We start from the raw sequence: 115343 nt of genomic DNA, 5'->3' as shown, positions 1-115343 counted from the left end.
CGGTAGAGCACGGTCGAGGCGAGCGCGAGGGCGAGCGGCGGGACCATGCCCGCGGCCATCACGGCGGCCATGATCTCGAACGGGACGACGTTGGTGGCCGAGCCGGCGCCGAGACCGGCGACGGCGAACGCGTACGCCACCTTGTTCACCGGGCCACCGAGGTCGAAGGCCATCATCAGGCCGAGGATGATGCCGAGCAGGATCGCGGAGGCACCGGACAGCGAGTTCAGCCACGCGGTGAGCTGCGTCATGACCCAGGCGATCGGACCACCGAGCACGAGGAGCATGAGTCCCGAGGCGATGATCGACGCGAACAGCGGGATGATCACGACGGGCATGAGGCCGCGCAGCCAGCGCCAGGTCGGGATGCGCCCGATCCAGTACGCCGCACCTCCGGCGATGAGGCCACCGACGAGCCCGCCGAGGAAGCCGGCGTTCATGAAGACGGCGATCGAACCGGCGACGAAGCCCGGCGCGATGCCGGGTCGGTCGGCGATCGCGTACGCGATGTACCCGGCGAGTGCTGCGACGAGGAACCCGAGCGACACACCACCGATCTGGAACGCGGCCGCGCCGAGGTAGTAGGCGAGTCCCTCCGGCGGGAGGTTGACGAGCGTGTAGTTCGTCAGCGTGTAGACGGCGTTGTTCTGGCCCGAGTCGCCGTGCTGCAGCGCGATGCCGTAGCCGGCGAGCAGGAAGCCGAGCGCGATGAGGAGACCGCCGCCCGCGACGAACGGGATCATGTAGCTGACGCCCGTGAGGAGCCAGCGCTTGAGGGCCTGCCCGAAGTGCTCGTCGGTCTTCGTGGTCTCCGAGGTGGCCGCACCGCCCTGGACGCGCGCGGCGTTCGGGTCGTCGGCGGCCCGGAGCGCTTCGGCGATCATCTTGTCGGGCTCGTCGACCCCGCGCTTGACGGGACCGGACACGAGCGGCTTGCCCGCGAACCGGCCGCGGTCGCGCACGTCGACGTCGACCGCGAAGACGACGGCGTCCGCGCGGGCGATGAGCGCCGGGTCGAGGGGCTCGACCTGCGAGGAGCCCTGGGTCTCGACGTGCATCTCGGCGCCGGCTCGCTGGGCCGCGGCGACGAGGGCGTCGGCGGCCATGTAGGTGTGCGCGATGCCGGTCGGGCAGGCGGTGACGCCGACGATGACCTTGCGTGCGGCGGTGGCGTTGCTCGTGGTCGCGTCGCCAGCCGCTGCGTGTGTGGCGGTGGCGGGTTGCGCCTCCTGGGTCGTCGCGGTCGGCCGGGAGGCACTGCTCGCGCCGCCGACGCCGGCTGCGGCGACCTCGCCGCCCACCTCGCGCTGAACGAGGTCGACGATCTCCTGCGGGCTGGACGCGGCGCGGAGTGCCGCGGTGAAGTCCTCGCGGATGAGGGCGCGGGCGAGGGTCGACAGGACCGTGAGGTGGTCCTTGTCGGCACCCTCGGGCACGGCGATCATGAAGACCACGTCGGCGTCGCCGTCCGGCGCGCCGAACGGGACCTTCCGGGCGAGGCGCGAGAACGCCAGGGTCGGGCTCGACACCGAGGCCGACCGGGCGTGCGGGATGGCGATGCCGCCGGGCACGCCGGTGCCGACGCTGGCTTCGCGCTTGATGGCGTCCTCGGCGAGGGCGGCTCCGTCGGCTGCGCGGCCGGTGGCGGCGACGCGGTCGGCGAGGACGCGGATGACGTCGCTCGACGTCGCTCCGAGGTCTTCGTCGAGGCCGACGAGCTCAGCGCTGATGAGGCGCTGCGTCGTGTCTGCGGACATGGGTTGCTCCTTTGCAGTGGCGCCGGGGGCGCGGGCCGTGCTTCGTGCTGGTGGGTGGGGCGTGCGTGCTGGTGGTGCGGTTCAGACCGGTTCCGGCGCCGCGACGGGTGCGGCTGCGGTCGGCGTCGGTGCCGGTGGTGCCGCGGCCCGCAGGGTGCGGACCGCGACGGCGGACGGGTCGGTGTGGTCGAGCGCGGGGACGTCGCTGCCCGGGAGCGCAGCGGCTGCCGCTCCGGTCGCGACGGCCTGCGCGAGGCGTTCCTCCGGCCCTGCTCCGGCGACCTCGGCGAGCAGGTAGCCGGCGAGGGAGGAGTCCCCGGCGCCGACGGTGGAGCGCGCGACGATCTTCGGCGCGGCCGCGGCGTGCGCCCCGTCGGGACCGACGAGGACCGCGCCGGCGCTGCCGAGGGTGAGCAGGACGGTGTCGACGCCCCGCGACCGGAGCCGCTCGGCGGCCGCGGCCGCGGCTTCGAGGTCGCGCTCGTACTCGTCCGGGTCGCCACCGACGACCTCGGCGAGTTCCTCGGCGTTCGGCTTGACGAGGTCGATCCGCTCACCGGACTGCAGCAGCGCGGTGAACGGCACGCCGGAGGAGTCGACGGCGATCCGGGCGTCCTCGCCGTGCCGGGCACGGACGGCCCGGATCAGCTCCGCGAGCGCGTCGTCCGGCAGACCCGGCGGCAGCGATCCGGCGAGGACGACCCAGCGGGCTCCGGGTCCGGTCGGGGTCGGCCCCGCGGCGTCGGCCACGAGGGCGGCGAACTCGTCGAGGCGCCCCGCGAGGGACGGCCCGGGTTCGTTGAGCTTCGTGGTGGTGCCGGTCGGTTCGGTGACCGTCACGTTCGACCGCAGCGGCAGGCCGATCGGCATCGCGGCGGTCGGGATGCCGCGCGTCGCGAGGCCGAGCAGCACCGGGTCGAGTTCGTCGCCGGGCAGCACCGCGACGGTGTCCCCGCCGCTCGCCACGATGACACGGGAGACGTTGACGCCCTTGCCGCCGGGCTCCGCCGTGGACCGGGTAGCGCGCTGGACGGCGCCGCGCTGGAGTTCGCCGGCGAGCTCGATCGTGCGGTCGAGGCTCGGGTTCGGGGTCACCGTGACGATGCGCGTGCTCCGGCTGTTGCTGTTGCTGTTGCTCTGGTTGGCGCTCATGCGACGACCACCTCGACGTCCGCTTCGGCGAGCGCACCGGCGAGGTCCGCCGGAGGCTCCTGGTCGGTCACGACCGTGTCGACCTCGTCGAGCCGGGCGAAGCGCATCAGCGCCTCGACCCCGTGCTTCGCCGCGTCCGCGAGGACCACGGACCGGCGGGCCGAGACGACGTAGGCGCCCTTCACGGCGGCCTCGTACTCGTCCGGCGTGCTCAACCCGAAGCCCGCGGAGAGCCCGTTCGTGCCGACGAACGCGATGTCGGGACGGAGCGCGCCGATCTGCTCGACCGTGGCCGTGCCGACCGCGGCGCTCGTGACACCACGGACCCGACCGCCGAGGAGGTGCAGCTCGACGTGCTCGCTGTGCTGCAGGACACTGGCGATCGGCACCGAGTTCGTGATGACGGTGATGGTCGCTCCGGCCGTGGCGGGCTCCCACCGGGCGAGTTCCGCGGCGACGGCGGCACAGGTGGTGCCCGCGTCGAGGGCGATCGAACCGGTGAACGTCGGCGGCACCAGGCGCATCGCGGCCCGGGCGATCGCGGTCTTGGCGGAGCCGTGCTGTCCCTCGCGCTCGGCGACGCTCAGTTCGACGACACTCGATCGCCCGACCGGCACCGCTCCCCCGTGCACGCGGCGCAGGACGCCGGCGGACTCGAGGGCGTCCAGGTCGCGCCGGACCGTCTCGGTCGTGACGTCGAAGTGCTCGGCCAGTTCGGCGACGGAGACCCGCCCTGCCGACTGCAGCGAAGCGGCGATGGCGTCGTGCCGCTCGGTTGCGTACATGCCCGAACTCCTTCGTTCCCGTGGTTTTCGAGCACTGTACGCCCCAAACCCACACGTTCGCAACTGTTCCATCGCAGAACCAACACGGTCACACACGAACGCCCCGCCCTGCGCGTGGCAGGACGGGGCGTTCGGGTGCGCGCGCTGGCGGCGACTAGCCCTTGACGGCCCCCGCGGTCATCCCGCTGACGAGCCGCCGCTGCACGATGAGGAAGAACACCACCACCGGGATCGAGAACAGCACAGACGCCGCCATCAGCCCGCCGAAGTCCGTCCCCTTGTTCGTGGAGAACCCGGCGAGCCACACCGGCAGCGTGTACATCCCCTGGTCCTTCAGCATCACGTACGCGGTCAGGTAGTCGTTCCACGCCGCGATGAACGCGAACACGCTCGTCGCGATCACCCCGGGCATCACGAGCGGGAACAGCACGCTCCAGAGGATCCGGAACGTCCCCGCACCGTCGACCTTCGCGGCCTCCTCGATCTCGACGGGCACGGCCACGAAGAACCCGCGCATGACCCAGATCGAGAACGGCAGCACACTCGCCACGTACGCGAGGATCAGCCCGATGTAGCTGTTGAGCAACCCGAGCGTCTGGAACGACAGGAACAGCGGGATCAGCAGCGCCCCGGACGGGATCATCTGCACGAACAGGATCGCGACGAGGATGGCCCGCCGACCCCGGAACCGGAACCGCGACAGCGCCGCCGACGCCAGGAACCCGACCACGATCGAGAGCAGGACCGCCGCCACGACGACGATGGCCGAGTTCCGCAGGTAGACGAGGAACCCGTCCTGGGTGAGCGCCCTCGTGAAGTTCTCGAACGTCGGTCGCAGCGGCAGCCAGATCGGCGTGAGCGTGGTGACCTCGTCCGCAGGCTTGAACGCGGTGTTCACCATCCAGTAGATCGGGAACACCCACACGAGGCAGAACACGACCGCGATCGTGTTCGCGACCACACGCGGCTTCCGACGACGCGCGCGCGCAGTCACGGCGACGCGGCCCGGCCCGCCCGGCCTGGAGGCACGCCCCGCCCCCGCCACGTCGGGCTGCGCCTCCGACGCGGTCACCCCGGTCACCCCGGGCGTCGATGTCGTCGTCACAGGTCTTCCTCTCCACTGCGGACGAGCCGACGGATGTAGTAGCTGGTGAGCGCACCGAGGATCAGCGTCGAGATGACGGCGATCGCCGCGCCCTGCCCGTACGCGTTCGACACGAAGGACTTCACGAAGGTCCAGATGCCGAGCGTGAGCGTGGTGTCCTCCGGGCCGCCCTTGGTGAGCAGCCAGATCTGGTTGAAGACGTTGAAGTCCCAGATCACCGAGAGGATCGTCACGAGGAGCAGCGTCGGTACGAGCGCCGGCAGCGTGATCGCGCGGTACATGGCCCACGCCGAGGCCCCGTCGAGGGCGCCGGCCTCGTAGTACTCCGGCGCGATCTGCGACTGCGCGGCGTACAGCGTGAGGGCCACGAACGGCACCGCCTGCCAGATGACGAGCGAGAGCACGATCGCCAATGACTGCCCCGGGGTCGAGGCCCAGTTGTCCTGCGTGTGGTCCCCGAAGACGCCGAGCTGCGTGATGATCCAGTTGAGCACCCCGTAGAACGGCTGGAAGAGCCACTGCCACACCAGGCTCGACGCCACGTTGGGCATCGCCCACGCCAGCACGAGCACGACACTGACCACCGTGCGCATGACGACGCCGAGCCGGGTGAGCAGCTGCGACACGGCCATGCCGATCCCGATCGTCCCGACCACCATCGCCCCGGTGACGAGCACCGTCCGCAGGATGACCGGCCAGAAGCTCGCGTCCGTGAGGACGTTCGTGTAGTTCGTGAGCCCCGCGAACCCGGCCTGACCGGTGAAGATCGCGCGGAGCCCGTAGTCCTGGAAGGAGATGACGAGCAGCCGCACGAGCGGGTACACGACCAGCGCGAGCAGCAGGACCGCGGCCGGCGCCAGCAGCACGAGCGGCGCACGGGACGCCGTCGACGACCGCCGACGGCCGCCGCGACCGCCCGCCGAGCCGGACCCCGACGGGCCCGACCCCGCCGGGCGACTCCGCCGGAGACCGCCACGCCGGGTGTCCGGCCCGGCCGGAGCCGGACCGGACACCCGCTGCGCAGTGGAGGTCATCGACTACTGCTGCGCGTTCAGCGCGGACGTGAGGTGCTCCGAGAAGCCCTCGGCTGCCTGCTGCGGCGTCTTCCGTCCCGTGGCGATGTCGGCGAACATCGTCTGGAAGCTCGAGTCGCCCTCGATGGTCGCCCAGCCCGGGGTCGCCGGGGTCGGGCGGCTCGTCGAGGCGGCCTCGAAGTACGGCTTGTGGAGCTCGTCCACATCGCCGGCGACCGCGTCGAGCAGCTGCGTCGAGTTCGGCTCCCACCCGTCGACGCCGAACACCTGGTCCTTCTGGAACTCCTTCGAGGTCAAGATCTTCATGTAGTAGAGCGCGAGCTCCTGGTTCTGCGACTTCGACGGGATGCCGAGGTCGGAACCGCCGAGGAACACCGGCTGGGTCTTCCCCTCGGTCGCGGACGGCATCGGGAAGGTGCCGATCTGGTCCTTCAGCTCGGGCTTCGCCGTGGTGATCGACCCGATCTCCCACGCCGACCCGAGGATCGCCGACGTGTTGCCCTGCGCGAAGACGTCGGACTCGGCCGGCTTGTCGGTGTTGATGTCCTGCGTGGACTTCGCGGAGTACGCGTTCTGGAAGTCCTTCCACGCCGTGAGGCCCGTGACGGCGTCAGCGGAGTCGATCGCTCCGGTCCACTTGCCGCCCTTCTCGGTGGCGATCTGCCCGCCCGCGTCCCACACCCACTGCAGACCGCCGTACCAGTACTGCCCGGGCATGTAGAACGCGGAGAAGTCGGCCTGCAGGTTCTTCGCCTTCACCTTGTCGAGGTCGGCGGTGAGCTGGTCGTACGACTTCGGCACGTCGGTCACCCCGGCGTCCGCCCAGGTCTTCTTGTTGTAGATGACCGCGCGGTTGCCGGCGAAGAGCGGAGCGCCGTAGAGCTTGCCGTCGACCGTCGCCGGCCCCTCGAGCCCGGACAGCCACGTCTGCCCGTCCTGCAGCTCCTTCTTGTAGGGCGTCAGGTCCATGAGGCCGCCGGTCGCCGCGTAGACCGGCACCTGCGTGTTGCCGAGGTCGACCACGTCCGGCGCGTCCTGCTGCGCGAGCGCCGTCGTGAGCTTGGTCGTGATCCCGTCCCACTGCTGCAGTTGCAGCTTCACCTTCGCTCCGGTCGCCTCGGTGAACTGCTTCTCGGCGACGTCGAGGATCTTCGGGCTGAGGTCGCCGTTCATGATCCACACGGTGATGGTCTTGCCCTTGCCATCGGGTGTGCCGATGGACTTCGTGCCGCCGTCGGAAGCTCCGTTGCTTCCGGCGGAGCACCCGGTGAGGGCGAGCGCGCCTGCGAGGGCGAGCGCACCGAGTGCGGCGAAACGCGTGCGTGTCACGTTGACTCCCTTGGTCCGACCTTTATGAAAGGACGTTGCGTAATGGTGAGTAAAGACCCATCACGCGGGGATGTCAACACCGGATCGCAAGCCTGTGGGACGACGCGATCCGCATGTTTCCGGGGGATCACGGATGTCGAACAGATCGGGATGCAACTTTGACGAACTGGTCATGACCAGGCAAGATCTGCATCCGCTGAAGCGACGGACGGGAGGCCCGTGGCGATCCCGCCACGGGCCTCCCGTCCGTCCTCGGCGCGACGCAGTCCAGGGGCTCAGTCGTCGAAGGGGACGTGCTCGCTCGTCCCGACCCCTGCGCGCTGCCGGTACGCCAGGTGCCCGCCGAGGTAGCCGCCGACCCCGACGGCGGTCAGCCCCGCGAACCCGAGCATCTTCCCGGCGCCGTGGTTCCCGCGCTTCCGCTGCATCCACGACAGCCCGTAGAGCGTGATCCCGACCCAGTTCACCGCCTGGTGCACCCAGCCGGTCCGGAGCTGCTCGCGGTCGAGCTCGGACCAGTCCACGTACCCGGCGACGGAGGCGCTCCCGGCTGACACCAAGCCCGTGCCGACGAGGGTCTTCGCGGCCTTCGCGTTCCCCTCGCCGCCGACCAGGTCGAGCACCGCAGCGGAGATCCACGCCCCGAGCGGCACCTGCACCATGAGCGGGTGCAGTGGGTGCCCGAACGGCACGCCGTGCAGCAGCTGCCGGAGCGCCCGGGGACGTGCGAGGGCGCGGACGACGGCGCGGTCGATGTCGACTGCCTTGTCGAGCACGTCAGCGTGCTCGACGGCGTCGGTGAGGCGACGGATGGCTCGGATCTCAGGCATGCCCTGGACGGTAGGCCTGGAGGCCCGCAGCGGGTTCCAGGAACGCGCACCGCTCCTCCAGGCGGCCACCACACGCGACCACGCGACGAACCGCCACGGAACCGGGTTCCGGACGCCACACCCCGCGGTTCCGCGATGCCGTGTCCGGAACCCGGTTCCGGCGGCTGTCAGCCGCTACTCCTCGACGATCTCCCCCTCGACGACCTCACCGAGGTCGAACGGCTCGACCGTCAGCTCGTCGCCGTCGGCGGCGACGTCCACCCGCACGGTGTCGCCGTCCCGGACGTCGCCCGCGAGGATCGCCCGTGCCAGCCGGTCGTCGATCTGTCGCTGCATGAGGCGCCGCAACGGACGCGCGCCGTACACCGGGTCGTACCCTCGCTCGGCGAGCCACGTCCGGGCCGACGGCGTGACCGCGAGCTCGAGCCGACGGTCGGACAGCCGGCGGGCGAGGCGGTCGACGTACAGCGACACGATCTGCCCGAGGTCCTCCGACGTGAGCGCCTGGAACACCACGATGTCGTCGAGCCGGTTGACGAACTCCGGCCGGAAGGCCTGCGTGACGAGCTCCCGCACACCCTCCTCGCGCTGCTCCGGCGTCAGCGCGGTGTCGGTGAGGAACTGCGACCCGAGGTTCGACGTCAGGATGAGGATCGTGTTCCGGAAGTCGACCGTCCGGCCCTGACCGTCGGTCAGCCGCCCGTCGTCGAGCACCTGCAGCAGCACGTCGAAGACCTCGGGGTGGGCCTTCTCGACCTCGTCGAGCAGGACGACCGAGTAGGGCCGACGTCGGACGGACTCGGTCAGCTGCCCGCCGGCCTCGTAGCCGACGTAGCCGGGCGGGGCGCCGATGAGCCGCGCGACGGAGTGCTTCTCGCCGTACTCGCTCATGTCGATGCGGACGAGGGCCTTCTCGTCGTCGAACAGGAACTCGGCCAGCGCCTTGGCCAGCTCGGTCTTGCCGACGCCGGTGGGTCCGAGGAACAGGAACGACCCCGTCGGACGGTCCGGGTCGGAGATGCCCGCACGTGTCCGACGGACGGCCTCGGAGACGGTGTTCACCGCCGAACGCTGCCCGATGATGCGGCGCCCGAGCTCGTTCTCGAGGTGGAGCAGCTTCTCGGTCTCGCCCTGGAGCAGACGTCCCATCGGGATGCCCGTCCACTGCGCGATCACGGCGGCGATGTCCTCGTCGGTGACGCTGTCGTTCACCATCCGCTCGGCACTCTCGGCCTGCTCGGCGGCGGCGAGCTCGGCCTCGATCCGCGGCTTCTCGCCGTACTCGAGCCGGCTGACCGTCTCGTAGTCGGCCTCGCGCTGTGCCCGCTGCGACCGCATGTTGAGGTCGTCGAGGCGCTGCTTCAGTTCACCGATCCGGTTCAGCGAGGCACGCTCGGCCTGCCACCGCTGCTCGAGCTCGGCGAGCAGGGTCTCGCGGCTCGCGAGTTCGGCACGCAGGGTCTCGAGCCGCGCCTTCGATGCGTCGTCCTTCTCCTGCTTCAGCGCGAACTCCTCGACGCGCAGCCGGTCGACGGTGCGCTTGAGCTCGTCGATCTCGACCGGGGACGAGTCGATCTCCATGCGGAGCCGCGACGCCGCCTCGTCGATGAGGTCGATGGCCTTGTCGGGCAGCTGACGGCCGGAGATGTACCGGTTCGACAGGCTCGCCGCGGCGACGAGCGCGGAGTCGTTGATCGTGACCTTGTGGTGCGCCTCGTACCGCTCCTTGAGCCCGCGCAGGATCGCCACAGCGTCCTCGACACTGGGCTCGCCCACGTAGACCTGCTGGAACCGCCGTTCGAGCGCCGCGTCCTTCTCGATGTACTCGCGGTACTCGTCGAGCGTCGTCGCGCCGATCAGTCGCAGCTCGCCGCGCGCCAGCATCGGCTTGAGCATGTTCGAGGCCGCGACCGACCCCTCGCCCCCGCCTGCGCCCATGAGCGTGTGCAGCTCGTCGATGAAGGTGATGACCTGACCGTCGGAATCGTTGATCTCCTTGAGGACGGCCTTGAGCCGCTCCTCGAACTCACCGCGGTACTTCGCACCGGCGATGAGGGCGGAGATGTCGAGCGACACGAGCCGCTTGTCCTTGAGCGAATCGGCGACGTCACCGGCGACGATCCGTTGCGCCAGACCCTCGACCACGGCGGTCTTGCCGACGCCGGGCTCGCCGATGAGCACCGGGTTGTTCTTCGTCCGACGCGTCAGCACCTGTGAGACGCGGCGGATCTCGGCGTCGCGGCCGATCACCGGGTCGAGCTTGCCGCTGCGGGCGATCGCCGTGAGGTCGACGCCGTACTGCTCGAGGGCGGTCTTCTGTCGCTCTTGCGAGTCGGGAGCGCCCTGGAGGTTCGCCATGCGTTCCGTCCTTTCGTTGCGTTGGTCGTCTACTTGAGTCTACTGCACTCAACTTCTGTCCGGCACGGAATCTTCCCGCATCGGGTTCCGGATGCCGATCGCACTGACGATCGACCCGGCGAGCAGCAGGAAGCCCATGACCACGACCGCGCGGTGGAACCCGACCACGCTCATCGCCCCACCGAGCACGACACCGGCGAGCGCCACCACCACGAGGCTCGCGATCCGGGCGACCGCGTTGTTGACCGCTGATCCGATCCCCGCCTCGGACTCCGGCACCGACCCGAGGACCGCACTCGTCAGCGGAGTCACCATGAGCGCGATCCCGAGGCCGACGAGCACGAGCCCGGGGAACACGGTCCACCAGTACGCCGCCGGGTCGTTGCTCACGAACACCATGACGAACGACCCCACCGCCGCGATCGCGGGACCGGCGGCCATGAACCACCGCGGTCCGTACCGCCCGGCGAACGACCCGACCGTGGTCGAGAGCAGCAGGAGCAGGACCGTCGGCGGCAGCGTCGCGATGCCGGCGACCCACGCCGGGAAGGCCCAGACCTCCTGGAGGAACAGCGTCACCACGAAGCCGACCATGCCGAGCGCCCCGTAGATCGACAGCGTCGCGAGGTTCCCGACCGCGAAGTTCCGCGCCCCGAAGAGCCCGAGGTCCACGAGCGGTTGCGTGGTCCGCCGCTCCCAGGGCACGAACGCCACGAGTGCCAGCCCACCGACCACGAGGGCCGCCAGCACGATCGGCGATGACCACCCGAGCCGCTCCTGCTCGATCAGCCCGAGCACGACCCCGCCGATGCCGACGACCGCGAGCACCGCCCCGATCACGTCGACCCGAGGCCGACCAGGAGGCCGGACGTCACCCGAGATCCGCACCACGAGCGGGATCGTGACCGCGATCGGGACCGCCGTGAGCACGAAGATCCACCGCCAGCCGATGCCGTCGACGATCACGCCGCCGATCACCGGGCCGACGATCACGGCGGCGCTCGACCAGGCAGTCCACGAACCGATGGCCCTGCCCTGAGCCGCGCCGCGGAACGCCGCGATGATGAGCGCGAGCGAACTCGGCGTGACGAGCGCACCACCGACACCCTGCAGTGCCCGGGCGACGATGAGCACCGCGCCCGTCGGCGCTGCCGCGCACACGATCGACGCGCCGCCGAAGATGATCAGCCCGAGCGTGATGACCCGCACCCGGCCGAACAGGTCCGACAGCGAGCCGGCGACGAGGATGAGCGAACCGAGCGTCACCATGTACGCGTCGACGACCCACTGCTGCACGACGAGCCCGCCACCGAGGTCGTGCCGGATCGCCGGGAGGGCGACGTTCACCACGCTCGCGTCCAACCCGACCACGAACGACGCCAGGATCGCGACGACGAGCACCACGCGCCGGTCGTCGCGGAGCGGTGCAGCGGGTGTCGTCATGCGTTCATCCAACCCCTGCCGCCGACGGCACATCCACGCCCCCCTCACGACGAAGCCCCCGCGACCGGAATGGTCGCGGGGGCTGCCGACAGGACGGGGCTGGGTGTCGTCGGTCTGGTGCTACTGCTTGGAGTCCGCGTTCGGCTGGACCGACGGTCCCGGGTTGACGACCGGCGCGGCCGGCTGTGCAGCGGTGTTTTGCGCGCTGGTGTTCTGCGCCGATGTGTCGGGCGACTGCTTGTCGTCCGTGCCCATCTCCTTCTTGAAGATGTTGATCGACTGACCGAGACCCTTCGCGAGTGCCGGGAGCTTGGTCGCCCCGAACAGCAGGATGACGATCCCGAGGATGATCAGCAGATGGATGCCGGTGAGGCCTGCGAACATCATGACTCCTTCGATGGTGAACTGGTCGCCGTGCTCGGGTCTTCTTCGACACACGCGGCGGAAGCTCGTGGTCGGATCATCGTAACTCGGTCTGTCCGGGAATCACAGGCGGGGAGCCCGAACGGACACCGTTCGCACAGGCTCGGCGGCCGCGATCGGGTCAGTACGCGCCGCGTGAGCGGAGCACCGACGGGATCGTCCGCGCGAGGATGACGAGGTCGTGCAGGAACGACCAGTTCTCGACGTAGTGCAGGTCGAGCCGAACCCCCTCGGCCCAGTCGAGGTCCGAGCGGCCACTCACCTGCCAGAGCCCGGTGATGCCCGGGGTCACGAGCAGTCGACGATCGGCGAAGTCCTCGTAGACGGCGACCTCCTTCGGCAGCGCCGGGCGCGGCCCCACGAGGCTCATGGACCCCCTGAGCACGTTCCAGAGCTGCGGCAACTCATCGAGCGACGTCTTGCGGAGGAATGCCCCGACGCGTGTCACTCGCGGGTCGTCCTTCATCTTGAAGAGCGGGCCCGCCCCCTCGTTCGACGCCTCGAGCGCGGCCACCCGAGCTTCGGCGTCGACGCACATCGTCCGGAACTTCAGGATCGAGAAGTCGAGACCGCCGCGCCCGACCCGGGTCTGCCGGAAGAACACCGGACCGCCGTCGTCGAACCGGATCGCGAGCGCGATCAGCGCGAACACCGGCGCGAGCACCAGGAGTCCGAGGCCCGCTCCCACGACGTCGAGCAGACGCTTGCCGAACCGCCGGCGGTAGTCCGGAGTCTCGACGTGCATGAGCGGAAGGCCGTCGACCGGGCGCTCGTGCACGCGACCGGCCGCGACGTCCGCGAGCGGTGACGAGACGACGAGCTCGACACCGTGCTCCTCGAGCTGCCAGCCGAGGCGCCGGAGCCGTTCGTGTCCGCCCGGCACCGCGCCGGCCACGACGACCGCGGACACCCCACAGGTGGCCGCACGGTCGAGGACCTCATCGATGCGTCCGACGACCGGCACCAGCGCCGAGCCGAGGTCGACGGCGGAGCCGACGGCCACACAGTCGGTGACCACGCCGGCGACCCGGTAGCCGGCGACGGGGGGGGGGCCGCGATCCGGCGCCCCACGTAGCGGACGTCCTCACCGTCGCCGACGAGCAGGACGTCCTGCAGCCGCTCCCCCCGTCCGCGACGGCGGGCGAGCACGGTGCGGACGACCTTGCGTTCGAGCACCAGCAGCAGGAGGCCGAGCGGGAAGGCGATGGCCACGTAGCCGCGGGCGATGTCGAGCTGGATCGCGTACGACACGATCGCCACGCCCGCGCCGGTGACGAGGCTCGCGGTCACCAGGCGGCGGTACTCCTCGTTGCCGACGCCGGCGATCCGGGCGTTCCGCGTCCCGAACGAGTGCAGCAGTGCCATCCAGAGGATGACGATCGCCGGGGCGACGACGAACTCGATCCACCCGGCGGTCCGTGACCCGACGGGCAGCTCCCCGGGGAACCGCGCAGCGTGTGCCACGGCGAACGCCAGGGTCAGGACGAGCAGGTCGAGCGCGGCGACGGCGATCGCGAAGCCGGCGGGAGCACCGGCGGGAACGGCCGAGGCACGTCGGCTGACCTCGGGGAAGACCGTGGCGGGCCGTGCTGGTCGGACGACGAGTGACATCGCGGTACCTCCGGTCGGGTTCCGGACCGACAGGACGTCGATCGGATGCCGCAGGCGTCGCCGTCATCGGCCGACCGAGCAGCACCCAATCAGAATATCACCGTGATGTTCCGGACATCAAGCACGAAGGACGGCGTCGAGCGACCACAGGACGGGCGGCTCGAGCAACGCCTCGGCAGCCGCCGGGTCGACCCCGCGGACCCGGAAGACAGCACGTTCGCCCGGCAGCAGGGTCACGAACCCGCGATCGACGACCCCCGCGGGTGCGACGCGGTCGGGCTGCAGCAGGAGGTCCCGGACCAGCGTCGACGCCTCGACCACCACCCGGACGGTCCCGCCGTCCACTTCTGCCCTCGCGGCGAAGCGGGCGGACTCCCAGCGCATCTCGCGGTCGGGTGACGGCGTCCACACGGCACGGTGCTCCCCGAGGTCCGCGACGACGAGCTCGTTCCGGGGGTCGTCGACCACCCCGACGGATTCGGGCAGCGCGACGACGGCGACCCCGGCCGACAGGTGCACGGGGAGCGTGACCTCGGCGAGCACGGCTCCCGCCAGCGTCATCCGTCGCACGCGCACGACACTGTCGTTGCCCGGCCGGGTGGAGCGGACCGCGACCTCGACGGGCGACGACCCGAAGGCACCAGGTGACACCCCGAGCGAGACGCCCCCGGACCCGAGCGACAGCGTGTCCGCCAGCTCGCCGAGCTCAGCCGCCTCACCTGCGTGGGCCGACGGGGCCGGGTGATCCGCGCCTCCAGGCTGGTCGTCGGCCGACGCGCCGGACGGACCGGCCGTCCGCGGACCGACCACCGAGGACACCGGCCGGATGGTCAGCAGCACGTCGTCGTACAGCCGACGCAGTTCGTGCGCCAGTGGCTTGAGCCGACCCGCCGAGTCGACCGCCGACCACGACGCGACCGGCCACAGGTCGTTCAGCTGCCACAGGACGACTCCGGTGTTGCGGGGCCAGTGCGTCCGCCAGTGCTCGACGCCCGACGCGATCGCGCGGACCTGCTGCAGCTGCGTGAGGTAGTGCCACGCGTCGAACGACGCCGGGTCGACGCCGCCGAAGCGCGGGGCGATCCCACGCGCCAGCTTGCCCATGCCGTCGTCGGCCTTCTGGTGGTGGACGACGCCGGGCGAGTCGACCCGCATCGGAGCGTCCGTGACCGCGTCCCGCAGCGTCCGCCAGGCGGGCGGCGCCTGCCACCCGAACTCGGACACGAACCGGGGCACCGACGCGCGGTAGGCGCTGTCCGGCAGCCGGTTCCAGGCCTCCCACGAGTGGTGCGTCTCGTGGTCGACGTCGTTCGCCGGCAGGTCTTCGTCCCCGGACCACGGCGACCCCACCGTGTAGAAGCGCGTCGGGTCGACGGCGTCGACGATCGTCGGCAGGAGGTCGAGGTAGTAGTCGAGGCCCCACCCGCGGTCCCCGAGCGTCTCGGCCCAGCCGTCGACGTCGTGCAGCCAGATGTTCTCGTTGTTGCCGTTCCACACCACGAGCGACGGGTGGCGGGACAGGCGGGCGACGTTGTCCCGCGCCTCGGCGACGACCTCGCTCCGGATCGGCTCGGTCTCGGGGTAGGCCGAGCACGCGAACGCGAAGTCCTGCCAGACGAGCAGACCGAGCTCGTCGCACACCTCGTAGAAGTCCCGCGACTCGTACACGCCACCGCCCCAGACCCGGACGAGGTTGGTCCGGAGCGCCGCCGCCGTCCCCAGCCGGGACTCGTAGCGCGCGCGGTCCACCCGCGAGACGATGACGTCGTCCGGGATCCAGTTCACCCCGCGAACGTCGATCAGGGTGCCGTTGACGTACACGCCGAACGGCTTGCCGATGGTGTCGGACGCCGTGTCGATGCGTGTCGACCGGAAGCCGGTGCGGAACACGTCGCGGTCGAGGACCTCCCCCTCGACGGTCTGCAGCTCGACGGTCACGTCGTAGAGGGGCTGCTCGCCGTACCCCCGCGGCCACCACCGCTGCGCGTCCGGCACCCGGACGGTCACGACGGTCTCGTCGTCCTTGGGCGTCAACTGCGCGCGCGAACGCTGGCGGGTCGTTGCGCCCTCGGCGTCCGGCCCGCTCACGGTCACGACGAGCACGAGGTCGTCGTCCTCGCCGTCCTGGTCCAGGTCGTTCATACCCGACCGCTCGACCGTGACGTGCGCGTCGAGCACACCCTCGCCCGCCTCGACGTCCACGAGCGGACGCACCTCGCGGAGCCGCGCCGTCGACCAGCGCTCGATCGCCACCGGCCGCCACGGGCCGCTCGTCACCGCCGTCAGACCCCAGTCCCACCCGAAGTTCGACGCCATCTTCCGCACGTACGGGAACGGCTCGTCGTACGGCCCCGGCATGCTGCCCGCTCGCGCTGCGACACGACCGGCCTCGCGGTAGGGCGATTCGAACAGGATCTCGAGCTCGCGCTCCGTCCGCGCGTTCGACCCACCGGTCGCGTCCCGCAGGTCGAACCGGTACCGACGGTGCATGTTCCGCGTCGTCCCGACCGTGACACCGTCGAGCGTGAGCGTCGACACGGTGTCGAGCCCGTCGCAGACCAGGTCGATCCGCTCGTGGCCCCGCAGGTCGACGTCGACGTTCCGCTGGTACGCCCAGTCAGCCCGGCCGACCCACTTGCCGTCCGCCTCGTTGCGGTCGAACGTCGGGTCGGCGAGCAGCCCCTCACGCTGGAGGTCGGTGTGCACCTGGCCCGGCACCGTCGCCGGGATGGAACGGCCTGCGACGCCGTCAGGGGCGCCGCTGCCGCCTGCCATCGTCACGGTCCAGCCGTCGCGGAGTTCCTCGCGGTCGAGGGTCATGCGGGTCCTTCTCTGGGCGGGCGGGACCGGTGGTCCGCTCGGTCGGGACGCCGGCCGCGTGTCCGCCAGGCGGCCGGGAACCGGCCTGGAGGCACGACACCGGTCAGCCGGGCGTCGTCACGTCGCGCGCGCGAGCGCCTGGGCGATCACACGACGGGGTGCCCGGCGATGCTAGTACGCGGAGCTTGCACGGCGGTGGGTGGCAGGCTGTGATCCGTGATCACAGTTGCTCTCGCCGCGGCCCTCCGTGACTCCGGACTCCGTTGGCACCCCGAGACCGGGGACCGGTTCGTCATCGACAAGCCCGGGGTCGACGACGACGTCTACACGGTGTCCGAGATGACCGTCGAACGGCACGACTACCCGTCCGGCACCGTGCTCGGCTTCAACGGGACGACGGAGTGGGCACTCGACTCGGTCGAGGCCGCCGAGTCGCTGTGGCTGCCGCGGGAGGACCAGCTCCGGACGCTGCTCGGGAGTGCTTTCGTGTCGCTCGCGAGTTCGGGGCCGTCGCTGACCGTCACCGCGGTGATCGACGGTGCTCCGCAGACCTTCGACGCTCCCGACGCCGCTGACGCGTACGGCGCCGCGCTGCTCGCGTACATCCGTTCTGCGCTGGACTGAACGCCCTCGAACCGGGTGACGCGCCCGACTGGGAGTTGTCGGAATGCGCGCTGGGCGGCCTTTGGTTGCATGGCGACATGACCGTTCCGAACATCACCCTGAACGACGGCAAGACCATCCCGCAGCTCGGCTTCGGCGTCTTCCAGATCAAGCCCGAGGACACCAAGGACGCGACGCTCGCAGCGCTCGAGGTCGGCTACCGCCACATCGACACCGCCGAGATGTACGGCAACGAGAAGGAGGTCGGCGAGGCCATCGAGGCGTCCGGCATCCCTCGCGAGGAGATCTTCGTCACGTCGAAGCTCAACAACGGCTTCCACGACCCCGAGGCAGCGCTGGAGAACGGCAAGAAGTCGGCCGACCTGCTCGGCGGCTACACCGACCTCTTCCTCATCCACTGGCCGCTGCCCACCGTCTCGGACTTCGTCCCGACGTGGAAGGCGATGGAGGAGCTCTACCGCGCCGGCACCGCCCGGTCGATCGGCGTCTCGAACTTCCAGGCGCACCACCTCAACCGCCTCGCCGCCGAGACGACCATCACCCCGGCCGTGAACCAGATCGAGGTGCACCCGTACCTGACGCAGGAGGAACTGCGCGCGTACGACCGCGAGCACGGCATCGCGACCGAGGCCTGGTCCCCGATCGCGCAGGGTCTCGTCCTCGACGACGAGACCATCACCCGCATCGCGGGCAACACCGGCAAGACCCCGGCGCAGGTCGTGCTCCGCTGGCACATCCAGCGCGGCGACATCGTCTTCCCGAAGTCGGTCACGCGCGCTCGCGTCGAGGAGAACTTCGCGATCTTCGACTTCGAGCTCTCCGACGAGGACATGACCGCGATCACGTCGCTCGACAAGGGTCACCGCACCGGTCCGGACCCGGACACGTTCGACTACGTCCCGGCCTGATCCGGGAGCAACGCGAAGGGCCGGGCGGCAACCACAGGTTGCCGCCCGGCCCTTCGTCGTCGGACTGACTACTTCACCTCGTCGGCCTGGACGACGTTCGAGGTCCCCTCGTCGGTGACCTTCGCCGGCTCGTCACCGGAGTAGAGGACGTCGTTCGCGTTGCCGGTGAGCGAGACGGTCTTGGCCGTCCCGACCGTGATGCGGCTGATGGCGCTCTCGACGATCAGCTCATCGACGTCGCCCAGGTGCACGATCGAGTCGTTGCCCGACACGGTGACCTTCGCGCATGCGCCCTTCAGGGTCACCTCGGTGCCGGACTGATCCACGATCGCGGCCCCGTCGTTGCACGTGACGGTCTTCTTCGCGTCCGGCACCCGGACCTCGGACTGCGGCAGCACCGACGGCTCCGACGAAGCGGAGGCTCTGGGCTTCGAAGTGGTGTCAGACGTCGTGCCGTCAGCTGCCGAGCAGCCAGCGAGCACGGTGGCGAGCGCAGCAGCAGCGAGCGCGGGGATGAGGATCCGGGGAGTACGCACGGCGGCGCCTTTCATTCGGGGTCGGTCGGTGCCAGGGAGATTCGTGACGAGGAGGGCCCGGCCCGGCGCGCCGGACCCTCCGGTGCAGTCACCGCGGACTGCGGTGGTACTGGTGTCACTGGGCGTTGCGGTCGACGGTGAAGAACGCCGCGGTCGTGGACGACTTGCCGGTCTTCGTGACCTGCTTCACCTCGAGACCCGGGTACGAGCCGCCCCGTTCGAGGTCGAACAGCGCCGTCGCACGGAACGTGCCGAACTCGTCGACCGTCGCGGTCGCGACCGTCCTCCGCGAGGAAGCGACCGTGATCTCAGCGCCCGGCGTGGCGGTCCCGACGAACGTCGGACGCAGCACGGTCACGGTCTCGCCTTGCGCCGGAGCCGACAGCGACAGCTCGCGGAACGCCTCGTTCGACACCGTGAACGCGACACGGATGGTGCCCGTGACGGTCCCACGGACCGACTGGACGACGTAGAGGTTGTACGTGCCCGGCGTCAGCGGTGCGTCCGGATCGGTCTTCGCGGCCCACTGCCCGTTCTGCACGGTGCCCGTGGCGACGACCCGCGACGAACCACGAACCGTGATCGTCGCTCCCTCGTGCCCGGTCCCCCGGAACTCCGGCGTCAGCGTGTCGACGACCGCACCAGCGGCCGGGCTCGTCACCGTGTGCGGCGTCACGATCGGGGCGGTCTCACCGATCGTGAACGCATGACGCACCGTCGACGTGAGCCCACCCTTGGCGATCTGATCGAAGTACAGGTCGTAGCTGCCCTTCTGGAGGTCCACCGTGGACGTCGCCGACCAGGCTCCAGCCGTGACCGTGCCGGACGCGACCTCGCGGATCGAACCCCGGACCACGATCTTCGAACCGGTCGCACCGGTTCCGGCGAACGCGATGCGCCCCGGCTCGACGGTGCCGTTCTCGGCCGGCTTCGTGACCACGACCGCAGCGGCGGGCTGCCCGTAGTTCAGCGTGAACGACTTCGCGTCGGACTCGGGAGCGCCCTCCATGACCACGCTGAAGGTGTTCACGCCCGAGGTCGCCTTCGCCGGGTCGATCGGGATGACGTACGCGTCACCCTTCGCGACCGCCCGACCGATCTCGGTCCCCACCGAGTTCCGCAGCACCACCGTCGAACCGGTCGGCGCCGAGCCGAACGCCTCAGCAGGCTTCGTCGAGTCGGCCGCGTTGAACCGGCCGGCAGCGGTCAGCTCGACCGTGTCCTCGCCGGCGTTCACCACGATCGTCTCGGCCTGGACGTTGCCGCCCTTCGACTTCTGCGTGACGGTCAGCTTGTGCTCCGAGGCGTTGAGCTCGATGGTCTTCAAGCTCCAGTTCCCGGTGGGTCGCACGGTCACGGGACCACCCACGCGACGGTCACCCTCGTGCACCTCGACCACGGCATCCGACTCGCCCGTCCCCCGGACGTCGAGCTGACCACCGGGGTGAGCGAAACCGCTCTCAGGGCGATCGATGACGAGTTGCTTGCCGTAGTCGATCGAGAGCGGCGTCTTGCTGGTTCGCTCGCCCTGCAGCGACTGGTATACGTTCAGGTCGTAGCTGCCGCCCTTGTTCGGCGCCGGAAGTTCGACACTCCATGCACCCGTGACCTCGTTCGCGGGTTCCGATGCGACGACCATCTGGTCGTCCTCGTTGAACACCTGCACGATCGCACCGGCCTGAGCAGAACCCGAGAGCGTTACGAGGTCCTCAGCTGCGTCGCCGAACTCATGCTGCACGGTCAGCTCCGCGACCTTCAGCTCGACATCGAGCTCGTACTCGCCCGTCAGCTGCTGGTTCTCGTACTGCAGCAGCTTCACCGGGTTCGATCCGAGCTTCAGGTTGTCGAGCTCGAAGTCCCAAACGCCATCGTCGTTCACGCGAGTGGCATCTTCGTACTCACCATCCCCCCACTGCAGGACAACGTTCGCCCCGGGCTCTCCGCTACCCGTGACGACTGCCGAACGCTCGGTGAAGTTCGTTGAGGTCACGCTGCCGTTGAAGGCCGAGAAGCCGGGTCCGATCGTGACGGGGGTTCCGGAGCCCCGGAACCACAGTGCCGCTGGCGTGGCTCCGGCGGTCAAGTTCGTCAAGTAGTGGTCCGGAGCGACCTTCGGGGTCAGCTTCCCGTCGTCAAGCTGGAACATTTGAACTTCGGAGCCGTCACAGTCCTGGACAACGCCGATGTAACCGCCCGAGGAGAACGTGGTCACGCCGATGCACTTGTCCGAGTTCTCGATGTGCATCTCCCCCCACCGTGCCCCGGGGACGGAGACGGCGAGCGCTTTGGTCAACGCATCGCTTTCATCGAGCGCGGGGATCATGTACTCGGCCCCACTCAAGTTTTGGATGCTGAACCACCGCTCGGAAGTCGCGATCGCGAACTTCGCGTAGGTCTTGTGCGCGGTGTCGGCGTCTTCGTCGGCAAGAGCCGCGCTCGGACCGAAAGAGAGGCCGGTGGCGATGGTGGCGACGGCGAGCGCGGACGCGCCCAAGCCCTTCGCGAGACGCTTGGTCTTGTTGGACATGAGTGTGATCCCTTTCGAGGGGTCGTGCCGCGCGCTGACGTTCGGGACGATCGGGTCGCCCGCGGCTCGCGGTCATCTTCATCGCGGGAGACCCCGCTGCCGTACCAAAATATCACAGACGAACATGACATACAACATAACTGTGAACCCCCCGCGAGCTGGGCCCGACGGCCGCGCCAGGTCCCCGCCCCCGAGGGAGGTGGTGTTACTGGGCGTTGCGGTCGACGGTGAACGGTGCGCTGACGGTCGACACCTTGCCGCTCTTGGTGGTCTGCTTGACCTCGAGGTTGTAGGTCCCGCCGCGGGCGAGGTCGTCCAGGGCGGTGGCACGCCAGGTACCGTCTTCACCGACCGTGGCGGTCGCGACCGTGGTGCGGGAGGACCCGACACGGATCTCAGCGCCCGGGGTGGCGGTCCCGACGAACGTCGGACGCAGCGTCGTGACGTTCTCGTTCTGTGCCGGCGCCGACAGCGTCAGCTCCCGGAACGCCTCGTTCGACACGGTGAAGGACGCACGGATCGTGCCCGTGACCGTGCCACGCACCGACTGGTCGACGTAGAGGTTGTACGTGCCCGGCGTCAGCGGCGCGTCCGGGTCGGTCTTCGCCACCCATTGGCCGTTGACCACGGTGCCGGTCGCGACGACCCGCGACGAACCACGAACCGTGATCGTGGCACCCTCGTGCCCAGCACCCCGGAACTCCGGAGTCAGCGTCTCGAGGACGTCACCGGCACCCGGGCTGGTCACCGTGTGCGGCGTCACGATCGGAGCAACCTGGCCGATCGTGAACGCATGCCGCACCGTCGACGTCAGCCCACCCTTGCCGACCTGATCAAAGTACAGGTCGTACTTCCCGGCCGGAAGCGGCATGTCAGCAGCGTTCGCAGCACTCCACGATCCATCCGCACCGACCCGCGTGCTCGCCACTTCGCGACTCGACCCCCGGACGACGAGCCGGGCGCCGGGTTCACCGGTCCCGCGGAACTCCACGACCCCCGGTTTGACCGTGCTCCCCGGTTCGGGCCTCGTCACGATGACCCGTGCTGCGGGTCGCCCGTAGTCGAGCATGAACGACCTCACCTCCGATCCCGGCGCGCCCTCGATGATGACACCGAAGGTGTTCACCCCCGAGGTCGCCTTCGCCGGATCGATCGCGATCTCGTACGCGTCACCCTTCGCGACCGCCCGACCGATCTCGGGCCCCACCGAATTCCGCAGCACCACGGTCGAACCGTGCGGCGCGGCACCGAACGCCACCGACGGCTTGGTCTCGTCCTCCACGTCGAACCAGCCGGCGGCAGTCAGCTCGACGTCGGCCTCGCCGGCGCTGACGGTCACCGAGACGGTCATCGTGTTCGCCCCCTCGATCGCTGCGTCGCGATGACGCGGTTCTCGCCCGGCTGCAGTTCCGCGTCGACACTCCTTCGCCCGTCCGACACGCTCACGGCGGGGTACTCGTCACCGTTCACGGACAGGGCCACGGAGGATCCGTTCTCCCCGATGCCGCTGACCGCCTGCGGACCGGGTTCGACATCGTCGCCGTCGTCGAACGACGTGATGACCACCGGGTTGCCGTGATCGAGCGCGACAGGGACAGCCCCGGTGTGAAGCATGTGGATAGCTATCCATCAGCCTCATGCAGGAGGGAAGCTGAGTCGTCATGACGCAACTTTGAGCTCCCTGGGTTGACGCGCCTCCCGTCCGGAGTAAGGTTGAGTCCATCGGACGCAAGTCCAACCGACTTCCGCACCAAACGAAGGAGCACCAACACATGGGACGCGCAGTAGGCATCGACCTCGGAACCACCAACTCGGTCGTCAGCGTGCTCGAGGGCGGCGAGCCCACGGTCATCGCGAACGCCAAGGGTCTCCGCACCACGCCGTCGATCGTCGCCTTCACGAAGGACGGCGAGGTCCTGGTCGGCGAGACCGCCAAGCGCCAGGCCGTCACGAACGTCGACCGCACCATCGCCTCCGTCAAGCGCCACATCGGCACCGACTGGAAGGTCGACATCGACGGCAAGCAGTACACGCCGCAGGAGATCTCGGCCCGTACCCTCGGCAAGCTCAAGCGCGACGCCGAGCAGTACCTCGGTGAGGACGTGACCGACGCGGTCATCACCGTCCCGGCGTACTTCAACGACGCCGAGCGCCAGGCCACGAAGGACGCCGGTGAGATCGCCGGCCTCAACGTCCTCCGCATCATCAACGAGCCGACCGCGGCCGCGCTCGCCTACGGCCTCGACAAGGGCAAGGAAGACGAGCTCATCCTGGTCTTCGACCTCGGTGGCGGCACGTTCGACGTCTCCCTGCTCGAGGTGGGCAAGGACGACGACTTCTCCACGATCCAGGTCCGTGCGACCGCCGGTGACAACCGCCTCGGTGGCGACGACTGGGACCAGCGGATCGTCGACTACCTCGTCAAGAAGTTCAAGGACGAGCACGGCGTCGACCTCTCGACCGACAAGATCGCGAAGCAGCGTCTCAAGGAGGCCGCTGAGCAGGCGAAGAAGGAGCTCTCGTCGCAGATGTCGGCGAGCATCCAGCTCCCGTACCTGACGCTCACCGCCGACGGCCCGCTCAACCTCGACGAGACCATCTCCCGCGCGCAGTTCGAGCAGATGACCTCCGACCTGCTCGACCGCACGAAGAAGCCGTTCAACGACGTCATCAAGGAGGCGGGTGTCTCGGTGGGCGACATCGCGCACGTGGTGCTCGTCGGTGGCTCGACCCGCATGCCCGCCGTGGCCGAGGTCGTCAAGAGCCTCACGGGCGGCAAGCAGCCGAACCAGGGTGTCAACCCGGACGAGGTCGTCGCCGTGGGCGCTGCGCTCCAGGCCGGTGTCCTGAAGGGCGAGCGCAAGGACGTCCTCCTCATCGACGTCACGCCGCTGTCGCTCGGCATCGAGACCAAGGGCGGTCTGATGACGAAGCTCATCGACCGGAACACCGCGATCCCGACCAAGCGGAGCGAGACCTTCACGACCGCCGACGACAACCAGCCGTCGGTCGCGATCCAGGTCTTCCAGGGCGAGCGCGAGTTCACCCGCGACAACAAGCCGCTCGGCACCTTCGAGCTGACCGGCATCGCCCCGGCTCCCCGTGGCGTCCCGCAGGTCGAGGTCACCTTCGACATCGACGCGAACGGCATCGTGCACGTGTCCGCGAAGGACAAGGGCACCGGCAAGGAGCAGTCGATGGTCATCTCCGGCGGCTCGTCGCTGCCGAAGGAGGACATCGAGCGCATGGTGCGCGAGGCCGAGGAGCACGCTGCCGAGGACAAGGCCCGCCGTGAGGCGAACGAGCGTCGCAACCAGGCCGAGCAGCTCGTCTACTCGATCAAGAAGCTCATCAAGGAGAACGACGACAAGCTCCCCGCGGACGTCAAGTCCGAGGTCCAGGGCGATGTCGACTCCCTGAAGTCGGCGCTCGCGGGTGAGGACGACGACGCCGTGAAGGCCGCGTTCGACAAGCTCAACGAGTCGCAGGGCAAGCTCGGCCAGGCGATCTACAGCCAGCAGGACGCGGGTGCCGCGGCCGGTGGCGAGCAGCCCGCCGGCGACCAGGCGACGCAGGACGACGAGGACATCGTCGACGCCGAGGTCGTGGACGACGAGGACGACAAGGACAAGAAGTAACGATGACGGACCCGAAGGACAACGTGCCCGAGGAGGGCGAGCCCCAGGTCGAGGGCGACGCCACGAACGCGCAGCAGCCCGAGGACCTCATCGAAGCGGAGGGGCCGGACGTGGAACTCCCCACGGACGGTCCCGCCGCCGGGGGGCCGCAGAGCGACCTCTCCCCGGAGGACGAAGCACTGCTCGCGGACGCAGCCCGCGGCATGGCCGAGGACAAGCTCAGCCCGCAGGACCGCGACCTCGTGGCGGAGATGCGCGCCGACATGCTCCGTGCGCAGGCCGAGCTGGTGAACTTCCGGAAGCGCGTCGAGCGTGACCGCGAGGCCAACCGCGAGGTCGCCATCGCCGAGGTCGTCCGCGCACTCCTGCCCGCGCTCGACGACCTCACCCGCGCCGAGGCCCACGGTGACCTCGCTGAGGGGCCGATGCAGGTCATCGGGCAGAAGATCCGCGGCGGCTTCGAGAAGTTCAAGCTCGTGCAGATCGGCGAGAAGGGTGAGGCCTTCGACCCGAACATCCACGAGGCGATCGTGCAGCTCCCCACGCCGGGAGCGACCGCGCAGACCGTGGCGGACGTCGTCGAGCCGGGCTACAAGCTCGGCGAGCGCGTCCTCCGTGCGGCCAAGGTCGCGGTCGCTGTCCCGGCCTGACCGCGGGAAGGAGGTAGGGATTCATGGCCAGTCAGGACTGGTTCGACAAGGACTTCTACAAGGTCCTCGGCGTCGACAAGACGGCGAGCGACGCTGAGCTGAAGAAGACCTACCGGAAGCTCGCGCGGCAGTACCACCCGGACTCCAACCCGGGTGACGCCGCCGCCGAGGCCCGCTTCAAGGAGATCAGCGAGGCGTACTCGGTGCTGTCCGACAAGGACCAGCGCGCCGAGTACGACCAGGTCCGCGCCATGGGCTCGGGCGCCCGCTTCACCGCGGGCGGCCCGGGCGCCCAGGGCGGCTTCGAGGACGTCTTCGGCGGCATGTTCGGCGGGGGCGGCGGACAGCGCGTCCGGTTCGGTCAGGGCGGCGGAGGCGGCTTCGAGGACATCCTCGGCGGGATGTTCGGCGGTGGAGGCGGCTTCGGACAGTCCACCGGTGGCTACCGCGGCTTCGGCGGTCCCTCGAAGGGCGCGGACGTCACGGCGTCCACGACGCTCGACTTCGCGACCGCGATCGCCGGCGACACGGTCAAGCTCTCGCAGGGCAACGGCCGACCGGTGAACGTCCGGATCCCGGCCGGGGTCGCGGACGGGCAGAAGATCCGCCTCCGCGGGCGCGGGCAGCCGTCGCCCGACGGCGGCGAGGCCGGCGACCTCGTGGTCACGGTCTCGGTCCGGAAGCACCCGGTGTTCGAGCGGGACGGGCTGAACCTCCGCGTGGACGTCCCCGTGACGTTCACCGAGGCGGCCCTCGGCGCGACGATCCAGGTCCCGACGCTCGGCGGAGAACCCGTCAAGCTGCGGGTCGCCCCCGGCACCCCGTCGGGTCGCGTCCTGCGCGTCAAGGGCCGTGGCGTCTCCACGAAGAAGGGCACGGGTGACCTCCTCGCGACCGTGCAGGTCGCGGTGCCCTCCCACCTGTCCGACAAGCAGCGCGAAGCCGTCGAGGCGCTCGCGGCTGCACTGCCCGACGAGGACCCCCGCGAGGACCTCCTCGCCAAGGCGCGCGGCTAGCGCACGCGCGCGGCGCGCATCGAACCGGCCTGGAGGCACGGCGCGGCTCCGTCAGGGAGCCGCACCGGGCCTCCAGGCTGATCTGCACCACCAGACCAACGAGAGGGGCGGTCGATGACCGACATGGACGAGAACTCGCCCGTCTTCGCCATCGCCATGGCTGCCGAGCTGGCCGAGATGCACCCGCAGACCCTGCGGCAGTACGACCGGCTCGGCCTGGTCGTACCGGGCCGTACCCGCGGTGGGTCTCGGCGCTACTCGATGCGCGACATCGCCCAGCTGCGGGAGATCGCGCGGCTCGGCTCCGAGGGTGTGTCACTCGAGGGCATCCGGCGGGTGCTCGAGTTGGAGAACGAGAACCGTGCACTCCGGGCGCGGGTGTCGGAACTCGAGACGGCCCTCGCCGATCAACTCATCAACCGGCCGGGAGCGCGCGTGTTCGCCGCGTCGGCCACCGGAGGGGCCGTGCCCCTGCGTGCCGGTATGCGGCCACAGCGGAACACGCAGATCGTCCTGTGGCGTCCGCCGCGCTGAGCGGCTCTGGGTAGGGTTGCGCCGTGCCACCGGACCTTGCCGACCTCTTCCGCCGTCGCGATGACGACGTGCCGGACCTGATCACGATCGACGGCACCGACCGCTTCATCCTCGACGAAGCACCGCACGTCCACGGCGACGCGCTCCGGCAGCCGGGTGAGGTCGCCGTCGTCGACGACCGCAACGGCGTCCTCACGCTCGGGGTGATCACACTGCACGGCGCATCCGACGTCCGCGTCGTCCAGGACTCCCTGGTCGGAGTGCGTGCACTCGAGGCGAACGCTGGCGTGTTCGGGCGCCGGGGCTTCCACCACCCGGACTCGCTCGAGGGAGCGTTCACCGACGCGCGGCTCGTCCTGCTCCGGCTGTCGAAGTCGAACGACCGGCTCGACGAGATCGCTCGGGCGGTCGCTCGCTGGGCCGCGCCCGACGTCGTGCTGCTGTGCGGTGGGGTGTCGAAGCACATGAACCTCGGGCAGAACGACGTCCTCCGCCGGTACTTCGGCGAGGTCACTGCCTCGCGAGGTCGCGGGAAGTCTCGCCTGCTCGTCGCGCAGGACCCGCTCCGCGCCTCGGCTGTCCGCGCGGACACGTCGAACCCGTGGCCGCGGTCCGTGCACAACGACGAACTCGGGCTGACCGTGGTTGCGCACGGAGGCGTCTTCGCCGGGACGTCGCTGGACCAGGGCACGCGCGTGCTCCTCGACGTCATGGACGACGCTGTGCCGACGGCGAGGACGGCCGTCGACCTCGGGTGCGGCAACGGCGTCATCGCGGTGACCCTCGCCCGCCGCAGGCCGGCGGTCAAGGTCATCGCGACCGACGTCTCGCAGATCGCGGTCGCATCGACCGCGGCCACCGCGGCGGCGAACGGCGTCGCGGACCGCGTGCAGGTCGTCCGGACGGACGCCGGTGACGAACTGCAGGGCGGCTGCGCGCAGCTGGTCCTCTGCAATCCGCCGTTCCACGCGGACACCACGGTGACCACCGACGCCGCCGAGGCGATGTTCCGGAACGCGGCCACGATCCTCCAGTCCGGCGGAGAACTGTGGTGCGTGTGGAACTCGCACCTGCGGTACCGGCCGGTGCTGGAGCGGGTCGTGGGACCGACCCGTCAGGTGACGCGGACCGACAAGTTCACGGTGACGGCGTCGCGCGTCTCCTGACGCGACTCAGCGGGCCTCCGCGACGGCGTCGCCGATCTGCCGCCACAGCGAGCGCGCCCACGCCTCGGTGAGGTGTCCGTGGTCGCGGTACAGGAGGGTGTTGCCTGACACGACGCCGCACCGGGTCGCCGAGCAGAACCAAGCCGTGAGCTCGACGTAGCGGTGACCGGCGTCCTCGGTGGTGCGTCGCTCCGAAGCGACCCAACCGGAGTCCACGCCGACGCGCCGACCGACGGCACAGGCGTCGGTGTCGTCGAGGTTCGCGGAGAGGCACCGTGGGACCGACTCCGCGAACTCCGGTGTGTCGGCGAGCACACTCACGCGCGACCGCTCCGGCAGCGCGGCCAGGGTCCGCCGCAGCCCCTCCCGCCACAGGCCGGTCCGGACCCCTCGATCCGCCTCGTCGGGCGCGTCCACGAGCGGCAGGTGCGCGGAACCGGCGACGAGCACGACGTCCGGCGCCTCGGCCTCGAGTCGCTCCAGCACAGCGGCTCGCCACACGTCACATTCCCGGTAGGGGCGGCCCGATGTGAGGACCTTGACGTCGACCATCGTGCACGCGTTCTTCGTGTAGCCGAGGACCCGGACGCCGCCCCGTCGTTCGGCCCACGCTTCGAGAGCCGGCATCCAGTGCGCGGCGTGCGAGTCCCCCACGAGCGCAACCGTCAGGGCACCGCCGCGGTCTCCGAGCACGCAGGAGTTGACCCTCGTGTCCGAGGACGACTCCACGTGACAGCCTGCGCGTCGGTACGCCGACGTCGTCTCGGTCGCCCGATCCAGCTGCGGGTCGAGCCCGACGGGAACGAAGGGTGTGAAGGTCGGCGGCGCCTCGGGCGTCACGGCTGCGGCGGTGCGGTCCGACGTCAACATGCGTGGGGCGGTGGCCATCCCCGTGCCGAGGACGACAGCGATGGCGACAGCGCTCGCCGCGACCCCGAGCAGGACGGTCCGGACGTCCGATCCACGGACGCTCCGGAACGGCCGCTCGACGTACCGCGTCGTCAGGTGCGCGAGGACGACGGCGGCGGCCAGTGCCGCGGAACGCGCCCAGAGCGGGAGGGGCGTCGCGAGTCCGATCGCCGACTGGGGCAGGACGAGCAGCGGCCAGTGCCAGAGGTAGAGCGCGTAGGAGATGCCGCCGAAGTACTGGAACGGACGGATCCCGAGCAGGGCGACGGGCCCGGACGCGTGGCCGGCAGCTCCGCTCCACACGACTGCCACAGCACCGATGACCGGCAGGAGGACGGCCGTCCCCGGGTACGCGGTGGTCTCGCCGAACGTGGTCGCCGCGAGGAGGATTCCTGCGAGACCCGCCCAACCGATGACCGCGGCAGCGTGGCCCTTGATGACCGCGCCCCGGTGCACCGCGACCGCCGCGACTCCACCGAGAGCGAGTTCCCAGGTACGGGACGGCAAGGAGAAGAAGGCCCACGGCTGCGAGCGGTCGGTCAGGAGTACCGCAAGGGTCAGGGAGAGCCCGACGAGCACCACGACCGTGCCGATGAGCAGAGCGGTCCGCCGACGGTCCGACGAACGGTCACCGAGTCGCCAGACGAGCAGGAGCAGCAGTGGCCAGAGCAAGTAGAACTGCTCCTCGACCCCGAGGGACCAGTAGTGCTGGAACGGCGACGGGGCCGTCCCGGCGAGGTAGTCGGTGCCTTCTGATGCGAAGTACAGGTTCGGGACCGACAGGAGCGACGCCACCGCAGCCTCGACCAGTTCGCCGTGCGCCAGGGGCGGGACGAGCACGAGTCCGGCCACCGCCGTCACGAGAGCGACGACGACGGCCGACGGCAGGATGCGCCGGACACGTCGAGCCCAGAACGCACGGAGGTCGATGCGGCCCCGCTGCTCGAGCTCGCGCACGAGGTGGCCGGTGATGAGGAAGCCGGAGATCACGAAGAAGACGTCGACCCCCACGAACCCACCGCCGAACGCGAGCCGCGCATGCTCGGCGAGGACGAGCACGACCGCGATGCCGCGCAGGCCATGCACATCGAGTCGGAAAGCAGGGGAAGTGCTGGTCATCTCGTCTCCGTCCGGGGCCGTCATGCAAATATTATCATGTGATATATTTACTACGACAACCCGCTCACTCGAGACAGGAATGCGACATGGACACGGCGAACCTCGTGAAGGTGTTCCGCAAGGGATGGCTCCTCATCACGATCGGCATCTCGCTCGGCGGAGGCGCCGGGCTCGCTGCCGCCGAGGTCGCGACGCCCGAGTACACGGCAGCGGTCAAACTCTTCGTCGCGGTGCGCACTCCGGATGCAGCGTCCGCCACCGACGTGTCGCAGGGCAACGCGGCGGCACAGCAGAAGGTCCGCTCCTACGCGGACGTGATCCTGACCGAGAGCATCCTGCAGCCGGTGATCGACGAACTCGGGCTCGACACGACCCCGACGGCACTCGCACGACGGGTGCAGCCGACGATCAACACGAACACCGTCGTGATGACGATCGCCGTCACCGACGAGTCCGCCCGACGGTCCGCGCGTATCGCGGAGGCCATCGGCACGAGCTTCATCCGCGTCATCGAGGGACTGGAGAAGCCGAGCGCTGACGCGACGAGCCTCGTTCGGGCCTCGACCATCCAGAGCGCCGTCGTGCCGGGGGCGCCGTCCTCGCCGAACAAGCCGTTGCACGTCGCCGTCGGACTCGCGCTCGGCGCCCTGCTCGGATTCGGCGCAGCGCTGCTCCGGAGCGTCGTCGACACCCGGGTGCACGGGCCCCATGACGTTGCCGCCGTCACCGACTCGCCGCTCCTCGCCACCCTCGGATTCGACCACGAAGCGAAGCGCCGTCCCCTGATCGTCTCCGCGGACCCGCGCAATCCGCTCGCGGAGGCGTACCGCGCACTCCGGACCAACCTCCAGTTCGTCGACCTCGGGCCGGGCAACGGCAGCTTCGTCGTGACCTCCGCCATGCCCAGCGAAGGGAAGACGACGTCGACCGCGAACCTCGCCATCGCGCTCGCCGAGACCGGTGCGCGCATCGTGCTCATCGACGCCGACCTGCGCCGGCCGCGCATCGCCGACGTCATGGGGATCGAGAACGCCGCCGGTCTCACCGACCTCCTCATCGGGCGGGCCGAGGTGCACGACGTCGTCCAGCCCTGGGGGCGCACCAAGCTCGACGTGCTCCCAGCCGGACTGGTCCCGCCGAACCCGAGCGAGCTCCTGGGGTCGGCCGCGATGCAGGCGTTGCTGGGGCTCCTGACGGAGCAGTACGACCACGTGCTCCTCGACGCACCGCCGCTCCTCCCGGTGACCGATGCCGCGGTGCTCGCGACGATGACCTCCGGCGCCGTCGTGGTCACCTCCGCCCGCAGCAGCCGGACCCCGCAGCTCCGTGCCGCGCTCGACCGCCTCGACCGCGTGGGGGCGTCCGTCCTCGGCGTCGTCGTCAGCATGGTGGCCTTCCGCGGACGCAGGGGTTACGGCGACGCGTACGGATCGGCGTACGGGGCCTACTACGGTGGAGCCGCGACGATCAACCTCGCAGCTGCCACACCGAAGCGTGGACGTCGACTGCGCGACACTGAGACGGGAGGGTTCCCGGTCGCCCCGGCGGTACCGACCCGGTCGCACACGGACGGTTCCGCGAACTGAGGACCGGTCTGCCCTGCCCAGCGGACGCGCTCGGCAGGGCAGACGCGTTCGGTCGGTCAGGCGGATCCATCCGGCCGCACCGGTCCATCGGTAGGTCGAGCCCGTCCGGTCCGCTCCGTCGATCTGGCAACCCGGTCGGTTCGATCGACCAGTCACGTCCGGTCGGGCCGGTTCCTCGCTCCCGTCAGGTCAGCGCCGCTCAGGTCAGAGCGGTGAAGGTCGAGTTCCGCTCCAGCCCTGTCGCGGCCGACCACGCCGCATGCCGATCGATGCGCTCGGACCGCTGCCAGTGCAGACGTGTGGTCTGGGCGAGCCGGATCGTGTTCGTGTCGCTCGTCAATCCGACAGGGACACGGACGTTCGCGTAGAGGTAGGCGTCCGATGCGCCGGTGAACTCGTTGCCCCGCACAGTGATCTGCGGCTCGACGGCGTCCGAGTAGAAGAGCAGGTGCGCGCCCTTCCCCGCCCTGTCGAGGCGGACACCCGCACTCCAGCTGGAGCCAGCCCGCGATGCGCGGGTTCCTCGGACACTGCACGTCGACATCGTGTCCTTGTCGGGGACGCCGGACGACCAGTACTCGAAGGTCTGCATGTTCCGGTCCGTCACGTTGCCGTTGAACTCGACGTTCGACCACGACGGCCCCGATGCTGTCGCAGGCCCCTGGATCGTCATCGCGGTGTCCCAGCAGTCGACGATCGTGTTGGCGCTGATCAGCACGTCCGCGGCACCGCTCCACACCTGTACGCCGTTGCCCATCCTCGAGACGCCATCGGAGGCGAAGCCTCCTCCGGCTTCGCCGACGATGCACCCCGCGAGCGTGAAACCCTGCGTCCGCACGGCCGAGTTCGCCGTCTGTACCGCATTGCGCCCCGTGCCGAGGAGGGCGAGGTCGCGGACGGTGGTTCCGGAGCGCCCCTCGAGGATCGGTTCGGCCACGGCCAGCCACACCCGTCGGCCACCGGCGCTCGGGTTCTCCGCGCACCGTACCGTGACGACGGACCCGATCGACGTGAACTGCCAGTCCTCGATGAGCGCACTGATCGAAGCCTTCCGGTCACCGTGCAGCGTGCCGCCGACCTTGAGGAACCCGATCTCCGTCGTCCAGGTGCTCACGTGGCCATGGTGCGTCCGTCCGACGTTCCCAGGACTGAGGTCCACCTGCCAGAGCCCGTCGCCGACCTTCCGCCAGCACGCCTCTCCCTGGACGTACTTGTAGGTCGTGATCATCGGGGCCTCGGGTTCGTCGCCCCAGGACTCGAACCGCAGGCCGCGCGTCGACCCGGGCCGGATGATGCCGTGGAAGCGTCTGCCGCGACGGAAGCGCACGGTGCTCCCGGCCGCGACGGCTCCGGACGCGATCGCCTGGTTCACCCTCGCGGTCGTCGCCCAGGGGCGCGTCCGGCTGCCATCGGCGGAGTCGTCACCCGCGGCGGAGTCGACGAAGTACTCCGCGGTGGCCGCGTGCGCCGGATTCGTCCACACGGTCAGTGCTGCCGCAGCCAACCCCGCCGCGCCTCCGGACAGCACTGCCCGTCGACTCAGCCGTGCGGCCGGGGGCTGTTCGTGGTGGTCGTCCATGTCGTTCCTCTCCGCGCCGCACTCCGCGGCGTCGCAAGGACGCTACGGGCGCGGCCGAGGAGGAGCGAGGATTCCGTATGTCACGTGGCCGTGCGGTTCCGAGCGCGCCGCACGATCCGTCCACAGGCGCGCAGGTCGCTCGCGCGCAGCCCGTAGAACGAGCGCGGAGGTATGCCGTGTCGTCGCCAGACCTGCAGGACGTTGAGGGAGCTCGAGACGAACGAGCCGACCAAGGTGCCGATCGCCGCCCCGACGGCACCGAGTCCGGGGACGAGCAGCACGACGAGCGTCGTGTTGACCGCCGCGGCGACGACGAGCGACCAGCTCCGCCGTCCGGGTGCCCCCCGGGCACTGAGCGTGACACCGGCGAGGGCGCCTTGGCCGCCGACCGCCGTGGCCAGCAGGAGGACGAGACACGCGGGCAGCGCGGCCGTGAACTCGGGCCCGAACACGACGGGTAACCACCACCAGGCAGTCATGGCGAGCGCGGCGCTCGCGACGACGGACAGCGCGGACGAGATGCGCGACGCAGAGAGCATGCGTCGGTCATCAGCCTCCGCTGCATCCGCAGCGAACGAGACGTCCCGGACGGCATTGCTGATGACGAGCGGCAGGTCCGCGACGTTGACCGCGACCACGTAGAGCCCGAGCTCGGCCGGCCCGGAGAGCGGTGTGATGAGCGTCTGGTCGAGCCGCGTGAGGAGCACGCCAGCCACCGACCCGAACCACACCCGGACCCCGAAGGACAGCACGTCGCGGGAGCGAGCGTCCGCAGAACCAGCAGGACGCGTGACCCGATCCGTGCGGAGCAGCCCGAGGTACGCGACTGCGCCGGCCACGGGCGCGAGCGCGAGGACGACCACTGCGCTCATCACGTCGAGCGTGTCGGTCATCGCCAGCGCGGCGAGCGCGGCCAGTCGGACACCAGCAGTGACCGCTCGTTCGACGGTGACCAGCCGCCAGCGGTGACGTCCACTCGCCACGGATTGGAGCAGCGTGGTCAGGAGCGTCGGGACGAGTGCGAGCGCGGCGATGCCGACCAGCGGCGTGAGGGTGTCATCGCCACCGCCGAAGAACGGCGACGTGAGCAGCAGCGCCGCGGTGACGGCGGCCCCGGCGGCGACGAGTACCCCCGCTGCCCGCCACACGAACGATCCGGTGAGCCACGGCTGCCTCGCGATCGTGCGGGTGACGCTGGCCGGGACTCCGAAGGTCGCGAGGGCCACAGCGAGGAAGAGCGGAGCCGTGGCCGACGCGACCGCTCCCCGCCCGTCCACGCCGAGCGCGAGCGCGAGGATCGGTGCCGTCGCGATCGACGCGAGCGGAGGGAACGCATTCCCGAGGAGGGCCGCGAGGATGTTCCCCACCCGGTTCTGGTGCCCGGCGATCACAGCTCGACCCCGGCAACGGAGCGCGAGTCGGTCTGGTCCGGCAGGTCCGCAGTCGGACAGTCGTCGCGACCTCCGGCCGTGTCTCCGGCCCTGCCCCCCGGGATGATCGCCAACAGCAGGAAGAGGAGCAGCCCGATCGGGGTGTTGGTGCTGAGCGAGTTGAAGCCCAGCAGCGTCAGCAACGTGAGCGCCGCCGAGAGGCGCGTTCCCGGCACGCCCACCGCTCCGGCTCGCCGGGCGAGGACGAGTCCGACGATCGCCGCGAAGAACAGCACGGCCGCCACCAGTCCGAAGTCGACCGAGAACATCAGGAACGGGTTCTCGAACGTGTTCCCGATCAGGGCATTGCGGGTGACCTGCTCGCTCGCGCCGAACCCGCGGCCGATGACGAGCGTCTCCCGCCACTGCTCGACGGCGAGCCCGATCGTCTTGAACCGGGCCGACGACGAGCCACCGTCGTCCTCGAGGCGGTCACTGACGATCGTTCCCGCGGCGCTCCCCAGGAAGACCGCCAGACCGACCGCCGCCGCACCGATCGCGACGACCTTGACGACCGCGGCGAGGTGAGACCGGACGATGAGCACCGCCACCGCGAGCACCGCCGCGAAGAGCGCGACGCGTGACCCGGTCAGCGCCACACCCACGACGAGCAGGACAGGTGCCGCGGTCCGGGTCCAGCCGCTGCGGAGCACGGCTGTCAGCGGGACAGCGGCTGACAGCCACAGCGCAGCGACGAGCGGGTGGTCGAAGGTGCCGAGCATCCGCTCGTTGTCCGTGGCCCACCACCGGGACCCCTCCAGCGTGCTCAACCACGGCTGCGGCACGAGGGCCGACCAGACGCCGAGGATCAGGAGCGCTTCGCCGACGGCGACGAGGACGAGCGTCCGGGCGAGGGCGCTCGGGAGTCCGGGCTGATCACTCGACCGTGCACGCACGACCAGGAACACCATCGACGGGGCGATGAGCTGCAGCAGGATCGTGCCGAGGTCGCCGGCGCGGCCGCTGAACCACGAGGTCGTGATCGCGATGGCGAAGAACACGAGCAGGACGGCGGTCACGACCACGTGACGGCTGACGGTGCGACCGAACCGGCGCGGGTCACGGACGAGGGTCACGACGAGCAGCGCGATGCTCACGGTGGTGGCCGGGTGCCAGCTCGTCCCGAGGAGGCTCCGCGCGACCTCGAACGGCAGCAGTGCGGCGGAGAGGACCACGGCCGCGATGCCCCACAGAGGCCGACGGACGGTCGTGAGAGCGGTGGCGAGCGACAGGACGATCTGGACGAGGAACAGCACGAGGAGCCTCCTGGACGGGTCCCCCCATTAGAACATGACATGTGTAATTTCAACAAGGGGACCACGTGTCTTGGACGATGACGTGGACGTCCGTCGATGACCACAGTGACGCGCGGACACGGTCGTTCCGGCCGGCCCGGACGTTCTGGTCGAGGAGGGCAGGCGAGCGCCGCAGCCCCCGGACCGGCCAGAACACGACCCCGTCGAGGGCGGTCACCGGCAGCACGGGAACCGCCGCCCGCAGTGACCGATGGTGCAACCAGGTGTCCGACGACCCCGGAGCGACCGACCTGAACCCGTCACCGGCGTCGCGCAGTGCGTCCAGGAACGCCGGCGGGTACAACACCCCCTTCACGCCGACCGCGTAGTTGCGCGGCGTCACCTCGGGCGACGTGGCCCTTCCCCAGCGTTCGTACGGCAGAACGCGGCCGCCCTCGACGGTGATGCGGTTGACCCGGTGCGCGAACACGGCGTCAGGCCGACGGGCGTGCTCCACGGCGAGGGTCTCGAGCCACCTCCGTGGGTAGAGCACGTCGTCGTCCGCGGTCACCATCGGGACGCGGTGTTGCGCGACCGAGCGGACGTAGGGGAAGTACTTCTTGTGCGGTCCGAGGTCCTCGCACGGCCGGAGCTCGACCCCCCGTGCCACGAGGCGACGTAGGGCCCGTGGGGGCTCGGCGAGCAGGTCGTCGTCATCGATCCACACGATCAGCCGCGACGGCCGCACGGTGCCGGCTCCGATGGACGCCAGCGTCAGGTGGACCGCGCGGGCACGTGCTCCGAACGTGGTCAACGACACGACGGGGCCGCCGGGCGACGTCAGGCGGTGGCGCCCGAACCGGGCGCGGGCGCCTGCCGTCGTCATGTGCAGGTACGACGCGAGGAGCCGGAGCGGGTCGCGAGGAAGGGGGCGCATGCCCAGGAGCGTAGGGAGGGAGTGCGCCACACTCCAGCAGTGAACATGTCATATGCACGAACACGGATCACCGACCACTAGGCTCGGACCGTGCGATGGAGTCGAGTGGGTTGGCCGGCGGTCGGGTACGTCTCCCTCGAGGACGTCGAGGGCTACGCCGAGCACCTCGCACGACTGCTGACCGACGCCCCGCCTACCGTGGCGGCCCTCGCCTCGGTCACCTGGAACGAAGCGCGCGTCGAACGGTGGGACACCGAGACGCCCGCGGACGACGGCAGCGCGGTGGTCAGCGCAGCGGTGATCGTCCGGAACGACGAGGTGCTCGACACCCCCGACGGGCTCTGGAAGCGGTGGAACCACGCCCGCGTCACGCTGCGGTTCGACCGCGCCGTGCTCGAGCCGCTCGACACGGCGGCGCTGGACCTCCTGGCCGGGGACGTCCACGTCACCCGCGGCGAGCTCGCGCACGTCGACTCCGACGTGTGGGAGCTGCGGCTGCTGCTCTCCCCCACCGGTGAGCTCGCGGTGCACTTCCGGGACGTCGCGATCGAGGTCCGGTCGGTCCACGAGGACGACTGGGCGGACCTGGAGCAGCGCCGACGACACGGCTGGCACGGCCCGGTGCCGGACGGTTGGGTCGAGTGGGCGACACCGGCGGTCCGGGCTGCCGCGCACGGTGACGTCGGCGGGCTCTCGCTCGCGCTCGACGGCATCGGCAGCGATCCGGTGGGGATCGACGAGGTCGACCCGCGCTGGGGCTTCGCCCCGCTGCACGCGGCCGCCTGGTTCGACCGACGCGGCACCACGGAGGCGCTGCTGGAACGGGGGGCGGACGCGACCGTGCTCGACGCCGAGGGGCGCAGCGCGCTGGAGATCGCCCGCGAGCGCGGCGCGCGAACGGCGGAGGAGGTCCTGCTCGCCTGGTTCGACGACCAGACCGGAGGGCTCCACGTCGCGGCTGAGGACCCCACCAGCGACGAATCGGCGGGCTGAGATCAGGACGGACCGCGACACGGGACGGACGGGAGGCGCGGTGCCATCTGGCACCGCGCCTCCCGTCCGTCGTTCGGTCGGGTCTCAGACCGTGAGCGCGTTCGCCTGCGCGACGCGCCCGTACCAGCGCGCCGAGTCCTTGGGGGTCCGCTCGAAGGTCTCCGGGTCCCACGCCACGAGCCCGAAGGTCGGGCGGAAGCCCGACGCCCACTCGTAGTTGTCGAGGAGCGACCAGTGCTGGTACCCGAGGACGTCGATGCCGTCCTCGATGCAGCGGTGGATGCCCTCGAGGGCGCCCTGCGTGTAGGCGACCCGGCGGGTGTCGTCCGCGGTGGCGATGCCGTTCTCGGTGATCATCAGCGGCACGTGGCCGGAGAGCTCCCAGGCCGACCGGAGGCCGTCGGCCGAGGCTTCGGGGTAGAACTCCCAGCCGGTCAGGGTCGTCTCGACGTCGTCCGCGACGGGCAACGGGCCCGACGGGCCGATGAACGTGCGGGTGTACGCCTGCACGCCGAGGAAGTCGTCGCCGGCGGCCTGCTCGAGGTACCAGTCGTCGCGCGGGTAGCCGTACTCACGGAGCATCTCCTCGGAGCCGGGCTCGCCGTCCGCGCGGAACGCCTGGGTCGCGATGGTCCAGCCGGACTGCAGCCCGGGCACCTGCGACAGGACCTCGCGGGAGCGCCGGTGCGACGCGAGCAGGGCGTCGGCGACCCCGAGGTCGGGGTTCGGCAGGCCGTACGCGACGAGGTTCGACGCGTCCTCTCCCCCGGCGAGCATCGCGGCGATGTTCGGCTCGTTGATGGTGCACACGTAGCGGACACCGTCCTGCACGACGGGCAGCGCGGCCTCGGTGTACCGGGCGAACAGGTCCGCCGCGTCCGGTGCGCGCCAGAAGCCGTCGCGCTCGAACCACCGCGGGACGGTGAAGTGCATGAGCGTGACGATGGGCTCGATGCCGGCCTCGTGACAGGCGCCGACCATGCGGCGGTAGTGGTCGATCTCCGCGCGGGAGACGAAGCCGCGCTCCGGCTCGATCCGCGCCCACTCGATGCTGAACCGGTAGGAGTTCAGGCCGAGGTCGGCGGCGATGCGGATGTCCTCGCGGTAGCGGTGGTAACTGTCCGCGGCGTCACCAGAGGGTTCGACGATGGTGGTGTCGGGCTCGTGCTCGTGCACCCACCAGTTGCTGTTGACGTTGTTGCCCTCGATCTGGTGGGCGGCGGTGGCGGCGCCCCAGAGGAAGCCGTCGGGGAACTGCAGCGTGGTGATGATGGTGCCTTTCAGTGCGTGCTCGTGTCAGTGTGCGGTCAGGAATCGGTCGAAGGTCTCGAGCGTCGCCGCCGGGTTATCGACCTGCGGGCCGTGGTAGCTCGCCGGGATCACCTCGTAGGAGGCACCGGTGTCCTCCGCCATCTGCCGCTGCCACGGGATGGGCCAGGCACCGTCCCACTCGCCGTGGGTGACGAGCACCGGGAGGCCGGTGGCGCGGAGTTCGGCGGACGAGTCGGTGTGGTCCTCGAGGATGTGCCCGCCGGCGACGACGCTCGCGGGGTCGTGCGCGTCGAAGCGGTCGCGGACGAAGCGCGGGTCGTCGGGGAGCTCGTCGTCGGGGCGGTACGCCCAGAGCGGGTTCGTCGAGTCGAACAGCTGACGGAGGTTCCCGCCGGTGTCGTGCAGGATCGTCAGCTCGGCGACCTTGCGGTAGGGCCAGCCGTGCGGTCCGGAGCAGAACTGCACGACGTGCCGGAAGGACGACGGCGAGGCGATGGCCGCCTCGCGGACGATCACACCGCCGAGCGAGTGGCCGATGAGGTGCACGGGCGCGCCGTCGTCGAGCAGGCCGGCGACGCGGACGACGTCGGCTGCTTCCTCGTCGAGCGTGTAGCCCTCCGGTCCGGTTGCCCGTGCCGAGTCGGCCTGGCCGCGGCGGGTGATCGCGACGGCGGTCCAGCCGGCCTCCCGGAGCAGCGGCATGAACGTGCGCCAGTCCTCCTTCGACCCGGTGTACCCGGGGACGATCAGCACCACGCCCTTCGACGGCCCGGACGGCACGACGCGGTAGGCCGTGAGGCGTCCGACGGGGAGGTCGATGCCGACGACGTCGACACCGTCCGGGGTGGGGAGGTGGCCGAAGGCGGGGACGGACGGGAAGTCGTGAAGCGTGGTCATGTGAGGAGTGCCCTCCGAGGGTTCGGCACCGCGTCGAGCAGCGCCACCGTGTACGGGTCCTGCGGGTCCTGCAGCACCTCGGCCGTGCGACCCCGTTCCACCACGGCGCCGTCGTGCAGCACCATGATGTCGTCCGTGATGAGCCGGGCACTCAGCAGGTCGTGCGTGATGTAGAGCAACGAGACGCCCCACTGCTCCCGCAGGTCTTCGAGGAGTGCGAGCACCCCGGCGCGGAGCGTGACGTCGAGCATCGAGACCGGCTCGTCGGCGATGATCACCTGCGGGTCGCTCGCGAGTGCTCGGGCGATCACGACGCGCTGCCGCTGCCCGCCGGAGAGCTGGTGCGGGAGCTTCTGCGCGAACTGCTCCACGGGGGTGAGCCCCACGGTCTCGAGGAGTTCGAGCATCCGGCGTCGGGCGTCCCGCCCGCGGAGTCCCGTGTAGTTCGCGATCGGCCGCGACAGGATGTACTCGACCGTGTGCAGCGGGTTGAGCGCCGCGTACGGGTCCTGGAACACCATCTGCACTTGGGAGCGGAGGTCCTTCAGGCCACGCCTGCCGAGCTTCGCCACGTCGACGTCGCCGAAGCGGACGGAGCCCGTCGTGGGCTTCTCGACCCCGGTGAGCATCTTCGCGATCGTCGACTTGCCCGAGCCGGACTGGCCGACGAGGGCGAGCGACTGCCCGGGTTCGAGGGTGAACGAGACGTCACGGACGGCCTGGACGGGCTGCTCGCCGCGTCGGGGTGCCGGGTACGTCTTCACGAGGTGGTCGACGACGATCGGGTTCCGAGCAGCGGACCGCTCCCGCGACCCGACAGTGCTGAACGACGACGTGGTCTCCTGCCGGGTCGCGGTGCGCTGCGACCGGTCCGGGAACCCCGGCAGCGACACGACCTCCGCTCGCGGGTCGGCGTAGTGCGACAGCAGCATCTTCGTGTAGTCGTCCTGCGGGTCGCGGAGGATCTCCTTCGAGCCGCCGTCCTCGACGATGCGCCCCTCGTGCATGACGAGGACACGCTCGGTGGCCTCGAGGACGATGCCGAGGTCGTGGCTGATGAGGATCGCCGTGAAGCCCTCGGACTGCTGGAGCTCGATGATCGTGTCCATCACCGCGTGCTGCACGAGGACGTCGAGCGCCGTGGTCGGCTCGTCGAACACCATGAGCTGCGGTTCGAGTGACAGCGCGAGGGCGATCGACACGCGCTGCCGCATGCCGCCGGAGAGCTCCCCGGGGTAGCGGGCGAGCATGGTGGCGGGGAGCTTCACCTTCTCGACGAGCTCCCGCATCCGGGCGTCCCACCGTTCGCGCGGCACGTGCCCGTGGGCCCGGAAGACGTCGATGAAGTGGTTGCGGATCGTCCGCACCGGGTTGAGCGCGTTCATGCCCGACTGCAGCACCATCGCGAACCCGCCCTGGCGCTGCTGGCGGAGCGCCTCGTCGTCGAGATCGCGGATGTCGGACCCGGCGAAGAAGATGTTGCCGCCGTTGGTCCGCGCCGGCGGCTTCTGCAGCCGCGTCAGCGCGTACCCGAGGGTCGACTTGCCGGACCCGGACTCCCCCACGAGGCCGACGAACTCGCCCTTCCGCAGCTGGAAGGAGACGTGGTCGACGGCCTGCACGGCCTCCTGACCGGCGGACTCGTAGACGACCGACAGGTCGCGGACGTCCAGCAGGATGTCCTGCGTGACGCTCGTGGCGTCGGACGGGAGGCGCGTGGCGGCGCCGTCCCGCGCCTCCAGTCCGGTGGTGGGCTGGCCGCTCATGCTGCTGCCTCCTTGCGCTTGCGGCGCGCGCCCTCGCGGAGCCGCGGGTTGGACACGGCGTCGACGCCGAAGTTGATCAGGGTCAGGCTCATCGCCAGCAGGGCGATGCAGAGACCAGGGGCGAACAGCAGGATCCACTGGCCGGTGAGCAGGGCGTTCGAGTTCTGCGCCCAGTAGAGGATCGTGCCCCAGCTGACGATCGACGAGTCGCCGAGCCCGAGGAACTCGAGGCCGGCCTCGGCGAGGATCGCGCTCGTCGCCGCTCCGAAGAACGAGCCGACGATGAGGCTCGTCATGTTCGGCAGGATCTCGCGGAAGACGATGCGGGTGCCGCCGTCGCCGGAGAACTGCGCGGCCGTCACGAAGTCACGGCTGCGGAGCGACTGCGTCTGGCTGCGGAGGACGCGAGCACCCCAGGCCCAGCCCGTCACGACGATCACGGCGATGATGACCGCGATGCCGCCGTTCTGCAGGTACGCCGCGATGACGATCATGAGCGGGAGACCCGGGATGACGAGGAAGAGGTTCACGATGAACCCGATGACCTCGGCGACCCAACCGCGGATGTAGCCCCAGCTCAGGCCGATCGCGACCGCGACGAGGGTGGAGAGGAAGCCCGCGACCGCGCCGACGAGCACGGAGACCCTGGCGCCGTAGATCAGTTGGGAGAGGACGTCCTCGCCCGCGGCGGTCGTGCCCATCCAGTGCGCCCAGGTGGCGTCGGCGCTGCGGGCGAAGCCGTTCTGACTGGCGCCGTAGGGGGCGAGGAGCGGGGCGGCGATCGCCACGACGACGAACACGCCGAGGATGACGATGCCGATCCGGGCCTTGGTGTTGCTCCACACGACGCCGAACTGGCGGGCGGCGGCGAGCCACCTGGACGGGGCTTGCTGTTCTTGCTGCGTGCGTACTGCGACGGTCGCGTTGTCGGTCATCGGCGCGTCCTCGGGTCCAGGACGCCGTAGAGGACGTCCACGATGAAGTTGGCGATGAGCACCGACACGGTGATCATCAGGAAGAGGGCCTGCATGAGCGGGTAGTCCTGCCCGATCACGGCGTTGAACAGCAGGTAGCCGATGCCCGGGTAGCCGAACACCTGCTCGACCAGCACCGAGCCGCCGACCACACCGCCGAGCGCCAGGCCGAAGCCGGTGAGGTTCGGCAGGATCGCGTTCCGCGCGGCGTACCGGACGGCGACCGTGCGGCCGCGGAGGCCGTTCGCCTCCGCGAAGGTGACGTAGTCGTCGCCGAGCGTGTTGATCATCGCGTTGCGCATGCCGATGATCCAGCCACCGAGGCTCGTCACCAGGATCGTGATTGCGGGGAGCATCGCGTGCTGCAGGGCGTCGCCGATGAACTGCCCGCTGAAGCCCGGCGTCGTCGTTGCGGAGTAGGCGCCGGTGGTCGGGAACCAGTGCAGGACGTAGCCGAGGAAGAACAGCAGCAGCAGCGCCGTCCAGAAGTACGGGAACGTCGACATGAAGCTGCCGGACAGGGTCGGGAGCGAGTCGAGCCAGGTGCCGCGCTTCCACGCCGCTCCGACGCCGATCAGGGTGCCGAGCACGAACGCGATGATCGTGACGAGACCGACGAGGACCAGCGTGTACGGCAGCGCCTGTGCCACGAGGTCACCGACGGGCTGCGGGTAGAACGTGTAGCTCGTGCCGAAGTCGAGGGTGACGACCTGGTGCAGGTAGCTGACGTACTGGTCCCAGAGGTTGCCGCTCGGGACGCCGAGCTGCGCCTCGATCGCCTTCTTCGTGGCGTCGGTGACGGGGCCGTTCTGGCTGAGCTTGGCGAGCGCGGCATCGGTCGGGCTGCCCGGCATGAGGCGCGGGAGCACGAAGTTCAGCGTGACCGCGGCCCAGAGGGTCAGGACGAAGAGGACGAGTTTCTGGAGGAGGTACTTCACTTCGCCTCCTCCTGTTCCTCGAGGATCTGGCGGCCTGCGGCACTGTCGCGGAGCCGCAGCTTCGAGAAGATCAGCAGCGGTGCCGAGTCGTAGTTCTGCGGTGCCATGTAGGGGTCCTCCGCGCTCGGCCACCCGACGAACTTGTTCGTGTTGAACAGGCCCCAGAGACCGCCGTAGTACATGCCGATGACCGGGACGTCGTCGTACACGATGTTCTGCAGCTGGTGCAGGATCGTTCGCTGCCGGGACTCGTCCGTCGTCGCCTTGTACTCGTCGAGCAGCGCCTGCGTGTCGGCGTTCCTGTAGCGCTCGTAGTTGTTCACCGTCGACTTGCCGACGGGCTGGTAGAAGTCGCTCGACAGCAGTGAGTTGAAGGCCTGGTAGACGTCGCCGTTGCCCATGCCGCCCATCGCCAGGTCGAACTTGCCGTTGTTGAGGTTCGCCTGGTAGCCGGCGGGCTGCGGCGCCTGGAGGGACACCTTGATGCCGATCGCGGTGAGGTCGCGCTGCGCCTGTTGGGCCGCACGGAGCCAGTCGGAGTAGCCGTTCGCGGTCATGATCGTGATGGTCAGCTGCTTGCCGTCCTTCACGAGTTTGCCGCCCTGCTGCGTGTACCCGGACTTCGCGAACTCCTGCAGGGACCGCTTCACGTCCTGCGTGATCATGCCCTCGTCCGGGATCGACGGGTCGAGGTACTGCTCCTGGTTGGGCAGGATGAGGCCCGTCTGGCCCGCGGCCGTCAGGTTGCCCTCGGTCGCGGTCTCGGCGATCTCCTTCCGGTCGAGCGCGTACGAGATGCCCTTGCGGACGTTGACGTCGTTGTACGGCGCCTTCGTGAGGTTCGGGACGAGACCGATCACCCCGCCGGCCGGGAACCACCAGGTGTTGGTCTTCGAGGCCGCACCCCAGGTGCCCTTGACGTCCGAGATGAACGAGTAGGCCCAGTCGTAGCCGCGGGTGACGGTGTCGAGCTGCGTGTTCGTCGCCGGGAGGATGAGGTGCTTGATCGCGATCTTGTCGGCCTGCCAGTACCGCGGGTTCTTGTCCATCGAGTACTGCTGGTCGGTGTAGTTCCCGAGCACGAACGGGCCGGTGCCGACGGGGTTCGGGTCGCGCCACGTGGTCGGGTCCGTGACCTTCCCCCAGTGCTGCTCGCCGAGGATGTAGGTCGCGCCGATGATGTTGAGGCTCGGCACATCGTCGCTCTTGAGGTGGAAGACGACGTGGTCGCCGTCCTGCTCGATGCGGTCGATGTGCTGCCAGGCGCCCTTGATGTCCATCGCGGGGAACTTCTTGAGCAGGTCGAACGTGAAGACGACGTCCTTCGCGCTGAACGGGTCGCCGTTCGACCACTCGACGCCCTTCCTGATCGTCATGTCGATCGTGCGGGCGTCCGGCTGGGTCCAGCTGCTCGCGAGCCACGGCGTGCCCTTGCCGTCGAGCGGGTTGATCTCGATCAGCGGCTCGTACATCCACTTGCTCGCGGTGCGGGCGTTCGAGATGTACGGGTTGAAGTTGCGGTCGAACAGCGGGTTGCCGTGGTCGGCGTTGATGAGCATCGTGTCCTTGCCGATGCTCGGGTCCGGCTGGGAGCGGACCTGGATGCTGCAGCCGCTGGCCGCGAGGGCCACGACGGCGATGCCGGCCAGGGCGGCGAGGAGCCGGCCGCGGCGGCGGGGGCGGGCGGCGCGCGTGCCGCGGCCCGGGCGCGGGGCGGGCGAGGGGGTGCCCGCTGCTTCGCGCATGCGCTGTGGGGGAAGCGTCATTGCTCGGTCGACCTCCGTGTCGATTTGTACCGGACCAATGTATGCGCTTACATCTCGACGCGCAAGCGGCTGGGTTGTTCGTCGGGGTGTGACGTGGTGCGAGGTCGGACGGTGCGGGCTTTCGCGCAGCGTTCGAGGACTCGAGCCCAGCACTGCGCGCGGAACCTCGCACGCTGGAGAGAGTGGGGTGCGTGGAGCACGGGCTCGCACCGTGCCGTCGCGGGGCGGGACGCGGTCAGGTGTCGAGGGCGGGCGGGCAGCTCTCACGGAGGAGCACCTCGACCGGCAGGCGCACGGCACGCGGCGGTCCGTCGGGGTGGACGAGCCGTTCGACGATCGCCCGGACGGCGGCGCGGCCGAGTTCACCCATCGGCTGGTGCACGGTCGTGAGACGAGGCTGCGAGAAGCGTCCCGCGTCGATGCCGTCGAAGCCGGTGACGACGACGTCCTCCGGCACCCGGATACCGCGTGCCGCAGCGGCGTCGAGCACTCCGAGCGCCGACTGGTCGTTCGAGCAGACGACCGCGCGGGGGACGTCACCCGCGAAGAGCGCCGACGCGAGGTCCCGTGCACGGCTGCGGCCGAAGTCGCCGTGCACGACGGGCACGGCCGCCGGGTCGACCCCGTGCTCGACGAGCGCCGCGCGGAAGCCCGCCGAGCGCTCCAGGTCGTCCGGCGAGTCGATCGGCCCGGCGACGTACGCGATCGAGCGGATACCGAGCCGACCGACCACGTGCGACACGACCGTCCGCATGCCCGCGGCGTTGTCCACGCTCACCGAGTCGAAGCCGTGCGAGCGCCGATCGTCCGCGAGCACGACCACGGGGATGCGGCGGGCGACGTGTTCGAGCAGCTCGTCCGGCACGGTCTGCGCGAGCACCGCGAGGCCGTCCACCCGGCCGGCGACGTCGTTCACGATGACGTCCCGCGACGGCCCACGACCGGCCGCGACCATGAGCGCGAGACCACGCTGCCACGCCTCGAGCTCCGCACCGCGGAGCACCTCGTCGAAGTAGAGGTTGGACGAGAACGGCTGCGTGAGGTGCCGGCGGTCGTCGACCACGCGGACACCGCCGTCAGTGACGAGGTCCGGCCGTTCGTCGGGTACGACGTCGAAGCCCGGGAGCAGGAGTCCGACCACGCCGGTGCGTTTGCCGGCGAGCGCCCTCGCGTTGCCGGAGGGCACGTAGCCGAGTGTCCGGATGGCCGCCTGCACGCGGTCGCGGGTGCCCTCGCGGACGGCGTCGGGCGTGCGCAGCACGCGCGACACGGTGGCGATGGAGACGCCGGCAGCGGACGCCACGTCGTAGACCGTGGGAGGTGCGGTGCGCTGTCCAGCCATGCCGTGCCTCCCGTCCGCCGTCGCGCTGGTGGTGCCGCGCCCGGTGCGGCCGGACCATCCTAGGCACGCCCGCGCGACCGGTCTGTCCACAGGGCTGCTCGCACTCTTGCGCAGGTTGGACAGACCGGGTCACACTTGAGCGACCTCAGTACGTCCCGTGAGGAAGCGCATCCGCAGGCAGGGGCCTGCGCCACCGATCCGATGCCCACACACACAGGAGCCCACGATGTCGAAGAACACCCGCGGACAGAGCCGTGACGTCATCACGGAGTCCATCGCCCTCGACGAGGTGAAGAGCGGTCTGCTCGACCACAGTCAGGGCAACCAGAACGCCTGGATCTTCGGCGAGGCCGACGGGAGCGAGGAACCGACGCTCTGACGCGACCGTCGTGCCGGCAGCGCTCGATCGGGCTGCCGGCGCGAGGTCGGGCTGCCGGCGCGAGGTCGGGCTGCGGCGCGAGGTCGGGCTGCCGGCGCGAGGTCGGGCTGCGGCGCGAGGTCGGGCTGCCGGCGCGAGGTGGGACCTCAGCGCCCGGTCGGACCGTCAACGCCCGGTCGGGCCCTCAGCGCCCGGTCGGACCGTCAACGCCCGGTCGGGCCCTCAGCGCCCGGTCGGACCCTCAGCGCCCGGTCGGACCCTCAGCGCCCGGTCGGGCCCTCAGCGCTCGGTCGGCCCGACGATCGCCATGCCCGCCCCGCGGAGTCGACGTCGTTCCTGCGCGATGAACGCGAGGAGCCGGTCGTTGGTGCCGGCGACGTGCGCTGCGAGCAGGTCCGCGGCCCGGTCGGCGTCTCCGGCACGGACGGCCTCGAGGATCGCGCTGTGCTCCTCCCAGGCAGCGTCGCGGGCCTCGGGCGTGCGCACCTCGATCCACCGCGTCCGCTCCAGCCGGGTGAGCGCGTCGGCGACGGCGTCGGTGATGAACCGGTTGCCGCCGAGCGCGGCGAGGTCGAGGTGGAACGTCGAGCCCATCCGGATGCCGGAGCGCTGGTCGGGGGCCGCACGGAGGTCGTCGAGGTGCGCCCGGACCTCGTCGAGCTGCTCGGCGGAGGCACGAGCGACCGCGAGCCGTGCGGCCGCCGGTTCGAGGACGCCACGGAGCTCCGCGAGTGAGGCGATCTCGTCGAGGTCGATCGGGGTGACCGTCCACGAGCGCCCCTCGTGCAGGATGAGCCCTTCACGCTCGAGCCGGGACAGTGCGGCCCGGACAGGGGTCCGCGAGGCGTGGAAGCGCGCCTCCAGGCCGCGCTCGGAGATGCGCTCGCCCGGGGCGATGTCGAGGGTCAGGATCGCCGCTCGGAGGTTGTCGTAGAGCTGCGCGGTCTGCGAGACCGGCGCGTCGTCCGCGGTCACCACGTCTGTCGTTCCAGCCACGGTCGGGAAGCCTAGCAGGCATGGTATACCGTTTTGGTATACCAACCAGTGCCCGAACGGAACCATCGTGACGACGACCATCACCTCACGCCCGACGACGACCCGCCGGGCGTGGACGATGCTCGCACTCGGGGTTGCGGCTCAGGCAGCCGGCACGCTCGTCGTCTCCGCTCCCGCGCTCCTCATCCCGTACCTGCACGCGCACGGGACGCCGCTGCCGGCGGCAGGAGTCCTCGCCGCGGCGCCCACGTTCGGCATGGTGCTCACCCTGATCGCCTGGGGAGCCGTCACGGACCGGTTCGGTGAGCGGATCGTCATCGCGGGCGGGCTCGTCCTGACGACGCTGGCGGTGGCGGCAGCGTGGGTCACGGCCGGGGACACCGTGCTGCTCGGGATCGCGTTCCTGGCCGCGGGCATGACGAGCGCGTCGACGAACGCGGCGAGCGGTCGTGTGGTCGTCGGGTGGTTCCCGAAGGAGCGTCGCGGGCTCGCGATGGGGATCCGGCAGATGTCGCAGCCGCTCGGCGTCACCCTCGCAGCGGTGACGGTCCCGCAGCTCGCCGAGGGCACAGGCATCCGCGCGTCGCTCGTGCTGCCGGTCCTGCTGTGCGGCGTGCTCGCGGTCCTCTGCGCGATCGGCATCGTCAACCCGCCCCGTGCGTCCCGCGATGGAGCGCCGCCGGAGCACGTGGCGAACCCCTACCGCACCGGTGGCTTCCTCTGGCGGGTCCACGCGGTGTCGGTGCTGCTCGTCGTCCCGCAGTTCACGCTGTCCACGTACGGGCTGGTGTGGCTCGTCGGGCTCGGGTGGTCGACGGGCGCCGCCGGACTCCTCGTCGGGGCTGCGCAGTTCGTCGGGGCGCTCGGGCGCATCGCGGTCGGGGCGTGGAGCGACCGGGTCGGTTCCCGGGTCGGACCGCTGCGGATCGTCGCTGTGAGCGCCGCGGTGGTGATGGGCGTGCTGGCACTCGTGGACGTGACGCACCTGGTGGCGGGTGCGGTGTTCCTCGTGGTGGCGACGAGCGTCACGGTCGCCGACAACGGCCTGGCGTACACATCGGTGGCCGAGGCGGCGGGGCCGTTCTGGTCCGGCCGTGCGCTCGGGGCGCAGAACACGGGCCAGTTCATCGCGGCGAGCGCCGTCGGTCCCGGAGTCGGAGCGCTCGTCGCGGGGCTCGGGTTCGCGGCGTCGTTCTCGATCGTGGCAGTGCTGCCGCTGCTGGCGCTGCCGCTCGTGCCGCGTGCGGACCGGTCGCGCGACTGAGGCCGAGATGCCCGGGCGCTCGGCCGGGTGGTGGCCATCGGCGCGCCCGGACGCGTGGCGCTGGGGTTCCACGACTCGCCGCGCGCACATCGCCGAGGTTCCGAGGACGGCGGCGGGGGCGCACGAGATGCCGACATTCCGGAACCTCAGCAGGCGACGCGCGAGGGGGCTGCGCGCGCAGGTGACGGACGGGAGGCCCGTGGCGGGGTCGCCACGGGCCTCCCGTCCGATCCGGGGTCACGTCATCACGCGGGGACGGCCGGTCCGACCGGCCAGCGCAGCAGCGCGGCGGCCGCGGCGCCGCCCGGTAGCGATGCCGCGTTCACGAGCACGAGCTCCGCGTCGGTGAGGACCGCCGCCCGCACGAGCGCGCACACCGCCGGCACGGGTCCGATCACCGGGACGCCGCCCGCCTGCTCCGGCGCGGTCGCGACCCACGGCGCCGCACCGAGGGCGAGGAGGGTCCGGTCGCCGATCGCCACGGCGTCGAGCGCGACCACCGAGCTCTGTGCCTGCTGCAGCGCCTCGACCACCGAGCCGAGCCCGGTCACGGCCTGGTTGTCGCCGCGCCCGACGTGGGTGCGGAGGAGGTCCTCGAGGTCGTGTCGGCGAGTGGCGACGACGCGGGCGAGCGCCACCTCCACGTGCTCGACGAACGCCTGCTTCGACGCGGTGTCCGCCCGGGGGTCGCCGGGGAACACCGACACGAGGGTCTTCGTCTCCGCGGACAGCGACTTCACGAGCAGCTCGCGGGCGGTGACGTCGCCCGCGATCACGACGAGCCCCGGTCGGCGCTCACGCACCGCGGCGTCGAGGGCGGACGCGAGCTCGGACTGGTTCTGCTTCCAGATCTCCTCGGTGTGCTGCTGCCAGTGCGGCTGCTTCCACCCGGTGCCGGCCTTCGCGTAGTGCAGGGTGTCGTTGCGACCCTCGACCTGCTGCTCGTCCGGGGCCACGGGTGCGTGGCCGAGGCGGTACGTCCGGAACGCCCCACCCTCCTTGCCCGCGTGCACGACGAGGAACGGCAGGTCGACCGGGCGGTGGGCGACGAGCGGGACGAGGTCGGGGACGGCACCGACACCGATGGACTCGGCGCCGTGCAGGTGTCCGGGGAGCACTTCGCTCAGGACGACCGACCCCTCGTGGACGAGCACGTAGCGGGTGACGGGCGAGGGGACGCCGACTTCCTGCTCGAACTCGGCGGCGATCGCGTCCACGACGGCGTCGGTGGCACCCTGCGCGCGAAGGGACTCCTCGACCGCGCGGAGCTTGAGCGCCGCCTGCCGCCTCGGGTCCTCCACGTTGCCGGAGACGTCCGCGTAGGCCCAGGCCCACGTGCCCCCGTCCTCCAGCCGCTGTCCCAGGATCTCGTGCAGTTCGCTCGTCGCGTTGGTCGACGTCATGGCAGCTCCTTCCGCTCAGCGTGCCGGAGCAGGACCGCCCCGACGGCGGACGGGTTCGTCGGACCCTCTCACGGTCCCCTGCGTCCGCGTGGGCCCACCATCCACCCCTCGGACCGGACGCGTCCACATCCGCCAGGGAACGTCCAGCGACCTGCGCGAAAGTACAGCAACGCTCGGTTTTGTGATTGGCTGGGCGGGACCCCGATCGACGACGAACCGGAGCCGTGCAATGACGCCATCAGCCAGGCGGAGCCCGATCACCAGACGACAACTCCTGGGCTTCGGCCTGGGGACGGCGGCGGCGGGACTCCTCGCCGGCTGCGCGGTGCCGGGCTCCACGAACGTCAACAAGGCGGCGCTCATCCCCGCCGCGTCGGGCGGCGAGACCGTCCAGCTCACCTACTGGGCGTGGCTCAAGGACCTCCAGAAGGTCTGCGACGTGTGGAACGCGAAGCACCCCCACATCCAGGTCACGGCGAACTGGATCCCCGGCGGCAACAGCGGCGGGTACCAGAAGATGTACTCCGCGCTCGCGGCGGGCGGCGGCCCGGACATCGGGCAGGTCGAGCTCCGGCAGATCCCCGAGTTCATGCTCGCGAACGGCCTGACGGACCTCGCCAGGTACGGCGCGAAGGACTTCGAGTCGAAGTACGACGAGGCCGCGTGGGCGCAGGTGTCGTTCGTGGACGGCATCTACGGCATCCCGCAGGACACCGGCCCGATGGGCTTCTACTACCAGACCGCGATCCTCGAGCAGGCCGGCGGGGAACCCCCGAAGACCTGGGACGATTGGCGCGACCTCGCCGACAAGGTGCGGGGGACGGGCAACGGCAACTACCTCGAGGTGTTCCCCGTCGCCGACGCATCGCCCTTCGCCGCGTACGCACAGCAGGCCGGGGCGCGGTGGTTCCGGATCGACGGCGACGAGTGGGTCGTCGACATGACCGACGACAAGACGATGATGGTCGCCGAGTTCTTCGACGGGGTCATCGACGACAAGTTGGTCGACACGAGCGCCGGTGCGTACTCCCCCGGCTGGTACGCCGCGGCGGCCAGCGGCAAGATCGCGGCCGTCACGAGCGCGAGCTGGGGTGACGCACTCATCCAGTCGGTGCAGGGCGGCGAGGGCAAGTGGAAGGTCGCGCCCATGCAGACGTGGGGCGACACCGGCTTCGGCTCGAGCGCCATCGGCGGCTCGACGGCAGCGGTCCTCGCGAACGCGAAGCACCCGGCCGAGGCGCTCGAGTTCATCACGTGGATGACGACCTCGGAGGAGGGCATCGACGCGATGATCAAGTACTGCGGCATCGGCTGGTCGCCCGCGAAGGACTACATCGGGGCAGCGCGTGAGAAGCCGTCGAAGTGGTTCTCCGGGCAGAACTACAACGAAGAGGTCTTCGTCCCCGCAGCGCAGGAGCAGAACGTCGACTGGTCGTGGTCGCCGGTCACGCAGTCCGCGTTCACGAGCTTGCAGAACCAGTTCCGCCGCAAGCTGACCGGCGGTCTGAAGCTCACCGACGCGGTCGAGCTCGCCCAACGGGAGATCGTCCAGTCCTTCAAGGACAAGGGCCTGAGCGTGAGGACCGCACGATGACCGCCACCCAGGACCGCGCGACGGCCGCCTCGCAGCCGCGCGCCGGCTTCCGCACCAGCACGAAGGCCACGGCCGCCCAGAAGCGAGCGCCGTGGATCCTGCTCGGACCCTTCCTCGCACTGTTCGTGCTGACGTTCATCATCCCGATCATCAGCGCACTGTTCCAGAGCTTCACCACCGTCGACCGCAAGGGCCTGTTCGGCGAGGACGGTGTCGTCGGCCGGTTCGCCGGGTTCGACAACTACGCCATCGCACTGCAGGACTCCGGCTTCGTCGCCTCGATCGGCCGCATGCTGCTGTTCGGCATCGTGCAGGTGCCCGTGATGATCGTCCTCTGCACGATCCTGGCGCTGCTCCTCGAGTCGGCGAGCGCTCGCTGGCCCGCGTTCTTCCGGGCCGTGTACTTCATGCCGTACGGCGTGCCCGGCGTCATCGCGACGATCCTGTGGTCGTTCCTCTACGTGCCCGGGCTCTCCCCGATCGTGGCGCTGCTGCAGTCGATCGGGTTGCAGCCGGACTTCCTCGGCGCGAACAGCGTCCTGTGGTCGATCGCGAACATCGTCACCTGGACGTACACCGGCTACAACATGCTCATCATCGTGGCCCAGCTGAAGTCCATCCCCGGCGAGGTCTACGAGGCCGCGAAGATGGACGGCGCGAACGCGTTCCAGGTCGCATGGCGGATCCAGATCCCGCTCATCGCGCCGGCACTCGTGCTCACGACGGTGTTCTCGATCATCGGCACCCTGCAGCTCTTCGCGGAGCCGCAGATCCTGTCCACGGTCGCACCCGCGATCGACACGGAGTACACGCCCAACTACGCGGCCTACACGAACGCCTTCGCGTTCAACGAGTACGGCGTCGCGTCGGCCCAGGCCGTGATCATCGCGCTGGCCGCGTTCATCCTGTCGTTCGCGTTCCTCGCGCTCACGAACCGGCCGCCGAAGAGCGAGCGGGACCAGCGGAAGCGCGCGAAGCGCGACGGCCTGGAGGCACGGCGTGCGCTCCAGACGCGTGTCACCGCCGACGGTGGGTCGCGACCCGCCACCGGCGTCGCGGACCGCAGCACGACCACCGGGGCCGCACCGCGCCTCCAGGCTGAGGGGGAGAACCGATGACCAGCGAAGCCGTCCAGGCACCGGTGACCAAGCGGGCCGCCGAGCCCGTCGACACGACCGCCATCACGGCGCACCAGCGCCGCAAACTCGACCGGTCCGGGAAGTCCCAGATCGTCGTGACGGGCATCCTCGTCATCGTCGCGATCTACTTCCTGGTGCCGCTGTACTGGGTGGTCATCGCGGCCACGAAGACCACCGGCGCGCTGTTCGCGACGAACGGGTTCTGGTTCGGCGGCGAGTTCGCCCTGTTCAGCAACATCGCGCAGGTGTTCTCGTACGACGGCGGCATCTTCGTCCGGTGGATCGCGAACAGCATCCTGTACTCGGGGGTCGGCGCCGTGCTCGCGACCTACTTCGCCGCCGCCGGTGGGTACGCGCTCGCGAAGTACGAGTTCCGCGGCCGGCAGCTCGTGTTCGGCACGATCCTCGGCGGCGTGCTCGTCCCCGGGACCGCGACCGCGCTGCCGCTGTTCCTGCTGTTCTCGACGCTCGGCCTCACCGACACGTACTGGAGCGTGCTCATCCCGAGCCTCGTGTCACCGTTCGGGCTGTTCCTCTGCCGGGTCTACGCGGCAGCGTCGGTCGACACGGCGTTGCTCGAGCAGGCGCGCATCGACGGCGCCGGTGAGCTGCGGATCTTCCACGCCATCGTGCTGCGGCAGATGACCCCGGCGCTCGTGACGGTGTTCCTGTTCCAGGTCGTCGGCATCTGGAACAACTTCTTCCTCCCGCTCATCATGTTGGCGGACCAGAAGCTGTACCCGATCACCCTCGGCCTCAACAACTGGCGCGCGCAGGTCGATCGTCTGCCAGAGTTCTACCAGCTCACCACCGGCGGCGTGCTCGTCTCGGTCATCCCGCTGGTCATCGCGATCATCGTCCTGCAGCGCTTCTGGCGCGGGGGCCTCACGGAAGGATCGGTCAAGGGTTGACCGTCGCTGCAGAACCGACCCCACTCGCCGCCCTGGCGTCCACCACTCCCGGATCCGACACGCGACTGGCCCCCCGTGCCTGGTTACACACGGACGCCCCGACGCTGTCGCTGAACGGCGACTGGGACTTCCGCTGGTCCCCCGTCGCCGACGTCCCGCTCCCCGGGTCCGACGACGACTGGGGAACGCTCCCGGTGCCGTCGCACTGGGTCCTGCACGGACACGGAGCACCGAGCTACACCAACCTGCAGTACCCGTTCCCGATCGACCCGCCGCACCCGCCGGAGGAGAACCCCACCGGTGACCACCGCCGTGAGTTCTCGCTGCCGGACTCGTTCGACGCGGCTGCTCGGGTCGTGCTCCGGTTCGACGGCGTGGAGTCGCACTTCCGGGTCTGGCTGAACGGGTCGCTCGTGGGGTGGAGCACCGGCTCCCGGCTCGTCACCGAGTTCGACGTCACCTCGCTGCTGCGTCCGGGGCCGAACGAGCTGCTCGTGCGCGTGCACCAGTGGTCGGGGGCCTCGTACCTCGAGGACCAGGACCAGTGGTGGCTGCCCGGCATCTTCCGCGACGTCACGCTGCTCGCGCGTCCCACCGCGGCGATCGACGACGTGTTCGTGCGCGCCGGCTGGGAGCCCGTGCTCGGGTCCGCCGCCACCGCCGGCACCGCTGCGTCGGGGCGGCCGTCGACCGGCACGGGGACGATCACCGTGCCGACGCTCGACGCCGTCTTCCCGGTGCGGTTCTCCGTTCCGTCGCTCGGCGTCGACGTGACGTGGGCAGCTGCGTCCGACGTCGCACCGATCATCGTCGAGGGCGTCGAGCCGTGGAGCGCCGAGCAGCCGCGGCTCCACGACGCGACGCTGTCGACCGGTACCGCTGCCGGCGGACGCGCGGGCGGCGAGACGGTCTCGCTGCGCCTCGGCTTCCGGTCGGTGCGGATCGAGGGCGACCGGTTCCTCGTGAACGGCGAGCGCGTGGTGTTCCACGGCGTGAACCGGCACGAGACCCACCCCGTCCGCGGTCGGGTCTTCGACGAGGAGCACGCCCGCGCCGACATGGCGCTCATGAAGCGGAACAACGTCAACGCGATCCGCACCTCGCACTACCCGCCGCACCCGCGGGTGCTCGACCTCGCGGACGAGCTCGGGTTCTGGGTGATCCTGGAGTGCGACCTCGAGACGCACGGGTTCATCTTCACCGGGTGGGTCGGCAACCCGTCGGACGACCCGGCCTGGCGCGACGCGTACCTCGACCGGATCGCGCGGACCGTCGAGCGGGACAAGAACCACCCGTCGATCGTGATGTGGTCCCTGGGCAACGAGTCCGGCACCGGTCGGAACCTCGCGGCGATGTCACAGTGGGTGCACGACCGCGACGACGAACGCCCGGTGCACTACGAGGGCGACTACACGGGCGAGTACACGGACGTGTACTCCCGGATGTACCCGACGCTGCAGGAGACCGAGTCGATCGGCGGCGGCACTCCGACGCCCCTGCTGGAGTGCGGGCCCGCCGAGGCCGCGCGGCAGCGGTCGAAGCCGTTCATCCACTGCGAGTACGTGCACGCGATGGGCAACGGCCCGGGGCAGATCGCCGAGTACGAGGCCCTCGTCGACAGGTACCCGCGGCTGCACGGCGGGTTCGTGTGGGAGTGGCGAGACCACGGACTCCTCACCCACACCGCCGACGGCACGCCGTACTACGGGTACGGCGGCGACTTCGGCGAGGTCGTGCACGACGGCAACTTCGTGATGGACGGCCTCGTGCTGCCCGACGACACCCCGACCCCGGGGCTGGCGGAGTTCGCGGCCGTGGTCGCACCGATCCGGATGTCGTCGTCGGAGACCACCCTCCTGGTCGAGAACCGGTACCACTCGGCCTCCACCGCGGGACTGCGCTTCTGCTGGACGCTCTCGCGCAACGGCGTCGTCGAGGCCGCCGATCGGCTCGCGCCGGGCGTCATCGCCGCACGGGCGTCGGCCACCGTGCCGGTACCGGACGAGGTGCTCCGGGCCGCGGCGGACCAGGGCACGCTCGCGCCCGGTGACGAGCTGTGGTTCGACGTGACCGCGGAACTCGCCGGGCCGACGGCGTGGGCGGACACCGGCCACGTCGTCGCACGCACCCAGCGGCTCGTCGCGAGCCGACCGGCGGACGCGCCACGGGCCTCCCGGCAGGGGTGGGACGGCGACCGACTCGGTGACGGGACGTTCACCGCCCGCGGCGACCTGGTCGCCTTCAAGGGCCACGAGGTCGCGGGGCCCCGGCTCGAGCTGTGGCGTGCACCCACCGACAACGACCGCCTCGCATCGCAGGGCGGCTACGAGACCGCGGACCCGGTGCTCACCGGCGGGGTCGGGGACCCGAACGCGCCGGCTTCGGCGGTGAAGTGGGTCGAGCGGGGGCTCGACCGGCTGACGCACCGGCTCGTGTCGGTGTCGCGCACGCCGTCTGGCCTGGAGCAGCGTGTCCGCGTCGCGGCGGCGAACAGCGGGTGGGGCGTCGACGTCACGCACCGCTGGACCCTGACCGACGCAGGCCTGCAGCTGCAGACGGATGCCGTGCCGTTCGGGGCGTGGGACGTGACGTGGCCGCGGCTCGGCGTGCGGTTCGACCTGCCGGTGTCGTTCCTCGACGAGACCGCGACGTGGTTCGGGACCGGTCCGGAGGAGTCCTACCCGGACTCCTCGCACGCTGCTCGGGTCGGACGCTTCACCGCGCCGGTGCGCTCGCTGACGGTCGAGTACTCACGGCCGCAGGAGTCCGGGCACCGTCCGGGGCTGCGCGCGCTGACCGTCGGCGACCTCACCGTGTCGACGGTCGGGGCGACCCGCGCGGGCTTCACGCTCACGCCGTGGACCGCGCAGCAGGTCGCGCGCGCCGGGCACCCGTACGAGCTGCCCACGCCGGACCACGCGTACCTGTACCTCGACGCGGCGCAGCACGGGCTGGGGTCGCGCGCGTGCGGGCTCGACGTGCTGCCGGAGCACCAGCTGTGGCCGCACGCAGCGTCGTGGAGCGTGGTGCTGGCGTAGGGCGCGGGTGCGCGCGGCGTTCGCGTTCGCGTTCGCATTCGCACAACCGAAGTCACCCCGAACCGCGTTTCCGCGTGGTTCGGGGTGACTTTGGTTGTGCGCCGGCGCTTCGCACCAGGGCGCGGTACGGCGCGGCGCGGTGCGATTCGGCGCTGGGCGCACTCGCTGCCCCGCCGCGACGCGAGTTACGCACCGAGCGCGCGCAGCGCCTCCGGGTCGCTCTGCTCGAGGAACGCCGTCAGCCGCTCGGGCTCGCCGTCCTCTCCGATCGCCTCCGCCGCGCGCCGCAGCGCGAACAGTGCGCGGAGGACCCCGCGGTTCGGCTCGTGCGACCACGGCACCGGCCCGGCTCCACGCCACCCCGCCTTCCGCAGTGCGTCGAGGCCGCGGTGGTACCCGACCCGGGCGTAGGCGTAGGACTCGAGCGTCGCGCCGCGTTCCCACGCCTCGTCGGCGAGGAGCGCCCACGCCAGGCTCGACGATGGGTGCGACACCACCACCGAAGCGACCGGGGTGTCCGCGGCGAGCGCCGATGTCACCTCCGGCTCCTCGGGCAGCAGGGTCTCGGGGGTGGCGGGGTTCGGCAGCAGGTTCTCCGGCATGCCCCCAGCCTGTCACGCCGAGCGGCAGGACCCCTTGCGTGCCGCGCGCGGCCGGGCGTACCGTGGTGGTCCACCCCGTCGTCACCACGGGGTCGCGGTGCGGGACGACCGGCCGCCGCCACGGGTGACGGCCACGGGGGTCCCCGACGGAAGCAGACGAGTTGCTGTCGATCACCGGTTCCGCTCAGCCCACGCGCTGACACCGTGATCGCGCCCGCCGTCGGGCGCTCCACCGCTCGTGCTGGCCGCACGGTGGTGGCTCCGGTGTCGTGCGCCCAGCACCGACAACCGGGGAGGCACCCGCATGCCCAGCAGTCCGTCCGTCGTCCTGAACGACATCAGTTTCACCTGGCCCGACGGCACCGTCGCGCTCGACCACTGCACCGCCGCCTTCGGCCGCGGCCGCACCGGCCTGGTCGGGAGGAACGGGGCCGGCAAGTCCACCCTCGTCCGGCTGGTCACGGGGCAGCTCCACCCCACCTCGGGATCGGTCACGACGACCGGTCCCGTCGACCTGCTGCCGCAGCGCCTCACCGCTCGGCCCGACGACACCGTGACCGACCTCCTCGGCATCCGGCAGACGGTCACGGCACTCCGTGCGGTCCTCGGAGGCGACGCGTCCCCGGAGCACTTCGACGTGATCGGCGACGACTGGGACGTCGAGGAGCAGGCCACCGCCGCCCTGTCCGGCATCGGGCTCGGCCTCGACGGCTCCGACCTCGACCGTCCCGTCGCGACCCTGTCCGGTGGGCAGGCCGTGCTCGTCGCCGTCGCGGGTATCCGGATGCGTCGGGCGCCGATCGTGTTCCTCGACGAGCCGACGAACAACCTCGACCGGCGGGCACGGAGTGTCCTGCTCGACATGGTCGACGGCTGGTCGGGGACCCTCGTGCTGGTCAGCCACGACCGAGAGCTGTTGGAGCACGTCGACGAGACGTGCGAGCTGCGGTCCGGGGCGCTGACGGTGTTCGGGGGGACCTTCCACGCGTACGAGGAACACGTCGCCGTCCAGCAGGCCGCCGCCCTGCGCGAGGTCCGCGTCGCCGAACAACGACACCGGACCGAGAAGCGGCAGCGCATCGAGGCCGAGACGAAGATCGCACGACGGGCCCGCGCCGGGCGGAAGTCCGCCGAGAACATGCCGAAGGGGTGGGCCGACGAACGACGGAAGCACGCCGAGCAGACCGCCGGACGCCTCCGGGCCGGGTACGCCGACGACGAGACGGCCGCGCTGACCGCCAAGCACGAGGCCGAGTCACGCCTCCGCGTGGACGAGTCGATCACGGTCGCGCTGCCCGACCCGGAGGTGCCGACCTCCCGGATGATCGCCACGGTGACCGTCCGGGGCCGGGACACCGTCGTGCAGGGCCCGGAGCGGATCGCGGTCACGGGTGACAACGGGGTCGGCAAGACGACGCTGCTCGAACAGCTCGTCGGGGTGCCGGACGCCCGGGACCACCCGCTGCCGCACACCCGTGCCGTCGCGCACGTCGAGCGCATCGGGTACCTGCCGCAGCGGAAGGACACGCTCGACGACGCCGCGACCGTGTTCGACAACGTCCGCCGGCACGCCCCGACCGCGAGCGACGCCGAGGTGAAGAACCGGCTCGCCCGGTTCCTCGTCCGCGGGGACGCCGTGGGTCGCCGAGCCGGTGACCTGTCCGGCGGCGAGCGGTTCCGCGTCGCACTCGCGGCACTCGTCCTCGCCGACCCCCCGCCGCAGTTGCTGGTGCTCGACGAACCGACGAACGACCTCGACCTGACGAGCGTCGACCAGCTCGTCGACGCGCTGCGGTCCTACCGGGGTGCACTCGTGGTGGTCAGCCACGACGAGGCGTTCCTCGACCGACTCGACCTGACGACCAGGATCGAGCTGTCGTGACCGGGGCCACGGCCACGGCCACGGCGGGACGCTCAGCGCCGCTTCGTCGGGCGGATCGCGAGCGACTCCACCGTGCCCCGCTCCGGCAGGTCGACCACGGTGCGGACCGCGGCTGCGACGTCCTCCGGAGCGAGGTAGTAGGCGGTGTCGTACTCCTCGCCGAGCTTCTCGGTGAGGGCACGCTGCATGTCCGAGTCGGTCCGGCCCGGGTGCACGCTCGACACCCGGACACCGTTCGCCCGCTCCTCTTCGCGCAGGGCGTCGGCGAACGCGCGGAGGGCGAACTTCGACGCCGCGTAGACCCCGCCGCCGGGGCCGGAGTGGAAGCCGGAGCCGGAGTTGACCGCCACGACGATGCCCCGGGCCGCGCGGAGGGCCGGCAGCGCCCGCCGCGTGAGCTCGGCGACCGCGAAGAGGTTGGTCGCGAAGACCCGCTCCCACACCACGCGCTCGGTCTCGGCGACGGTGGTGCCCTCCTCCACCCCGGCGTTGTGCACGAGGACGTCGAGCCGGTCCGGCAGGGCGGGGGCGTCACCGGCGCCGAGGTCGCCCACGAAGGGCGACGCGTGCGGCAACTCCGCGACGAGGGCGTCCACCGCCTCGGCGCTCCTGCCACCGACGAACACGTGGTGCGTCCGCCCGAGGTCGCGGGCGATGGCCCGGCCGATCCCGCGGGTCGCGCCCGTCACGAGGGCGGTGGGGAGGCTGACGGGAGGCTCGGTGTCGTTCATGCGCACCAGCCTACGGATGCGGTCCGACGGGGCCGCACCGTGCCTCCAGGCCGGGGCCGCCGCAACCACTGTCCGACGGGACCCCGTCCACGCAGCGGGGGCCGGGCCGGACCGGCGCGTCAGCGCGGTGCCGCCGACGCGCGGCGCCGGCGGCGGGCCACCGCCCACCCGACGGCGACCGCCGCGACGACCGTGACGAGCGCGACGACGCCCCACGGTGATCCCGCGACCGCGGCGAGGACCGCCCAGAACACGGCCAGCCCGACGGTGGCGTACACGAACGCCCAGGCCACGCAGCCGACGAGCATCACGGCCGTGTACCGCCACCACGGGACACGGGCGAGGCCGGCGGCCGCGTTCATCACCGTCTGGAGACCGACCGTGAGGAAGCTGACGGCGACGACCGGCAGACCCCAGCGGTCGAGGAGCGCGGAGCCGCGGCGGACGGCGACGCTGTCGACCCACCGACCGAGGCGCGAGCGCGACGCGCCGGTGACCGCCAGGCGCGCGACCCAGTACGTGGCCTGCGCACGGCAGAACACGATCACGAGCAGGGTGGCGACGAGCGGCCAGAAGGGCAGGTCGTCGAGGAAGGACGGCACGCGCGCACCGTAACGGCGCTCGCCGGGAATGTCCTCAGTCGCGGTCGGCGGGCCGGTCCCGCTCGCGGCGCTCAGTCGCGGTCGGCGCCCTGCCGGATCTTGATGCCCTGGAGGACGTCCTTCGCACGCTGCTCGTCCTGCTTCTCGATCTGCCGGGTGTCGCGCTCCGGGAGCTGGATGTCCTCCTCGGCACGGATGCCGGCCTGCAGTTCCCGGCCGCGCTCGAGCTCGGCGTCGAACTCCGCGCCGAACAGCAGGGCGTTGTTCGTGATCCAGATCCAGAGCAGGAAGACGATGACGCCACCGAGCGAGCCGTACGTGGCGTTGTAGTTCGAGAAGTTGCCGACGTAGAACCCGAAGCCGAGGCTCGCGATGATCCAGATCAGGATCGCGACGATCGAACCGCCGCTCACCCAGCGGAACTTCGGCTGCTCGACGTTCGGCGCCCAGTAGTAGAGCACCGCGACCACGATCACGGCGATGACGAGCAGGATCGGCCACTGCACGATGAGCAGCACGGTCGCGGCGGCGTCACCGAGCCCGATGAGGTCGCCGACGCTCTTCGCCAGCGGGCCGCTGACGAGGACGACGAGGCCGAGGACGAGCAGGACGACCGTGAAGAGCGTCACGCCGAGCATCGTCGGGCGCAGCTTCCAGATCGGCCGCCCCTCGCGGACGTTGTAGATGCGGTTCATCGCGCGGCCGAAGGCGCCGACGTAGCCGGAGGCCGACCAGAGCGCGCCGAGCAGACCGACGATGAACGTGACCGGTGCGGCGGGTGAGCGGACGAGGCCCTCGACCGGGTTCTTGAGCAGTTTCGCCACGTCGCCGCCGCCGATGTTCGTCACGACCTTCAGGACGTTGTCGATGGTCCTCGTCGGGTCGGACACCAGCCCGAGGATGGAGACCACGGCGAGGATGCCGGGGAACAGGGCGAGCACCGTGTAGTACGTCAGGCTCGCGGCCAGGTCGGTGCACTGGTCGCTGGAGAACTCACGGAGGGTCTTCTTCAGCGTGTACAGCACCGTCGGCTTCGTGAGGTCGGTGGGTCCGTCCGGCTTGCGCGGGTCGTCCGCGTCGGGCTTCTGTCGTTCGCGGGCCATGATCAGCTCCTGCCTGCGGCTTTCGCGGCTGCCTTCGAGGCCGCCTTCGCACGGGCTGCGGCCTGCTTGCGGTTCTTGGTCGCACGACGCTGCACGGCGGCGATGCCCGCGCGCTGCTTCACGCGGTTGCGGTGCATCGGGTCGCGCTCGAGCGCTTCCTCCGCCGCCTTCTTCCGCGCCTTCCGGCCCTTCCGTCCGGGCTGGGACTGTTCAGCGGCCCCAGGGCCGTCGCCGCCGCGGGCGCCGAACGGCAGGAGCGCGGTGAACGCGGTCTGCGCCGGCGGTCGGGCGAGGTGGCCGGCATCGGTGCGGCCGATCCGCGCTCCGAGGACGATCGCGGCGACACCGGCCGCGGCGGTGATGCCCATCGCCACGAGCGGGGTCGGGTCACGGTGCCAGCGCTGCTTCGTCTTCGCGATCGCCAGGCGGGTGCGCGCGGGCACGTCCGCACGGCGGCGGATCTCCGCCACGGTGTCGGTGATGCCCTCGCGGGCACGGGTGTTCGCGAGTTCGAGCTCGGGGAGGCTGTCGTTGGCCATGCACCGTGCCTACCAGGGCCGATCCGCGACGGCCCACAGTTCAGGGCGTCTACGGTGCCGGGCATGTTGTTCCGAGACGTCGCCGAGGGCATCCACCGGCTGGAGGTCGCCCACACCAACACCTACCTCGTCGAGACCGGCGACCGTTTGCTCGTGGTCGACGCCGGCCTCCCGGCGGTGTGGCCGCACCTGCAGCTCGCCGTGCGGGACCTCGGCTACACGCCGGCCGCGGTCGAGGCGCTGCTGCTCACCCACGGACACTTCGACCACGTGGGCACGGCGGACCGGATGCACCGCGAGTGGGGGACGCCCGTGTACGTGCACCCGGGTGACCGGGAGCTGGCCGCGCACCCGTACTCCTACCGCCCGCAGACGAACCGGTTCGGCTTCGTGGCGCTCCACCCCGGCGGCCTGGCACCCCTCGGACGGATGCTCCTGGCCGGCGCCCTGTCGGTGCAGGGGGTCTCCGACACGGAGCCGCTGGAGTCCCGTGCGGACGTGCCCGGGTCACCGTGGATCATCGAGACGCCGGGACACACCGACGGGCACGTGGCGCTGCACTTCGCCGACCGGGACGCCGTCCTCGTCGGGGACGCCCTCGTGACGTTCGATCCCTACACGGGTGGGATCGGACCGCGGGTGGTGGCCCCGGCGGCGACGGCGGACGTGCCCGAGGCGGTCGCGTCGCTCGACCGGCTCGTGGACACGGAGGCGCGGCACGTGCTGCCGGGGCACGGTCCGGGGTGGCCGCTCGGCGTGCGGGCAGCGGTCGCGCAGGCGCGGCGCGCCGCGGGTGCCGCCGGGTAGCGGCGACCCCGACGAGCGGCGGCCCGGCACGCAGAGCGGGGCGCGCAGGCTCGCTGCGCGCCCCGAGACCCGGGCTGGCGGACATGTCCCGTGCCCTCGGGCACGAGACGTGTCCGCTGGCCCGAGACTCGCCGTCGAGCGACGGACCCCGGTGAGCGGGCGGTCGTGACGGTGTGACGGCCGGGAGGCGCGGTGCGGGCCCGCCACGGGCCTCCCGGCCGGCTGCTGGTCGCGTCCGGGGCAGCCAGCGGGCCGCGGAAGCGACGGGTCCCAGGTGGGCGCCGGAGCGTGCACGCGAACGCGACAGGCCTCGGCGCCGGGACGCCGCGATCTGTCGCCGTCGCGGGAGCGACGGACCGCCGCCCGTGGCGCGGGGTGCCGCGCACCTACTCCGGGACGACGACGTCCTCGGGGACGCCGGACTCCGCCGAGCGCTGCGCCGCCTCCATCACCGCGAGGCTCCGGAGGTTGTCGCGACCGCTCGTCTCCGGCGCCGGCCCACCGAGGACCGAGCGCGCGAAGGCCTGCAGGCCGCCCTGCCGGTCGGTGTGCTCCATCGTCGGGAGCTCCACCGGCTCGGCCTCGTCGTCCTGCGTCCGGCGGAGGGTCACGCGGTCGCCCTCGACGGCGTTCGGCTCACCAGAACGGCTCGTGAACCACAGCTCACCGTCCGCCCCCTGGATGCTCCACTCCCCCGCCCAGGCCGTCCGCGGTGCCCGCGAGAGCCAGCTGCCGCGGTAGCTGACGACCAGGCCGCCCTCGAGCTCGATGAGCATCGACGCGATGGCCTCGTCCTGGTACTTGCTGAACGACGGCGACGACGCCCGGGCGTAGACCCGCACGGGCTCGCGGCCGGTGACCATCCGCATCAGGTCGAAGTGGTGGATCGCCATGTCGTTGATCATCGCGTGCGGGAAGCGGTAGTGCGGGTGCTCCTCGAAGGCCCGGTCGTTGTCCCACTGCCGGAAGTCGACGTCGATCGTGGCGAGCTCGCCGACCACGTCCGCCTCGAGCAGCTCGGTCACGACCCGGGGCGCCGGGTACCAGCGGTAGTTCTGGCTGACCTGCAGCACGAGCCCGAGCTCCTCGGCACGGCGGACGGCGGTCGCAGCCTCTTCTGCGGTGTTGGCGAAGGGCTTCTCGACCAGGACGTGCTTGCCGGCGTCGAGGGCCTCGAGCGCGAGCGGCACGTGCGTGACGGCCGGAGCGGTGATGACGACGGCATCGGCCTCGACGCCGGCGAGCGCCTCGGTGAGGGACGCGAACGCGGCGGAGGCCGGCAGGCCGAGGTCCGTCCGCACGGCGTCGAGCGTCGCGGGCACCGGGTCGACGATGCCGACGACCTGGACCTCGGACACCTCGGGGATGGCGGTGCGGGCCCAGTTGCCGCCCCACCCTCCGAGACCGACGTGGATGATGCGGACCGGCATGCGTGCACTCCTTCGTGTTCGGCGCGTGCGGCCTCGACGGCGCACGTCCCTCCAGTCTGTCAGGCGTGACCGTCAGCGGGCGACGACCGCGCCCGCGCGCTCGGGCGGCGCGCTCGGGCGGCGGATGCCGGGCGCGCGAGTGCTGCCGAGGTTCCACGACTCGCCGGGTGCGGTTCGCCGAGGTTCCACGCCCGGCCGCCGTGGAGGCCGAGATGCCGGGATTCTGGAACCTCGGGAGACGGACTTCGCGCGCGTCGTGCGCCGGCGCCCCGTCAGCGCACGAACGCGTACGCGATGAGCGCCATGGTCACGAGGAAGCCCGCGAGGTAGTTGATCCACAGGAACCGCTTCCACCCGGCGTTCGCCGCCTCGGCCCCGGCGTCGGTCACGTTCCACCACGGCAGCACGTTGAGCGCGTAGGGCACGACGACGACCGCCGCGATCGGCCCCGGGAACGCCGAGAACAGCAGGACGACCCCCGCGACGACGTACGCCACGAACGCGAGCCGCACGGTGGCACGGGCCCCGATCACGGTGGCGACCGACCCGATCCCTCCTGCCCGGTCCGCGAGGACGTCCTGCACGGCCCCGAACGCGTGCGACGCCACACCCCACAGGAAGAACGCCACGCACACGGCGACGAGCTGCCCCGTCCAGTGCGGCCCGGCGAGCGCGAGCCCGTACACGGCCGGCGACACGAAGTGCGTCGACGAGGTCAGGGAGTCGAGGAACGGCTTCTCCTTGAACCGCAGCCCCGGCGCCGAGTACGCGATCACGGCGAACACGCTGATCGCGAGGACGAGCCACGACCACGGGCCGTTGCCGCTCAGCCCGCCGAGCACGACGAGCGCGACGAGGAACGGGACGTTCGTGACGACGACCGCCCACAGCGTGGTCCGGTGCACGCTCTTGTCGAGCAGGGCGCCCTCGACGCCGCCCTTCCGCGGGTTCCGCAGGTCGGACTCGTAGTCGAAGACGTCGTTGATGCCGTACATCGCGAGGTTGTAGGGCACGAGGAAGTAGACGACGCCGACGACGAAGGTCACGACGCCGAGCGCGGACCCGAACACGTCGGTGCCGAGCAGGTACGCGGCGCCGAAGGGGTAGGCGGTGTTCACCCAGCTGATCGGCCGCGAGGACGTGAAGAGCGCCTGCAGCGTCGACGGCCGGGAGGGACGGGTCGCGGTCATGGGGTCGGCTCGCCTTCTGCGGACGGTCGCGCACCGTGCGCGTCGCGTGTCGGGTGCTCCGGTGACGGAGAGCGGGTCGGGTGCGCCGGTGGCGCCGTGGACGGACGGTCGAGCAGCACCCACAGCGCGGGGAGCAGCAGGACGGCACCGATCGAGTACGCGAGGTCCTCGATCGGGATCGCACCGATCTTCGCACCGCTGATGAGGGACGGGTCGTACGCCACCACGCGCAGCGTCACGATGACGTTGTCGAACACCATCGTCATGACGAGGAGCGCGACCCCGGCGATCACACCGCTCACGAGCGTGACCCGGCGGCCGGGAGCCGAGGGCCGACCGGCGGTACGGGCGCGTCGAGCGGCGACGAGCCCGGCCACGACCGCGACGACGACCGCCACCGCGAGGAACGGCACCGCGAGCAGGGCGTAGGCGGCGTGCGAGCTCACGTGCGCCGCCGTCCGAGCGCCCTGGCGACGAGCGGCCTGGCCGCCCCGAACGCGTTCATCGTCGTGTAGCAGAGCAGCAGCAGGAAGAAGACCTCCTCGACCGGCACCTCCGGCGCGACGACGAGTCCGGTCAGCACCCGCTGCGGCCCGATGAAGAAGATGCCCGCCGCGACCCCGGCGAGGTCCCACACGAGGAAGAACACCATGCCGATCGCCATGACCGCCGCTGCCCGCCACGGCGCCCGCCAGAAGAACAGCCGGAAGCGGGCGTCGAGCACGGTCATGCCGACGAGCGACACGAGCAGCCCGGCGAGGTAGAGCCCCGGCATCAGACCGCTGCGTCCCGCCGGAGCGGGGTGGGGAGCGGTTCGGTGCTCGTGTCACCGTGCAGACGCTTGATCAGCACTTCGGCGCTGATCAGGCACATCGGCAGGCCGATCCCCGGCGTGGTCGATGCGCCGACGTAGTAGAGCCCGTCGACCTTCCCCGACCGGTTCGGCTCGCGGAAGAACGCGCTCTGCGTGAGGGTGTGCGCCGGCCCGAGCATCGACCCGCTCCAGGCGTTGTAGTCGTCGGCGAAGTCCTGCGGGCCGATGGTCCGGCGGACCCGGATGCGCTCGCGGAGGTCGGGGACGCCCGCGCGTTCGGCGATGACGTCGATCGCGCGGTCGGCGATCCGCTCGACCTCGAAGTCGCCGGCTCCGTCGATGCCGCCCTTGCCGATCGACAGGTCGGCCGGCAGCGGCACGAGGACGAAGAGGTTGCTCGACCCGGGCGGGGCGACCGTCGTGTCGGTCTCGCTCGGGGCGCACACGTAGATCGACGCGGGGTCCGGGACGTGGCGGTCCTTCCCGAAGATGGCGCCGAAGTTCGCCTGCCAGTCGGCGGTGAACACGAGCGTGTGGTGCAGGAGGCCCGGTACGGGACCGTCGACGCCGAGGTAGACGAGGACGGCCGAGGGCCCCGGGTCGCGCTTCTGCCAGTGCTTCGCCGGGTAGGTACGGTGCTCGGGGTCGAGCAGCTGCAGCTCGGTGTGTCGGAGGTCGGCCGCGCTCACCACGAGGTCGGCCGGCGCGACGTGCTGTCCGCCCTCGCGGTCGCGGTGCACCACGCCCGTGACGTGACCGTCCTCGACGACGATCCGCTCGACCTTGGCGCCCGCGATGACCTGTGCGCCCTCGGTGCGGGCGAGTCGGCCGATCGCGCCGATGATCTCGTGGATGCCGCCCTTCGGGTACTGCACGCCGTCGGCGAGGTCGAGGTGGCTCATGAGGTGGTACATGCTCGGCGCCTTGTACGGGCTGGTGCCGAGGAACACCGCCGGGTAGCCGAGCACCTGCCAGAGCCGACGGTCCCGCACGGCGGTCTCGGCGTACTTCGCGAGGGGCTCGGTGAGCAGCCGGAGGAGCTTCGGCAGACGCCGAAGGACGTCCGGGGCGGCGAGCTTCCGGAGGTCCGCGAAGGTCGTGTAGAGGAACCGCCGCACCGCCATCGCGTAGGTCTCCTCGGCGGAGTCGAGGTACTTGCGGATCCGCTCGCCGGCGCCGGGCTCGACCGACTCGAAGAGCGCGATGTTCGCCTCCTTGTCGGCGCGGAGGTCGAGCGGCTCGTCGTGCCCCTCCGAGTACACGCGGTACCCGGGGTCGAGCGTGACGAGGTCGAGCTGCTCCGCGGCGGTCGTGCCGAGCAGCTGGAAGAAGTGGTCGAACACCTCCGGCATGAGGTACCAGGACGGCCCGGTGTCGAACGTGAAGCCGTCGCGCTCCCACGAGCCGGCACGGCCGCCGAGCTGGCTGCGCTGCTCGAGCAGCGTGACGGCGTAGCCGTCCCGCGCGAGGAGGGCCGCGGACGCGAGTCCGCTGATGCCGCCGCCGATCACGACGGCGCGACGGACGGGCACCTTGCGCCGGGTGGTGGACACGGAGCCGGTCGGACGGGAGGCACGGGGCGGGGTCATGCCGTGCCTCCAGGCCGACGCGTGGCCGGCCCACGACCGGACAGGACCTGCGCGGCCAGCCGCGCCTTGACCGGGTCGGGGACGCGCACGCGCGTCGCGACGAGCTGCGCGGCCGGCGTGCGCGCGATGCGCGCGTTGAGCTCCTGGAACAGGGCATGTGCGAGACCGACGGCGTGCCGGGCGTCCCGGGGCAGCAGCGGGATCGTCATCGCGGCCCGGTCGAGGTCGGCCTGGACGTCGGCGACGAGCCGGACCTTCGTGGCCTCGTCGAAGGTGCGGATGTCCACGCCGGGGAAGTACGAGCGACCGAGGACCTCGAAGTCGGCGTGCAGGTCGCGGAGGAAGTTGACCTTCTGGAACGCTGCGCCGAGGGCTCGTGCGCCGTCGACGAGCACGCGGTCGTCGAACGTCGGGCGTCCGGCGCGGTAGACGAACGCGCGGAGGCACATCAGGCCGACGACCTCCGCCGAGCCGTACACGTACTCCCGGAACGAGTCGTCGTCGTGCTCCGTCCTGTCGAGGTCCATGCGCATCGACGCGAAGAACGGCCGGGTCAGCTCGGAGCCGAAGCCGGTCACGCGGGCCGAACGGGCGAAGGCGTGCACGACGGGGTTCGTCGAGAAGCCGAGCTCGATCGCGCGCTCGGTGTCGCGCTCGAGCTCGTCGAGGACCGTGCGAGCCAGCTCGCGGTCGAGGCCGGCCTCGGTCGCGGGGCCGTCGACGACCTCGTCGGCGACACGGACGAGCGCGTAGACGTTGCGGATGTGCTCGCGGGCGTCCTTGCGCAGCAGACGCGAGGCCAGGCCGAACGACGTGGAGTACCGCGCGATCACGACCCCGGACGCGGCCTCGGCCGTCGCGTCGTAGAGCGGGAGTCGGGCGGAGCGGTTCGGTTGCGGGTGGTGCGCGAGGGTCACCGGGCTCGCTCCACGAGTTCGGACACGATGGACTCCAGTCGGTCGGCGAGGTCGTAGGGCAGCCCCGCGAGCTCGGCGCGGGCCAGGGCCGTGTGCTCGGCGACGCGCTGTTCGGCTGCGGACTTGGCGCCGCAGGACACCAGCGTGGCACGGAGCTCGGCCGCCTGCTCCTCGGTGAGGTCCGGGTCACCGAGGTGCGGCGACAGCTCGGGCCAGCAGTCCGTCGCCGCGGCGTGCGCGATGAGCACGGTGCGCTTGCCCTCACGCAGGTCCCCGAGGACGGTCTTGCCGGTCTCGGCCTCGGACCCGAACACTCCGAGCAGGTCGTCGACGATCTGGTAGGCGATGCCGATCTCACGGCCGAAGGCACCGAGCGCGGCGACGATCGGTTCCGGAGCGCCGGCGAGCACAGCGCCCGACTGCAGCGGCGCCTCGAACGAGTACACGCTCGTCTTCGCGCGCTCCATCGCGAGGACGTCGTCGACGGTCGGCATGGGTCCGAGAGCGAGGTCGACGTCGGCCATCTCGCCCGCGGCGCTCGCGAACACGGCCTCGTCGAAGATGTCGAGCAGCCGGGAGCGTCGCTCGCCCGTGACCCCGGACGCCTCGATGAAGCGGGGCGCCGCCGCGAGGGCGAGGTCTCCGGCGATGACCGCGGCGCTCGTCCCACGGTGCTCAGCCGTCGGCAGCGGTAGCCCGCCCGTGGTCCCGGTGTCGCGGAACGATCCGGCGACGTTCGGCTGCCCACGGCGTGACCAGTCGCGGTCGATGACGTCGTCGTGCACGACGAGCGCGGTGTGCAGGAGTTCGTAGGCGGCGCCGACCTGTACGGCCGCAGCGGTGTCCGTGCCCCCGAGCGCGCTGTAGGCGGTGAGGACCATGCGCGGGCGGAAGCGCTTGCCGCCCATGCTCGCCCGGCGGAGCACGCGCCAGAGTTCGGGGTTCGGGCCGCCGTAGCGCTCCGCACGAGCGCTCGACACGGCGAAGAAGCGCTCGAGGCAGTCGTCGACGAGCGCGAGGTCGTTCTGCGCCACGGTGGTCGCTTCCTCGCTCATTGGCCTAACCTATCGGTGCAGATGACGACTTTCCCTGAATCCGTGGTGCTGCTGGCCGACGACCGTACCCCGGTCGGGACGGCGGACAAGTTCACGGTGCACACCGACCACACGCCCCTCCACCTGGCCTTCTCGTGCCACGTGCGGAACTCCGCCGGGCAGGTCCTCGTGACCCGTCGGGCGCTGTCGAAGAAGACCTGGCCGGGGGTGTGGACGAACACCTTCTGCGGTCACCCGGGCCCGGACGAGACGTTCGAGGACGCGATCGCCCGTCGGGCATCTCGCGAGCTGGGCATCACCGTCCGCGACGTCGAGTCCGTCCTGCCCGACTTCCGGTACCGAGCGGTCGACGCGTCGGGGATCGTCGAGAACGAGGTGTGCCCGGTGTTCCGCGCCGTGACCGACGACGTGCCGGCGCCCGCGGACGACGAGGTCGCCGAGTACGCGTGGGTGTCCGAGGACGAGCTGCGGGCCTCGGTCGCCGGCGCGCCGTTCGCGTGGAGCCCGTGGCTCGGGTGGCAGCTCGCCGAGACCGAGCAGGCGGGGCTCCGCATCACCCCGTAGCGCGACCAGTGGTCGGCGGCACCGAGGCTGACGTCGTCGTCACGTGGCTCGCCGCGAACACCCGGGCCGACGGCGTCCTGTCCACCAAGTCGAACCTCGTCCGTGCGGCACGGCGGGCAGGGCTCGTCGCCGTGCAGCGGTTCTTCCTCGTCGACTCGTTCTCGTACCACCGGCTCCCCCGCGTCGTGGAGCAGGCCGTGCCGGACGCGATCGAGATCCTCCCGGGCTGCGTGCCGGGCGGACACCGACGTCCCGATCATCGCGGGCGGTCTGGTGTGCGACAAGGCGGACGTGATGGCCGCGCTCGGTGCGGGAGCGGTCGCCGTCGCCTCGTCGAACCGTGACGTCTGGGACATGTGACGGCTGGGACGTGTGAGGGCACTCAGACCCGGCTCAGCGGTCGCCGACCGGGGTCGACGTCCTCGACGCTCCTGGGTAGGCTCGGAGGTCGGCTGCACGAGGCAGCCCACGGACGACCAGAAGGGCAGGTGAGGCGCGATGTCGGGTGACCATCCTCGATCGGGCCGACGGAACCTGCCCCGGCGGGTCCACGCGCCCCGACCCTGATCCCGCTCCGCCCCCGGGCGGTTCGCGCCTGCCTGCTCCCGACACGCAAGGAGCACGCCATGGCACTGATCGACAACGCCGTCTACGTCGCAGGACACCGCGTCGACTCGCCGTCGACCCCGTCGCGCGCCACCCGGGGCGACCTCGCGTGGATCGGGCTGCTCCGTCCCGAGCCGTCCGAGCTCGCCGCCGTCGCCGCGGAGTTCGACCTGCACGAGAACGCGGTCGAGGACGCCCACAAGGGACACCAGCGCGCGAAGCTCGAGCGGTACGGCGACACCCTCTTCCTCGTCCTCCGGCCGGCCTGGTACGACCGCACCGCCGAGGAGGTCCGCTTCGGCGAGGTCCACCTCTTCGTGGGCGCCCGCTTCGTGGTCAGCGTCCGGCACGCCGAGCGGCCGGACCTCGCGGCACTCCGAGCACGGTGCGAGGCCGACCCGGCGTTCCTCGCCCGCGGGTCCGAGGCCGTCACCGCGGCCGTGCTCGACGAGGTCGTCGACGGGTACGCGCCGATCGTGGAGATCCTCCAGGAGGAGATCGACGCGATCGAGGACCAGCTCTTCGCCGGCCAGGTCGACCCCGGCGTCTCGAAGCGCATCTACCAGCTCCTCAGCGAGGTCCTCGGGTTCCAGCGCGCGACGACCCCCGTGCCGGCGATGGTCACGGGTCTGCTGCGCGGTGCCGACAAGTACGGCGTCGACGAGGAGGTCCAGCACCGCCTGCGCAACGTGCTCGACCACGCCCTGCGGGTCACCGAGCGGGTCGACTCCTTCCGGTCGCTGCTCGAGAACGCCCTCACGCTCCACTCGACGCTCGTCTCCCAGGAGCAGAACGAGGCGATGCGGCGGATGACCAGCGCCAGCCTGGCCCAGGGCGAGGAGAGCCGGCAGCTCGCGCGAGCGGCGCACCGACAGGGCGAGGAGGTGAAGCGGATCTCGTCGTGGGCGGCGATCCTCTTCGCGCCCGGCCTCATCGCGGGCATCTACGGGATGAACTTCGACGACATGCCGGAGCTCCACTGGCGGTTCGGGTACCCGGTCGCGATCGTCGCGATGCTCGTCCTGATGGCCCTGCTCTGGGCGGTCTTCCGCAAGCGCAACTGGCTGTAGCCGCGACCGGCACGGGTGCGCCTGTGCCCTGGTTCGCTGGCTGGCCCGACGCAGGTGCACCGGTCGCAGGACGCGCCGCGTGCGTGCCGTCGTGGTCGTGCGAACGGTCGAGACCGGGCGCGCGAGGCGACCGGTTCTGCGACCGAGACCGCGGACGTGCGTCACGGACCAGGACCGCGATCGCGGGTCCCGGGCGCGACCGCTGACGGCTGGAGGCGCGGTGCCGGCTGGCACCGCGCCTCCAGGCTCGTGAACCGTCGTGTCAGCCGACGATGGCCGCCGTCCGGCGGTAGACAGCGTCGGTGTGCGCGGTGACGTCCACGTGCACCGCACGCAGCGCGTCGTACACCGCGGCGCGCTCCGGTTCCGGCGCGAACCGGTCGCGCTCGACGACCATCGCGGCCGCCGCCGCATCGAACGACGGGTGCACGCCGGTGGCGACGGCGGCGCCGATGGCTGCACCACGGCCCGCCGCGCTGTCCCCGACCACCCGGATCAAGGGCAGCTGGAACACGTCGGCCGTGGCGCTGCGGGTGTCGCTGTTCTCTGAGGTCTGGAGCGACTGCCGTCCTCGGGTGGACGGCCGATCTGCGGTTGACGTGATCCACAATATTCCGGACACGGCGTGGACGGGACCCCATCGCCGGCGGTCGGCACAACCCGGGATCGGTCCCGGGTGGCGTGGAGCGACGAGGTGTGCATAATGATCAGGCCCGGAATGTGAACGTGCACATCGACGTGCCACGACACCGGGCAGGAATGAGCAGCAATGGCGTCGACGCGAGCACAGCAGTCGCGTGCGCCCAGCATCCGGGACGTCGCACGGGTCGCCGGGGTCTCCCACCAGACGGTCTCCCGCGTCCTGAACAACTCCGATGCGATCCGCGCCGAGACCCGCGACCGGGTCCTCGCGGCGATGGAGCAGTTGCAGTACCGGCCGAACCGGGCCGCACGGGCGCTGGTGACCAGCCGGACGCACACGATCGGCGTGCTGACGGCGCGTCGGGCGCACTACGGCCCCGCGGTGGCACTGCAGGCGATCGAGGACGCCGCGGTGGCCCGCGGGTACAACGTGACGACGTCGACCCTGACCGAGACCACGGACGACGCGGTGCGCGAGAGCATCCAGCGCCTGCTCGACCTCGACGTCGAGGGGATCGTGGTGATCGCCCCGCAGCAGAAGGTGTTCGACCTCATCGAGGAGCTGGGCATCCGGACGCCGTACGTCACGATGCGCGCGAGCGTCGGCGAGGACCCGACCGCGCTCTGGGTGGACCAGATGGAGGGCGCCCGGCTCGCCACCGCGCACCTCCTCGACCTCGGTCACGAGTACGTCCGGCACATCGCCGGGCCCCAGGACTGGATCGAGGCGGACGCCCGGATGCAGGGCTTCCTCCGCGAGATGTCGGACCGCGACATGCCCGTCGTGGCGCCGATCCTCGGGGACTGGACGGCCGACTTCGGCTACCACGCGGGGCGGGAGCTCCTCCGTTGGCGGGACTGCACGGCGGTGTTCTGCTCGAACGACCAGATGGCGCTCGGGCTCGTGCACGCGGCACGCTCGTACGGCCTCGACGTGCCCGGTGACCTCTCGGTGGTCGGTTACGACGACATCCCCGAGGCGAAGCACTTCTGGCCGCCGCTCACCACCGTCCAGGTCGACTTCGCCGAACTCGGCCGACGCTGTGTCGACCTCCTGCTCCCCCGTGACGACGAACAGCTCCGGCCGATCGACATCGTCCCGCAGCTCGTCGTGCGCGGATCCACGAGCGCGCCGCGCTCGCGCTGACGCACCGCGCACCGCGGCACGACCCGACGAGCCACTCACGGCGCGCAGCCCGACGGAGCCGACGCGCGCACGGAGCGGCCCGGAGGCGCGTGGCGGGCCCGACCCGCGCCTCCGGGCCGCGTCGCCGCCAGGTCGGCGGACCGGTGCGGACATCCGCAACAGCACGCGGGAGCACCCCACACCGGGGGACGCGGACCGGTGCGTCCGGCCGGATGACGCGGGCCGTTACACAAACGCGACAATCCCGAATTGACAGGATCCGCACACGTGTGCGTAGGATTGCCCCCGTTCCAGCCGATGTGACCGTTCACATGGACCGTCACACGGCAGGGGCACCGGACGCGACAACGAGGTCCACGCAGGTGACTGCGCCCCCGCTGCCGCAGTGTCAACCCGAATGACTGCCGCGCTGGAGCGGCAGAAGGAGATGCACCGTGGCGTCAACCCCACAGGGCCCCGACCTGGCCACCAGGTCGGTGACCGCAGCCGAGACCATCCTCGAGATGCGGTCCATCACCAAGGAGTTCCCGGGCGTGAAAGCCCTCTCCGAGGTGTCGCTCGACGTCCGCGCCGGCGAGATCCACGCGATCTGCGGCGAGAACGGCGCGGGCAAGTCGACCCTCATGAAGGTGCTGTCGGGCGTGTACCCGTACGGCACCTACGAGGGCGAGATCGTCTTCGAGGGCGAAGAGGTCCGCTTCAAGGACATCAAGCAGTCCGAGCAGGCCGGCATCGTGATCATCCACCAGGAGCTCGCGCTGATCCCGGAGCTCTCGATCACGGAGAACCTGTTCCTCGGCAACGAGCCGTCGAAGTTCGGCGTGATCGACTGGACGACCGCACAGCTCCAGGCGCAGGACCTGCTCGCCCGCGTCGGCCTCTCCGAGGACCCGGACACGCAGATCAAGAACATCGGCGTCGGCAAGCAGCAGCTCGTCGAGATCGCGAAGGCCCTGCACAAGGACGTCAAGCTCCTCATCCTCGACGAGCCGACGGCCGCGCTGAACGAGAACGACTCCCAGCACCTGCTCGACCTCATCGTCGGGCTCAAGGCCAAGGGCATCTCGAGCATCATCATCAGCCACAAGCTCAACGAGATCGAGCAGATCGCGGACAGCATCACGATCATCCGCGACGGCAAGACGATCGAGACCCTCAACGTGAAGGGCGACGGCGTCAACGAGGACCGCATCATCCGCGGGATGGTCGGCCGCTCGCTCGAGAGCCGGTTCCCGGACCGCACGCCGAAGATCGGCGAGACGTTCTTCGAGGTCCGCAACTGGACCGTGCAGCACCCGCTCGACCCGTCGCGCCTGGTCTGCAAGGGCTCGAACTTCCACGTCCGTCGTGGCGAGATCGTCGGCTTCGCTGGCCTCATGGGCGCCGGCCGCACCGAGCTCGCGATGAGCATCTTCGGCCGCTCGTACGGCACGTGGCTCGGCGGCGAGATCATCAAGGACGGCCGCGAGATCGAGGTCAAGAACGTCCAGCAGGCCATCGAGCACGGCATCGGGTACGTCTCCGAGGACCGCAAGGCGCTCGGGCTGAACCTGCTCGACACGGTCAAGCGCAGCACGGTCTCGGCCGACCTGCAGAAGATCTCGAAGGCCGGCGTCGTCGACTCCCTCGAGGAGTACAACGTCGCCGACAAGTACCGGAAGATGCTCCGCACGAAGGTGCCGACCGTCGAGGAGAACGTCGGGAAGCTCTCCGGCGGGAACCAGCAGAAGGTCGTCCTGTCGAAGTGGATGTTTACGGACCCCGACATCCTGATCCTCGACGAGCCGACCCGCGGCATCGACGTGGGCGCCAAGTTCGAGATCTACGGCATCATCCAGCAGCTCGCGGCCGAGGGGAAGGGCATCATCCTCATCTCGTCCGAGCTGCCCGAACTCCTCGGCCTCTCGGACCGGATCTACACGATCTTCGAGGGCCAGATCACCGCCGACGTCCCCGCGGACCAGGCCGACCCCGAAACCCTCATGCGCAGCATGACCTCCGCGCGGAAGGGCGCAACCGTCTCATGAACAACCTGAAACTGCTCTTCGGCAAGGGCAACAGCATCGGCCAGTACGGCATGATCATCGCGCTCATCGTGATCGTCGCCTTCTTCTGGTTCACCACGGACGGGCTCATCCTCGAGCCCACCAACGTCATCAACCTGTTCCTGCAGTACTCCTACATCCTCATCCTCGCGCTCGGCATGGTGATGGTGATCATCGCGGGCCACATCGACCTCTCGGTCGGTTCGGTCGCGGCGTTCGTCGGCATCATCGTCGCGCAGTCGATGTCGGTGTGGCACTGGCCGGCCTGGGCCGCGATCATCCTCGGTCTGGCCGTCGGTGCGCTCGTCGGTGCCTGGCAGGGCTTCTGGGTCGCGTTCGTCCGCGTCCCGGCGTTCATCGTGACGCTGGCCGGTCAGCTCATCTTCCGCGGCGCGAACCAGATCATCGGTCAGTCCACGTCGGTGCCGACCCCGGACTCGTACAACACCATCGGTGCTGGCTACCTCGGAGACTTCGGACCGGACTTCGGCTACTCCAACGGCACGCTCCTGATCGGTCTCGTGACGATCGCCGCACTCATCATCATCGAGGTGCGCGGGCGTCGTCGCCGTCGCAAGATGCAGGCAGAGGTCCCGCCGCTGTGGGTCTCGATCGTCCGCACCGGCATCCTCGTCGCCGTCACCCTGGTCGCGACCTACCTCTTCGGCGCCGGCCCCGTCGGCACGTCGATCCCGATCGTGGCGATCATCCTCGGCGTCCTGACGATCATCTACGGCTTCATCACGAAGAACACGATCTTCGGTCGTCAGGTCTACGCGGTCGGCGGCAACGCCAGCGCTGCGGTCCTCTCCGGCGTCAGCGCCCGCAAGGTCAACTTCTTCGTCATGGCGAACATGTCGGTCCTGGCCGCCGTCGCGGGCATGGTGTTCGTCGGCTACTCGAACGCATCGGGACCCGCCGACGGCACGGGCTGGGAGCTCGACGCGATCGCGGCCGTGTTCGTCGGTGGCGCCGCGGTCGCCGGTGGCATCGGCACCATCTCCGGGTCGATCATCGGTGGCCTCGTGATGGCGCTCCTGTCGAACGGCCTCCAGCTCATGGGCATCGAGTCGAACAAGGTCCAGATCATCCGTGGTCTCGTCCTCCTCGTCGCGGTCGCCTTCGACGTCTACTCGAAGTCGCAGGGACGCCCGTCGCTGATCGGCGGCATGATGCGGCAGTTCCAGCGGAAGGACACCGAGCAGAACACGGTGGCGGCCCAGCAGCCGCGGTCCATCGAGGACCAGCCGCAGAAGGTCAACACCCAGTAGAACGTGGCGCCGGGCGGCCCGTCCGCCCGGCGCACGATCCCCACCACCACAGCACCACCCCTCAACGAAGAGAAAGCAATCTCATGCGCAAGAAGCTCATCGCCGGCATCGGCCTGGCCCTCGTCGCGGGCCTCGCCCTCAGCGGCTGCTCCGCACGCGGGACCTCCGGTTCGGACTCCGCCAGCACGGAGATCAAGAAGGGCGACCTCATCGGTGTCGCCCTGCCGGCCAAGACCTCGCAGAACTGGGTGCTCGCGGGCGCCGCGTTCGAGAAGTCGATCGAGGACGCCGGCTTCAAGGCCGACATCCAGTACGCCAACGCCGGCAACCCCGTCCCGGACCAGCAGTCGCAGATCTCGGGCATGGTCACCAAGGGCGCGAAGGTCGTCATCATCGGTGCCGCCGACGGTTCGCAGCTCGGCTCGCAGGTCAAGGCCGCCAAGGCCAAGGGCGTCACCGTCATCGCCTGGGACCGCAACATCCTGAACACCAAGGACGTCGACTACTACGTGGCGTTCAACAACTACAAGGTCGGCCAGCTGCAGGCCAACGCGCTCCTCGACGGCCTCAAGGCCGAGAAGGGCAGCGGCCCGTACAACATCGAGCTCTTCGCCGGTTCGGCGGACGACGCGAACGCCACCGTGTTCTTCAACGGTGCGATGAGCGTCCTCGAGCCGAAGATCAAGGACGGCACCCTCAAGGTCACGTCCGGCCAGGAGACCTTCCAGAAGGTCCAGACCAAGGGCTGGCTCGCGCAGAACGCCCAGTCGCGCATGACCGACCTGCTGTCGCAGTACTACTCGGGCGACACCAAGCTCGACGGCGTCCTCTCGCCGAACGACACCCTCGCCCGTGCGATCCTCACCGCGACGAAGGCGGCCGGCAAGCCGAACCCCGTCGTCACCGGTCAGGACTCCGAGACCGCGTCGATCCCGCTCATCATGAAGGGCACGCAGTACTCGACGATCTACAAGAACACGACGGAGGAGGCCCAGGCCGCCATCGACCTGGTCTCGACGCTGTCGAAGGGTGAGAAGCCCGACACCAAGATCGACAAGACGAACAACTACAACGGCGTCAAGACGGTCCCGGCGATCGAGCTGACCCCGATCCTCGTCACCAAGGAGAACGCGGTCGAGGCCTACAAGGGCAACGACACCCTCGAGGCGCTCGCCAAGCAGGGCTGATCCCCCGGCACACAGCACACGGACGGCCCCGTCTCGCACCTGCGAGGCGGGGCCGTCCTGCGTCCTCGCACGACCAGGAGACGGACGGGAGGCGAGGGTCGGCGGTGATCCGGGCCTCGCTCCCGTCACGGGGCGACGTCGCCGACGGACGCCGCCCGGAGGCGGCGAGCAGCCGCGCACAGGTGGGGGACGTCGGTGCGCGCCGTCCCGAAGACGACCGCCGGGGTGGTGTCGAAGTACCGGCGGGTGAGCCGCTCCGCGAGCAGCGACACCTTCCCCCACGGGATGCTCGGCTCGGTCGCCGTCAGGTCGCTCGGCAGCATCCGCACGGCCTCCCCGATCTCGACGAGTCGCATCCGGACCGCGTCGTACACGAGGTGTTCGGGCAGCGCGTCGTCGCTGACGTACTCGCCGATCAGCCCGCACGCCCGGATCACGTCGTCCAGGCGTTCCCCCGTCCCCCGGGTCACAGCGGGATCGCCTCGCGCACGACCTGCGGGTCCATGCCGGCCGCGTCCACGACGTCGACCCGGGTGCCGAGCAGCTGCTCGGCCTCGTCCTGGATCCGCATGAGCGCGAAGATCCCGAGCCCGCGGCCGAGGTCCACCATGAGGTCGACGTCGCTCCCCGGGCCGTCCTGCCCCCGGGCGACGCTCCCGAAGAGTCGTGGGTTGCGTCCACCGAAGCGCTCCACGATGGCGCACAGCTCCGTGCGGACGGCCGCGACGCGTTCTCGGAGGGGTGGCGGCTCCTCCACCGGCTCGAGCTCGATCGATGCGGTGAAGCCGGCCGCGAGCAGCAGGCGCTGCAGCGCCGCGAGCGACGGCTCGCGGCGACCGTTCTCGTAGGTGCTGATGACGCTCTGGGTGACGCCGGCACGCATCGCGAGCTGCACCTGGGTCAGTTCGGCGCGGACGCGGGCGCCACGGATCAGCTCGGCCGCCGACACCGGCGGCGCGGGCCTGGGGAGGACTGCGGACATGCGGCCACGATACACAGAATGCGACATTTTCCGGCCCATGTCCTGCGGTTCGCCACAACCGGTCGCGGGGATTGCTCCTGCCACATCGCGGAGCGTCGTTCCCGTCCCGGTCGACGGGGCCGCGCGGGCGGTTCAGTCGCGCGTCGAGACGTCCGTGCGGTGGAAGTTCTGCGCCGAGCGTGACGCCGTCGGTCCGCGCTGTCCCTGGTACCGCGACTGGTACTCGGCCGACCCGTACGGCTTCTCCGCGGGGCTCGAGAGCTGGAAGAAGCAGAGCTGGCCGATCTTCATGCCCGGCCAGAGCTTGATCGGCAGCGTCGCGACGTTCGACAGCTCGAGCGTGACGTGGCCCGAGAAGCCGGGGTCGATGAAGCCCGCCGTGGAGTGGGTCAGCAGCCCCAGGCGCCCGAGCGAGCTCTTGCCCTCGAGCCGCGCCGCGATGTCGTCCGGCAGGCTCACGACCTCGAACGTCGACCCGAGCACGAACTCCCCCGGGTGCAGGACGAACGCCTCGTCCGGGTCGGTCTCGACCAGGCGCGTGAGCTCCGGCTGGTCCTCCGCCGGGTCGATGTGCGGGTACTTGTGGTTGTCGAAGAGCCGGAAGTACTTGTCGAGCCGGACGTCGATGCTCGAGGGCTGCACGAGCGACGCGTCGTACGGGTCGAGACCGATGCGGCCGTCGGCGAGCTGGGCGGTGATGTCGCGGTCGGAGAGCAGCACGCTGGAAGCCTAGCGGCCGGGCACCGCCGTCGATATCCTGTGAGGCTGCCCAGGGCCGGGCGGCGAACTGGAGCAGGACGATGACCGACGCAGCCCCCGCCGAGACCGCCCCGTCGACCGGGCACGTGATCGAGGAACTCGACGTGCCCGCCACGATGCAGGACGACCCCGCACGCGTGGCGGCCTTCCGTGCCTGGCTCGAGGTGTCCGACCGTGCCGAGGGCGCCGTGCACGGACTGACCGAGCTGGCCTGGACACCGGGCGAGTACCTCCCGATGTGCCACACGCCGGGAGCGCCCAGTCGGCTGTTCGTCGCACGGGACGCCGCGGGGACGGTCGTCGGCTCGGCCGCGTACGACTCGAAGACCGAGCCCGGGACGACGAACTGCTGGCTGGCCGTCGGCGTCGACCCCGCACACCAGGGCCGGGGCGTCGGCCGTCTCCTGGCGGACCACGTCGAGCAGGTCGCCCGCGACGAGGGCCGCACGCAGTGGAAGACGTACGCGGTGTCGCGGCAGGTCGGGCCGGCCGCCGGCGACGGGTACCTGCAGGCACCGACCGGGTACGGCGCCGTCCCCGCGGACGAGCCCGCGGTCCGCTTCCTCCTGGGTCGGGGCTGGCGCTTCGGCCAGGTGAACCGGATCAGTCGGCTCGCGCTGCCCGCCGACGCCTCGGTCGTCGCCGCCCTCAGGGAGCGCGCGGCCGGTGCCGCGGGTGACGCGTACCGCGTGCACGCCTGGACCGGTCGGACGCCCGAGCCGTGGATCGACCGCATCGCACTGCTGCGCACCCGGATGTCGACCGACGCTCCCGAGGGTGACATGGAGGAGCCGGAGGACGTCTGGGACGCCGACCGCCTCCGTGAGCAGGAAGCCGAGCTCGCGCGGGCGCCGCGGACGATGGTCACGATCGCCGTGGAGCACGTCGACTCCGGCACGCTCGTCGGGTTCACGCAGCTGGCCGTCCCGGTCGATCCGGCGCGGGCCGTCATGCAGTGGGACACCCTCGTCCTGCGGGAGCACCGCGGACACCGGCTCGGGTGGTTGCTCAAGGTGGAGGGCATCGCGTTCGTCGAGCGGGAGTTCCCCGGGCGCCCGTCGATCGTCACGTTCAACGCCGAGGAGAACCGGCCGATGCTCGACGTGAACGAGGCAGTCGGCTTCGTGGGGGTCGGCAGCGAGGGGATCTGGGAGCACCGCGACTGATCCGGCGCCCGGCCGGGCCGGGTCGTCCGACCCGGTCTGAGCCGGACCGCAGCGATCGCGGCGGACGCACACCGGGCCTCCCGGCTGGGGCGCTTACCATGGGACGGTCATGACCGTCACGTCCTCCGCACCCCCGTCCGGAGGCGCGGCGCCGGAATCGGCGCCCGTCACCGCGCGCACGTCCACCGTCGCGACGGTCCTCGTCGTCGCCGTCCCGCTCGCAGCGGCCTGCGCCGTCCTGGGGATGGTCGTCACCGGGGCGTTCGGCTCCGACCAGCAGCTCGTCTCCGCGGGTGACCTCGTGACCTACGGTCTGCCGATCGCGCGTGCCGTGCACGACACGATGGCCGCCGTCACCATCGGACTCCTCATCGTCGCGGCGTTCGCGCTCCCGGCCCGCAAGCAGGACCACGGGGCGATCTCGAGCGTGCAGCACCGGGCCACCCGTTGGGCCGCTGCGACCGGTGGCGTGTGGTTCCTCGCCGCGGTCGTGAGCATCGTCCTGACCGGGGCGAACACGCTCGGTGTCCCGCTGGACTCGCCGGTCTTCGCCAGGAACTTCCTGCTCTTCGCCTTCCAGGTCGAGATCGGACAGGCCCTCGTCGTGTCCGCGGCCGCGATCCTCGCCGCGACCGTCGTCGCCGCGTTCGCCACCCGGGTGACGACCCTCGCGGTCGCGACCGTCCTCGCCCTGTTCGCGCTGCTGCCGCTGGCGCTCTCGGGGCACGCAGCAGGCTCGCTCGAGCACGCGAACGCGGTGAACTCCCTCGCGGTGCACCTCGTCGGCGTGTGCGTCTGGGCAGGCGGACTCGTCGCCGTCCTGCTGCTCCGGACAAGGACGAAGGGCGCGACCGGCAGAGTCGTGTCGCGCTACTCGACGCTCGCCGGGTGGTCGTTCGCCGCGGTCGCGTTCTCGGGCATCGTCAACGCCTCGCTGCGGTTGACCGGACCGCTCGACCTGTTCACGACGACGTACGGCTGGCTGATCACCACCAAGGCCGTGATCCTCGTGCTCCTCGGGCTCGCCGGGGTCGTGCAGCGGCGTCGTCTGGTGCCCGCACTGCTCCGTTCACCGCTCGACCGTCGGTCGTTCACCCGGTTCGCCCTCGCCGAGATCGTGTTCATGGCGGTGGCGATCGGTGTCTCGGTCGCGGTGTCGCGCTCGCAGCCGCCGATCCCGCAGACGCCCGAGACCGGGGACGACACCCGCTCCGGACTCATCGGCTACCCGTACCCGCCGACGCAGACCCTGCACACGTACCTCACCGAGTGGCACTGGGACTGGGTGTGGGCCGCCCTCGCGGTGACCGGTGCCGGCTGGTACCTGCTCGCGGTGCGGAAGCTCCGGAAGCGCGGGGACAAGTGGCCCGTCGGGCGCACGATCGCGTGGCTGATCGGCTGTGCGCTGTTCATCTGGACGACGTCGGGCGGCCCCGCCGTCTACGGCATGATCCACTTCTCGTCGCACATGATCCAGCACATGCTGCTCATGATGTTCGTGCCGCTGCCGCTCGTCCTCGGCGGCCCGGTGCTCCTCGCGCTCCGGACGCTGCCCGTGCGCAACGACGGCTCGCGGGGTGCCCGCGAGTGGCTCATGCTCTTCGTGCACTCCCGCTACATGCAGTTCATGGCGAAGCCCGCGGTCGCCGGGGTGATCTTCGCGGGGTCCCTCGTGGTGTTCTACTTCACGCCCGCGTTCGAGAACGCCATGCAGTCGCACGAGTGGCACGTCCTGATGGTCGTGCACTTCGTCCTCAGCGGGTACCTCTTCTTCTGGGTGTTCGTCGGTATCGACCCCGGCCCCGCCCGCCCGCAGTACCCGATCCTCATCATCGCCCTGCTCGCGACGCTGGCCTTCCACGCGTTCTTCGGCGTCGCGGTGATGACCTCGGAGTCGGTGTTCGCGATCGACTGGTTCCACGCGCTCGGACAGACGAACGACGCGGCGCTGCTGGCCGACCAGCACACCGGTGGCGGGATCGCGTGGGGCGCCGGCGAGCTGCCGATGGTGTTCGTCGCGCTGCTCGTGGTGCGGAACTGGGTGAAGTCGGACGCGCGGGACGCCAAGCGTCTCGACCGCAAGGCCGACCGCGACGGGGACGCCGACCTCAGGGCGTACAACGAGCAGCTGGCGGCGTTGCGCGACCGCGACTGAGAGGCGCGGGCTCGGGCGCGCGCCGGCGCGGGCGTGCGGCGGGCGCGGTCGCGCGCCCGGTGCGTCTCGCGTTCGCACAACCAAAGCCCGCTCGAACCGCGCTTTCCCGTGGTGTCGATGGACTTTGGTTCTGCGCCCACGGCCGCGGCGGCCGCGCGTGCGCCGGCGGCCGCGCGTGCGCCGGCGGCCGCGCCAGCGCGTCAGTCCCCGTGCACGAGACACACGGCGTCGAGGTCCATCGCCGCCTCGAGCGCCGCCGAGATCCCTGACTCGCCGTCCGGCCCCACGGGCGTCACGACGTCCACCCACCACAACGGCACCTCGAGCGTCGGCGCCTCCGGCAGGATCCGTTCGACCTCGTCGAAGGCGTCGACCCGCCGGACCCCGAGCACCGTCAGCACCGGGTGCGTCGCGTCACGGCAGACCTGCATCACCGGCCCGTCGTCGAGCGCACGCACACCCCACGTCTCGTCGTGCAGCAGCAGCGCCTCCGCCACGTCGCGGATCTCCACGGGCCGACGACAGAGGAGTGTCACCTCACGCGGCACCGGGGCCCCCGTTGACCGCGGCACCCGGACCGCCGCTGGCCGGGGTTCCGACGTGGCCGTCCTCGTGCGCCGGGTCGAGCGGCGCGCCGCCGACGAGCTGCAGGAAGCGGTCTTCGTCGATGCGGTCGAGGAACGCCTCGAGTGCCTCCCACCCGTCCTCGAACCGGACGATCAGCCCGGCGTCCACGGCTCGGCGCGGGTCCGAGGCGTCCGCCGCAGTCCCGAACGTCGTGGTCGACGTGTGCGGCGGCGGCCACTCCCCGTCGCGGTCCAGGAACGCGGTGGCCTCGGGTCCGACGACCACCGCGAGTGGCGACGGCTCACCGTGCGACACCGCCCGCACGAGGTGGTCCGCGTCACCGCGGCGCTGCATGACGACGCCGAACACCGGCTCGACCTCGTCCGCGACCTGCCGGACCGCGTCGAACAGGCGTGGGGCGAGCGACGGGTCGGCGTGCTCCTCCGGCACGGTGAGCACCGCCGACATGGTCTCGATCACGACCCCGTTCTGCAGGTGCGCGGTCATCGTCGCCGAGAAGCCGTCACCGATCGCGTACGAGGTCGACACCTCCGGGGCTTCGTGCTTCGCGTACTGCGTCACGACCCAGCGGTCCCACGGCACGGTCAGTGGCTCGGCGGTCCCCCAGCGGGTCGGACATGCGCCGACGGTGTCGCACAGGGCCTCGATCGCGGAACCCATGTCGACCGCACGCCCCTCGTGGTGCCGGAGTGTGAGGTCGATGCTGATCTGCCGCACGGAGTCGGACGCCACCGGGTGCCCCGGTGACGGCGTCCCGACGAGTTCGGGTCCACGACGGACGAAGTCCTCGATCCCCGAGGCCGCCGTACCCGTGCGACCATCGCGCAGCGACCCGTCGAGGTCGGTGACGGCCCACGCGGCGCCGTGTGCACCGAGTGCGTGGCGCATCGCCGGGGTCAGCGCCGCGCCGGCCCCGGTGCGGAGCACGACCATGCGACCGGCGGCGGAGGCTCGCCGGAGCAGGGAGGCGAAAGCGTCGGTCAGCCACACCACCGACGAAGCGGAGTCCACCACGATCGCTGAACCGACCACGTCGTCGATGAGGGGATGCCTGACCATCCGGTTCCTCCTCGGTCGTCCTGCCGCTCGAATCCCCCTGGACGGTACACACGAGGACGACACCTGTCCGTCACGCCGGTCGGCTCACAGCGCCTACACGGACACGGCCTGGAGGCACGGGTCACCGACGCCACGCAGGCCGCGGGATCGCGTTCGGCTGGCTTCCAGCGGAGAATCCGGTAGGGTTGTCGACGTCCCGCCGAGCGGGATGCGCGAGTGTAGTTCAATGGTAGAACTCCAGCTTCCCAAGCTGGTAGCGCGGGTTCGATTCCCGTCACTCGCTCCAGGTACCCAGTTCTCCGCGTCTGCGTCATCGCGACGACCAGTCGACGACGCGCGAGCAGCACGCGACGTGATCGACATGCTCGCTGACGGGACGCCCCGCTGCGCGCACGTTGATCACGCACCGGCGCTGTCGCATGCGCACCGAGAGCACGACGTCAGATCCGCGCATGCTCCACCCGAGCAGCCCCGCCTGGGGAATGCGGCGACGGACTCACGAGCCGGACCGCTCGGGAGCCCTCACGGCTACCGTCAGCACCGCTGCGAGGATTGCGGTCGCCGACAGGCAAGGCCACAGGACCGAGCCGCAGGACGGGCCGACGGTCACGGCGACCAGCGCCGCTGCGCCAGACGCGACGAAGGTGGTCGTCGCGAACGTCTTCGGCATCGCAGCTCGGGCCCACGACTGCCCGACCGGGATCAGCCGCGGGAGCGAGACGACGACGACCACAGCCACCACGAAGCCGAAGCCCATCGTCGAGTCGACCGCTCTCGCGAGAGCTGGGTTGATCGCGGTCACTGCGAGGAGGGCGAACCCGGAGCAGCTGATCAGGAGACCTGCACGGGAGCGGGGCGCGTAGCCCCGATGCTTGTTCGCTGTCATGTCGGCCCGACCTCACTGACGGCACGCTTCGATGACCGGCCACACGGGAGCAGCGGTCGTGAACTTCCGGATCCCGACGCACTTCCGTTGGCTCACGGCTCGGAGCGCTGTGTCGACCATGATCCCGACCCCGATCGCGCAAGCCCACGCAGCAGGACCGCACATCGCGATGATGACTGCCTTGGCAGCGTTGTACCCGGATGCAAGAGCCTTCGTCTGCGCCCGGCTCGCCAGCGCGGTGCAGTGCATGAGGTTGCACGCGTAGGTGGTCCGCGAGGTGACCGGCCCGTCCTGTCCCTGCATGGTGATCGGCACCTCGGACGTCGTGCGCTGCGAGCCGTCGGCGAACGTCTCTGTCCGCGAGACGCCCCCGGTCCGCAGTGCGACGACGGTCCTGGAGACGGGATGCGCGTCCGATCGCTCCGAGTCGACCAGCTCGCCCGCGCGCATCTTGGCGATGAGCACGTCCTGCGTGGCTGCTCCGATTCCCGCGGTCGTCATCGCCATCCGGATGACACGGGCGTCCTCGTCCGTGATCCGGGATTCCGAGGCGTTCGCCGGACTCGCCACGACGGCAGACGCGAACAACGCGATGGTGGCTGTCGCAACGAGTGCGGTTCGTCGCGCATGGATGGTCTTCGATGCCTTCATGATGGCCTTCCTCGCCGAGCGGCTCTGCTCGGGCTCAATCAGGGGACGAGCGGTAATCTATTTTTGGAACATCAAATTCACAACATCAGGTGCTTGGGCGCGTGTTGCGCGGAGCGCCGCACGGAGCGAACTCATTCCCCATGGCCCGGACGGCGCGCAACCGCGGACGGAGCCGCGCTACGCTCAGTCCATGCCCGCGCCCGAGGACACGTCGGTCCACATCGTCATCGGCAGCGGGGTCGTCGGTGCTGCCACGGCGTACGCGCTGACCGCCCGCGGCGAGCGCGTCGTCCTCGTCGAGCAGCACGGCCGCGGGCACGACCGGGGCTCGTCGCACGGAGCCACGCGGATCTTCCGGCAGGGCTACGCCGATGCCGAGTACGTCGCCCTGACGACCCGGGCGCTCGCACGCTGGGACGCGCTCGAGGCACGTGCGGGCAGACAGCTCCTCGACCGGACCGGCGCGGTGGACCACGGACGGCCGGAGGTGGTCGACGCCATCGCCGCGGCACTGGCCGACGCGGGCATCCCCCACGAGACGCTCACGCCGGAGCAGGCGGCCGAGCGCTGGCCCGGCATCGCGTTCGAGGGCCACGTGCTCACCCACGCCACCGCCGGGCGCATCCGCTCCGCCGAGGCGATCGAGGCGTTCCTGACGCTCGCCGAGGCCTCCGGGTCGGCGGACCTCCGGTTCGACACCCGGGTGACGGACATCGAGGACCACGGCGACGAACTGACGGTGTCGACGAGCGACGGCGCGCGGATCCGCAGTCGGTCGGTGATCGCGGCCGCGGGGTCCTGGGCCCCCACGCTGGTCGGCGACCTGCTCGCGCGACGCGGGGCGCGCCTCCCGGCCGTCCGCGTCACCCAGGAGCAGCCGGCCCACTTCCCCAGCCACCTGCCGGACGCGGCGTGGCCGAGCTTCGTGCACTGGGCCGACGGTGACGACGTGTACGGCCTGCTGACCCCGGGCGAGGGCGTGAAGGTGGGCTTCCACGGGACGGGGCCGGTGGTCGACCCCGACCACCGCGACTCCACGCCCGTGCCCGCGGAGGCCGAGCGCCTGCAGGCGTACGTCGCGCGGTACGTCCCCGGCGTCGACGCCTCGAGGCCGACCTTCATCAGCTGTCTCTACGACACGACGCCTGACGAGGACTTCGTCATCGACCGCCGCGGCCCCCTGACTGTCGCGACGGGCTTCTCCGGACACGGGTTCAAGTTCGCACCGCTGCTGGGCAAGATGCTCGCGGACCTGGCCCTCGGCGGCGATCCCCACCCGCGGTTCGCGCTGACCAGCTGAACTGGTCCGGCTCCGGACCGTGCCACTACGGTGGTCGGGTGCGCATCGTGGTGGCTCCGGACTCGTTCAAGGGCACCGCGACCGCGGCGTCCGTGGCTGCGGCGATCGCCGACGGATGGCGCACCGAGCGGCCGGACGACGACCTGGTCCTCGCGCCGATGGCCGACGGTGGCGAGGGGACGCTCGACGCCTTCGCGACCGCGTTCCCCGGGGCGGTCCGGCAGCCCGTGACGGTGACCGGCCCCGCGGGCGAGTCCGTCGAGGCCGCGTGGCTGCTCCTCCCCGACGGACGCGGGGTGGTCGAGCTCGCGGCGACGAGCGGTCTGCCGTTGCTCGGCGGCGACCTGCTGCCGGACACCGCGACCTCGCGGGGTTTCGGCGAGGCGATCGCCGCCGCGCTCGACGCCGGGGTGCGCGGGCTCGTCCTCGGCATCGGGGGCAGTGCCTCGACGGACGGGGGCGCACCGGTGCTCGACGTCCTCGGTGACCGGGCACTCCCCCGCGACGGCGTGACGGTCCTCACCGACGTCACCTCGCCGCTCGTCGGGCCGACCGGTGCCGCTGCCGTCTTCGGACCCCAGAAGGGCATCGCCCCCGAGCGCGTGGCCGAGTTCGACGCCCGACTGTCGGCGTTCGCCGCACGCTTCCCCCACGTCGACCCGGCGACCCCCGGGGCCGGGGCCGCTGGTGGCGTCGGGTTCGGGCTGCTCGCGTGGGGTGCGACCCTCGTGCGCGGTGCGGACGGCGTCGCCGAGGTCCTGAACCTGCCGGAGCTGCTCGACGGCGCCGACGTCGTGGTCACGGGCGAGGGACGGTTCGACGGGCAGAGCGCGGTGGGCAAGGTGGTCTCGGTCGTGCACGAACTCGTCGGGCAGCACGCACCGGGCGCTCGGGCGATGCTCGTCGCCGGGGCGATCGAGGCTCCGCTGGACGCCTTCGCCGCCGCGGCCTCGCTGACGGTGATCGCGACGCAGACCACGGGTGAGCCGGACGACGCGCTCAGCGACCCGCTGCGGTTCGCGACGATCGCGGGCTCGCGACTCGCCCGGATGGCCTGAGGGGGCGCACAGGAGGGGTACCCCACCGGTACCACGCTGTCCGCAGCACGCAGGAGCACACTGGTCCGGGGCCGACGGCGTCCCCTTCCCGCGGGACCGGAGACGGCCCCGTTCGCGAGGGGTCGCACCCGGCCCGTCAGCGATCGACCCACCCCACGAGGAGACCATTGCGCACCGTCAACGCCTACGCAGCCCCGTCCGCCACGGAGCCGCTCGTCAAGACCACCATCACCCGCCGCGACCTCGGCCCGAACGACGTCGAGATCGACATCGCCTACGCCGGCATCTGCCACTCGGACATCCACACCGTCCGCGGTGAGTGGGGCGAGATCCAGTACCCGCAGGTCGTCGGTCACGAGATCGTCGGCCACGTCTCCGCCGTCGGCTCCGACGTCACGAAGCACCAGGTCGGCGACCGCGTCGGCGTCGGCTGCATGGTGAACTCCTGCGGCGAGTGCGAGAACTGCGTCAAGGGCGAGGAGCAGTACTGCCTCAAGGGCAACATCCAGACCTACGCGGGCGTCGACCCGGCCGACGGCAGCATCACCCAGGGCGGCTACTCGCAGGCGATCGTCGTGAACGAGGACTTCGTGCTCCGCGTGCCCGAGTCGCTCGACATCGAGAAGGTCGCGCCGCTGCTCTGCGCCGGCATCACCACGTACTCGCCGCTGCACCACTGGGGCGTCGGCCCCGGCTCGAAGGTCGCCGTGATCGGCATGGGCGGCCTCGGCCACATGGCCGTGAAGATCGCGGTCGCGCTCGGCGCCGAGGTCACCGTCCTGTCACAGACGACGTCGAAGCAGGAGGACTCGCTCCGCTACGGCGCGAAGGCCCACTACGCGACGAAGGACCCGGAGACGTTCGAGAAGCTCGCGAACTCGTTCGAGCTCATCATCAACACCGTCTCGGCGAAGATCCCGATGGCCTCCTACCTCGGGCTCCTCAAGGTCGACGGCACGATGGTGAACGTCGGTGCGCCGTCCGAGCCGCTCGAGGTGCCGGCGTTCGCCCTCATCCCGCGCCGCCTCAGCTGGGCGGGCTCGGCGATCGGCGGCATCCGAGAGACCCAGGAGATGCTCGACTTCTGCGCCGAGAAGGGCATCCTGCCGGAGACCGAGCTCATCAGCGCCGACCAGATCAACGAGGCGTACGAGCGGGTGCTCGCCTCGGACGTCCGGTACCGCTTCGTGATCGACGCCGCCACGCTCGCCTGACGCGGCCGAGGGACGGACGGGAGGCGCGTGGCGGGTCCGTCACGCGCCTCCCGTCCGTTCCCCCGGTCGTGGTGGACACGACGCGCCGTGCGATCATCCGCAGACCGCGCCGCCGTCGTCCAGGGGACGCAGACGGGTCGACGGAGCGGTCCACCGGGAGGACAGTGGGGGAATGTCCACAACCTGCACCCCCACCACCTCGGCGCTCGTGTCCGTGGCCGGCAGCGACACGGACTCTGCCATCCGCGACCTCGCCGGGATGTACGCCGGCAAGCAGTGGTACTCCGCCCACGTCGACGATGACTACTGGTACCGCTACGCCGGCATCGGCGACGACCGCATGAGCGTCAGACGCTCCCAGATGCACGGCTACCTCCGCGGCGACGTCGCCGTCGAGGGCGAGGTCGTCGTCCAGTGGATCGACTCCGGAACCGCGACCGTCGACACCCACCGCGACGCGACGCCCATGCGACACGGCGTCCCGGTGATCTTCCCGATCGAGCAGCGCTTCGAGATGGAGTACCGCGACTGGGACCAGCGGCTCGTGCACCTCCGCCGCGACCTCGTGCTCGACGTCGCGGCCGAGCAGTACCTCGTCGACGGCACGCTCGGCTTCCAGCGCGGGGTCGAACCGGACGCACCAGCGATCCAGCAGTGGCAGCGGTCGGTGGCGGGTGCGGTGCACGCGTTCCGGGAGGACGGTGCGGGATCGCTCGCGTGGCACGAGGCGCAGCGCGGGGTCGCCCGGGCACTCCTCGGCCTCTACCGGTTCCAGGCGCCGAAGCTGCCCGACCACTTCGGTGCCCGGAGCAACCGGCGGGTGCGGGCAGCGGTCGACTACATCCACGGGCACGCCGCCCTGCCGCTCACGGTGTCGGACATCGCGCGCGCCGCGGACCTCAGCGTGCGCGGCCTGCAGGAGTCCTTCCAGCGGGCACTCGACCGGACGCCGATGCAGTACCTCCGCGAGGTCCGACTCCGCCGTGCCCACGAGGAGCTGCTCCACTCCTCCATCGAGGAGACCACGGTCGCCGACGTCGCGCGACGCTGGGGCTTCAGCCACATGGGCCGGTTCTCGAGCGAGTTCCTGCAGCGTTTCGGCGAGTACCCGAAGAACACGCTCCGTCGGCGCTAACCGACCTCGTCGCCCGTCGGGAGCGCACCGCACCAGTCGACCGTGGACGCCTCGACGCTCGCCTCGAGCGCGCCGGAGGTCGCGTCGACGATGCTGACCAGGTCGCTGGTGGCCGAGCGGGTGACGACGGCGGCGAACTGCCCGTTCGGGGAGGGGCACACCGCCGTGACGCCCGCGTCCGCGGGCAGCGTCACCGCCAGCCGGGAGGCGCGGGTCGCCTCGACACGGAGGATGCGTTGGTCGAGCGTCCCGTCGGCACGGACGGTGCCCACCACACGCAGGTAGGTCGCGTCGGTGAGCGGCGCGATCCGGCCGAGGTAGGGCGCGTCGGTGCTGCCCGCCGGGGTGGCGACCGGTGTCCGGGCGCCGTCGGTCAGGTCGAGGTACTCGATGCCGGTGCCGGTCTCGACGACCGCCGTGGTGCCCGAGCCGACGAAGCCGTGCAGGGTGGTGGCGCTGCCGAGCCGGACCGCTGCTGCCGCTCCGCTCATGTCGACGAGCACGAGGTCGTCGCCGCTGGTGCGGACGAGGGCGCTCTCGGTCCGGGGCACGTACGCCCACTGGCCGACCGTCATCGGCACGGCACCCGTCGTCGGCTTCCCGTCGGCCGCGATCGCGGTCGGCATGTGCGTCCCGGTCATGTCGACGACGTAGAGCCCGACGTCCGCGGAGCGCCCCGACGAGGTGTCGGCGTACTCGAAGCCGAACGAGGCGCCGTCGTCGGCAGCGTGCAGGGCGGTCACCCGGCCGGCGGAGGTCGGCAGCGTGAGGTGCTCGACCGGGACGGTGTCGTCCTGCACGCCGCCGGTGAGCGGGACGACGTCGACGGCCGACGCGCCCCGGCCGGCATCGCGCACGACGACCAGCGAGCGACCGAGACGTGTGAACTCCGTGATCCCGGTGTCGGCGTACACCGTCGTGGCGCCGCCGGCGTCGAGCGAGCGTCGGACGATCCGGTCCTTGCCGCCGTCCGACCCGGAGGGCACGAGCGCGAGGACGTCGGTGCTCCCGGTCCGGACCTCGGCGCGGAGGGTCGCCGTCGAGGACTGCCCCGGAGCACGGACCCCGGACACGGCGATCTCGTACGACCGGTCGTACGCCAGGGGTCCGGCGAACTCGACCGCGATCGTGTTGCCGCTCGAGGTGACCGTGTGCGCTGCCGCCGGCCGGACCCGCACGTCCGCGGCCCGGACCGGCTGCAGGGCCTGGTTCGCGGTGAGGATCACCCGCTGCGCCGGCTTCGACACGAGCCCGGTGGCGTCGTAGGTGACGTCCCGGAGGCGCGGACCCTGCTGCGACCCGACGACCGCGGCGAGCGTGCCGACGACGACGAGCACCACCGTGACGGCGAGGTACCGGGCGCGGAAGCGGTCGCGGCGGGGGCGACGGTCGTGGTTAGTACTCGTAGGGGTCACTCGGCTGCGCGATCTGTCGGACCGAGGACGCCTTGACGACGATCCTGGCGGCGGCGGACTGGTCGGGGTTGGCGACGAGCGATCCCCGCACGGTCACCCACCGGTCGGCGTCGGGGACGGCGCCGCTCATGGTGACGCCGAGGCCGACGGGTTGGGCGTCGACCGCGCAGCAGCTGATCACGAAGCGGGTGAGCGTGAACGAGCCGTCACCGGCGGGGACGACGAAGCCCGTGAGCTCCACCCGCTTGCCGACGAGCGCGCTCGTGTCGGTGGTCTGGCGGATCAGGGCGGCCCAGTCCTTCACGCCGTAGTCGGACGTGTCGACGGCGTCGCTGCCGAGGAGCGCGACGCCCTGCGTGCCGGTGGCGTTCGAGAGGGTGGCGGCGTCGACGCTCCGCTGCTGCGCGGTCCGGGCGGACAGGGTCGTCGGCGGCAGGACGAGCATGGCGACCGTGACCCCGACCGTGACGGCTGCCGCCGCCCAGCCGAGGACGGCGCGTGTGCGGCGACCCGCGCCTCCCGGCCGACCGCCGCGGTCGTGCGGTCCCGCTGCCGGGCCCGCGGGAGCGGGCGCACCGTCGGCCGCCTCGTCGTGCGTGTGTCCGCCGCCGGCCGGCTCGTCGCCGTGCGTGTGCCCGTGGCCGCGCGCGACGACGACGAGCCCGGCGACCGCCGCCGGCACGGCGAGCACGGCGAGCACGATCGTGAAGACCGCGTACCGCGGGTTGATGTAGAGGTCGAGGTGCCCGACCAGCGCCAGCCAGAGCGTGCACAACGCGACCGCGAGGACGGACCCGAGCCCCAGGGCGGCGGGCGCCGTCGACTCAGACGAGGACATTCATCACCAACCCGACGGTCGCGGCGAACAGGACGCAGACGACGGCGAGCAGCACGAGGAAGCGTGCGCGGAACGTCGTGCGGAGGAGGGCGATCATCTTGACGTCGATGATCGGGCCGATGATGAGGAACGCCGTGATCGACCCGGGCAGGAACGTCGACGCGAACGACAGGGCGAAGAAGGCGTCGACGTTCGAGCAGAGCGACACCGTCATCGCGAGGAGCATCATCGCGCCGACGGACAGCACGGGGTTCGCGCCGATCGCCACGAGCGTCGAGCGGGGCACGGCGACCTGGATCGCCGCGGCCAGTCCGGCGCCGACGAAGAGGGCGGGCATCATCGTCGCGGTCTCACCGCCGAACTGCGCCGCGCTGTCCCGCCAGCGGTTCCGGGAGCGGGGCGCCCCGACGGCCGCGCGGCACCGGGCCTCGAACGCGGGCAGCAGCAGGTCGGCCGGGCGTCGGTGGGCGGCGACGATCCAGCCGACGAGGTTCGCGATGACGAACCCGCCGACGATCCGCACCGGGAGGATCCAGCCGGACCAGCCGAACGCCTGCGCGGTGCTGATGATCACGAGCGGGTTGAGGATCGGCGCGGCGACGAGGAACGTGACTGCCTCGGCGGGGGTGAACCCGCGGAGCATGAGGCCGCGGGCGAGGGGGACGTTGCCGCACTCGCACACCGGGAACAGCATGCCGATGAGCGAGATCACCGCACGACGGGGCACGGCACGCTGCGGCAGGATCCGTTCGAGCACCCCGACGGGCACCCAGACCTCGACGACGATCGACAGCAGGATGCCGAGCACGACGAACGGCAGGGACTCGACGACGACGCTGATCGCGAGCGTCAGGAAGTCCTGCACGACGTCCGGCAGACCCGCGGACCCGACGCTCGGCGAGACGATCCGGACGCCGAGGAGCACGATGACGGCGAGCAGCACGAGCCCCGGGCCGGTGAGGCTCCGGGCGGGGGCGGGGGTCGTGGCCGTGGCGGTCGCGCGCGTCACCTGCGCAAGGATAGGCGACGTCGACGGCGGCCGGCTCGTCAGCGCGCCGCGAGCCCGTCGAGGTGCCGGTCGAGGAGCTCGATCGCCCAGTCCGCCGACTCCCCCGGAGCCAGTCGCGACACGTGCATCGCGAGCCCGTCGATGAGGGCGTGCAGGCGACGAGCCTCGTACGCCCGTTCGGCGTCCGGCACCCCGACGAGGTGGACGATGCGCTCGGTCCACTCCTGCATGTCCGACACGACCCGGTCGAGCGCCGGCCGGAGCTCCGGGTCGGTCAGTGCCGCGTTGCCGAGGGCGAGGTACACGTCGAGCTCGACGAGCCGCTCCTCGTCGAGCGGCAGCAGCTCGAGCAGGATGCGGCGCGCTCGTTCGCGGTCCGACAGCGTGTCGGGCACCGCGTCGACCCGGCGGGCGGTCGCGTCGAACACGGTCTCGAGCGCGTGCGTCCGGACGCTCGCCTGCGTGGGGAACACGTACCGGACGGTCGACGGGGGCAGCCCGGCCTCGGCCGCGACCCCGCGGACGCTCAGCGCGCCGAGGCCGTTCCGCGCGAGCACCCGCGCGGCCGCGTCGGACACGATGCGGCGCCGTTCCCCGACGTCGATGCTCCTCGCCACGAGGCCATGGTCGCACGGCTGTGCTACCTTCTTTGTCGTACAGTTGTGCGACTATCCGGAGGGAGCACTCGTGACGTGGATCGTGTTGGTGCTGTCGGGCGTGCTCGAGGCCGTGTGGGCCACCGCCCTCAGCGCCTCCGACGGGTTCAAGAAGGTCGTGCCCACGGTCGTGTTCGTGGTGGGCATGGCGCTCAGCATGGTCGGTCTCGCGTACGCCATGACGGCCGTCCCGGTGGGCACGGCCTACGCCGTGTGGGTCGGCATCGGGGCGTCGTTGACCGTCGTCGTGGCGGTGCTCCGCCGGCAGGAGGCCGCGTCCTTCGCCCGACTGGCGCTCGTCTTCGGGCTCGTGGCCTGCGTCGTCGGCCTCAAGGTGGTGAGCTGACGTGGCCTGGGTGGTCCTGTTCGTCAGTGCCGCACTCGAGACCGTGTGGGCGACCGCGCTCGGCGAGAGCCACGGCTTCACCAGGCTCGGACCGAGCCTGGTCTTCGCAGCGACGATCGCCGTGAGCCTCGGCGCGTTCGGGTACGTGCTGCGGCACATCCCGATCAGCACGGCGTACGCGGTGTGGACCGGGACCGGTGCCGCCCTGACCGTGCTCTGGGGCATGGCGACGGGGGCGGAGCCGGTGACGTTCCTCCGGCTGCTCTTCATCGCCGGGATCGTCGGCTGCGTCGTCGGGCTCAAGCTCGTGCCGGCGCGGCCGGCGCGTCGACGGGCTCGCCGAGACTCGGCTCCGCGGACACTTCCGCGCGGCTGACGCGCGAGTTCTGTCCGCGAGGCCGAGACTCGGGAGCGCCGGTCGCGGGACGCGACCGACGGACGGACTGGAGGCGCGGTGCCAGCTGGCACCGCGCCTCCAAGCCGTCTCCGCGTCACGTCGTCAGACGGACGCGCCCGTCCACTCGTCCTCCGCTGCGACGTGGTCACTGCCCGCCGTGCCGGCGGCCAGGGCCGCCGCCACGCGGTCCGCGTGCGACGGCGGATCCGACGGCACGTCGGCCGGACGCCCCTCGTCGTTGATCTTGCGGAGCTCCGGCACGATGTCCTCGGCGAGGATGTCGATCTGCTCCAGGACCGTCTTCAGCGGCAGGCCGGCGTGGTCGACCAGGAACAGCTGGCGCTGGTAGTGACCGACGTGGTCCTTCATGGCGGCGTACCGGTCGATGACCTGCTGGGGCGAGCCCACCGTGAGCGGGGTCTGCGCGGTGAAGTCCTCCATCGAGGGGCCGTGGCCGTAGACCGGGGCGTTGTCGAAGTACGGGCGGAACTCGTCCCACGCGTCCTGCGAGTTCTTCCGCGCGAAGAACTGTCCGCCGAGGCCGACGATCGCCTGGTCCGCACGGCCGTGCCCGTAGTGCTCGAACCGCTGCCGGTACAGGCCGACCATCTGCTCGGTGTGCTGGATCGGCCAGAAGATGTTGTTGTGGAGGAAGCCGTCGCCGTAGTACGCGGCCTGCTCGGCGATCTCCGGCGTGCGGATCGAGCCGTGCCAGACGAAGGGCGGGACACCGTCGAGCGGCCTCGGGGTCGAGGTGAAGCCCTGCAGCGGCGTGCGGAACTTCCCCTGCCAGTTGACGACGTCGTTCTCCCAGAGCTGCCGGACGAGCGCGTAGTTCTCGATGGCGAGGTTCACACCCTGCCGGATGTCCTGCCCGAACCACGGGTAGACGGGGCCGGTGTTGCCGCGGCCCATCATGAGGTCCATGCGGCCGTCGGAGATGACCTGGAGCATCGCGTACTCCTCGGCGATGCGCACGGGGTCGTTCGTCGTGATGAGGGTCGTCGAGGTCGAGAGCGTGATGTGCTTCGTCCGTCCGGCGAGGTAGCCGAGCATCGTCGTCGGGCTCGACGCGACGAACGGCGGGTTGTGGTGCTCACCGGTCGCGAAGACGTCGAGGCCGGCCTGGTCCGCGTGCTCGGCGATCGTGAGGATGTCCCGCACGCGCTGGGTGTCGTCCGGGGTCGTCCCGGTGGTGGGGTCGGTCGTGACGTCGCTGACCGTGAAGATCCCGAACTGCATGGTGTGCTGCCCTTCGCCATTTCAATGCGTTTGCATCGACTTGCTGGGTACAACGTAGCGCACGCCCGTCCATTCCCGCCAGGTCGACGACGTCATCTGCAGGACCGACGCAGGTCATCCCGCAGTGGGATACGACATGCCGGCGGCCTCGGCAGCATGGAAGCGAACCCACGGAAAGGGCTCCCATGCACTCCACGATCACGAAGGTCCTCGCACTGGGCGCTGTCACGGCAGGGGCCCTCGGCCTCAGCGGCTGCGCGCAGTTCTCCGACGCCGCGCACGGCGAGGCGAGGTTGCACGCAGACGGTCGTGCAGATCTCCGGGACGCTCCGAGCTGGCTCCCGGCGGACGCGACCGACATCTCGACCGTCGTCGGGACGAAGAGCTCCGACCCGGCAACGGCGCCGAAGAGCATGCTCTTCACCACGGAGGACGGCGTCACCGCCGATCGCTGTGAGCAGGTCCCCCGCATGTCCGCTCCGTCGCTCACCTTCGACGAGGCTCCGGATCCCTACGCCGCACAGGAGGTCACGAAGTGCGGCGCGTGGTCGATGAGCTCGAGGGGCACCCGCTGGATCGCGTGGACGCCCAACACGGAGGACGGGAAGTGACTCCGTCACGACACCGTGACGGGGTCCGTCGCCGGTCATCCGGTCGGTCGCCGCTGGCGCTGCGCGACGACCGTGCCACGCTCGGCGTCGCGGCGCTGTCCACCGGGCTCGGCACGCTCGTCGTCACGGGCTCGGCCGCCGCCGAACGCGTCGTCGAACTCGGCGAGCGCACCGGCCAGTCCGCCACCGTCGCGATGATCCTGCCCGTGGTCGCGTGGGTCTTCGTCGGGATCGCGCTGTACGTCAGCGCCGTCGTCGCCTCGAACACGTGCGCGACCGTCATCGCGGGCCGGACCAGGAGCCTCGCCCTGCAGCGCGTGCTCGGGGCGACGGGTGCGCAGCTGCGGAGCCAGATCACGCGCTCGGGCCTCGTCGCCGGGGTCGTCGGCTCGGTCGTCGGAGCCGTGCTCGGCGTCGTGGTCGCGAACGGTGCGCTGGCACTCGCCGCTGTCGCTACGGTCCTGCCGGGGGTCGGCCTGCTCCTGCCGCTCGCCGTCGTCCCGGTGACCGTCCTGGTCGCCACGATCACCACGGCCGCGTACCGGCGCGGATCCCGTGCGGTGCTGACGATCCCACCGCTGCGTGCCCTCGACGCCGCCGCCGAGGAGAGCGCGCCCGAGGGCTCCGGCGCACGATCGCGCTGGCTCGTCGCCTCGGCGCTCTTCGTGGTCGGTGCTGCGGGGATCGGAGCCGCGATCGTGCTCGGTGCGACGAGTGTGAGTGCGCTGCTCCTCGCCGTCGCGGCCGGAGCCGTGTCCTTCACCGGAGTGGTCATCGCCACCCCCGTGCTCGTGCCCGCGACGATCCGACTCGTCGCGGCTGGCGCCTCCCGGAGCGTCATCGGGGCGATGGCCGCGCGGAACTCACTGCGGTCCCCCCGTCGGACGGCCCGGGCGACCGTCGGGCTCCTCATCGCGGTGACCCTGATGGTGACCTTCGCGGTCGGCTTCGGGACCTACGCGCGGATGCTCCAGCAGCAGTCCGCGGCCGACCCGGTGTACTACCGCGACATCGAGGAGCAGTTCGACCAGCTCGCGGTGCTGTTCGCGAGCCTGACCGGTGTCGCGGGCGTCATCGCCGCCGCCGGGGTGGTCGTCGTGACCGCGCTCACGATCGCCCAGCGCACGCGGGAGCTCGGGTTGCTGCGGGTCATCGGGACGTCGCGGCGACAGGTCCGGGCGCTCGTGCTGACCGAGACGGCCATGACCATCGCCGTCGCCGTCCTGCTCGGCGTGCTGCTCGGCACCGCGTACGGCTGGTCCGGTGCGTACACGCTCCTCGGGGCGACCCCGGAGGCGCAGCTGATCACCCCGGTCGTCCCCGCGTGGGTGATCGTGACCGTGGCCGCCGGCGCGGTGGTCAACGGGCTCGCCGCCGCCGTCGGCCCGGCCGCCCGCGCGGTTCGAAGCGCTCCGGTCGCCGCGCTGCGGTACGAGTGAGCGTGCTCAGCGTGACACCGGCCGCGCGCCGTCGGGTCAGGCGTCGTCCTCGAGGGTCCGCGCGCGCGACACCTCGGACTCGCGCCACAGCAGTGACGATCGCGAGCGCTAGGAGAACGGGGCGTCGGTGCGGGGCGCGCTGTGCATCCCGTCCGCGAACCACACCGCGGTGACGACGGCGAGGATGCTGACGCTCGACGCCAACCGGCCGGCGAGCAGGATCGCCGCGTGGTCGTGCGCTGCGCCGGAGAACCCGACCGCCAGCGCTGCGACGCCGACCGCGAACGCGAGCCCGCTGGCGATGAGCAGCACCGCGCTCACGACCCGCCGGGGGCCGCGGCGCCCGTCACGGTCGCCACGCTCACCCCGGTCCACCCGAGGCCCGACGGCACGGACGACGCCGACCCAGAAGAGCGCGATCGCCGAGGCCCCCACGATGTCGCTCACCCGGTGCCAGCCGTACACGACGGTCTGGTTCGCGACGAAGACGGCGTAGGCGGCGCCGACGAGGGTCACGACCGGCCGGAACCGCCGGGGCGTGACCATGAGCACGCCGAACAGCGCGGCGAGCGCGATCGTCGCATGCCCCGAGGGGAACGAGTTCGGCGTCTCCGACTGAGCGATCTCCGGGCGCACGGCGATATGTTTGACGAGCGTCGAGGTCGCAGCCGACGCGAGCACGACGACGCCGGCTCCGAGCCCCACCGTCAGGCGTCGGCGGGCGAACGCGACGGCGACCATCACGACGACGAGCAACAGGATCACCGGCACCGAGATCACGTTCAGTGCCGTGTCCGACCCGAACAGGTCGGACTCCCGGACGCCGCCGAGCGCGGCGTCCTCCGCCCGCTGGCCGAGCGGCGTCAGGACGGCGACCGCGTACACGAGAGGCACGATCACGAACCCGAGAACCGCGAGCAGCGCCCATCGTCCCCGCCGTGAGACGACGGGGCCTGGCAGAGGTGTTCGCGTCACCGGTCTGGTCCTCCTCGGGGCGCTGCTGGCAGGGGTCGTCGTCCGGCTCGTCGGCCGCTTCCGCGGGCGTCCTGCGGACGAGGGCGAGCGGGCCGCCCGATTCGGTCGGTCGGGGTCCGACACGATACCGTTGTCGAGCAGGTCGAACGCTGGGAACACGGCTGAACGACGGCCTGCTGGCAACGCGCTGGCGTACTCGTCGCCCGCCGTGTACGAGGAGGAAACCGAAGTGGCAGTCAAGGAACCGGGCATCACCGCTTCTCCGAACCGGGGCCTCGCCCTGACCGTCGGTGCGATCCTGGCGATCTGGGGTGTCCTGGGCTTCTTCTTCGCAGGCGACGGCGGCCACGCCTTCTTCGGGAAGGACGGCGGGTACCTCTGGGGCGTATTCCTCGTGAACCCGGCACTCTGCCTCGTCTGGACGCTCCTCGCCGCCGCGATGCTCATCGGTGGGCTGGGCACCACGATCGGGTCGCGCAACCTGAACCTCCTCGCCGGCATCGTCCTGCTGGTGCTCGCGCTCTACGGCTTCCTCTTCATGGACACCTCGGCCAACGTGTTCGCGCTGAACGCGGTCGACAACGGTTTCAACGCGATCGTCGGCTTCGTGCTGCTCGTCACGGCGCTCGCTGCCGACCGTGAGAACCTCCGCGCGCTCCGCGCCGACCGCGACAACCTCGACGCCCTGCGAGCCGAGGCCGCGCACAGCTGACACTCCGCGCTCGCTGACGCCCCGCTGACCACATGGTCGGCGGGGCGTCGTCGTGTGTGACGCGCGGCAGCCGCGCCCGACCGGCGGCGACCGGCGGCGACCGGCGTCCGCACGACCGAAGTCGATCGGAACCGCGGATCGGAACGGTTCGGTCGGACTTCGGTTGTGCAGACGCGGAATGCGCCAGCTGCGCGGGTGCGCGGACCGGCCGACGCCCGACCCCGGCTCAGCCCTCAGCCGGCTTCGGTGCCTCGAGCTCGGTCGCGACCACGCGCGGGGCCTCGGACATGAACCGCCGGACGTCGAGGTCCACGATGATGTCCTGTGGACGCAGCGGCCTCGTCAGGTACAGCCCCTCGAGGGAGGTCAGCCGCGACAACGCGACGTACGTCTGCCCGGCGCTGAACACCCGGTTGCCGAGGTCCACCACGGCTCGGTCGTAGGTGCTGCCCTGCGACTTGTGGATCGTCACCGCCCAGGCGAGCCGGAGCGGGAACTGCTGGAACTCCCCCACGGTGTCCTTCTTGAGTTCCTTCTTGTCCGGGTCGTAGGAGTACTTGAACTTCTCCCACACGGACGGCTGGACCTCGAACGACTCCCCGTCGACGTCGACCCACACCGTGTCGCGGATCGTGGTCACGACGCCGAGCGTGCCGTTCACCCAGCGCTGGTCCGGGTCGTTCCGGAGGAACATCACGTGGGCCCCTGGTTTCAACTCGAGGGCTTCGTCCGCAGGGAAGTTCCGTCCGCCGAAGTCTCCGTTGACGTCGGCCCGGGCGGTCTTCACCCTGCCGGGCAGCCGGTCGAGCGCGGCCTTGTTGATCCGGGCCACGGTGTCGTTCCGGGTGGCGAGGGTGATCGCGTCGTCCGGCGCCGGGCGTGCCCCCGCCGTGTTGAGCTGCCCGGCGATGTCCGCGGTCACCCGGCCGTGCCGCACGGCGGTCAGCATGGCGGCGAACGCGTCGTCACGCTGCCGGTGCACGGTCGCGAGCTCGACGATGTGCAGCTCCGCCTCGAGCCACACCTTCGCGTCGAAGAACCACATCGACCGGTAGTGGTCGGTGAAGTAGGCGCGTTCGTCCCCGTCGCCCGGCACCGGCGGCAGCTGGTACGGGTCGCCGAACATGACGACCTGCACCCCGCCGAAGGCCTCGAACTGCCGCCCGCGGGCCTTGCGGAGCGAGCGGTCCATCGCGTCGAGGAGGTCGGCGTTCACCATCGAGACCTCGTCGATCACGAGGGTGTCGATCGTGTTGAGGAGCTTGCGCGTGTCCGGCCCCTGGCGCAGGTCGGCGTCGCCGATGAGCCCGATCGGCAGCCGGAACAGCGAGTGGATCGTCTGCCCGCCCACGTTCAGCGCAGCGACACCCGTCGGCGCGCAGATCACGACCTGCTTCTCGGTGTGCCACGACAGGTGGTTGAGCAGGGTCGACTTGCCGGTCCCCGCACGTCCGGTGATGAAGACGTGGTCGCGGGTGTGCTCGATGTAGTCGAAGACGGCGCGCTGTTCGGTGCTGAGTTCGACGGTCACGTCGTGTCCGCCCCGTGGCCGGTGGCAGGCCGGGAGGCACGGGTCGCCCCCGCCTCCGCGCCCTCCTGGTCGGTGTGGCTGGCGTGGTTCGCCGGGTCAGGCCCGCTGTCATCGCTCGCGTCGTCGAAGTCGTCGTCCGGGTCCTCGACGTGGCCCGAGGTCGAACCGCGGTCTCGACGACGGACCACGCGAACGTCCGGCGAGACATCGACGCCGAGGCGCGGACCGGCCGGCTCGTCGTCCACGATCGACGGGACGGATGCCCCTGCCCCCGGCACGGCCCCGGCGGCCGTCGCTGCCCCCGCCGTCGCAGCCCCCTCCCGCCGGAGTCGCACGAGCACCACCACGACGACGAGTACCACGACCGCGGCCCCGGCGACGACGAGCACCGTGCCGGCACGCGACTGGTCGGTGTACGGGTCGGGCCCCCACGTCCGGCCCATCGCCCCGAACCACGAGGCCTGCAGGAGTCCGAGCGGCCCCTGCATCGCCATGCCGAGTGACACGAGACCCGCCGCGACCACGACGCCGCCGACGATCCGCACGACGGCCGCGGACCAGGAAGGCCGCCGAGCACCGGCCGCGACCGGGGTCAGCAGCCCGGGCACCGCGACGAGTCCGACGAGCAGGAAGACCGCGTCGATGACGGTCCGCCCGGTGGCGTCGCTCACCGACCAGCGCAGTGCCTGCGTGGCGAAGAACGCCCACCAGACGGCCGCCAGCAGCAGGAACGCCGGGAACGGCTGGACGAGGTAGCGCACGACGCCGTTGTCGACGAGCACGGCCGTCCACTCCCGGACGCCGGTGCTGCCGTCCCGCCGAGGATGGACCGCCGCACGGATGAGCCGGACGGGCGCGGCCGCCCAGACGAGTGCGGGGACGACGAGCCCGAGCAGCACGTGGGCGCCGACGTTCGCGGAGACCAGGAATCGGTCGTAGGTGTGCAGCGGACCCGAGGTCGCGACCACGAGGCACACGAGGGCGATCGTCGCGGCGACCGAGCGTCGGACGGGCCAGTGCCCCCCGCGACGACGCAGCCGTAGCACACCGGCCACGTACGTCGCGGCGAGCAGGACGGCCGCCATGAACCAGCAGAGGTCGATGTTCCAAGCGGTCAACCAGCCCCAGGCGCCCGGGGCGTGCGGCAGCGGGTCGTCCGTGAGGAGCTCGGCCGGTGTCGGGTCGGTGGTCTTGCTCAGCGCGATCTGGTCCGTCGGCGTGGCGGTCCGGCCGAGTGCCGCGGCGAACCCGGACGCGACGCCCATCACCGCGAGCTCCGTCACGACGAGCGACCAGAACGCACGGCTGCGCTCGGGACGGGCGATCAGCGAACGGATCGTCCGCTGCCGTTGGACCGCGCCGATGACCCCCATCGCGACGATGGCCGCGACCTTGACGAGCACGAGGACGCCGTAGGGCGTGAGCAGGTTCGTGAACGTCCCGACGCGGATCTGTGCCGATGCCGTCCCGGACACCGCGACGAGCACGAAGCACCCGAGCGCGATGCTCGAGTACCGCCCGATGACGAGCGGGAGCCGGTCACCGTCCAGGACCGGTCGGACGAGCACGACCATCACGAGACCGCCGACCCACAGCGCGGCGCCGACGAGGTGCAGGCCGAGTGCGGTGACCGCGGCGTCGTGGCTCGCGGTGCCGGCGGCGTGCCCCTGTTGCGCGAGCGGGACGAGGCCGATCATCGCCACGCCGGTGGTGAGGGCGACCATGCCCCGACCGCGGACCGCGAAGCAGAGCACCGTCACGGAGGCGGCGACGAGGACGGTCACGAGCCACGCGAGCCCGAGGTCCGTCCCGGTGAGGAACACCCCCATCGACTGCCCGAACTGCTCGTCCAGCGAGACCTGCGACCCGGCCACGCTGAGGAACGTGAAGAACGTCGCGACGACGCTGGCCACCGTCCAGAGCCCGGCGGCAGCGGCGGCCACGTCGATCGCGCGGTCCCACTCCGGAGCAGTGCGTGAGAACCCCACGGTCGCGAGGGCGAGCCCGCCGATCGTCGCCGCCGCGGAGAGGTCGACCACGACGCGCGCGATCGGCAGCCCGAAGCGCACGACGGCCCCGGGGTCGGCGATGAGGGCGGGGTTCGCTCCCCCGCCGATCACGAGCGCGACCAACAGCGAGAAGAACGCGGCGAGCAACAGCACGGCTGGGCCGACGGTGCGCGCGATCCGGTTCACCCGACAAGCCTAGGCGCTGCCCACCCGGCCACAGAACCCGGTGGGACGAGCTGTGGGCGGCGATCCGTGCCTCCAGGCCGGTGGAGGGAGGACGTGGCGACGAGAGCGGACATGCGAAAGGGACGGCCGCAGCCGTCCCTCCCACCAGCAGAACCGTCTTACTTGACAGCGGCCTTCAGCTTCGAGCCGGCGCTGACCTTGACCGAGTCGCTCGCGGCGATCTCGATGGCCTCACCCGTCTGCGGGTTGCGGCCGGTGCGGGCGGCGCGGTGGGTCTTCTCGAAGGCGATCCAGCCGGGGATCGTGACCTTGGTGCCGTCGGCAACCGAGCTCGAGACGACGCTGAACAGCGCGTCGACGACGCCGTTCACGGTGGCCTGGCTCTGGCCGGACTCCTGCGCGACGGCAGCGACGAGCTCGGTACGGTTCAGGGACTTGTCAGCCATTGGATGTCCTCCTCGGACTTCTTCGGTATCGGTCGGGCCATCAGGCGCGATGCCCGTGGAACCGGGGTCGAACCTACCAGCCACCCAGGGCGATTCCGGCCGACTCGCCCGGATTTCCGGGCCTGTCGCGGGTCTGGCGGGGCAGATGTGGCCGATGTGACGACCCGTGTACCCCGCTCACAGGCACCGCCGAGCGAGCACGGGCGCTCCCGTGGGGAAGACCACCGTCCCGCCGTGGGGACACGAACGCCCCGCCACCAGCAGGTGACGGGGCGTCCGACGGGAAGCGGATGCTTACCAGGAGCTCTTCGTGATGCCGGGGAGCTCGCCACGGTGGGCCATGTCGCGGAAGCGGACACGGCTGATGCCGTACTCACCGAGGTGGCCACGGGGGCGACCGTCGATGGCGTCGCGGTTGCGGTAGCGCACCGGCGACGCGTCGCGCGGGAGCTTCTGCAGGCCGACGCGGGCGGCCTCACGCGACTCGTCGGTGCCGTTCGGGTCCACGAGGGCCTTCTTCAGCTCGAGGCGACGCTCGGCGTAGCGCGCGATGACCTCGGCGCGCTGGTTGTTCTTCGCGATCTTGCTCTTCTTCGCCATGCTTAGCGCTCCTCACGGAAGTCGACGTGCTTGCGGACCACCGGGTCGTACTTCTTGAGCACGAGACGATCGGGGTTGTTCCGACGGTTCTTCTTGGTCACGTACGTGAACCCGGTCCCCGCCGTGGAGCGGAGCTTGATGATCGGACGGATGTCCTGACCCTTTTTCGCCATCAGATCTTCTCCCCACGGGCGAGGAGATCCTTCACGACGGACTCGATGCCGCGTGCGTCGATCACCTTGATGCCCTTTGCGCTGAGCGTGAGCGTGACGTTACGACGAAGCGAGGGCACGTAGTACGTCTTCTTCTGCACGTTCGGGTCGAAGCGGCGCTTCGTCCGGCGGTGCGAGTGCGAGATGTTGTGACCGAAGCCGGGGGTGGCGCCGGTCACCTGGCACACTGCTGCCATGGTTTCCTCCTGAGTACCGTGCGGTCGGACGACCGCACCCAAGGTCACTTGCCTGGTGCGCACGCGCTGGTCCGGGGACCGACGAGGGGGTTGTGCGCACCGCCCAGGCCCGGTGACCCTGTCGAAGGGCCGTCGGACACCGCGCGACCGCGGCGTACGCGACGGTCGGAGGGCTTGGAACGAGCTGTTCTCCGCGCGGGCGCGGAGGACCAGGGGACAACGTTACGCGAGCGTCGGGCGTGTCGCAAGCCGGGCGGGTGGCTGCGAGCCGGCCCCGCTTCCGCCGGGAGGCGCGGTGCGGGACCGGTACACGGACTGCGGCCCGCCTCGCGGATGATCGAGGTTCCAGGATTCCGGCATCTCGCCGCTCACGACGACCTCCGTTGGAACCTCGACGGCACAGGCGCGGCGGGTTGCGGAACCTCGACGGCACAGGCGCGGCGAGTCGTGGAACCTCGCCGCGTCAGCGAACCTCGCCGCGGCGGCCACGGGCCGGTCGGGGCACGTGCCGTCCACTGACCGTCCGATCCGAGGCGCCGCGCCCTACGGCCCGTCGGTCGGCTTCGGCGTGAGCGCCTGCACCATGAGCTCGCCGAGCTCCCGCGGCGCCGTGAACATCGGCCAGTGCCCGGTGTCGAGCCCCACGATCGTGAGCTCCTCCGTCGCCACGAGTTCGGCCGCCCACGCCTGGTGGTCGTTCACCATCTGCGCGAGGTCGGTCGCCGGGATCTCGCACGAGATCACCGTCGCCGGGATCGTGTGCCGCGCGGGGTCCGAGTAGTGGAAGGGGTCGGAGGGCACGGACGCCGGCTCGGGGATCGCGACGCGCTCGAACCGCTCCCGCAGCTCGTCGGTCATGCCGCGGAGCGTCGGTGTCTCCCAGACGTCCCAGGACGGCAGCGGTACGACCCCGTCGACCACGGGCAGCTCGTCGTTCACGCAGCCGCCCTGGGGCCCGGGGAAGGTGTCGACGTAGAGCAGGTGCGCCACGAGCGACGGCCGCTGGTCCGCAGCCATGTAGGCAATCGGCCCGGCGCCGGAGTGACCCGCGAGCACGACGGGCTCCTGGGCCGTCGCGGCCTCGTCGAGGAGCGCGACGAGCGACGCGACCTGTTCGTCGAGCGAGTCGCCCGCGCGGGTCACGGCCTGCACCGAGTGGCCGGCCTCGACCAGCACCGGAGCGACGTCGTCCCACGCACTCGCGTCGAGCCAGAACCCGGGCACCAGGATCACGTGCATGCCGCGCAGGCTACGCCCCCGGACGCTCCGCGGTGCACGTCGCACACTCACCGAAGATGTCCACGACGTGGCTCGCGTTCGTGAAGCCGTGCTGCGCGGCCACCTCCTGCGCCCATCGCTCGACCGGGTCCGCCTCGATCTCGACAGTGCGCCCGCAGTTCCGGCAGATGAGGTGGTGGTGGTGCTTGTCGGTCGTGCAGGCGCGGTAGAGCGACTCACCGTCCTGCTGCAGGGAGTCCGCGTCGCCCTCGGACGCCAGGTCGGCGAGCGCCCGGTAGACGGTCGCGAGCCCGATGGTGGATCCGCCCTCGCGGAGGTGCTGGTGGAGTGCCTGCGCGCTCACGAACCCCTCGGTCGAGTCGAGCGCGCCGCGGACGGCCTCCCGCTGCCAGGTGTTCCGCTTGGGCTTCTGCACGGCGTTCACGCGTTGACTCCGATCCTCGTGTCCGGTCCGGCACCGCCGGCCTGGAGGCCCGGATCACCTCCGACGGTCCGCTCGCGTCGTGCGACGCGGTCGCGTCCGCGTCGGTCCTTCCGCGCTCCCACGATCCGGCACACCACCCAGATCGCGAACGAGATCGTCGTCACGTAGGGGCTGATCGGCAGGCCGCCGCCGAGGGCGAGCAGGATGCCGCCGACGACGCTCGTCACGGCGAACACGGTCGACAGCACGGGCACGACGACCGGGTGCGAGCTCAGGCGGAGCGCGGCGGCTGCCGGGGTGACGAGCAGCGAGAGGACGAGCAGCGCCCCGACGATCTGCACCGACACCGCGGTTGCGAGGCCGAGCGCGAGCATGAACACGATCGCGAGCGTCCGCACCGGGATGCCCGCAGCGGCCGCCACGTCCGGGTCGACCGACGAGAACATCAGCGGGCGCCAGATGACCAGCAGCGTCGCGACGACGATCGCGGCGATGACGATGAGGAACGTCAGCTGAGGGTTGTCCACCGAGACGATCTGCCCGGTCAGCAGGCCGAACTTGTTCGCCGCACGCCCCTTGTAGAGCGCGAGGCAGAGGATGCCGAGCCCGAGGCCGAACGGCATGAGCACGGCGATGATCGAGTTGCGCTCGCGAGCCCGCGACCCGAGCACCCCGATGAGCAGCGCCGCGATCACCGACCCGACGAGGGACCCCGTGACGACGTTCACCCCGAGGAGCAGCGATGCCGAGGCACCGGCGAACGAGAGCTCCGAGATGCCGTGCACCGCGAACGGCATGTTCCGGGCGACGACGAACGGGCCGATGAGCCCGCCGACGATGCCGAGCACCGCGCCCGCCCAGATCGAGTTCTGCACGAGCACGAGGAGCTCGCCGTAGTCTTGGAAGGCGAAGACCTGCGACCACACGTCCATCAGATACGCCCTTCGTCCGTGGTCGGAGCGTGCGGGTCCGGGTCGCAGTGGTGGTCGTGCGCGGCCTCGTTCGCGCCGACGATGACGATGCGGCCCATCGTGCGCACGACGTCGACGGGCGTGCCGTACAGGTCGCTCAGCACGTCGGTCCGCAGGACCTCGTCCGGAGCGCCGATCCGGAATCGACCGCCGGCGATGTAGAGCACCCGGTCGACGACGTCGAGGATCGGGTTGACGTCGTGCGTGACGAACAGCACCGCGGCCCCCTGCTGTCGACGCTGGCGGTCGATGAGCTCGGTCACGCCGCGCTGGTGCCGGAGGTCGAGCGAGATGAGCGGCTCGTCGCAGAGCAGGAGCGCCGGGTCGGCCGCGATCGCCTGCCCGACGCGCGTGCGCTGCTGCTCGCCGCCCGAGAGCTCGGCCACGGGGGCGTCGGCGAACGCGGTCGCCCCGACCTCGTCGAGGATGCGGTCGACGCGGGCACGGTCGGCCCGTGAGGCCGGACGCACGCCCCAGCGGTGCCCGGTGACGCCCTGCGCGACCATGTCCCGGGCGCGGAGCGGGGTACCGGCCTCCATGAGCCGCTGCTGCGGGATGTAGCCGATGCGACGGTGCCCGCGTCGGACGGGTTGTCCGAGGAACGACATGCTGCCGCTCGTCAGCGCTTGCTGACCGAGGACGGTCCGGAGCAGCGAGGTCTTGCCCGCGCCGTTCGGTCCGAGGACCGCGACGAACTCCCCCGGCGCGACGTCGAGGTCGAGGCCGTCCCAGAGCTTCCGCGAGCCGTAGGAGAGCCCGGCGTCGCGGAGCGTGAGCACGGCGGAACCGCCGCTGCGTGGTGCAGCGGCGGTCCGTTCGGGGGCCTGGACGGTCACTTCGCCAGCGCCGCCTTCACCGCGTCGATGTTCGCCTGCTGCCACGAGACGTAATCATCCCCCTTCGGGAGGGTCTCCGTGACACCGACCACCGGGACACCGGCCTTCTGGGCGGCCTGCTTGACCTGCTCGGTCTCCGCGCTCGACGTCTGGTCGTTGTAGGCGAGGAGCTTCACGGTCTTCTCGCTGAACAGCTTGAGCGTCTCGTTGAGGGCGGCAGGCGGGACGTCGTCGCCCTCCTCGATCGCCTCGGAGAACTTTTCCGGCGTGACGTTGTCGAGGCCGATCGCGTCGAAGAGGTAGCCCGGCACCGGCTCGGTGTACGCGACCTTCTCACCGTCGTACTGCGTCTTGAGCGATGCCGTCTGCGACTCGAGCTGCTCGAGCTTGCCGGTGAGGGTCTTCGCGTTCGCCTCGAACGTGCTCTTGCCCGAGCCGTCGAGGTCGCCCAGGCGGGTCGCGACGTCGTCCACGAGCTTCACCATCGTCGGGTAGTCGTAGAACACGTGCTCGTTGAACTCGGCGTCGCCACCCTTGTCGAGGCCGGAGAGCTTCACCACGTTGATCGTGTCGGCCTTGGTGTTCGAGGCGTCTGCGAGGGTGGTCATGAAGTCGTCGTACCCGCCGCCGTTCTCGATGAGGAGGTCGGCCTTCGACACCGCGAGCTGCGTCTTGGCGCTCGACTCGAACGAGTGCGGGTCCTGCGAGGGGTCGTCCAGGATGCTCGTCACGGACACCTGGTCGCCGCCGACCGCCTCGACGAGGGATCCGTAGACGTTCGTTGAGGCGACGACCCGGATGGTGCCATCGGCGCCCCCGTCGCCGGAGGCCGAGCTGGTCGCGCAGCCCGACAGGGCGAGCGCGGCTGCGCCGGCGATGAGCGGGAGGGCGAGGAGACGCTGCTGCATGTCGTCGACGCTACTGCTTCTTGATAACGGTTGTCAAAATCAGTCGCGTGAGCAAACGGTCAGACAACGGACTGGAGGCGCGGTGCCGGCTGGCACCGCGCCTCCAGTCCGTCGGTCGGTCGCGTCGCGGAGCGACCGAGCTACGCCTTGGTGGCCGCGTCGATCGTGTTCTCGGCGATCGTGTCCTCCTCGCGGCCGGGCGTGCGGAGGTTCCACTTCTTGATCACGAACGAGAACAGGAAGTAGTAGACGACCGCGTAGCCGAGGCCGATCGGGATGAGCCAGATCGCGCCGTCCGCCTTGCCGAAGTTCAGCACGTAGTCGATCGCCCCGGCCGAGAACGAGAAGCCGTCCCTGATGCCGAGCGCGTTGACGAGGGCGAGCGAGGTGCCCGTGAGGAACGCGTGGATGACGTAGAGCGGGAACGCCACGAACATGAACGAGTACTCGAGGGGCTCGGTGATGCCGGTCACGAACGAGGTGAGCGCGGCGGAGATCATGATGCCGCCGACGAGCTTCCGGTTCTGCGGCTTCGCGTTCCGCCAGATGGCGAGCGCACCGGCCGGGAGGGCGAACATCATGATCGGGAAGAAGCCGGTCTGGAAGATGCCGGCCGTCGGGTCACCCGCCAGGAACCGGGCGATGTCACCGTGGTAGGTCACGCCACCGGTGGTGAAGCTGCCGAGCTGGAACCAGGGGAAGAAGTTGAGGAGCTGGTGCAGCCCGATCGGGATGAGCATGCGGTTCACGAACCCGAAGATGCCGCCGCCCAGGACGGCGTTGTCGGCGACGGCCTGGCCGGCCGCGGTGAGGGCGATGTCGAAGTAGCGGTAGACGAAGGACATCAAGACCGCGATCACGAGACCGGCGACCGCGGTGAGGATCGGGACCAGGCGGCGGCCGGAGAAGAAGCCGAGGAAGTCGGGCATCTTCGTGCGGTGGAACCGCTGCCACAGGATCGCCGACACGAGTCCCATCACGATGCCGCCGAGGACGCCGAAGTTGATCGTCGCCTGGTCGCCGTTCGCGTCCTTCACCCCCGCGAGCACGATCGGCGACATCGCCGCGAAGACCTGGTACATGACCATGTAGCCGACGACCGCGGCGAGCGCCGTGGTGCCGTCGGACTTCTTCGCCCAGCCGATCGCGATGCCGACCGCGAAGAGCAGCGGCAACCAGGTGAACACGCCGTTGCCGGCGGCCGCGATGATCGTCGCACCCTGCTGGAAGCCGGGGATCGCGCCGAGCATGTCCGACTGACCGAGCCGGAGCAGGATGCCCGCGGCGGGCATGACCGCGATCGGCAGGAGCAGGCTCCGCCCGAGGCGCTGCGCGTTGGCGAAGAGCTTCGACTGCTTCTTCGGGGTCTTCTTCTCCGGCACGTCCGTGGCGGTGGTGGCGCTCATCGGAGTTCCTCTCGTCGTTGGGTGGAGCTGCGGGGTGGTGGAGCTACGGCTGGTGGAGCTGTGGGCGGGTTGAGTCGCACGGTCGGGCGCAGGTACGCTCGGAGCGACACCTGGCCGGTCCTGTCCGGTCATGACCAGTTTCGTAGTCTGAACCGAGACCGGTTCCGTGTCAACCTGGACGGAACGCCTCAACGAAGGAGGAAACGATGGCCGACATCAAGGCAGCCGACATCATCGCCGCGCTCGGCGGAGCCGACAACATCGACGAGGTCGAGGGCTGCATCACGCGCCTCCGAGTCGAGGTCGAGGACGGCGACCTCGTGGACAAGGCCGCCCTCCAGGCGGCCGGAGCCCAGGCCGTCGTCGGCGGAGGCACCGGCTGGCAGGTCATCGTCGGACCGATCGCGGACAACCTCGCGCAGGACATCCAGGACGAACTGTGACGACGGCGGTCCGCACCCCGTTCGGCGGGCCGGTCGTCGCACTGGCGGACGTGCCCGACCCGGTGTTCGCGGGGCAGCTCGTGGGCGCGGGCGTCGCCGTCGACCCGACGGGCGTCGAGGGCCCGGTCACCGCGGTGGCCCCGGTCGACGGCACGATCGTGAAGCTGCACCCGCACGCGTTCGCGTTGCAGGGCTCGGCTGGCACGGACGTCCTCGTGCACGTCGGGATCGACACCGTGAAGCTCGGGGGCGAGGGCTTCGAACTCCTGGCCGCCGAGGGTGACACGGTCTCCGCCGGTGACCCGGTCGTCCGCTTCACCCCGTCGGTGATCTCGGCTGCCGGCTACTCGCCGATCTGCCCCGTCGTCGTGCTCGGGTCCGCGCCGGACTCGGTCGAGCAGGGGACCGTCGGCACCACGGTCCGCGAGGGCGACGCACTCTTCCAGGCGTAGAGCGCGGTACTGCTCCGACGAACACGCGAAAGCGACAGTCTGCCCCGCCGCCAGGGCGGCCGACTGTCGCTTTCGCGTGCAGGATGCGCCCGGCGCGGCTACGCGACCGCCTGCGGCGTCGTCGCGGTGACCTCCATCTGCACGCGGTAACGGTCCGAGCGGTACCACGACCGGGAGTGCTCGACGGGGCGGTCCCCCGAGTACGACACCCGGTCGAACTCGAGCACGGGGGCGCCCGTCTTCGTGCCGAGCAACGTCGCGACGTCGTCGGCCGCCGGCTTCGCCGCGACGGTCTGCTGCGCGCGGTCGATCGGCGTCCGGTACTCGGTGGCCGCCAGGGAGTAGACCGACCCCGACAGGTCGTGGTCGAGCAGGCCGGGGAACGCGGAGGCCGAGAGCCAGGCGTCGTCGATCGACACCGGCGCCCCGTCCGCCATCCGCAGGCGCTTGAGGTGGTAGGCGGACTCGTCCTCGGCGAGCCGGAGCGCGGCGACGGTGTCCGTCGGTGGCACCCGTTCCTCACGGACGAGGACGACCGTGGTCGGGACGTGTCCGAGCGCACGCATCTCCTCGGTGAAGGACGCCAGGTGCAGTGTCGACTGCACGGGACGGTGCGCCACGAACGTCCCCTTGCCGCGCACGCGCTCGAGGTACCCCTCGTTGACGAGCTGGCCGAGCGCCTCGCGCACCGTGATCCGCGAGACGCCGTACTCCTGGATGAGCTGCCGTTCGGACGGGATCGCCGCGCCGGGAGCGAGCCGGGCGGTCGCGAGGTCGAGCAGGATGCGCCGCAGCTGCTGGTGCTTCGGTTCGGCACCCTCGGTGATGCGGGTCGTCATCGCTCGGTCTGCTCCGTCGCTGGTCCTGGTGCTGCTGCCGCGGTGGTTCGGTGGGTGGTCATGCGCGGACATGACCAGTGCCCTTCACAGTAGCGAGTCCGCGTCGGAACGCCAACGCCCGTGACAAGATGACGGCCGTGACCTCGGTGGTGATCGTCGACGACGAGACGCTCGTGCGCTACGGCTTCGAACTCATCCTCGGAGCGGCGCCCGACATCGACGTCGTCGCCACGACGAACGACGTCGACGCGGTCCGGGTGGTCACCGAGCACCGCCCGGACGTCGTCCTGCTCGACATCCGGATGCCGCACGTGAACGGCCTCGACGTCCTCGGTGCGGTGCGGGCCCTGCCCGAGCCACCAGCCGTCGCGATGCTCACGACCTTCGACGCCGAGGAGTACATCGGCCGGGCGATGGAGCTCGGCGCCGCGGGCTTCCTGCTGAAGGACACCGACCCCGAGGCGCTCGCCGAGTACGTCCGCGTCCTCGCGCGCGGCGGCGTCGTCATCGCGCCCGGTGTCGACCGCCGTCGGCTCTTCGCCGCG

At 70.9% G+C, this 115343-nt stretch carries 102 protein-coding genes, 1 tRNA gene and 4 pseudogenes (2 of these 107 only partly in view); 39 read left to right on the top strand and 68 right to left on the bottom strand.

Annotated elements, in window-relative coordinates:
* The 12 genes and pseudogenes from ABC270_RS04015 to ABC270_RS03960 all read right to left on the bottom strand — a co-directional run.
* A protein-coding gene (locus ABC270_RS04015) for a PTS fructose transporter subunit IIABC (RefSeq protein ID WP_412879617.1) crosses the window boundary here: on the bottom strand, positions 1 to 1757 show its 5' portion. 391 nt of this gene lie to the left of the window's left edge; 1757 of the gene's 2148 nt are visible here — the first part of the coding sequence; the start codon lies at positions 1755 to 1757; the stop codon falls past the left edge of the window.
* An 81-nt stretch (positions 1758 to 1838) separates the two neighbouring features.
* On the bottom strand, positions 1839 to 2909 hold the full coding sequence (locus tag ABC270_RS04010; protein ID WP_412879616.1) for a 1-phosphofructokinase family hexose kinase: 1071 nt from the start codon (positions 2907 to 2909) through the stop codon (positions 1839 to 1841).
* A complete protein-coding gene (locus ABC270_RS04005) occupies positions 2906 to 3694 on the bottom strand; it encodes a DeoR/GlpR family DNA-binding transcription regulator (protein WP_412879615.1) in 789 nt (262 codons plus the stop codon). Before ABC270_RS04005 ends, ABC270_RS04010 begins: the two co-directional genes overlap by 4 nt.
* 154 nt (positions 3695 to 3848) lie before the next feature.
* On the bottom strand, positions 3849 to 4799 hold the full coding sequence (locus ABC270_RS04000) for a carbohydrate ABC transporter permease (protein ID WP_412879614.1): 951 nt from the start codon (positions 4797 to 4799) through the stop codon (positions 3849 to 3851).
* Positions 4796 to 5833, bottom strand: a complete 1038-nt coding sequence (locus ABC270_RS03995) for a carbohydrate ABC transporter permease (RefSeq protein WP_412879613.1) — start codon at positions 5831 to 5833, stop codon at positions 4796 to 4798. Before ABC270_RS03995 ends, ABC270_RS04000 begins: the two co-directional genes overlap by 4 nt.
* A 3-nt stretch (positions 5834 to 5836) precedes the next feature.
* Positions 5837 to 7162 carry a sugar ABC transporter substrate-binding protein gene (locus ABC270_RS03990; RefSeq protein WP_412879612.1) on the bottom strand — a complete coding sequence of 442 codons (1326 nt, stop codon included), beginning with the start codon at positions 7160 to 7162 and terminating at the stop codon, positions 5837 to 5839.
* A 275-nt stretch (positions 7163 to 7437) separates the two neighbouring features.
* Entirely contained in the window at positions 7438 to 7992 is a 555-nt protein-coding gene (locus ABC270_RS03985; protein ID WP_412879611.1) for a DUF2231 domain-containing protein, read from the bottom strand.
* Positions 7993 to 8166: 174 nt separating this feature from the next.
* The gene (locus ABC270_RS03980) at positions 8167 to 10350 is read right to left on the bottom strand and encodes an ATP-dependent Clp protease ATP-binding subunit (RefSeq protein ID WP_412879610.1); all 2184 of its coding nucleotides are present in this window, start codon (positions 10348 to 10350) and stop codon (positions 8167 to 8169) included.
* 48 nt (positions 10351 to 10398) lie between these two features.
* Positions 10399 to 11793, bottom strand: coding sequence for an MFS transporter (locus ABC270_RS03975; RefSeq protein ID WP_412879609.1), 1395 nt, complete (start codon positions 11791 to 11793; stop codon positions 10399 to 10401).
* Between the two features lie 120 nt (positions 11794 to 11913).
* Positions 11914 to 12180, bottom strand: coding sequence for a twin-arginine translocase TatA/TatE family subunit (gene tatA / locus ABC270_RS03970; protein WP_412879608.1), 267 nt, complete (start codon positions 12178 to 12180; stop codon positions 11914 to 11916).
* A gap of 157 nt (positions 12181 to 12337) precedes the next feature.
* Positions 12338 to 13243: pseudogene (locus ABC270_RS03965) on the bottom strand (sugar transferase); the annotation flags it as partial.
* Between the two features lie 701 nt (positions 13244 to 13944).
* Positions 13945 to 16647 (bottom strand): glycoside hydrolase family 2 protein, encoded by a 2703-nt coding sequence (locus ABC270_RS03960; RefSeq protein WP_412879607.1) that lies wholly within the window; start codon positions 16645 to 16647, stop codon positions 13945 to 13947.
* Between the two features lie 216 nt (positions 16648 to 16863).
* Between ABC270_RS03960 and ABC270_RS03955 the strand changes: the two genes are divergently transcribed.
* A complete protein-coding gene (locus ABC270_RS03955) occupies positions 16864 to 17271 on the top strand; it encodes a pilus assembly protein CpaE (RefSeq protein ID WP_412879606.1) in 408 nt (135 codons plus the stop codon).
* A 77-nt stretch (positions 17272 to 17348) separates the two neighbouring features.
* The gene (locus tag ABC270_RS03950) at positions 17349 to 18179 is read left to right on the top strand and encodes an aldo/keto reductase (protein ID WP_412879605.1); all 831 of its coding nucleotides are present in this window, start codon (positions 17349 to 17351) and stop codon (positions 18177 to 18179) included.
* Between the two features lie 68 nt (positions 18180 to 18247).
* Here ABC270_RS03950 and ABC270_RS03945 read toward each other — a convergent pair whose 3' ends face one another.
* The 3 genes from ABC270_RS03945 to ABC270_RS03935 all read right to left on the bottom strand — a co-directional run bounded on the left by ABC270_RS03945 (position 18248) and on the right by ABC270_RS03935 (position 22593).
* Entirely contained in the window at positions 18248 to 18715 is a 468-nt protein-coding gene (locus ABC270_RS03945; protein ID WP_412879604.1) for a DUF3060 domain-containing protein, read from the bottom strand.
* Positions 18716 to 18830: 115 nt separating this feature from the next.
* Positions 18831 to 21242, bottom strand: a complete 2412-nt coding sequence (locus ABC270_RS03940; protein ID WP_412879603.1) for a hypothetical protein — start codon at positions 21240 to 21242, stop codon at positions 18831 to 18833.
* Between the two features lie 205 nt (positions 21243 to 21447).
* Positions 21448 to 22593, bottom strand: a complete 1146-nt coding sequence (locus ABC270_RS03935) for an Ig-like domain-containing protein (protein ID WP_412879602.1) — start codon at positions 22591 to 22593, stop codon at positions 21448 to 21450.
* A gap of 421 nt (positions 22594 to 23014) precedes the next feature.
* On the opposite strand from ABC270_RS03935, the gene dnaK reads away from it, so the two are divergent.
* From dnaK to ABC270_RS03910, 5 genes are all read left to right on the top strand, one after another.
* Entirely contained in the window at positions 23015 to 24880 is a 1866-nt protein-coding gene (gene dnaK / locus ABC270_RS03930; protein ID WP_412879601.1) for a molecular chaperone DnaK, read from the top strand.
* A 2-nt stretch (positions 24881 to 24882) separates the two neighbouring features.
* Positions 24883 to 25530: a nucleotide exchange factor GrpE gene (locus tag ABC270_RS03925; RefSeq protein ID WP_412879600.1), complete on the top strand. Its 648-nt coding sequence runs from the start codon at positions 24883 to 24885 to the stop codon at positions 25528 to 25530.
* Between the two features lie 23 nt (positions 25531 to 25553).
* A complete protein-coding gene (locus tag ABC270_RS03920) occupies positions 25554 to 26546 on the top strand; it encodes a DnaJ C-terminal domain-containing protein (RefSeq protein ID WP_412879599.1) in 993 nt (330 codons plus the stop codon).
* 123 nt (positions 26547 to 26669) lie between these two features.
* Entirely contained in the window at positions 26670 to 27080 is a 411-nt protein-coding gene (locus tag ABC270_RS03915; RefSeq protein ID WP_412882031.1) for a heat shock protein transcriptional repressor HspR, read from the top strand.
* A 23-nt stretch (positions 27081 to 27103) separates the two neighbouring features.
* Positions 27104 to 28246, top strand: coding sequence for a class I SAM-dependent methyltransferase (locus tag ABC270_RS03910; RefSeq protein ID WP_412879598.1), 1143 nt, complete (start codon positions 27104 to 27106; stop codon positions 28244 to 28246).
* 6 nt (positions 28247 to 28252) lie between these two features.
* Here the strand turns inward: ABC270_RS03910 and ABC270_RS03905 are convergent, their stop codons facing one another.
* Positions 28253 to 30298, bottom strand: a complete 2046-nt coding sequence (locus ABC270_RS03905) for an acyltransferase family protein (RefSeq protein ID WP_412879597.1) — start codon at positions 30296 to 30298, stop codon at positions 28253 to 28255.
* Between the two features lie 62 nt (positions 30299 to 30360).
* Between ABC270_RS03905 and ABC270_RS03900 the strand changes: the two genes are divergently transcribed.
* A complete protein-coding gene (locus ABC270_RS03900; protein ID WP_412879596.1) occupies positions 30361 to 31860 on the top strand; it encodes a tyrosine-protein kinase domain-containing protein in 1500 nt (499 codons plus the stop codon).
* Positions 31861 to 32059: 199 nt separating this feature from the next.
* Here ABC270_RS03900 and ABC270_RS03895 read toward each other — a convergent pair whose 3' ends face one another.
* From ABC270_RS03895 to ABC270_RS03880, 4 genes are all read right to left on the bottom strand, one after another.
* Positions 32060 to 33439, bottom strand: a complete 1380-nt coding sequence (locus ABC270_RS03895) for a hypothetical protein (protein WP_412879595.1) — start codon at positions 33437 to 33439, stop codon at positions 32060 to 32062.
* A gap of 80 nt (positions 33440 to 33519) precedes the next feature.
* Entirely contained in the window at positions 33520 to 34806 is a 1287-nt protein-coding gene (locus tag ABC270_RS03890) for an oligosaccharide flippase family protein (protein ID WP_412879594.1), read from the bottom strand.
* Between the two features lie 20 nt (positions 34807 to 34826).
* The gene (locus ABC270_RS03885; protein ID WP_412879593.1) at positions 34827 to 36125 is read right to left on the bottom strand and encodes an O-antigen ligase family protein; all 1299 of its coding nucleotides are present in this window, start codon (positions 36123 to 36125) and stop codon (positions 34827 to 34829) included.
* A 49-nt stretch (positions 36126 to 36174) separates the two neighbouring features.
* Complete coding sequence (locus ABC270_RS03880) at positions 36175 to 37041, bottom strand: hypothetical protein (protein ID WP_412879592.1); 867 nt, start codon at positions 37039 to 37041, stop codon at positions 36175 to 36177.
* A 90-nt stretch (positions 37042 to 37131) separates the two neighbouring features.
* Here ABC270_RS03880 and ABC270_RS03875 point away from each other — a divergent pair, with 90 nt between their 5' ends.
* Entirely contained in the window at positions 37132 to 38034 is a 903-nt protein-coding gene (locus ABC270_RS03875; RefSeq protein WP_412879591.1) for an ankyrin repeat domain-containing protein, read from the top strand.
* Positions 38035 to 38118: 84 nt separating this feature from the next.
* On the opposite strand, the gene ABC270_RS03870 is transcribed toward ABC270_RS03875, so the two are convergent.
* From ABC270_RS03870 to ABC270_RS03840, 7 genes are all read right to left on the bottom strand, one after another.
* Complete coding sequence (locus ABC270_RS03870; protein ID WP_412882030.1) at positions 38119 to 39306, bottom strand: glycoside hydrolase family 1 protein; 1188 nt, start codon at positions 39304 to 39306, stop codon at positions 38119 to 38121.
* A gap of 24 nt (positions 39307 to 39330) precedes the next feature.
* A complete protein-coding gene (locus ABC270_RS03865) occupies positions 39331 to 40203 on the bottom strand; it encodes an alpha/beta fold hydrolase (protein WP_412879590.1) in 873 nt (290 codons plus the stop codon).
* A complete protein-coding gene (locus ABC270_RS03860) occupies positions 40200 to 41969 on the bottom strand; it encodes an ABC transporter ATP-binding protein (RefSeq protein WP_412879589.1) in 1770 nt (589 codons plus the stop codon). Before ABC270_RS03860 ends, ABC270_RS03865 begins: the two co-directional genes overlap by 4 nt.
* Positions 41966 to 42904 (bottom strand): ABC transporter permease, encoded by a 939-nt coding sequence (locus ABC270_RS03855; protein ID WP_412879588.1) that lies wholly within the window; start codon positions 42902 to 42904, stop codon positions 41966 to 41968. Before ABC270_RS03855 ends, ABC270_RS03860 begins: the two co-directional genes overlap by 4 nt.
* On the bottom strand, positions 42901 to 43881 hold the full coding sequence (locus tag ABC270_RS03850) for an ABC transporter permease (RefSeq protein ID WP_290132920.1): 981 nt from the start codon (positions 43879 to 43881) through the stop codon (positions 42901 to 42903). Before ABC270_RS03850 ends, ABC270_RS03855 begins: the two co-directional genes overlap by 4 nt.
* Entirely contained in the window at positions 43878 to 45647 is a 1770-nt protein-coding gene (locus ABC270_RS03845) for an ABC transporter substrate-binding protein (protein WP_412879587.1), read from the bottom strand. The genes ABC270_RS03850 and ABC270_RS03845 overlap by 4 nt, the downstream gene beginning before the upstream one ends.
* Positions 45648 to 45882: 235 nt before the next feature.
* Positions 45883 to 46989 carry a LacI family DNA-binding transcriptional regulator gene (locus ABC270_RS03840; RefSeq protein WP_412879586.1) on the bottom strand — a complete coding sequence of 369 codons (1107 nt, stop codon included), beginning with the start codon at positions 46987 to 46989 and terminating at the stop codon, positions 45883 to 45885.
* A 226-nt stretch (positions 46990 to 47215) separates the two neighbouring features.
* Here ABC270_RS03840 and ABC270_RS03835 point away from each other — a divergent pair, with 226 nt between their 5' ends.
* Positions 47216 to 47368 carry a hypothetical protein gene (locus ABC270_RS03835; protein ID WP_412879585.1) on the top strand — a complete coding sequence of 51 codons (153 nt, stop codon included), beginning with the start codon at positions 47216 to 47218 and terminating at the stop codon, positions 47366 to 47368.
* Positions 47369 to 47647: 279 nt separating this feature from the next.
* Here the strand turns inward: ABC270_RS03835 and ABC270_RS03830 are convergent, their stop codons facing one another.
* A complete protein-coding gene (locus ABC270_RS03830; protein WP_412879584.1) occupies positions 47648 to 48364 on the bottom strand; it encodes a GntR family transcriptional regulator in 717 nt (238 codons plus the stop codon).
* A gap of 118 nt (positions 48365 to 48482) precedes the next feature.
* On the opposite strand from ABC270_RS03830, the gene ABC270_RS03825 reads away from it, so the two are divergent.
* Positions 48483 to 49628 (top strand): MFS transporter, encoded by a 1146-nt coding sequence (locus ABC270_RS03825; protein WP_412882029.1) that lies wholly within the window; start codon positions 48483 to 48485, stop codon positions 49626 to 49628.
* A 245-nt stretch (positions 49629 to 49873) separates the two neighbouring features.
* Here ABC270_RS03825 and ABC270_RS03820 read toward each other — a convergent pair whose 3' ends face one another.
* Positions 49874 to 51031 carry a baeRF2 domain-containing protein gene (locus ABC270_RS03820; protein ID WP_412879583.1) on the bottom strand — a complete coding sequence of 386 codons (1158 nt, stop codon included), beginning with the start codon at positions 51029 to 51031 and terminating at the stop codon, positions 49874 to 49876.
* Positions 51032 to 51260: 229 nt separating this feature from the next.
* Between ABC270_RS03820 and ABC270_RS03815 the strand changes: the two genes are divergently transcribed.
* From ABC270_RS03815 to ABC270_RS03800, 4 genes and pseudogenes are all read left to right on the top strand, one after another.
* Complete coding sequence (locus ABC270_RS03815) at positions 51261 to 52625, top strand: extracellular solute-binding protein (RefSeq protein WP_412879582.1); 1365 nt, start codon at positions 51261 to 51263, stop codon at positions 52623 to 52625.
* Positions 52622 to 53563: pseudogene (locus tag ABC270_RS03810) on the top strand (carbohydrate ABC transporter permease); the annotation flags it as partial. The gene ABC270_RS03815 and the pseudogene ABC270_RS03810, both read left to right, overlap by 4 nt.
* A 176-nt stretch (positions 53564 to 53739) precedes the next feature.
* Positions 53740 to 54675 carry a carbohydrate ABC transporter permease gene (locus ABC270_RS03805; protein ID WP_412879581.1) on the top strand — a complete coding sequence of 312 codons (936 nt, stop codon included), beginning with the start codon at positions 53740 to 53742 and terminating at the stop codon, positions 54673 to 54675.
* Positions 54672 to 57713 (top strand): glycoside hydrolase family 2 TIM barrel-domain containing protein, encoded by a 3042-nt coding sequence (locus ABC270_RS03800; protein WP_412879580.1) that lies wholly within the window; start codon positions 54672 to 54674, stop codon positions 57711 to 57713. The genes ABC270_RS03805 and ABC270_RS03800 overlap by 4 nt, the downstream gene beginning before the upstream one ends.
* 185 nt (positions 57714 to 57898) lie before the next feature.
* Here ABC270_RS03800 and ABC270_RS03795 read toward each other — a convergent pair whose 3' ends face one another.
* Positions 57899 to 58315, bottom strand: coding sequence for a DUF3151 domain-containing protein (locus tag ABC270_RS03795; protein ID WP_412879579.1), 417 nt, complete (start codon positions 58313 to 58315; stop codon positions 57899 to 57901).
* Positions 58316 to 58619: 304 nt separating this feature from the next.
* Between ABC270_RS03795 and ABC270_RS03790 the strand changes: the two genes are divergently transcribed.
* The gene (locus ABC270_RS03790; protein ID WP_412879578.1) at positions 58620 to 60197 is read left to right on the top strand and encodes an ABC-F family ATP-binding cassette domain-containing protein; all 1578 of its coding nucleotides are present in this window, start codon (positions 58620 to 58622) and stop codon (positions 60195 to 60197) included.
* A 32-nt stretch (positions 60198 to 60229) separates the two neighbouring features.
* Here the strand turns inward: ABC270_RS03790 and ABC270_RS03785 are convergent, their stop codons facing one another.
* From ABC270_RS03785 to ABC270_RS03770, 4 genes are all read right to left on the bottom strand, one after another.
* Complete coding sequence (locus ABC270_RS03785) at positions 60230 to 60928, bottom strand: SDR family oxidoreductase (protein ID WP_412879577.1); 699 nt, start codon at positions 60926 to 60928, stop codon at positions 60230 to 60232.
* 119 nt (positions 60929 to 61047) lie between these two features.
* Positions 61048 to 61530: a DedA family protein gene (locus tag ABC270_RS03780; protein ID WP_412879576.1), complete on the bottom strand. Its 483-nt coding sequence runs from the start codon at positions 61528 to 61530 to the stop codon at positions 61048 to 61050.
* Positions 61531 to 61601: 71 nt separating this feature from the next.
* Positions 61602 to 62633 (bottom strand): YihY/virulence factor BrkB family protein, encoded by a 1032-nt coding sequence (locus tag ABC270_RS03775; RefSeq protein ID WP_412879575.1) that lies wholly within the window; start codon positions 62631 to 62633, stop codon positions 61602 to 61604.
* A 2-nt stretch (positions 62634 to 62635) separates the two neighbouring features.
* On the bottom strand, positions 62636 to 63172 hold the full coding sequence (locus ABC270_RS03770; RefSeq protein WP_412879574.1) for a hypothetical protein: 537 nt from the start codon (positions 63170 to 63172) through the stop codon (positions 62636 to 62638).
* Positions 63173 to 63235: 63 nt separating this feature from the next.
* Between ABC270_RS03770 and ABC270_RS03765 the strand changes: the two genes are divergently transcribed.
* Positions 63236 to 63979 (top strand): MBL fold metallo-hydrolase, encoded by a 744-nt coding sequence (locus ABC270_RS03765; protein ID WP_412879573.1) that lies wholly within the window; start codon positions 63236 to 63238, stop codon positions 63977 to 63979.
* Positions 63980 to 64365: 386 nt separating this feature from the next.
* Here ABC270_RS03765 and ABC270_RS03760 read toward each other — a convergent pair whose 3' ends face one another.
* The 7 genes from ABC270_RS03760 to ABC270_RS03730 form a co-directional block, all read right to left on the bottom strand.
* On the bottom strand, positions 64366 to 65409 hold the full coding sequence (locus ABC270_RS03760) for a Gfo/Idh/MocA family protein (RefSeq protein WP_412879572.1): 1044 nt from the start codon (positions 65407 to 65409) through the stop codon (positions 64366 to 64368).
* Between the two features lie 272 nt (positions 65410 to 65681).
* A complete protein-coding gene (locus tag ABC270_RS03755) occupies positions 65682 to 66599 on the bottom strand; it encodes a prenyltransferase (protein WP_412879571.1) in 918 nt (305 codons plus the stop codon).
* On the bottom strand, positions 66596 to 67045 hold the full coding sequence (locus ABC270_RS03750) for a lycopene cyclase domain-containing protein (protein WP_412879570.1): 450 nt from the start codon (positions 67043 to 67045) through the stop codon (positions 66596 to 66598). Before ABC270_RS03750 ends, ABC270_RS03755 begins: the two co-directional genes overlap by 4 nt.
* Positions 67042 to 67374, bottom strand: coding sequence for a lycopene cyclase domain-containing protein (locus ABC270_RS03745; protein WP_412879569.1), 333 nt, complete (start codon positions 67372 to 67374; stop codon positions 67042 to 67044). Before ABC270_RS03745 ends, ABC270_RS03750 begins: the two co-directional genes overlap by 4 nt.
* The gene (crtI, locus tag ABC270_RS03740) at positions 67374 to 69002 is read right to left on the bottom strand and encodes a phytoene desaturase family protein (protein WP_412879568.1); all 1629 of its coding nucleotides are present in this window, start codon (positions 69000 to 69002) and stop codon (positions 67374 to 67376) included. Before crtI ends, ABC270_RS03745 begins: the two co-directional genes overlap by 1 nt.
* The gene (locus ABC270_RS03735) at positions 68999 to 69919 is read right to left on the bottom strand and encodes a phytoene/squalene synthase family protein (protein WP_412879567.1); all 921 of its coding nucleotides are present in this window, start codon (positions 69917 to 69919) and stop codon (positions 68999 to 69001) included. Before ABC270_RS03735 ends, crtI begins: the two co-directional genes overlap by 4 nt.
* Positions 69916 to 70974 (bottom strand): polyprenyl synthetase family protein, encoded by a 1059-nt coding sequence (locus ABC270_RS03730; protein WP_412879566.1) that lies wholly within the window; start codon positions 70972 to 70974, stop codon positions 69916 to 69918. Before ABC270_RS03730 ends, ABC270_RS03735 begins: the two co-directional genes overlap by 4 nt.
* 21 nt (positions 70975 to 70995) lie before the next feature.
* Between ABC270_RS03730 and idi the strand changes: the two genes are divergently transcribed.
* From idi to ABC270_RS03715, 3 genes and pseudogenes are all read left to right on the top strand, one after another.
* On the top strand, positions 70996 to 71538 hold the full coding sequence (gene idi, locus ABC270_RS03725; RefSeq protein WP_412879565.1) for an isopentenyl-diphosphate Delta-isomerase: 543 nt from the start codon (positions 70996 to 70998) through the stop codon (positions 71536 to 71538).
* Positions 71421 to 71898: pseudogene (locus ABC270_RS03720) on the top strand (glycerol-3-phosphate responsive antiterminator). The gene idi and the pseudogene ABC270_RS03720 overlap by 118 nt, the downstream one beginning before the upstream one ends.
* Positions 71899 to 72164: 266 nt before the next feature.
* Entirely contained in the window at positions 72165 to 73214 is a 1050-nt protein-coding gene (locus tag ABC270_RS03715) for a magnesium and cobalt transport protein CorA (RefSeq protein WP_412879564.1), read from the top strand.
* A 262-nt stretch (positions 73215 to 73476) separates the two neighbouring features.
* Here the strand turns inward: ABC270_RS03715 and ABC270_RS03710 are convergent, their stop codons facing one another.
* Positions 73477 to 73728: a hypothetical protein gene (locus ABC270_RS03710; protein ID WP_412879563.1), complete on the bottom strand. Its 252-nt coding sequence runs from the start codon at positions 73726 to 73728 to the stop codon at positions 73477 to 73479.
* A 255-nt stretch (positions 73729 to 73983) separates the two neighbouring features.
* On the opposite strand from ABC270_RS03710, the gene ABC270_RS03705 reads away from it, so the two are divergent.
* The 4 genes from ABC270_RS03705 to ABC270_RS03690 all read left to right on the top strand — a co-directional run bounded on the left by ABC270_RS03705 (position 73984) and on the right by ABC270_RS03690 (position 79506).
* Entirely contained in the window at positions 73984 to 75003 is a 1020-nt protein-coding gene (locus ABC270_RS03705) for a LacI family DNA-binding transcriptional regulator (RefSeq protein ID WP_412879562.1), read from the top strand.
* A gap of 503 nt (positions 75004 to 75506) precedes the next feature.
* Complete coding sequence (gene mmsA / locus ABC270_RS03700) at positions 75507 to 77030, top strand: multiple monosaccharide ABC transporter ATP-binding protein (protein ID WP_412882028.1); 1524 nt, start codon at positions 75507 to 75509, stop codon at positions 77028 to 77030.
* A complete protein-coding gene (gene mmsB / locus ABC270_RS03695) occupies positions 77027 to 78319 on the top strand; it encodes a multiple monosaccharide ABC transporter permease (protein ID WP_412879561.1) in 1293 nt (430 codons plus the stop codon). Before mmsA ends, mmsB begins: the two co-directional genes overlap by 4 nt.
* 83 nt (positions 78320 to 78402) lie before the next feature.
* Positions 78403 to 79506 (top strand): substrate-binding domain-containing protein, encoded by a 1104-nt coding sequence (locus ABC270_RS03690; protein ID WP_412879560.1) that lies wholly within the window; start codon positions 78403 to 78405, stop codon positions 79504 to 79506.
* Between the two features lie 125 nt (positions 79507 to 79631).
* On the opposite strand, the gene ABC270_RS03685 is transcribed toward ABC270_RS03690, so the two are convergent.
* From ABC270_RS03685 to dcd, 3 genes are all read right to left on the bottom strand, one after another.
* Positions 79632 to 79976, bottom strand: a complete 345-nt coding sequence (locus tag ABC270_RS03685; protein WP_412879559.1) for a HepT-like ribonuclease domain-containing protein — start codon at positions 79974 to 79976, stop codon at positions 79632 to 79634.
* Positions 79973 to 80488 (bottom strand): helix-turn-helix domain-containing protein, encoded by a 516-nt coding sequence (locus ABC270_RS03680; RefSeq protein WP_412879558.1) that lies wholly within the window; start codon positions 80486 to 80488, stop codon positions 79973 to 79975. The genes ABC270_RS03685 and ABC270_RS03680 overlap by 4 nt, the downstream gene beginning before the upstream one ends.
* Positions 80489 to 80620: 132 nt before the next feature.
* Entirely contained in the window at positions 80621 to 81208 is a 588-nt protein-coding gene (gene dcd / locus ABC270_RS03675) for a dCTP deaminase (RefSeq protein WP_022903028.1), read from the bottom strand.
* An 80-nt stretch (positions 81209 to 81288) separates the two neighbouring features.
* Between dcd and ABC270_RS03670 the strand changes: the two genes are divergently transcribed.
* Positions 81289 to 82413 carry a GNAT family N-acetyltransferase gene (locus ABC270_RS03670; protein ID WP_412879557.1) on the top strand — a complete coding sequence of 375 codons (1125 nt, stop codon included), beginning with the start codon at positions 81289 to 81291 and terminating at the stop codon, positions 82411 to 82413.
* Positions 82414 to 82522: 109 nt separating this feature from the next.
* Positions 82523 to 84568, top strand: a complete 2046-nt coding sequence (locus tag ABC270_RS03665) for a bifunctional copper resistance protein CopD/cytochrome c oxidase assembly protein (protein WP_412879556.1) — start codon at positions 82523 to 82525, stop codon at positions 84566 to 84568.
* A 200-nt stretch (positions 84569 to 84768) separates the two neighbouring features.
* Here the strand turns inward: ABC270_RS03665 and ABC270_RS03660 are convergent, their stop codons facing one another.
* Both ABC270_RS03660 and ABC270_RS03655 read right to left on the bottom strand, forming a co-directional pair.
* On the bottom strand, positions 84769 to 85080 hold the full coding sequence (locus tag ABC270_RS03660) for a hypothetical protein (protein WP_412879555.1): 312 nt from the start codon (positions 85078 to 85080) through the stop codon (positions 84769 to 84771).
* Between the two features lie 25 nt (positions 85081 to 85105).
* Positions 85106 to 86215: a DUF6177 family protein gene (locus ABC270_RS03655; RefSeq protein WP_412879554.1), complete on the bottom strand. Its 1110-nt coding sequence runs from the start codon at positions 86213 to 86215 to the stop codon at positions 85106 to 85108.
* 212 nt (positions 86216 to 86427) lie between these two features.
* Between ABC270_RS03655 and ABC270_RS03650 the strand changes: the two genes are divergently transcribed.
* Positions 86428 to 86501, top strand: a tRNA-Gly gene (locus tag ABC270_RS03650).
* Positions 86502 to 86711: 210 nt separating this feature from the next.
* Here the strand turns inward: ABC270_RS03650 and ABC270_RS03645 are convergent.
* Positions 86712 to 87101: a hypothetical protein gene (locus ABC270_RS03645; protein WP_412879553.1), complete on the bottom strand. Its 390-nt coding sequence runs from the start codon at positions 87099 to 87101 to the stop codon at positions 86712 to 86714.
* A gap of 12 nt (positions 87102 to 87113) precedes the next feature.
* Positions 87114 to 87752, bottom strand: coding sequence for a hypothetical protein (locus ABC270_RS03640; protein WP_412879552.1), 639 nt, complete (start codon positions 87750 to 87752; stop codon positions 87114 to 87116).
* Between the two features lie 190 nt (positions 87753 to 87942).
* On the opposite strand from ABC270_RS03640, the gene ABC270_RS03635 reads away from it, so the two are divergent.
* The 4 genes from ABC270_RS03635 to ABC270_RS03620 all read left to right on the top strand — a co-directional run bounded on the left by ABC270_RS03635 (position 87943) and on the right by ABC270_RS03620 (position 92459).
* Entirely contained in the window at positions 87943 to 89052 is a 1110-nt protein-coding gene (locus ABC270_RS03635) for an FAD-dependent oxidoreductase (protein ID WP_412879551.1), read from the top strand.
* A gap of 38 nt (positions 89053 to 89090) precedes the next feature.
* Positions 89091 to 90110, top strand: coding sequence for a glycerate kinase (locus ABC270_RS03630; protein WP_412879550.1), 1020 nt, complete (start codon positions 89091 to 89093; stop codon positions 90108 to 90110).
* Positions 90111 to 90277: 167 nt separating this feature from the next.
* Positions 90278 to 91324 carry an NAD(P)-dependent alcohol dehydrogenase gene (locus ABC270_RS03625; RefSeq protein WP_412879549.1) on the top strand — a complete coding sequence of 349 codons (1047 nt, stop codon included), beginning with the start codon at positions 90278 to 90280 and terminating at the stop codon, positions 91322 to 91324.
* A gap of 172 nt (positions 91325 to 91496) precedes the next feature.
* Positions 91497 to 92459, top strand: a complete 963-nt coding sequence (locus ABC270_RS03620; protein ID WP_412879548.1) for a helix-turn-helix transcriptional regulator — start codon at positions 91497 to 91499, stop codon at positions 92457 to 92459.
* Here ABC270_RS03620 and ABC270_RS03615 read toward each other — a convergent pair.
* The 4 genes from ABC270_RS03615 to ABC270_RS03600 are packed head-to-tail and all read right to left on the bottom strand — an operon-like array spanning position 92456 to position 96338.
* A complete protein-coding gene (locus tag ABC270_RS03615; RefSeq protein WP_412879547.1) occupies positions 92456 to 93874 on the bottom strand; it encodes a hypothetical protein in 1419 nt (472 codons plus the stop codon). The genes ABC270_RS03620 and ABC270_RS03615 overlap by 4 nt on opposite strands.
* A complete protein-coding gene (locus ABC270_RS03610) occupies positions 93855 to 94712 on the bottom strand; it encodes a TIGR03943 family putative permease subunit (RefSeq protein ID WP_412879546.1) in 858 nt (285 codons plus the stop codon). Before ABC270_RS03610 ends, ABC270_RS03615 begins: the two co-directional genes overlap by 20 nt.
* Positions 94699 to 95721 (bottom strand): permease, encoded by a 1023-nt coding sequence (locus tag ABC270_RS03605; protein ID WP_412879545.1) that lies wholly within the window; start codon positions 95719 to 95721, stop codon positions 94699 to 94701. Before ABC270_RS03605 ends, ABC270_RS03610 begins: the two co-directional genes overlap by 14 nt.
* A gap of 38 nt (positions 95722 to 95759) precedes the next feature.
* On the bottom strand, positions 95760 to 96338 hold the full coding sequence (locus ABC270_RS03600) for a TetR/AcrR family transcriptional regulator (RefSeq protein ID WP_412879544.1): 579 nt from the start codon (positions 96336 to 96338) through the stop codon (positions 95760 to 95762).
* Between the two features lie 70 nt (positions 96339 to 96408).
* Between ABC270_RS03600 and ABC270_RS03595 the strand changes: the two genes are divergently transcribed.
* On the top strand, positions 96409 to 96723 hold the full coding sequence (locus tag ABC270_RS03595; RefSeq protein ID WP_412879543.1) for a DMT family transporter: 315 nt from the start codon (positions 96409 to 96411) through the stop codon (positions 96721 to 96723).
* Between the two features lies 1 nt (position 96724).
* The gene (locus ABC270_RS03590) at positions 96725 to 97099 is read left to right on the top strand and encodes a DMT family transporter (protein WP_412879542.1); all 375 of its coding nucleotides are present in this window, start codon (positions 96725 to 96727) and stop codon (positions 97097 to 97099) included.
* Positions 97100 to 97222: 123 nt separating this feature from the next.
* Here the strand turns inward: ABC270_RS03590 and ABC270_RS03585 are convergent, their stop codons facing one another.
* The gene (locus ABC270_RS03585; RefSeq protein ID WP_412879541.1) at positions 97223 to 98362 is read right to left on the bottom strand and encodes a CE1758 family FMN-dependent luciferase-like monooxygenase; all 1140 of its coding nucleotides are present in this window, start codon (positions 98360 to 98362) and stop codon (positions 97223 to 97225) included.
* 185 nt (positions 98363 to 98547) lie between these two features.
* Between ABC270_RS03585 and ABC270_RS03580 the strand changes: the two genes are divergently transcribed.
* Both ABC270_RS03580 and ABC270_RS03575 read left to right on the top strand, forming a co-directional pair.
* On the top strand, positions 98548 to 98973 hold the full coding sequence (locus tag ABC270_RS03580) for a hypothetical protein (protein ID WP_412879540.1): 426 nt from the start codon (positions 98548 to 98550) through the stop codon (positions 98971 to 98973).
* Positions 98970 to 100412, top strand: a complete 1443-nt coding sequence (locus tag ABC270_RS03575; protein WP_412879539.1) for an FtsX-like permease family protein — start codon at positions 98970 to 98972, stop codon at positions 100410 to 100412. The genes ABC270_RS03580 and ABC270_RS03575 overlap by 4 nt, the downstream gene beginning before the upstream one ends.
* A 108-nt stretch (positions 100413 to 100520) precedes the next feature.
* Here ABC270_RS03575 and ABC270_RS03570 read toward each other — a convergent pair whose 3' ends face one another.
* On the bottom strand, positions 100521 to 101306 hold the full coding sequence (locus ABC270_RS03570; protein WP_412879538.1) for a phosphatase PAP2 family protein: 786 nt from the start codon (positions 101304 to 101306) through the stop codon (positions 100521 to 100523).
* Positions 101307 to 101616: 310 nt separating this feature from the next.
* On the opposite strand from ABC270_RS03570, the gene ABC270_RS03565 reads away from it, so the two are divergent.
* Positions 101617 to 102099: a DUF4383 domain-containing protein gene (locus tag ABC270_RS03565; RefSeq protein ID WP_412879537.1), complete on the top strand. Its 483-nt coding sequence runs from the start codon at positions 101617 to 101619 to the stop codon at positions 102097 to 102099.
* Between the two features lie 226 nt (positions 102100 to 102325).
* On the opposite strand, the gene ABC270_RS03560 is transcribed toward ABC270_RS03565, so the two are convergent.
* From ABC270_RS03560 to ABC270_RS03505, 12 genes are all read right to left on the bottom strand, one after another.
* Entirely contained in the window at positions 102326 to 103630 is a 1305-nt protein-coding gene (locus tag ABC270_RS03560; protein WP_412879536.1) for an ATP-dependent DNA helicase, read from the bottom strand.
* The gene (locus tag ABC270_RS03555; RefSeq protein ID WP_412879535.1) at positions 103627 to 105825 is read right to left on the bottom strand and encodes a bifunctional copper resistance protein CopD/cytochrome c oxidase assembly protein; all 2199 of its coding nucleotides are present in this window, start codon (positions 105823 to 105825) and stop codon (positions 103627 to 103629) included. The genes ABC270_RS03560 and ABC270_RS03555 overlap by 4 nt, the downstream gene beginning before the upstream one ends.
* 158 nt (positions 105826 to 105983) lie before the next feature.
* A complete protein-coding gene (locus tag ABC270_RS03550; protein ID WP_022903744.1) occupies positions 105984 to 106271 on the bottom strand; it encodes an HU family DNA-binding protein in 288 nt (95 codons plus the stop codon).
* Positions 106272 to 106565: 294 nt separating this feature from the next.
* Positions 106566 to 106871 (bottom strand): 30S ribosomal protein S14, encoded by a 306-nt coding sequence (gene rpsN / locus ABC270_RS03545; RefSeq protein WP_022903745.1) that lies wholly within the window; start codon positions 106869 to 106871, stop codon positions 106566 to 106568.
* A gap of 2 nt (positions 106872 to 106873) precedes the next feature.
* Positions 106874 to 107044: a 50S ribosomal protein L33 gene (gene rpmG / locus ABC270_RS03540; protein ID WP_022903746.1), complete on the bottom strand. Its 171-nt coding sequence runs from the start codon at positions 107042 to 107044 to the stop codon at positions 106874 to 106876.
* Positions 107044 to 107280: a 50S ribosomal protein L28 gene (gene rpmB / locus ABC270_RS03535; RefSeq protein ID WP_022903747.1), complete on the bottom strand. Its 237-nt coding sequence runs from the start codon at positions 107278 to 107280 to the stop codon at positions 107044 to 107046. The genes rpmG and rpmB overlap by 1 nt, the downstream gene beginning before the upstream one ends.
* Positions 107281 to 107823: 543 nt before the next feature.
* Complete coding sequence (locus ABC270_RS03530) at positions 107824 to 108519, bottom strand: alpha/beta fold hydrolase (RefSeq protein WP_412879534.1); 696 nt, start codon at positions 108517 to 108519, stop codon at positions 107824 to 107826.
* Positions 108520 to 108529: 10 nt separating this feature from the next.
* Entirely contained in the window at positions 108530 to 108943 is a 414-nt protein-coding gene (locus tag ABC270_RS03525; RefSeq protein ID WP_412879533.1) for a Fur family transcriptional regulator, read from the bottom strand.
* Positions 108940 to 109875 carry a metal ABC transporter permease gene (locus ABC270_RS03520; protein WP_412879532.1) on the bottom strand — a complete coding sequence of 312 codons (936 nt, stop codon included), beginning with the start codon at positions 109873 to 109875 and terminating at the stop codon, positions 108940 to 108942. Before ABC270_RS03520 ends, ABC270_RS03525 begins: the two co-directional genes overlap by 4 nt.
* The gene (locus tag ABC270_RS03515) at positions 109875 to 110750 is read right to left on the bottom strand and encodes a metal ABC transporter ATP-binding protein (protein ID WP_400410823.1); all 876 of its coding nucleotides are present in this window, start codon (positions 110748 to 110750) and stop codon (positions 109875 to 109877) included. Before ABC270_RS03515 ends, ABC270_RS03520 begins: the two co-directional genes overlap by 1 nt.
* Complete coding sequence (locus tag ABC270_RS03510) at positions 110747 to 111658, bottom strand: metal ABC transporter solute-binding protein, Zn/Mn family (RefSeq protein ID WP_412879531.1); 912 nt, start codon at positions 111656 to 111658, stop codon at positions 110747 to 110749. Before ABC270_RS03510 ends, ABC270_RS03515 begins: the two co-directional genes overlap by 4 nt.
* Before the next feature lie 140 nt (positions 111659 to 111798).
* Positions 111799 to 113064: a PTS transporter subunit EIIC gene (locus ABC270_RS03505; RefSeq protein WP_412879530.1), complete on the bottom strand. Its 1266-nt coding sequence runs from the start codon at positions 113062 to 113064 to the stop codon at positions 111799 to 111801.
* A 200-nt stretch (positions 113065 to 113264) separates the two neighbouring features.
* Here ABC270_RS03505 and ABC270_RS03500 point away from each other — a divergent pair.
* Positions 113265 to 113507, top strand: a pseudogene (locus tag ABC270_RS03500) (PTS sugar transporter subunit IIB); the annotation flags it as partial.
* Positions 113504 to 113959, top strand: coding sequence for a PTS sugar transporter subunit IIA (locus tag ABC270_RS03495; protein ID WP_412879529.1), 456 nt, complete (start codon positions 113504 to 113506; stop codon positions 113957 to 113959). The pseudogene ABC270_RS03500 and the gene ABC270_RS03495, both read left to right, overlap by 4 nt.
* Before the next feature lie 98 nt (positions 113960 to 114057).
* On the opposite strand, the gene ABC270_RS03490 is transcribed toward ABC270_RS03495, so the two are convergent.
* The gene (locus ABC270_RS03490) at positions 114058 to 114798 is read right to left on the bottom strand and encodes a GntR family transcriptional regulator (RefSeq protein WP_412879528.1); all 741 of its coding nucleotides are present in this window, start codon (positions 114796 to 114798) and stop codon (positions 114058 to 114060) included.
* Positions 114799 to 114926: 128 nt separating this feature from the next.
* Between ABC270_RS03490 and ABC270_RS03485 the strand changes: the two genes are divergently transcribed.
* On the top strand, positions 114927 to 115343 hold the 5' portion of the coding sequence (locus ABC270_RS03485) for a response regulator (RefSeq protein ID WP_412879527.1). Its footprint extends 216 nt past the window's final position; only the first 417 of its 633 coding nucleotides appear in the window; it begins with the start codon at positions 114927 to 114929; its stop codon lies off the right edge, out of view.

The sequence above is a fragment of the Curtobacterium phoenicis genome (genome assembly GCF_047238015.1).
Classification (GTDB): Bacteria; Actinomycetota; Actinomycetes; order Actinomycetales; family Microbacteriaceae; genus Curtobacterium.
Note: the sequence above shows the minus strand (reverse complement) of the source record. Positions and strands in the feature narration are given on the sequence as shown.

Excerpts from the sequence above, each read along its gene's own strand:
- ABC270_RS03585 (WP_412879541.1), bottom strand. The coding sequence starts at position 98,362 with ATGCAGTTCGGGATCTTCACGGTCAGCGACGTCACGACCGACCCCACC.
- rpsN (WP_022903745.1), bottom strand. The coding sequence starts at position 106,871 with ATGGCGAAGAAGAGCAAGATCGCGAAGAACAACCAGCGCGCCGAGGTC.
- ABC270_RS03745 (WP_412879569.1), bottom strand. The coding sequence starts at position 67,374 with ATGCCGGGGCTCTACCTCGCCGGGCTGCTCGTGTCGCTCGTCGGCATG.
- ABC270_RS03825 (WP_412882029.1), top strand. The coding sequence starts at position 48,483 with ATGCTCGCACTCGGGGTTGCGGCTCAGGCAGCCGGCACGCTCGTCGTC.
- rpmB (WP_022903747.1), bottom strand. The coding sequence starts at position 107,280 with ATGGCAGCAGTGTGCCAGGTGACCGGCGCCACCCCCGGCTTCGGTCAC.
- ABC270_RS03680 (WP_412879558.1), bottom strand. The coding sequence starts at position 80,488 with ATGTCCGCAGTCCTCCCCAGGCCCGCGCCGCCGGTGTCGGCGGCCGAG.
- ABC270_RS03530 (WP_412879534.1), bottom strand. The coding sequence starts at position 108,519 with ATGCACGTGATCCTGGTGCCCGGGTTCTGGCTCGACGCGAGTGCGTGG.
- ABC270_RS03610 (WP_412879546.1), bottom strand. The coding sequence starts at position 94,712 with ATGTCCTCGTCTGAGTCGACGGCGCCCGCCGCCCTGGGGCTCGGGTCC.
- ABC270_RS03815 (WP_412879582.1), top strand. The coding sequence starts at position 51,261 with ATGACGCCATCAGCCAGGCGGAGCCCGATCACCAGACGACAACTCCTG.
- ABC270_RS03640 (WP_412879552.1), bottom strand. The coding sequence starts at position 87,752 with ATGAAGGCATCGAAGACCATCCATGCGCGACGAACCGCACTCGTTGCG.
- ABC270_RS03665 (WP_412879556.1), top strand. The coding sequence starts at position 82,523 with ATGACCGTCACGTCCTCCGCACCCCCGTCCGGAGGCGCGGCGCCGGAA.
- ABC270_RS03820 (WP_412879583.1), bottom strand. The coding sequence starts at position 51,031 with ATGACGTCGACCAACGCGACGAGCGAACTGCACGAGATCCTGGGACAG.
- ABC270_RS03645 (WP_412879553.1), bottom strand. The coding sequence starts at position 87,101 with ATGACAGCGAACAAGCATCGGGGCTACGCGCCCCGCTCCCGTGCAGGT.
- ABC270_RS03985 (WP_412879611.1), bottom strand. The coding sequence starts at position 7,992 with ATGCCTGAGATCCGAGCCATCCGTCGCCTCACCGACGCCGTCGAGCAC.
- ABC270_RS03995 (WP_412879613.1), bottom strand. The coding sequence starts at position 5,833 with ATGACCTCCACTGCGCAGCGGGTGTCCGGTCCGGCTCCGGCCGGGCCG.
- ABC270_RS03880 (WP_412879592.1), bottom strand. The coding sequence starts at position 37,041 with ATGCGCCCCCTTCCTCGCGACCCGCTCCGGCTCCTCGCGTCGTACCTG.
- ABC270_RS03730 (WP_412879566.1), bottom strand. The coding sequence starts at position 70,974 with ATGAGCGAGGAAGCGACCACCGTGGCGCAGAACGACCTCGCGCTCGTC.
- ABC270_RS03620 (WP_412879548.1), top strand. The coding sequence starts at position 91,497 with ATGTCCACAACCTGCACCCCCACCACCTCGGCGCTCGTGTCCGTGGCC.
- ABC270_RS03765 (WP_412879573.1), top strand. The coding sequence starts at position 63,236 with ATGTTGTTCCGAGACGTCGCCGAGGGCATCCACCGGCTGGAGGTCGCC.
- ABC270_RS04005 (WP_412879615.1), bottom strand. The coding sequence starts at position 3,694 with ATGTACGCAACCGAGCGGCACGACGCCATCGCCGCTTCGCTGCAGTCG.
- ABC270_RS03845 (WP_412879587.1), bottom strand. The coding sequence starts at position 45,647 with ATGACGCTTCCCCCACAGCGCATGCGCGAAGCAGCGGGCACCCCCTCG.
- ABC270_RS03900 (WP_412879596.1), top strand. The coding sequence starts at position 30,361 with ATGGACACGGCGAACCTCGTGAAGGTGTTCCGCAAGGGATGGCTCCTC.
- ABC270_RS03855 (WP_412879588.1), bottom strand. The coding sequence starts at position 42,904 with ATGACCGACAACGCGACCGTCGCAGTACGCACGCAGCAAGAACAGCAA.
- ABC270_RS03865 (WP_412879590.1), bottom strand. The coding sequence starts at position 40,203 with ATGACCACGCTTCACGACTTCCCGTCCGTCCCCGCCTTCGGCCACCTC.
- ABC270_RS03670 (WP_412879557.1), top strand. The coding sequence starts at position 81,289 with ATGACCGACGCAGCCCCCGCCGAGACCGCCCCGTCGACCGGGCACGTG.
- ABC270_RS03895 (WP_412879595.1), bottom strand. The coding sequence starts at position 33,439 with ATGGACGACCACCACGAACAGCCCCCGGCCGCACGGCTGAGTCGACGG.
- ABC270_RS03705 (WP_412879562.1), top strand. The coding sequence starts at position 73,984 with ATGGCGTCGACGCGAGCACAGCAGTCGCGTGCGCCCAGCATCCGGGAC.
- ABC270_RS03925 (WP_412879600.1), top strand. The coding sequence starts at position 24,883 with ATGACGGACCCGAAGGACAACGTGCCCGAGGAGGGCGAGCCCCAGGTC.
- ABC270_RS03580 (WP_412879540.1), top strand. The coding sequence starts at position 98,548 with ATGCACTCCACGATCACGAAGGTCCTCGCACTGGGCGCTGTCACGGCA.
- ABC270_RS03510 (WP_412879531.1), bottom strand. The coding sequence starts at position 111,658 with ATGCAGCAGCGTCTCCTCGCCCTCCCGCTCATCGCCGGCGCAGCCGCG.
- ABC270_RS03490 (WP_412879528.1), bottom strand. The coding sequence starts at position 114,798 with ATGACGACCCGCATCACCGAGGGTGCCGAACCGAAGCACCAGCAGCTG.
- ABC270_RS03975 (WP_412879609.1), bottom strand. The coding sequence starts at position 11,793 with ATGACGACACCCGCTGCACCGCTCCGCGACGACCGGCGCGTGGTGCTC.
- ABC270_RS03860 (WP_412879589.1), bottom strand. The coding sequence starts at position 41,969 with ATGAGCGGCCAGCCCACCACCGGACTGGAGGCGCGGGACGGCGCCGCC.
- ABC270_RS03935 (WP_412879602.1), bottom strand. The coding sequence starts at position 22,593 with ATGACCGTCTCGGTGACCGTCAGCGCCGGCGAGGCCGACGTCGAGCTG.
- ABC270_RS03790 (WP_412879578.1), top strand. The coding sequence starts at position 58,620 with ATGCCCAGCAGTCCGTCCGTCGTCCTGAACGACATCAGTTTCACCTGG.
- ABC270_RS04010 (WP_412879616.1), bottom strand. The coding sequence starts at position 2,909 with ATGAGCGCCAACCAGAGCAACAGCAACAGCAACAGCCGGAGCACGCGC.
- ABC270_RS03505 (WP_412879530.1), bottom strand. The coding sequence starts at position 113,064 with ATGAGCGCCACCACCGCCACGGACGTGCCGGAGAAGAAGACCCCGAAG.
- ABC270_RS03715 (WP_412879564.1), top strand. The coding sequence starts at position 72,165 with ATGGCACTGATCGACAACGCCGTCTACGTCGCAGGACACCGCGTCGAC.
- mmsB (WP_412879561.1), top strand. The coding sequence starts at position 77,027 with ATGAACAACCTGAAACTGCTCTTCGGCAAGGGCAACAGCATCGGCCAG.
- rpmG (WP_022903746.1), bottom strand. The coding sequence starts at position 107,044 with ATGGCGAAAAAGGGTCAGGACATCCGTCCGATCATCAAGCTCCGCTCC.
- ABC270_RS03835 (WP_412879585.1), top strand. The coding sequence starts at position 47,216 with ATGTCGAAGAACACCCGCGGACAGAGCCGTGACGTCATCACGGAGTCC.
- idi (WP_412879565.1), top strand. The coding sequence starts at position 70,996 with ATGACGACTTTCCCTGAATCCGTGGTGCTGCTGGCCGACGACCGTACC.
- ABC270_RS03520 (WP_412879532.1), bottom strand. The coding sequence starts at position 109,875 with ATGGACGTGTGGTCGCAGGTCTTCGCCTTCCAAGACTACGGCGAGCTC.
- ABC270_RS03755 (WP_412879571.1), bottom strand. The coding sequence starts at position 66,599 with ATGACCGCGACCCGTCCCTCCCGGCCGTCGACGCTGCAGGCGCTCTTC.
- ABC270_RS03795 (WP_412879579.1), bottom strand. The coding sequence starts at position 58,315 with ATGCCGGAGAACCTGCTGCCGAACCCCGCCACCCCCGAGACCCTGCTG.
- ABC270_RS03775 (WP_412879575.1), bottom strand. The coding sequence starts at position 62,633 with ATGGCCCGCGAACGACAGAAGCCCGACGCGGACGACCCGCGCAAGCCG.
- dnaK (WP_412879601.1), top strand. The coding sequence starts at position 23,015 with ATGGGACGCGCAGTAGGCATCGACCTCGGAACCACCAACTCGGTCGTC.
- ABC270_RS03770 (WP_412879574.1), bottom strand. The coding sequence starts at position 63,172 with ATGGCCAACGACAGCCTCCCCGAGCTCGAACTCGCGAACACCCGTGCC.
- crtI (WP_412879568.1), bottom strand. The coding sequence starts at position 69,002 with ATGACCCCGCCCCGTGCCTCCCGTCCGACCGGCTCCGTGTCCACCACC.
- ABC270_RS03980 (WP_412879610.1), bottom strand. The coding sequence starts at position 10,350 with ATGGCGAACCTCCAGGGCGCTCCCGACTCGCAAGAGCGACAGAAGACC.
- ABC270_RS03920 (WP_412879599.1), top strand. The coding sequence starts at position 25,554 with ATGGCCAGTCAGGACTGGTTCGACAAGGACTTCTACAAGGTCCTCGGC.
- ABC270_RS03840 (WP_412879586.1), bottom strand. The coding sequence starts at position 46,989 with ATGGCTGGACAGCGCACCGCACCTCCCACGGTCTACGACGTGGCGTCC.
- ABC270_RS03760 (WP_412879572.1), bottom strand. The coding sequence starts at position 65,409 with ATGCCGGTCCGCATCATCCACGTCGGTCTCGGAGGGTGGGGCGGCAAC.
- ABC270_RS03915 (WP_412882031.1), top strand. The coding sequence starts at position 26,670 with ATGGACGAGAACTCGCCCGTCTTCGCCATCGCCATGGCTGCCGAGCTG.
- ABC270_RS03905 (WP_412879597.1), bottom strand. The coding sequence starts at position 30,298 with ATGACGGCCCCGGACGGAGACGAGATGACCAGCACTTCCCCTGCTTTC.
- ABC270_RS03960 (WP_412879607.1), bottom strand. The coding sequence starts at position 16,647 with ATGACCCTCGACCGCGAGGAACTCCGCGACGGCTGGACCGTGACGATG.
- mmsA (WP_412882028.1), top strand. The coding sequence starts at position 75,507 with ATGCGGTCCATCACCAAGGAGTTCCCGGGCGTGAAAGCCCTCTCCGAG.
- ABC270_RS03690 (WP_412879560.1), top strand. The coding sequence starts at position 78,403 with ATGCGCAAGAAGCTCATCGCCGGCATCGGCCTGGCCCTCGTCGCGGGC.
- ABC270_RS03785 (WP_412879577.1), bottom strand. The coding sequence starts at position 60,928 with ATGAACGACACCGAGCCTCCCGTCAGCCTCCCCACCGCCCTCGTGACG.
- ABC270_RS03635 (WP_412879551.1), top strand. The coding sequence starts at position 87,943 with ATGCCCGCGCCCGAGGACACGTCGGTCCACATCGTCATCGGCAGCGGG.
- ABC270_RS03550 (WP_022903744.1), bottom strand. The coding sequence starts at position 106,271 with ATGGCTGACAAGTCCCTGAACCGTACCGAGCTCGTCGCTGCCGTCGCG.
- ABC270_RS03940 (WP_412879603.1), bottom strand. The coding sequence starts at position 21,242 with ATGTCCAACAAGACCAAGCGTCTCGCGAAGGGCTTGGGCGCGTCCGCG.
- ABC270_RS03950 (WP_412879605.1), top strand. The coding sequence starts at position 17,349 with ATGACCGTTCCGAACATCACCCTGAACGACGGCAAGACCATCCCGCAG.
- ABC270_RS03655 (WP_412879554.1), bottom strand. The coding sequence starts at position 86,215 with ATGGTCAGGCATCCCCTCATCGACGACGTGGTCGGTTCAGCGATCGTG.
- tatA (WP_412879608.1), bottom strand. The coding sequence starts at position 12,180 with ATGATGTTCGCAGGCCTCACCGGCATCCATCTGCTGATCATCCTCGGG.
- ABC270_RS03805 (WP_412879581.1), top strand. The coding sequence starts at position 53,740 with ATGACCAGCGAAGCCGTCCAGGCACCGGTGACCAAGCGGGCCGCCGAG.